This is a genomic window from Thiosocius teredinicola, from assembly GCF_002009425.1.
GTDB lineage: Bacteria > Pseudomonadota > Gammaproteobacteria > Chromatiales > Chromatiaceae > Thiosocius > Thiosocius teredinicola.
In genome coordinates this window covers 3,125,929-3,241,271 of sequence record NZ_CP019936.1, presented here as the reverse complement: position 1 = coordinate 3,241,271, position 115,343 = coordinate 3,125,929, and the positions used below count along the sequence as shown (strand labels likewise).

The 115,343-nt window shown below is 58.5% G+C and carries 105 protein-coding genes and 1 pseudogene (1 of these 106 running past the window's edge); 62 read left to right on the top strand and 44 right to left on the bottom strand.

Translation table 11 applies throughout. From position 1 onward, the window contains the following. The first annotated feature begins 226 nt into the window (after positions 1-226). Both B1781_RS15390 and B1781_RS15385 read left to right on the top strand, forming a co-directional pair. On the top strand, positions 227-1,186 hold the full coding sequence (locus B1781_RS15390; RefSeq protein ID WP_078120502.1) for a reverse transcriptase domain-containing protein: 960 nt from the start codon (positions 227-229) through the stop codon (positions 1,184-1,186). Continuing rightward, on the top strand, positions 1,173-2,522 hold the full coding sequence (locus B1781_RS15385) for an AAA family ATPase (protein ID WP_078120501.1): 1,350 nt from the start codon (positions 1,173-1,175) through the stop codon (positions 2,520-2,522). Before B1781_RS15390 ends, B1781_RS15385 begins: the two co-directional genes overlap by 14 nt. A 246-nt stretch (positions 2,523-2,768) precedes the next feature. Here the strand turns inward: B1781_RS15385 and B1781_RS15380 are convergent, their stop codons facing one another. After that, a complete protein-coding gene (locus B1781_RS15380) occupies positions 2,769-3,425 on the bottom strand; it encodes a CDGSH iron-sulfur domain-containing protein (RefSeq protein ID WP_078120500.1) in 657 nt (218 codons plus the stop codon). A 625-nt stretch (positions 3,426-4,050) separates the two neighbouring features. Between B1781_RS15380 and B1781_RS15375 the strand changes: the two genes are divergently transcribed. From B1781_RS15375 to B1781_RS15300, 15 genes are all read left to right on the top strand, one after another. After that, positions 4,051-4,365 carry a DUF1840 domain-containing protein gene (locus tag B1781_RS15375; protein ID WP_078120499.1) on the top strand — a complete coding sequence of 105 codons (315 nt, stop codon included), beginning with the start codon at positions 4,051-4,053 and terminating at the stop codon, positions 4,363-4,365. A gap of 208 nt (positions 4,366-4,573) precedes the next feature. Then, positions 4,574-5,344 (top strand): HAD family hydrolase, encoded by a 771-nt coding sequence (locus B1781_RS15370; protein WP_078120498.1) that lies wholly within the window; start codon positions 4,574-4,576, stop codon positions 5,342-5,344. A 56-nt stretch (positions 5,345-5,400) separates the two neighbouring features. Then, on the top strand, positions 5,401-5,850 hold the full coding sequence (locus tag B1781_RS15365) for a GNAT family N-acetyltransferase (RefSeq protein ID WP_078120497.1): 450 nt from the start codon (positions 5,401-5,403) through the stop codon (positions 5,848-5,850). Between the two features lie 405 nt (positions 5,851-6,255). Beyond that, complete coding sequence (locus B1781_RS15360; RefSeq protein WP_078120496.1) at positions 6,256-6,456, top strand: hypothetical protein; 201 nt, start codon at positions 6,256-6,258, stop codon at positions 6,454-6,456. 408 nt (positions 6,457-6,864) lie between these two features. Beyond that, positions 6,865-7,323: a DUF4112 domain-containing protein gene (locus tag B1781_RS15350; RefSeq protein WP_078120494.1), complete on the top strand. Its 459-nt coding sequence runs from the start codon at positions 6,865-6,867 to the stop codon at positions 7,321-7,323. 180 nt (positions 7,324-7,503) lie between these two features. Continuing rightward, the gene (locus B1781_RS15345) at positions 7,504-7,815 is read left to right on the top strand and encodes a DUF883 family protein (protein ID WP_078120493.1); all 312 of its coding nucleotides are present in this window, start codon (positions 7,504-7,506) and stop codon (positions 7,813-7,815) included. Positions 7,816-7,940: 125 nt separating this feature from the next. Beyond that, on the top strand, positions 7,941-8,321 hold the full coding sequence (locus B1781_RS15340; protein ID WP_078120492.1) for a hypothetical protein: 381 nt from the start codon (positions 7,941-7,943) through the stop codon (positions 8,319-8,321). Positions 8,322-8,818: 497 nt separating this feature from the next. After that, positions 8,819-10,177, top strand: a complete 1,359-nt coding sequence (locus B1781_RS15335) for a Na(+)-translocating NADH-quinone reductase subunit A (RefSeq protein WP_125932120.1) — start codon at positions 8,819-8,821, stop codon at positions 10,175-10,177. Next, positions 10,174-11,385, top strand: a complete 1,212-nt coding sequence (locus B1781_RS15330) for an NADH:ubiquinone reductase (Na(+)-transporting) subunit B (RefSeq protein ID WP_078120491.1) — start codon at positions 10,174-10,176, stop codon at positions 11,383-11,385. Before B1781_RS15335 ends, B1781_RS15330 begins: the two co-directional genes overlap by 4 nt. Continuing rightward, positions 11,378-12,205, top strand: a complete 828-nt coding sequence (locus tag B1781_RS15325) for a Na(+)-translocating NADH-quinone reductase subunit C (protein WP_078120490.1) — start codon at positions 11,378-11,380, stop codon at positions 12,203-12,205. The genes B1781_RS15330 and B1781_RS15325 overlap by 8 nt, the downstream gene beginning before the upstream one ends. A 3-nt stretch (positions 12,206-12,208) precedes the next feature. Then, positions 12,209-12,868 (top strand): NADH:ubiquinone reductase (Na(+)-transporting) subunit D, encoded by a 660-nt coding sequence (locus tag B1781_RS15320; protein WP_078120489.1) that lies wholly within the window; start codon positions 12,209-12,211, stop codon positions 12,866-12,868. Further along, a complete protein-coding gene (nqrE, locus tag B1781_RS15315) occupies positions 12,868-13,476 on the top strand; it encodes an NADH:ubiquinone reductase (Na(+)-transporting) subunit E (protein WP_078120488.1) in 609 nt (202 codons plus the stop codon). Before B1781_RS15320 ends, nqrE begins: the two co-directional genes overlap by 1 nt. A 9-nt stretch (positions 13,477-13,485) precedes the next feature. Next, entirely contained in the window at positions 13,486-14,706 is a 1,221-nt protein-coding gene (nqrF, locus tag B1781_RS15310; RefSeq protein WP_078120487.1) for an NADH:ubiquinone reductase (Na(+)-transporting) subunit F, read from the top strand. Between the two features lie 118 nt (positions 14,707-14,824). Then, positions 14,825-15,022: a (Na+)-NQR maturation NqrM gene (gene nqrM, locus B1781_RS15305; protein WP_125932119.1), complete on the top strand. Its 198-nt coding sequence runs from the start codon at positions 14,825-14,827 to the stop codon at positions 15,020-15,022. 47 nt (positions 15,023-15,069) lie between these two features. Further along, positions 15,070-15,486: a CBS domain-containing protein gene (locus B1781_RS15300; protein ID WP_078120486.1), complete on the top strand. Its 417-nt coding sequence runs from the start codon at positions 15,070-15,072 to the stop codon at positions 15,484-15,486. Positions 15,487-15,558: 72 nt separating this feature from the next. On the opposite strand, the gene B1781_RS15295 is transcribed toward B1781_RS15300, so the two are convergent. Then, positions 15,559-16,092 carry an aspartyl protease family protein gene (locus B1781_RS15295; protein WP_078120485.1) on the bottom strand — a complete coding sequence of 178 codons (534 nt, stop codon included), beginning with the start codon at positions 16,090-16,092 and terminating at the stop codon, positions 15,559-15,561. 248 nt (positions 16,093-16,340) lie between these two features. After that, entirely contained in the window at positions 16,341-17,141 is an 801-nt protein-coding gene (locus B1781_RS15290; protein ID WP_078120484.1) for a PRC-barrel domain-containing protein, read from the bottom strand. Between the two features lie 501 nt (positions 17,142-17,642). Here B1781_RS15290 and B1781_RS15285 point away from each other — a divergent pair. The 3 genes from B1781_RS15285 (at position 17,643) to B1781_RS15275 (ending at position 19,132) form a co-directional block, all read left to right on the top strand. Beyond that, entirely contained in the window at positions 17,643-18,044 is a 402-nt protein-coding gene (locus B1781_RS15285) for an AF1514 family protein (RefSeq protein ID WP_078120483.1), read from the top strand. Between the two features lie 249 nt (positions 18,045-18,293). Then, the gene (locus tag B1781_RS15280; RefSeq protein WP_078120482.1) at positions 18,294-18,548 is read left to right on the top strand and encodes a ChaB family protein; all 255 of its coding nucleotides are present in this window, start codon (positions 18,294-18,296) and stop codon (positions 18,546-18,548) included. Between the two features lie 53 nt (positions 18,549-18,601). Next, positions 18,602-19,132 (top strand): hypothetical protein, encoded by a 531-nt coding sequence (locus B1781_RS15275; protein ID WP_078120481.1) that lies wholly within the window; start codon positions 18,602-18,604, stop codon positions 19,130-19,132. A 103-nt stretch (positions 19,133-19,235) separates the two neighbouring features. On the opposite strand, the gene B1781_RS15270 is transcribed toward B1781_RS15275, so the two are convergent. Then, positions 19,236-20,192, bottom strand: coding sequence for a VTT domain-containing protein (locus B1781_RS15270; protein ID WP_078120480.1), 957 nt, complete (start codon positions 20,190-20,192; stop codon positions 19,236-19,238). A gap of 249 nt (positions 20,193-20,441) precedes the next feature. Here B1781_RS15270 and B1781_RS15265 point away from each other — a divergent pair, with 249 nt between their 5' ends. The 9 genes from B1781_RS15265 to B1781_RS15225 all read left to right on the top strand — a co-directional run bounded on the left by B1781_RS15265 (position 20,442) and on the right by B1781_RS15225 (position 33,009). After that, complete coding sequence (locus B1781_RS15265; RefSeq protein WP_078120479.1) at positions 20,442-21,392, top strand: cation diffusion facilitator family transporter; 951 nt, start codon at positions 20,442-20,444, stop codon at positions 21,390-21,392. A gap of 265 nt (positions 21,393-21,657) precedes the next feature. Then, the gene (locus tag B1781_RS15260) at positions 21,658-22,599 is read left to right on the top strand and encodes an NADH-quinone oxidoreductase subunit B family protein (protein ID WP_078120478.1); all 942 of its coding nucleotides are present in this window, start codon (positions 21,658-21,660) and stop codon (positions 22,597-22,599) included. 11 nt (positions 22,600-22,610) lie between these two features. Next, positions 22,611-24,146: a nickel-dependent hydrogenase large subunit gene (locus B1781_RS15255; RefSeq protein ID WP_078120477.1), complete on the top strand. Its 1,536-nt coding sequence runs from the start codon at positions 22,611-22,613 to the stop codon at positions 24,144-24,146. Further along, positions 24,136-24,594, top strand: coding sequence for a hydrogenase maturation protease (locus B1781_RS15250; RefSeq protein ID WP_078120476.1), 459 nt, complete (start codon positions 24,136-24,138; stop codon positions 24,592-24,594). Before B1781_RS15255 ends, B1781_RS15250 begins: the two co-directional genes overlap by 11 nt. Further along, positions 24,587-26,713, top strand: a complete 2,127-nt coding sequence (locus B1781_RS15245; RefSeq protein ID WP_078120475.1) for an ATP-binding protein — start codon at positions 24,587-24,589, stop codon at positions 26,711-26,713. Before B1781_RS15250 ends, B1781_RS15245 begins: the two co-directional genes overlap by 8 nt. A gap of 216 nt (positions 26,714-26,929) precedes the next feature. Further along, positions 26,930-28,408 carry a multiheme c-type cytochrome gene (locus B1781_RS15240; protein ID WP_078120474.1) on the top strand — a complete coding sequence of 493 codons (1,479 nt, stop codon included), beginning with the start codon at positions 26,930-26,932 and terminating at the stop codon, positions 28,406-28,408. Positions 28,409-28,546: 138 nt separating this feature from the next. After that, positions 28,547-30,079 (top strand): peroxidase family protein, encoded by a 1,533-nt coding sequence (locus B1781_RS15235; RefSeq protein ID WP_164513417.1) that lies wholly within the window; start codon positions 28,547-28,549, stop codon positions 30,077-30,079. Positions 30,080-31,021: 942 nt separating this feature from the next. After that, positions 31,022-32,257, top strand: a complete 1,236-nt coding sequence (locus tag B1781_RS15230; RefSeq protein WP_078120472.1) for a GNAT family N-acetyltransferase — start codon at positions 31,022-31,024, stop codon at positions 32,255-32,257. Between the two features lie 137 nt (positions 32,258-32,394). Then, positions 32,395-33,009 carry a TIGR02466 family protein gene (locus B1781_RS15225; RefSeq protein ID WP_078120471.1) on the top strand — a complete coding sequence of 205 codons (615 nt, stop codon included), beginning with the start codon at positions 32,395-32,397 and terminating at the stop codon, positions 33,007-33,009. 48 nt (positions 33,010-33,057) lie between these two features. Here B1781_RS15225 and B1781_RS15220 read toward each other — a convergent pair whose 3' ends face one another. Genes B1781_RS15220 through B1781_RS15195 form a run of 6 tightly spaced genes read right to left on the bottom strand, consistent with a single transcriptional unit; the run spans position 33,058 to position 39,495 of the window. Then, positions 33,058-33,723 (bottom strand): TIGR02466 family protein, encoded by a 666-nt coding sequence (locus B1781_RS15220; protein ID WP_078120470.1) that lies wholly within the window; start codon positions 33,721-33,723, stop codon positions 33,058-33,060. A 19-nt stretch (positions 33,724-33,742) separates the two neighbouring features. Next, positions 33,743-36,388 carry a fused MFS/spermidine synthase gene (locus B1781_RS15215; protein ID WP_078120469.1) on the bottom strand — a complete coding sequence of 882 codons (2,646 nt, stop codon included), beginning with the start codon at positions 36,386-36,388 and terminating at the stop codon, positions 33,743-33,745. 35 nt (positions 36,389-36,423) lie between these two features. Further along, positions 36,424-37,020 (bottom strand): HupE/UreJ family protein, encoded by a 597-nt coding sequence (locus B1781_RS15210; RefSeq protein ID WP_078120468.1) that lies wholly within the window; start codon positions 37,018-37,020, stop codon positions 36,424-36,426. Further along, positions 37,017-37,655: a HupE/UreJ family protein gene (locus B1781_RS15205; RefSeq protein WP_078120467.1), complete on the bottom strand. Its 639-nt coding sequence runs from the start codon at positions 37,653-37,655 to the stop codon at positions 37,017-37,019. Before B1781_RS15205 ends, B1781_RS15210 begins: the two co-directional genes overlap by 4 nt. After that, complete coding sequence (locus B1781_RS15200; RefSeq protein ID WP_334223749.1) at positions 37,655-38,635, bottom strand: HupE/UreJ family protein; 981 nt, start codon at positions 38,633-38,635, stop codon at positions 37,655-37,657. The genes B1781_RS15205 and B1781_RS15200 overlap by 1 nt, the downstream gene beginning before the upstream one ends. Continuing rightward, entirely contained in the window at positions 38,632-39,495 is an 864-nt protein-coding gene (locus tag B1781_RS15195; protein WP_078120466.1) for a peptidylprolyl isomerase, read from the bottom strand. The genes B1781_RS15200 and B1781_RS15195 overlap by 4 nt, the downstream gene beginning before the upstream one ends. A 329-nt stretch (positions 39,496-39,824) precedes the next feature. Between B1781_RS15195 and B1781_RS15190 the strand changes: the two genes are divergently transcribed. The 5 genes from B1781_RS15190 to B1781_RS15170 all read left to right on the top strand — a co-directional run bounded on the left by B1781_RS15190 (position 39,825) and on the right by B1781_RS15170 (position 44,697). Next, positions 39,825-41,942, top strand: coding sequence for a CehA/McbA family metallohydrolase domain-containing protein (locus tag B1781_RS15190; RefSeq protein ID WP_078120465.1), 2,118 nt, complete (start codon positions 39,825-39,827; stop codon positions 41,940-41,942). Between the two features lie 124 nt (positions 41,943-42,066). After that, complete coding sequence (locus tag B1781_RS15185) at positions 42,067-42,543, top strand: EF-hand domain-containing protein (RefSeq protein ID WP_078120464.1); 477 nt, start codon at positions 42,067-42,069, stop codon at positions 42,541-42,543. Continuing rightward, positions 42,540-43,181 carry a putative 2OG-Fe(II) oxygenase gene (locus tag B1781_RS15180; RefSeq protein ID WP_078120463.1) on the top strand — a complete coding sequence of 214 codons (642 nt, stop codon included), beginning with the start codon at positions 42,540-42,542 and terminating at the stop codon, positions 43,179-43,181. Before B1781_RS15185 ends, B1781_RS15180 begins: the two co-directional genes overlap by 4 nt. Before the next feature lie 21 nt (positions 43,182-43,202). Beyond that, positions 43,203-43,979 carry a 2OG-Fe(II) oxygenase gene (locus tag B1781_RS15175; RefSeq protein WP_078120462.1) on the top strand — a complete coding sequence of 259 codons (777 nt, stop codon included), beginning with the start codon at positions 43,203-43,205 and terminating at the stop codon, positions 43,977-43,979. Beyond that, on the top strand, positions 43,966-44,697 hold the full coding sequence (locus B1781_RS15170; protein WP_125932118.1) for a hypothetical protein: 732 nt from the start codon (positions 43,966-43,968) through the stop codon (positions 44,695-44,697). Before B1781_RS15175 ends, B1781_RS15170 begins: the two co-directional genes overlap by 14 nt. An 18-nt stretch (positions 44,698-44,715) precedes the next feature. Here the strand turns inward: B1781_RS15170 and B1781_RS15165 are convergent, their stop codons facing one another. From B1781_RS15165 to B1781_RS15130, 8 genes are all read right to left on the bottom strand, one after another. Next, positions 44,716-45,273, bottom strand: coding sequence for a DUF4124 domain-containing protein (locus tag B1781_RS15165; protein WP_078120460.1), 558 nt, complete (start codon positions 45,271-45,273; stop codon positions 44,716-44,718). Positions 45,274-45,428: 155 nt separating this feature from the next. Next, positions 45,429-46,517: a type VI secretion system protein TssA gene (tssA, locus tag B1781_RS15160; protein WP_078120459.1), complete on the bottom strand. Its 1,089-nt coding sequence runs from the start codon at positions 46,515-46,517 to the stop codon at positions 45,429-45,431. Between the two features lie 19 nt (positions 46,518-46,536). Beyond that, positions 46,537-47,328 (bottom strand): OmpA family protein, encoded by a 792-nt coding sequence (locus tag B1781_RS15155; protein ID WP_078120458.1) that lies wholly within the window; start codon positions 47,326-47,328, stop codon positions 46,537-46,539. Continuing rightward, positions 47,325-48,308: a type VI secretion system-associated protein TagF gene (tagF, locus tag B1781_RS15150; RefSeq protein WP_078122090.1), complete on the bottom strand. Its 984-nt coding sequence runs from the start codon at positions 48,306-48,308 to the stop codon at positions 47,325-47,327. Before tagF ends, B1781_RS15155 begins: the two co-directional genes overlap by 4 nt. Positions 48,309-48,316: 8 nt before the next feature. Further along, positions 48,317-51,967 carry a type VI secretion system membrane subunit TssM gene (gene tssM, locus B1781_RS15145; protein WP_334223748.1) on the bottom strand — a complete coding sequence of 1,217 codons (3,651 nt, stop codon included), beginning with the start codon at positions 51,965-51,967 and terminating at the stop codon, positions 48,317-48,319. A gap of 119 nt (positions 51,968-52,086) precedes the next feature. Next, complete coding sequence (locus tag B1781_RS15140) at positions 52,087-53,436, bottom strand: hypothetical protein (protein WP_164513416.1); 1,350 nt, start codon at positions 53,434-53,436, stop codon at positions 52,087-52,089. Between the two features lie 67 nt (positions 53,437-53,503). Continuing rightward, the gene (locus B1781_RS15135) at positions 53,504-53,770 is read right to left on the bottom strand and encodes a PAAR domain-containing protein (protein WP_078120455.1); all 267 of its coding nucleotides are present in this window, start codon (positions 53,768-53,770) and stop codon (positions 53,504-53,506) included. A gap of 64 nt (positions 53,771-53,834) precedes the next feature. Next, a complete protein-coding gene (locus B1781_RS15130) occupies positions 53,835-54,443 on the bottom strand; it encodes a M15 family metallopeptidase (RefSeq protein ID WP_334223747.1) in 609 nt (202 codons plus the stop codon). A gap of 187 nt (positions 54,444-54,630) precedes the next feature. Here B1781_RS15130 and B1781_RS15125 point away from each other — a divergent pair, with 187 nt between their 5' ends. The 6 genes from B1781_RS15125 (at position 54,631) to B1781_RS15100 (ending at position 65,835) form a co-directional block, all read left to right on the top strand. Continuing rightward, the gene (locus B1781_RS15125) at positions 54,631-55,563 is read left to right on the top strand and encodes a hypothetical protein (RefSeq protein ID WP_164513185.1); all 933 of its coding nucleotides are present in this window, start codon (positions 54,631-54,633) and stop codon (positions 55,561-55,563) included. 859 nt (positions 55,564-56,422) lie between these two features. Continuing rightward, positions 56,423-56,875 carry a YjfI family protein gene (locus B1781_RS15120; RefSeq protein WP_334223746.1) on the top strand — a complete coding sequence of 151 codons (453 nt, stop codon included), beginning with the start codon at positions 56,423-56,425 and terminating at the stop codon, positions 56,873-56,875. A 12-nt stretch (positions 56,876-56,887) separates the two neighbouring features. After that, positions 56,888-57,580, top strand: a complete 693-nt coding sequence (locus tag B1781_RS15115; protein WP_078120451.1) for a PspA/IM30 family protein — start codon at positions 56,888-56,890, stop codon at positions 57,578-57,580. Positions 57,581-57,672: 92 nt separating this feature from the next. Further along, on the top strand, positions 57,673-58,347 hold the full coding sequence (locus B1781_RS15110; RefSeq protein WP_078120450.1) for a DUF1449 domain-containing protein: 675 nt from the start codon (positions 57,673-57,675) through the stop codon (positions 58,345-58,347). 111 nt (positions 58,348-58,458) lie between these two features. Beyond that, a complete protein-coding gene (locus B1781_RS15105; RefSeq protein WP_078120449.1) occupies positions 58,459-60,390 on the top strand; it encodes a flotillin family protein in 1,932 nt (643 codons plus the stop codon). A 129-nt stretch (positions 60,391-60,519) separates the two neighbouring features. Continuing rightward, entirely contained in the window at positions 60,520-65,835 is a 5,316-nt protein-coding gene (locus B1781_RS15100; RefSeq protein ID WP_078120448.1) for a DNA repair ATPase, read from the top strand. Between the two features lie 165 nt (positions 65,836-66,000). Here B1781_RS15100 and B1781_RS15095 read toward each other — a convergent pair whose 3' ends face one another. From B1781_RS15095 to tssJ, 13 genes and pseudogenes are all read right to left on the bottom strand, one after another. After that, complete coding sequence (locus B1781_RS15095; RefSeq protein ID WP_125932116.1) at positions 66,001-66,999, bottom strand: PoNe immunity protein domain-containing protein; 999 nt, start codon at positions 66,997-66,999, stop codon at positions 66,001-66,003. Further along, positions 66,996-68,660 carry a hypothetical protein gene (locus B1781_RS23455; RefSeq protein ID WP_078120447.1) on the bottom strand — a complete coding sequence of 555 codons (1,665 nt, stop codon included), beginning with the start codon at positions 68,658-68,660 and terminating at the stop codon, positions 66,996-66,998. The genes B1781_RS15095 and B1781_RS23455 overlap by 4 nt, the downstream gene beginning before the upstream one ends. Positions 68,661-68,922: 262 nt before the next feature. Continuing rightward, a protein-coding gene (locus tag B1781_RS15085) for an IS3 family transposase (RefSeq protein ID WP_125931932.1) occupies positions 68,923-69,992 on the bottom strand; the annotation gives its coding sequence in 2 pieces (ribosomal slippage) (positions 68,923-69,737 and positions 69,737-69,992; 1,071 coding nt in all). Between the two features lie 316 nt (positions 69,993-70,308). Further along, positions 70,309-70,458, bottom strand: a pseudogene (locus tag B1781_RS23630) (DUF2345 domain-containing protein); the annotation flags it as partial. After that, complete coding sequence (locus tag B1781_RS23625) at positions 70,386-70,589, bottom strand: contractile injection system protein, VgrG/Pvc8 family (protein WP_408646252.1); 204 nt, start codon at positions 70,587-70,589, stop codon at positions 70,386-70,388. The gene B1781_RS23625 and the pseudogene B1781_RS23630, both read right to left, overlap by 73 nt. Positions 70,590-70,688: 99 nt before the next feature. Continuing rightward, on the bottom strand, positions 70,689-71,216 hold the full coding sequence (locus tag B1781_RS15070) for a hypothetical protein (RefSeq protein WP_125932115.1): 528 nt from the start codon (positions 71,214-71,216) through the stop codon (positions 70,689-70,691). Between the two features lie 70 nt (positions 71,217-71,286). Next, the gene (locus tag B1781_RS15065) at positions 71,287-71,742 is read right to left on the bottom strand and encodes a hypothetical protein (protein ID WP_078120443.1); all 456 of its coding nucleotides are present in this window, start codon (positions 71,740-71,742) and stop codon (positions 71,287-71,289) included. A gap of 18 nt (positions 71,743-71,760) precedes the next feature. After that, a complete protein-coding gene (locus B1781_RS15060; protein ID WP_078120442.1) occupies positions 71,761-72,765 on the bottom strand; it encodes a PoNe immunity protein domain-containing protein in 1,005 nt (334 codons plus the stop codon). Positions 72,766-72,783: 18 nt separating this feature from the next. Next, positions 72,784-74,343 (bottom strand): hypothetical protein, encoded by a 1,560-nt coding sequence (locus tag B1781_RS15055; RefSeq protein ID WP_078120441.1) that lies wholly within the window; start codon positions 74,341-74,343, stop codon positions 72,784-72,786. Then, positions 74,344-77,157, bottom strand: a complete 2,814-nt coding sequence (locus tag B1781_RS15050; protein ID WP_078120440.1) for a type VI secretion system Vgr family protein — start codon at positions 77,155-77,157, stop codon at positions 74,344-74,346. Positions 77,158-77,185: 28 nt separating this feature from the next. Continuing rightward, a complete protein-coding gene (locus B1781_RS15045; RefSeq protein ID WP_078120439.1) occupies positions 77,186-77,956 on the bottom strand; it encodes a DotU family type IV/VI secretion system protein in 771 nt (256 codons plus the stop codon). Next, complete coding sequence (gene tssK / locus B1781_RS15040; RefSeq protein WP_078120438.1) at positions 77,953-79,293, bottom strand: type VI secretion system baseplate subunit TssK; 1,341 nt, start codon at positions 79,291-79,293, stop codon at positions 77,953-77,955. Before tssK ends, B1781_RS15045 begins: the two co-directional genes overlap by 4 nt. A 14-nt stretch (positions 79,294-79,307) precedes the next feature. Continuing rightward, on the bottom strand, positions 79,308-79,928 hold the full coding sequence (gene tssJ / locus B1781_RS15035) for a type VI secretion system lipoprotein TssJ (RefSeq protein WP_078120437.1): 621 nt from the start codon (positions 79,926-79,928) through the stop codon (positions 79,308-79,310). Between the two features lie 387 nt (positions 79,929-80,315). Between tssJ and B1781_RS15030 the strand changes: the two genes are divergently transcribed. From B1781_RS15030 to tssH, 8 genes are all read left to right on the top strand, one after another. Beyond that, complete coding sequence (locus B1781_RS15030) at positions 80,316-80,915, top strand: tetratricopeptide repeat protein (RefSeq protein ID WP_078122088.1); 600 nt, start codon at positions 80,316-80,318, stop codon at positions 80,913-80,915. 118 nt (positions 80,916-81,033) lie between these two features. Continuing rightward, the gene (tssB, locus tag B1781_RS15025) at positions 81,034-81,558 is read left to right on the top strand and encodes a type VI secretion system contractile sheath small subunit (RefSeq protein ID WP_334223991.1); all 525 of its coding nucleotides are present in this window, start codon (positions 81,034-81,036) and stop codon (positions 81,556-81,558) included. Then, positions 81,558-83,039 (top strand): type VI secretion system contractile sheath large subunit, encoded by a 1,482-nt coding sequence (gene tssC / locus B1781_RS15020; protein ID WP_078120436.1) that lies wholly within the window; start codon positions 81,558-81,560, stop codon positions 83,037-83,039. The genes tssB and tssC overlap by 1 nt, the downstream gene beginning before the upstream one ends. Before the next feature lie 30 nt (positions 83,040-83,069). Then, a complete protein-coding gene (locus tag B1781_RS15015) occupies positions 83,070-83,606 on the top strand; it encodes an Hcp family type VI secretion system effector (protein ID WP_078120435.1) in 537 nt (178 codons plus the stop codon). 61 nt (positions 83,607-83,667) lie between these two features. Further along, positions 83,668-84,147, top strand: coding sequence for a type VI secretion system baseplate subunit TssE (tssE, locus tag B1781_RS15010; RefSeq protein ID WP_078120434.1), 480 nt, complete (start codon positions 83,668-83,670; stop codon positions 84,145-84,147). Between the two features lies 1 nt (position 84,148). Beyond that, entirely contained in the window at positions 84,149-85,987 is a 1,839-nt protein-coding gene (gene tssF / locus B1781_RS15005) for a type VI secretion system baseplate subunit TssF (protein ID WP_078120433.1), read from the top strand. Further along, positions 85,951-87,003, top strand: coding sequence for a type VI secretion system baseplate subunit TssG (gene tssG / locus B1781_RS15000; RefSeq protein ID WP_078120432.1), 1,053 nt, complete (start codon positions 85,951-85,953; stop codon positions 87,001-87,003). The genes tssF and tssG overlap by 37 nt, the downstream gene beginning before the upstream one ends. A gap of 16 nt (positions 87,004-87,019) precedes the next feature. Beyond that, a complete protein-coding gene (gene tssH, locus B1781_RS14995; protein WP_078120431.1) occupies positions 87,020-89,722 on the top strand; it encodes a type VI secretion system ATPase TssH in 2,703 nt (900 codons plus the stop codon). A 24-nt stretch (positions 89,723-89,746) separates the two neighbouring features. Here tssH and B1781_RS14990 read toward each other — a convergent pair whose 3' ends face one another. From B1781_RS14990 to B1781_RS14960, 7 genes are all read right to left on the bottom strand, one after another. Further along, on the bottom strand, positions 89,747-91,057 hold the full coding sequence (locus B1781_RS14990; protein ID WP_078120430.1) for a DUF58 domain-containing protein: 1,311 nt from the start codon (positions 91,055-91,057) through the stop codon (positions 89,747-89,749). Beyond that, positions 91,054-92,037: an AAA family ATPase gene (locus B1781_RS14985; RefSeq protein ID WP_078120429.1), complete on the bottom strand. Its 984-nt coding sequence runs from the start codon at positions 92,035-92,037 to the stop codon at positions 91,054-91,056. Before B1781_RS14985 ends, B1781_RS14990 begins: the two co-directional genes overlap by 4 nt. Before the next feature lie 106 nt (positions 92,038-92,143). Continuing rightward, on the bottom strand, positions 92,144-93,316 hold the full coding sequence (locus B1781_RS14980; protein WP_078120428.1) for a DUF4350 domain-containing protein: 1,173 nt from the start codon (positions 93,314-93,316) through the stop codon (positions 92,144-92,146). After that, a complete protein-coding gene (locus B1781_RS14975) occupies positions 93,309-94,793 on the bottom strand; it encodes a DUF4129 domain-containing protein (protein ID WP_078120427.1) in 1,485 nt (494 codons plus the stop codon). Before B1781_RS14975 ends, B1781_RS14980 begins: the two co-directional genes overlap by 8 nt. Continuing rightward, a complete protein-coding gene (locus B1781_RS14970; protein WP_078120426.1) occupies positions 94,783-95,766 on the bottom strand; it encodes a stage II sporulation protein M in 984 nt (327 codons plus the stop codon). The genes B1781_RS14975 and B1781_RS14970 overlap by 11 nt, the downstream gene beginning before the upstream one ends. Next, positions 95,763-96,437 (bottom strand): RDD family protein, encoded by a 675-nt coding sequence (locus B1781_RS14965; RefSeq protein ID WP_078120425.1) that lies wholly within the window; start codon positions 96,435-96,437, stop codon positions 95,763-95,765. Before B1781_RS14965 ends, B1781_RS14970 begins: the two co-directional genes overlap by 4 nt. Before the next feature lie 19 nt (positions 96,438-96,456). Next, positions 96,457-96,981: a DUF805 domain-containing protein gene (locus tag B1781_RS14960; protein ID WP_078120424.1), complete on the bottom strand. Its 525-nt coding sequence runs from the start codon at positions 96,979-96,981 to the stop codon at positions 96,457-96,459. A gap of 280 nt (positions 96,982-97,261) precedes the next feature. On the opposite strand from B1781_RS14960, the gene B1781_RS14955 reads away from it, so the two are divergent. Continuing rightward, positions 97,262-97,540 (top strand): hypothetical protein, encoded by a 279-nt coding sequence (locus tag B1781_RS14955; protein ID WP_125932114.1) that lies wholly within the window; start codon positions 97,262-97,264, stop codon positions 97,538-97,540. Between the two features lie 35 nt (positions 97,541-97,575). On the opposite strand, the gene B1781_RS14950 is transcribed toward B1781_RS14955, so the two are convergent. Beyond that, on the bottom strand, positions 97,576-98,181 hold the full coding sequence (locus tag B1781_RS14950; RefSeq protein WP_078120422.1) for a DUF502 domain-containing protein: 606 nt from the start codon (positions 98,179-98,181) through the stop codon (positions 97,576-97,578). Between the two features lie 200 nt (positions 98,182-98,381). On the opposite strand from B1781_RS14950, the gene B1781_RS14945 reads away from it, so the two are divergent. Then, entirely contained in the window at positions 98,382-99,152 is a 771-nt protein-coding gene (locus tag B1781_RS14945; protein WP_078120421.1) for a Crp/Fnr family transcriptional regulator, read from the top strand. A 36-nt stretch (positions 99,153-99,188) separates the two neighbouring features. On the opposite strand, the gene B1781_RS14940 is transcribed toward B1781_RS14945, so the two are convergent. Continuing rightward, positions 99,189-99,560 (bottom strand): TusE/DsrC/DsvC family sulfur relay protein, encoded by a 372-nt coding sequence (locus B1781_RS14940; RefSeq protein WP_125932113.1) that lies wholly within the window; start codon positions 99,558-99,560, stop codon positions 99,189-99,191. A 245-nt stretch (positions 99,561-99,805) separates the two neighbouring features. Between B1781_RS14940 and B1781_RS14935 the strand changes: the two genes are divergently transcribed. The 4 genes from B1781_RS14935 (at position 99,806) to B1781_RS23240 (ending at position 102,391) form a co-directional block, all read left to right on the top strand. Continuing rightward, the gene (locus tag B1781_RS14935) at positions 99,806-100,039 is read left to right on the top strand and encodes a hypothetical protein (RefSeq protein WP_078120419.1); all 234 of its coding nucleotides are present in this window, start codon (positions 99,806-99,808) and stop codon (positions 100,037-100,039) included. 370 nt (positions 100,040-100,409) lie between these two features. Further along, a complete protein-coding gene (locus B1781_RS14930; protein ID WP_078120418.1) occupies positions 100,410-100,574 on the top strand; it encodes a DUF1328 domain-containing protein in 165 nt (54 codons plus the stop codon). Between the two features lie 950 nt (positions 100,575-101,524). Beyond that, complete coding sequence (locus B1781_RS14920; protein ID WP_334223990.1) at positions 101,525-102,097, top strand: OmpA family protein; 573 nt, start codon at positions 101,525-101,527, stop codon at positions 102,095-102,097. Between the two features lie 117 nt (positions 102,098-102,214). After that, a complete protein-coding gene (locus tag B1781_RS23240) occupies positions 102,215-102,391 on the top strand; it encodes a hypothetical protein (protein ID WP_164513414.1) in 177 nt (58 codons plus the stop codon). Between the two features lie 66 nt (positions 102,392-102,457). Here B1781_RS23240 and B1781_RS23235 read toward each other — a convergent pair whose 3' ends face one another. Beyond that, a complete protein-coding gene (locus B1781_RS23235; RefSeq protein WP_334223744.1) occupies positions 102,458-103,774 on the bottom strand; it encodes a DUF2254 domain-containing protein in 1,317 nt (438 codons plus the stop codon). A gap of 270 nt (positions 103,775-104,044) precedes the next feature. Between B1781_RS23235 and B1781_RS23230 the strand changes: the two genes are divergently transcribed. The 4 genes from B1781_RS23230 to B1781_RS14900 all read left to right on the top strand — a co-directional run bounded on the left by B1781_RS23230 (position 104,045) and on the right by B1781_RS14900 (position 105,452). After that, positions 104,045-104,554, top strand: a complete 510-nt coding sequence (locus B1781_RS23230; protein WP_164513412.1) for a DUF1269 domain-containing protein — start codon at positions 104,045-104,047, stop codon at positions 104,552-104,554. A gap of 76 nt (positions 104,555-104,630) precedes the next feature. Further along, positions 104,631-104,822, top strand: coding sequence for a CsbD family protein (locus tag B1781_RS14910; RefSeq protein ID WP_078120414.1), 192 nt, complete (start codon positions 104,631-104,633; stop codon positions 104,820-104,822). Positions 104,823-104,884: 62 nt separating this feature from the next. Further along, on the top strand, positions 104,885-105,079 hold the full coding sequence (locus tag B1781_RS14905; protein WP_078120413.1) for a PLDc N-terminal domain-containing protein: 195 nt from the start codon (positions 104,885-104,887) through the stop codon (positions 105,077-105,079). 31 nt (positions 105,080-105,110) lie between these two features. Continuing rightward, a complete protein-coding gene (locus B1781_RS14900; RefSeq protein WP_078120412.1) occupies positions 105,111-105,452 on the top strand; it encodes a TusE/DsrC/DsvC family sulfur relay protein in 342 nt (113 codons plus the stop codon). Positions 105,453-105,469: 17 nt separating this feature from the next. Here B1781_RS14900 and B1781_RS14895 read toward each other — a convergent pair whose 3' ends face one another. The 3 genes from B1781_RS14895 to B1781_RS14885 form a co-directional block, all read right to left on the bottom strand. Next, entirely contained in the window at positions 105,470-107,842 is a 2,373-nt protein-coding gene (locus tag B1781_RS14895; RefSeq protein ID WP_078120411.1) for a response regulator, read from the bottom strand. Positions 107,843-107,904: 62 nt separating this feature from the next. Beyond that, positions 107,905-109,299 (bottom strand): sigma-54-dependent transcriptional regulator, encoded by a 1,395-nt coding sequence (locus tag B1781_RS14890; RefSeq protein ID WP_078120410.1) that lies wholly within the window; start codon positions 109,297-109,299, stop codon positions 107,905-107,907. After that, positions 109,292-110,059 carry a sensor histidine kinase gene (locus B1781_RS14885; protein WP_078120409.1) on the bottom strand — a complete coding sequence of 256 codons (768 nt, stop codon included), beginning with the start codon at positions 110,057-110,059 and terminating at the stop codon, positions 109,292-109,294. Before B1781_RS14885 ends, B1781_RS14890 begins: the two co-directional genes overlap by 8 nt. 219 nt (positions 110,060-110,278) lie before the next feature. Here B1781_RS14885 and nhaA point away from each other — a divergent pair, with 219 nt between their 5' ends. The 4 genes from nhaA to B1781_RS14865 all read left to right on the top strand — a co-directional run. Further along, the gene (gene nhaA, locus B1781_RS14880) at positions 110,279-111,694 is read left to right on the top strand and encodes a Na+/H+ antiporter NhaA (protein ID WP_125932112.1); all 1,416 of its coding nucleotides are present in this window, start codon (positions 110,279-110,281) and stop codon (positions 111,692-111,694) included. A 233-nt stretch (positions 111,695-111,927) separates the two neighbouring features. Then, on the top strand, positions 111,928-114,072 hold the full coding sequence (locus B1781_RS14875; protein ID WP_078120407.1) for a VTT domain-containing protein: 2,145 nt from the start codon (positions 111,928-111,930) through the stop codon (positions 114,070-114,072). A gap of 18 nt (positions 114,073-114,090) precedes the next feature. Further along, complete coding sequence (locus B1781_RS14870; RefSeq protein ID WP_078120406.1) at positions 114,091-114,774, top strand: endonuclease/exonuclease/phosphatase family protein; 684 nt, start codon at positions 114,091-114,093, stop codon at positions 114,772-114,774. A gap of 138 nt (positions 114,775-114,912) precedes the next feature. Further along, positions 114,913-115,343, top strand: the 5' end (the start) of a protein-coding gene (locus B1781_RS14865; protein ID WP_078120405.1) for an esterase/lipase family protein. The gene runs 601 nt beyond the window's last position; 431 of the gene's 1,032 nt are visible here — the first part of the coding sequence; it begins with the start codon at positions 114,913-114,915; its stop codon lies beyond the right edge, outside the window.

Sequence of the window (115,343 nt, the reverse complement as noted above, 5' to 3'; positions counted from 1 at the left end):
CATCTGGTCCCTAAGTGCCATTAAGGTAGTTTCTTCTGGCTGCCCCCTAGCGGGGCAGGTGGTTGAAAATTCGGCACTTCTTACTTCGCCCTCTCTCCCGCATTCACTTTTCCCCTGTAGATCGCTCAGTGTTTGCTCGTCGTTAGCTTCGCTGCGACAATCCTTATAGCTGGAGTAGTTGAGCTTTTTATAATGGCAGAGATAGACCCTCAAACTAGGATTAAACGTGGGCAATCGGACTCTAGAACAGGCCTTCAATGCGGTTTTCCATAAAAAGGATAGCTTTGAGGGTTTCCTCACGCTTGCTCGGGAAGACCATATAGAAGAGTTCCATTTTAAGGATCGAAAGATCTATAGAACATCTAAGAAGTACAAAAGCTACTTAAGGTTCTTAGATAAGGTAGTGTTGCGACACTTGGCAAAAAATAGCGAAGTCGTTCACTCATACATTAAACAGCGAAGCGTGTTAACCGCTGTCACCGCTCACGCTGGAAACAGCGCGTTCTTTTTGACTGATATAAAATCATTTTTCCCTAATGTGACGACAGCAGACGTAGAAAGAGTCCTTTCGAGGGGCAAAGAGTTGATTCCGATATCGGATTTTGATACCCACATTCCGTATTGTGCCCAACTCATGACTTGGAATGATTCAATTCCAGTGGGCTTCCCGACTTCCCCGCAGCTAAGCAATGCCTTTCTCTTTGAGTTCGATAATGCGTTGCTGAAATTTTGTGAATCAAGAGGCCTGACGTATACGCGTTATTCCGATGACATAGTTATTTCTAGTGATGACAAAGAGGCATTGTTGTCTCTTAGGGACTCGGTCCAAGAGCTTCTTCATACCCATGCATCCCCCAAGCTGCTCATTAACGCTGAAAAAACCCGAATAACCCACATTGGGAACAAAGTCAAAATACTTGGCCTGATTATCACTCCAGATGGTCATGTGACCATAGATTCAAAATACAAGAAGACGCTTGAGAGCATTTTACATTTCTACACGACTGATAGGAGTCGGTATGACGATCTATTGAGCAAGCGCTTCGATGGCAAGGAGCATTCCTTATTCGGGCTACTTCACTACGTTAAAGCTACTGATTCTGCATACCTTGAAAAGCTTCAGAAAAAGTACGGAGTCCTGGCTTTGAAAATGCTCATGGAGGAGAGGTGGAGTGACAAGGGATAAAGTCTCCTTACGCAGCGTAAACAATGTTAAAAGTCTAGATATCGAGTTCGAATACCCTGACTCAAGAATAATTGTCGTTACAGGTAGAAATGGGGTCGGAAAGACTACTGTCATCAAGTCTTTTGGGTTGCCATCAGAACCAAATATTTTCGCAAAGACCTCGGGTGAGGACGCGCTTAGTGGCGCAAGCCAGGCAGCGTTTGAACTTAGCGAGATGAAACCATTTTCCTTCAACTTCAACCCAAACCTTAGAGCATTCGACTCCAAGGATTCGATTCCTGATGCCAAAGAGGTTGTTGCTGAGTTACCAATACCTTATGGGTCCAGGTTTCAGCAGTTCGCGAAAGTTGCTAAATTTGACAATGACTTAAAGGTTAACATTGCATCGAGCGATTACGAACCTGCGACTGATTTGATTGGTTTCTTGTCAGAGGTGTATTCCTCAGGAAAGTTTGAAGATTTATTAGCAACTAAGATAGGAACTGATGAGTTTTACTTCATCTTAAAGGATGACGACTACTACATAAGGGAAGATCATTTTAGTTCAGGAGAGTTTTTTCTTATCCAGCTTTACAGGCTAATTAACTCTGGGGCGGATCTGATTCTTGTTGATGAGCTCGACGTGGCTCTAGATGCGGTCGCGCAAGTTAATCTTTATGCGGCAATCAAGCCAATTCTGCAAGCGAACAATTCCAGGTTGATTGTTGTCTCACACTCGTTGGCGTTTTTTTCTACGGTAGATGAGGGTGGCTTGTATTACCTGGAAAAAATAGGAGAGGAGGTCTCGCTTGAGGCGCGATCGTTCGGGTATGTGAAGTCGGATTTATTTGGGTTCCGTGGGTATGACCGATATATTCTAACGGAAGACGCGGTACTTGAGGGGTTCATTGAATTCCTAATAAGGCACTTTTCAATAGATTGTCACTACCGACATATCACTATTGGCGTGGGAGGGGTTCATCAGCTGAAAATGATCGTTGAAAAGAACGACGACCAACAGATCTTCGCGAATTCGGACAAGGCGCTATGCATCGTTGATGGTGATGTTTATCCAGACTTAGAAGCTGAATATAAAGGGCCCACAAAGGTGCTTTGTACGCATATAGATGATCTAGAGAAATATTTGTATCTGAATCGAGAGATGTTAATCGGCAATGATTTATTGCCGGACTATCCAGAGTCGAACAAGGAAAAAAAGGCCTCAAAAACGTATTGGAAATGGTTGACTCAAATAAAACACGTTAGTGTAGAACGCCTTTACCAGATCATTGTAGAATCAGACGGTGTCGATGTGGAGCCGTTAAAGAAGAATATTCAGAGATTTGTTGGGCAATAGAACCCCCAATAGATTAAATTCGCTTATCTTTTCATTTTTGTCCACTCGGTGAATGTCTGCTATTGGCCGAGAGCAGGCGTAGGTTTTGAATCCACCTGAAAGCGATTGTCAGATCAGACTCCGACTGTCGCAAGTCAGTTCTGACGACAGAATTTGCATCAATCTCTCGTGTTACTGCTGACTTGCCACTAGTCGCCGGCCGACCCGATGCTTGCGTAGCGTAGTTGGGTTGGTGAACATCGCTGTTTATTCTTCGCTTTTGAACCCTTCCTTGGCATGTGAACCATCGCAGAAGGGTTTGTTGCTCGAGTGTCCGCAGCGACACAATGCCACTTTCTCGCCGCGCCAGGCAGCGCGACCGCTACCTGCAAAGATCACGACACCGCCCTTGAGCATGAGTGGCCCGTCTTTGAGTGGTTCGATGTGCAGTTCACCGTTCGGCTCGTGTGTACCCGGGCCTTTTTCGCCGACCGCGGCGGTGTCTTCAAAGCCCGCCTTTTGGTGGCTGTTGTCGCAGAACGGTTTGTTGGTCGACTTTCCGCAACGGCATAGGGCGGCACGGTAGCGTATGCCGGGCATATCGTCGGGTGCACCGTCGATCGCCAGATCACCACTGACATACAGAGGGCCGTTGTAGACGACGAAAACACTATTCTCGGTCGGTAATTGTTCGACCAGACCGCCTGAGGCATCGTGTACGCTCAGGGCGCCGCTCGGACAGCGTGTGCAGATGTCGACGACCTCGTCGGGTTGCGATTTGTCGGGGATGCACCAAGGATCGCGGCCGCCGACAAACAGCTCGCCTTCCGATTTGCCGCATTCGGCAATACCGATGCACAGGCGTTCGTCCCATGACACGGTGACCTCTTTGCCTTCGTACTTGGTGATCTCGTCGCTGCTCATTGTGCTGGCCTCTTGGTTGCTTACCCGGGGTTTGTTGCGACGATGAACGCAGCATCTGTGCCACTGCAGGATTCGCTGCCGGGTCTTTTCGAAGGCCGCATCGCGCGTGAGATTCCGAGCGTGCGCCGACGTTTACGCGGTCGAATGGACCGTATCGGCACGAAACCTCGCAAAGGCCGTTGTCGTAAATCAGCCGGATGCGGTCGATATGAACAAAGCGTAGACGGCGGCCGGTCTGTCGCCAACGTTACTTTGGCTCTGCCGTGCGGCATTCCGGATTGCCAACAGGCTCGGCTTGCGAGGGCACGTGCCTTGCAACTTGACCGTCAACATCGACCGCAGGTGCGGTATTCAGTGTGCAAGAGCGGCGCGCGGCGCGTGTGTCTCAACGGTCTTCAGCAGTGGCCTTGCTCGCAACTCATCGTGCCGCACCTGCTGTTGCAGGCAGGCCAACGACTTGAGCTAGGATGACATCAGCTTGATGTTCACCGAACCACAACAGGTTCCCGCCGCTGGTTGCCAGCCTATAACAGGCGCCGGCGCTCGTGGCTGGGCTTGTATTTTTGGAGTAGCGTGAACGCGAGGCCGCTTTAAGCAGCTTCTCAACATTCGAGGTATTGAATCCATGTTGGTGACATTTTCGACCCCCGCTTATGCAGACATCACCATGTTCGGCGATGTCGCCGCGCATTTGCTGAAGCTGATGGGGCACAGCGGCACGATTCCAAGTGCGTTGCTCGCCGAAGACGTGCCGGCTGCGCTGCAGCGCCTGCAGGCGGCTGTCGACGCCAATCCCGATGAGCCGGCGCCATCCAAGCACGAAGACGACGAAGACGACGGTGAGGCCGCTGTCACGCTGCGCCACCGTGCCATGCCATTGATCGAGTTGTTGAAGTCGGCGGCGCGCGACGAGGTCAACGTGATGTGGGACAAGAACTGACGCGGGCTCGCCAACGACAGCGCCATAAAGGCGCGGGCTGGCCGTGGCCTCGCTTGCATCGTCGAAACGCGCACCCAACCGCACCAAAGCTGTGACGCAAGGTGAATTATCTATCGTGTCGACTGCCTACACTGTCATTGTCATCTCCGGCTTCGTTGTTCTCAGCAGTGGCGCGGGGGCGTGTTATCCGTAGTCTGATGAGGTAGTGATGTCTGGTGTAGCGTCGGTTGCGGTATCCGATCAGGGTGATACCGATGTGATCTCGGCTCGTGCCAACACGCGGGCGCTGATCGAAGAAAAGAAGGTATTGCTGCTCGATATGAACGGCACCTTTATGTTCGGTGAGGATCGCTTCGGTCCTGACGAAGACTATGCCGCGCATTATGCGGCGCTGGGTGGCGAACTCCCTGCGCGCCAGGTGAACGCCGCAATACGGGCGATCTATGCCTACCTGGACGTGCGGTATCCGGACGAGCAGTACCGCCACTGCTTTCCGTCGGTCGAGACCGCGATTCGCGATCTGTTCGGGCAGCAGCTCGTTGCCGACGAGGTGCACCGAATCGTCAACACATTTGCCTTTCACGAGCTGGGTTATATTCCGGCTGCCTATGCGCAGGCGCTGCACAGTCTGAATCGACGCTTCACATTGGCGGCCATCGTCGATATCTGGGCGCCCAAACCTCTGTGGCTGCGCGAGTTCGAGCGTGCCGGGGTCGTCGATCTGTTCGCGGCGTGTTCTTTCTCTTCGGATCACGGCGTGGTCAAACCTTCACCGCAGCCCTTTCTACACCTCTTGCGCGAACTCGGCACGCAGCCCGATCAGGCGTTGGTGGTCGGCGATTCGGCGCGTCGCGACCTGGGGGGCGCGAAGGCCGCGGGGATCGATTGCGTTCTCGTAGGCAGGGCAGAGCATGCTGATGCCGTGGCGAGCTTTGCCAACCTGCTGCAGTTGTGCGACTTTGTCGAGGCCCCGGCCTAGCAGACTGGTTCTGCAATCGCGGGCGACCTCGCACTCTATTCCCGGAGAGCCCCGCAATGAAAGTCAAACTGGCCCAAACCGAGCGGGACATCGACCGCATCAGCCCGGTGATGCGCGAACTACGCCCAGCCTATTCGCATGAAGACCTCGTGGCGCAGATCGAAAAGCAGCAGGCCTTCGGTTATCAGCTTGCTTTCGTCGAGCTGGGCGATGCCGTGATCTGCGTCGCGGGCTTTGTTATCGGCCACAAATTGGCATGGGGAAAGCATATCTATATCGACGATCTGGTGACTGCCGAGGCGCATCGCTCGAGCGGCGCCGGCGGTCTGCTGATCGATTGGTTCAAACGCTATGCGGCAGAGCAGGGGTGCGGGCAAATTCATCTAGATTCGGGCGTACAGCGATTCGGCGCGCATCGCTTTTACCTGCGCGAAGGGTTCGATATCAACAGCCACCATTTTGCGATCTCCGATCTCGACCAGGCCGGCGCGCGCCGGCGTAGCTGATCCTCTACCTCTCGGTCGCGAGTAGCGTCGCCCGGTCCTCTTGTCCTGATTATGTTGGCTGCAGACAAACAGTTGTGCGGCAATTGAGGGTCTATTTGCGCCTTGTTGGTTGATCTGCATAGGCGGTCCGTCTGCCCATCCTTCCGCCAATCGCCCTCACAGCGTGTGTTCTGCGTCGATGGCCCGGCTTTTCAGCTTTTAGGCACACCAATTGCTCTCTCCGTTGGTATTGGCCGCCAAATGGCGAGACCGGGTCGTGAGGGAGCTGCTTGATCCTGTATCGACTGCCGATCTTCCCAAGCGGTAAGCACACTGCAGCGCCGCCGGTTACACGAGTGACTGAAAGGGTGGGGCCGTCTGGCCGGTCCCTACCTAGAGAGCCCGTTGAGGTCTTGGAGAGAACGAATGAGCACAGCACCACATCTTGTTATCCCCCGTACCCAGGTCGAATTGCACGCCCCCTATCTGCTGCAAGTGGTCGAGCCGCATGCGGTGTCGACGGCCGCTGAATGTCACGAGTTGGCTGAGTGCCTGATCGAGGTCTATGGCGTCACAGCCGACGAGGCAGACGAGCTTGCCTCGGCTTACTTGGGTGACCCTGCATAACCGCGCGCTGAAGCTTCTGCTTTGCGCGGCATCGCCTGACCATTATTCGGCGTGAAGTTTGCGGACCATTCCCGCAGGGTATGTGCGGCAGACTGGGTGCGCGCGGCGCCGTGGATGTCGGCAGTCGAACGCTGCCGCGACAGGTGATTCTTTTCTTTGTGTCGAAATTGCCGCGGCAGTTCGTCGTCACGACGATCTTCCGCGTTCCGTTTCCGGCCATCACGATGGGTTGGCCAGCCTGCAGTCCGTTCTCCGAGCATTGCGCCCGCACGCGGCCGATGCGTTATCTACGAAGTCTCTTGTCATTGCAGTCGACCTTCATCGGCGTTGCCGACGACGTAGAGAGCGGCGATCGTGTTCAAGCGATCGGTTGCCAATAGTAAAGGCCCCCTCACATGCGGAGCTGATATGAGCGCCACAGAGATCAAGAAACTCGAACGTCTTGCATGGTTGCTCGACAGCTCGATTCGTGTGCCCGGTACGCGCTGGCGGATCGGCTTGGACGGCCTGGTCGGTCTGATACCGGGGGTGGGGGATCTGTTGGCTGGGGCCGCATCCAGTTACATCCTCCTGCAGGCGGTGCGTCTCGGCGTACCCTGGGCGGTCTCTTTGCGCATGGCACTCAACATTGTGCTGGAGAGCCTGGTCGGGGTGATACCGGTGTTCGGCGATCTGTTCGACTTCGCTTTCAAGGCCAACCAACGCAATGTGCAATTAATGCTCGATTACTTCGAGCAGCCGGTGCCGACCAATCGACGCAGTACGACGGTGCTGGTGATCACCGTGTTGGCAATCGTTGCCATGCTGGTGCTGATTGTATGGTTGTTGATTGCGTTGCTTGCTGCGTTGATCGCTGCGCTGAACTGAGAGAACGGTTGCGGATATGCGGCAAGGGCGGTGCAAATACACCGTTGCATTGCGATCTGGTTCCGTTCGATTGCCGAGAAAGCGCCTGTTGTACGTCTCGTTGTGCGTTGCTTGGCCTGGCATAGCGATTGCTCCTTCAGTGATGAGTATCAATGTCACACAGACGTATAGGAGTGGGCCATGAACGAGCCAAACGAAATCAACGACATCAACGATATGAAGAGCAAGCGCAATTATTCGGAGCGCGCGACATCGGCTGCGCACGACGCCGTCGACCGTGTCGGGGCGCAGGCCTCCAAAGCGGAGGAGCATTTGCGCGCCACAGCCGAAGACGTGCGCCGACGCTCGGGTGAAATGCGCGATCACGCTCGGTTCATGGGCGAGGACGCAAAAGTTGCCACGACGGACTACGTACGCGATCGCCCTCTGGCCTCGCTGGCCATGGCATTCGGTGCAGGCGTGCTGTTCTCTATCCTGACCCGTCGCCGCTGATAGCGAGCCGACAGGCCAGGCCAAACCCAGGTGCACATCGCACCCGAACCCTACAGGTTCGAAGTGCTCGGTCGGCATCGCTGCCGGCTGAGTGCCTGACGCATTACATCCAGGAGGAAACACCGATGCAAAGCCAAACGCTGGACGGCGAACGTCCACTTTTCAGCGCCGTCAATGAGTTGAGCTATGCCGATATCGCTTATCGCGTTCAGGAAAACGCCGGCGAACTCGGTCTTGCCGTGAACGATGAACATCTCGCGGTGATCAACACGCTGGTCGATCACTACCGCCAGGATTGTCAGCAGCAGGATTGTCGCGCCGCGTCTCCGCATATGCGTTACCTGATCGACGAATATAGCGATCGCGGCGGCAGCAAGTACCTCTACCAGTTGTTCGACCAGGCGGAGAGTGCCGATGAACTCGGCGTACTGACCTTGATCCACCAGCTGGCGGGACTGCCTTCGCTCACGCATAACGAAGACGAGGGTTTCGGTACCGTCATCTGACGGCATGCGTAACGGTCCAGCGAGCGCCGGCGCGCCTCCGTCTAATGAGGTCGCGCCGGCGTTTTTGTCGACGGCGCTCGTCTTGGGAATCTGCTGTCTTGCGCTTCAGACCGGCGTTCGCGTCGGTCGTCGTCGCGATCTAACACGCGCTCTGTACACGGAAATCATGCCGTTATGTCGTAATGACATTCGACGGACAATGGTTCTGTCGCAGCGGCGCCAGCGTAGGCGGCAGGCGAGGAGAGCTCCGCGGTAGAGCGATTGCCCATCCGGTATGTCACTGATTGCGCGACGCAATTGCCGACAACCTGCGAACTCCGGCCGCTGTTGCGCGTGCCTAAACCCCAAAAAACTTTCGCACTCAAGCGCGTCACACTCGAATTCCACCAATAGTCTAGCCTTAATCGAATTAGGAATAAGGCATGCCTATGACGCCTTTTAATTGGCTTGGGCATGACGATAGGATTGCATCTGTTTTTGCACTGCATCAATCCATCATGCTGATTACGCTGAAAAAAGGCCTGCAGATCCCTTTGTCCGGCGAACCTCGCCAGACAATTGAAGACGCGCCTGCGCCGAGCCGGGTGGCTTTGCTCGGCTACGACTATGTGGGCGTCAAGAAGCTGCCAAGCCTGGAAGTCGCCGTCGGCGACCGGGTTAAACGCGGCCAGGTGTTGTACCGCGGCAAGGCCTATCCGGAGGTCGTCGGTACCGCACCGGCAGCCGGTGTCGTCGAGGCTATCCACCGCGGTCACAAGCGCGTCATCGAGACGATAGTGATCAGGGTGGAGGGCGATGAAGAAGAAACCTTCGAGCAGTACGATGCGTCTGCCTTGGATGACCTGAGCATCGAACAGGTTCACGCCAACCTGCTGGCTTCGGGCCTGTGGCTAGGCCTGCGCACCCGACCGTTCACGATGGTCGCGCTGCCCGACCAGAAACCCGAGGCGCTGTTCGTTACGGCGATCGATACCAATCCGCTGGCCCCCGACCCTGCGGTCGTCATCGCAGCGGCCGGTGATGCCTTCGCCAACGGCCTGCGGGTGTTGCGCAAGCTGACCGAAGGCAAGACCTATGTATGCCGCGCCGCCGGTGCACAGATCGATGTGCCGACACTCGAACGCGTCGAGGTCGCGGAGTTTGCCGGCCCGCATCCGGCGGGCCTGGTCGGTACGCACATTCACTTTCTGCACCCGGTCAACATCAACCGGCTGGTGTGGCACATCGGCTACCAGGACGTGATTGCCGTCGGTCGCCTATTCACCACGGGCCGGTTGAATCCCGAGCGCGTCGTCGCGCTGGCCGGTACCGGCGTGCACGAGCCACGCCTGGTTCGCACCCTGATGGGCGTGAGCACCAATGACGTGGTGCTCGGCAACATCGATACCAAGCCCGAGCTGCGCGTGATCTCCGGTTCGATCCTCAACGGCAAGCATGCCGTGGGCAATACCGCGTTTCTCGGGCGATTCCACAACCAGATCACGGTCATCGAAGAGGGCAGGCAGCGCGAGTTTCTTGGCTGGGTGTCGCCCGGCAAGAACAAGTTCTCAGCGACCCGCGCCTTCCTGTCGAGCCTGGTCAAACGTGTCGGCTTTCCGCTGCATACCTCGCAGAACGGCAGCCCGCGCGCGATGGTGCCGTTGGGCCTTTACGAAAACGTGATGCCGCTCGACATCCTGCCGACCCAGCTGCTGCGCGCCCTGGTGGTCGACGATACCGAGACCGCCGAAGCGCTCGGTTGCCTCGAACTGGATGAAGAAGATCTGGCGCTGTGCAGTTTCGTCGATACCGGCAAACACGATTTCGGACCGATCCTGCAGCGCAATCTGCATGAGATCTGGAAGGAAAACCAATGAAAGGTCTACGCAAGTTTCTTGACCGCAACGAACGCCATTTTCTGCGTGGCGGCAAACTCGAAAAGTTTGGCGCGCTGTATGAAATGGTGGATACCTTCCTGTATTCGCCTTCGGCCGTTACCCGTACCGCACCGCATGTGCGCGACGCGATCGACCTGAAGCGCGTGATGATCGCGGTGTGGATCGCCGTGATGCCGTGCGCTTTCATCGGTATGTTCAACGTCGGTTTCCAGGCCAACTCGGCGATGGCGACGATGGGCATCGAGCAGATCGAGGGCTTCCGCGGCAGCCTGCTGGCGTTGTTCGGCGCCGGCAACAACCCGGATAGCTGGTGGGACAACCTGCTGCTCGGCGCGTCGTACTGGCTACCGATCTACTTGGTCACCTTTATCGTCGGCGGTATCTGGGAGGTGATCTTCGCCATCGTGCGCGGTCACGAGGTCAACGAAGGTTTCTTCGTGACCTCGATCCTGTTTTCGCTGACGTTGCCGCCGACCATCCCCTTGTGGCAGGTCGCACTCGGTATCTCGTTCGGCGTGGTGATCGGCAAAGAGGTATTCGGTGGCACCGGCAAGAACTTCCTCAACCCGGCACTGACCGGCCGCGCCTTTCTGTTCTTCGCCTATCCGGCCGAAATCTCCGGCAACGCGGTGTGGACGGCGGTCGACGGCTACACCGGTGCAACCCCGCTGACGCTGGCTGCCGAAGGCGGCATCGATGCGGTGCAGGCGGCCGGTTTTGAATGGAGTCAGGCATTCTTCGGCTTTATCCCCGGTTCGATCGGCGAGACCTCGGCGCTGGCCTGTCTGTTCGGTGCGGCGATGCTGTTGTACACCAAGATCGCCTCGTGGCGGATCATGGCCGGCGTGCTGGTCGGCATGGTCGGCATGACCTGGTTGTTCAACCTGATCGGCAGCGATACCAATCCGCTGTTCGCCATGCCCTGGTACTGGCACCTGGTGCTCGGCGGTTACATGTTCGCGCTGGTGTACATGGCGACCGACCCGGTGTCGGCAGCGATGACCAACACCGGAAAATGGATCTACGGTGCGTTGATCGGCCTGATGGTCGTGATGATCCGCGTGATCAATCCGGCGTTCCCGGAGGGCATGATGCTCGCGGTGCTGTTCGGCAACCTGTTCGCCCCGGTTATCGATTGGTTTGTCGTGCAATCGAACATTCGCAGGAGGGCGCAGCGCAATGTCTGATTCCGACACCAACAATGCGGCCGGCGGTCCGTTTGCCGTGTTTGCATTGCCCAATTCCGATCCACGCAAGGTGGTCGCCGTTGCGGTCGTGATGTGCCTGGTCTGCTCCTTGATCGTCAGCGCTGCAGCTGTCGGCCTGCGCCCGATGCAGGAGCGCAACGAATCGCTGGCGCTCAAGCGCGAGATCCTCAAGGTCGCCGGGCTGTTTCAGGCGGGTGACGACATCGAGGCCAAGTTTGCCAATCTCGATGCACGCCTGGTCGATCTCGAATCCGGCAACTATACGGACCAGATCGCGTTCGGTGACTTCGACATGCGCAAGGCAGCCAATGATCCGGAACTGGCGTTGAGCCTGACCGGCGAGCAGGACCTGGCGCGCATCCGTACGCGTTCGAAGATCATGCCGGTCTACCTGCTGCGCGACGGCGACAAGCTCGATGGCATGATCCTGCCGATCTATGGCTACGGTTTGTGGTCGACGATGTATGGCCTGCTCGCACTTGAGCCGGACGGTCGCACGGTGCGCGACGTGAGCTTCTACGACCAGCAGGAAACCGCCGGCCTGGGCGGCGAGGTGGCCAATCCCAAGTGGCAGGCGACCTGGACCGGCAAGCAGGTCGCCGACGAAAGCGGCAAACCGCGCTTCGAACTGGTCAAGGGTGGCGTCAACCCGAGTTCGGCAAACATCGAATACCAGGTCGACAGCCTGTCGGGTGCGACCCTGACCAGCAACGGTGTGACCAATCTCGTGCGTTTCTGGATGGGTGACATGGGCTACGGCCCCTACCTCGACCGGGTGCGCAAAGGCACGGAGGACTGATCGATGGCATCACAGTTCAAAAAGCTCGTTGTTACGCCGATCGTCGACAACAACCCGATCACGCTGCAGATTCTCGGCATCTGTTCGGCGCTGGCGGTCACCACGCAGCTGGCGCCGGCGATCATCATGTCGATCGGCCTGACGGTGGTGCTGATGGGATCGAACGTGATCATCAGCCTGATCCGCAACCACATGCCGAGCAGCATCCGCATCATCATCCAGATGACGATCATCGCCTCGCTGGTTATCGTGGTCGATCAGATACTCAAGGCCTATGCCTATGAGCTGAGCAAACAGCTGTCGGTATTCGTCGGCCTGATCATCACCAACTGTATCGTGCTCGGCCGCGCCGAGGCATTCGCCACGCAGAACCCGCCGTGGCCGAGCCTGCTCGACGCACTCGGTCATGGCGCCGGTTACAGCGCAATCCTGATCAGCGTTGCCGCCGTACGTGAGTTGTTCGGTGCCGGCACCCTGCTTGGCTACGAGATCCTGCCGCTGGTCAGCAACGGCGGCTGGTACAAGCCCAACGGTCTGATGCTGCTGGCGCCCGGCGCGTTCTTCATCATCGGCCTGATGATCTGGGGCATCCGTGTGTGGCGGCCGAAGCAGAAAGAGGCGCCGGACTTCCGCATCGCCGATGGACAGACGGAGCACAGCTGATGGAACACTATCTGAGTCTGTTCTTCCGTGCGGTGTTCGTCGAGAACCTCGCGTTGTCGTTCTTCCTCGGCATGTGCACCTTCCTGGCCGTATCGAAACAGGTCAAGACGGCGATCGGCCTGGGTATTGCGGTGATGCTGGTGCAGACCATCACGGTGCCGGCCAACAACGTCGTCAACACGTTGTTGCTCAAAGAGGGCGCCTTGGCGTGGCTCGGCCTCGAAGAGGTCGATCTGTCGTTCCTCGGCCTGATCGTCTACATCGGCATCATCGCGGCGATGGTGCAGATCCTCGAGATGGTGCTCGATCGCTATTTCCCGGCGCTGTATCACTCGCTCGGTATCTTCCTGCCGCTGATCACCGTGAACTGCGCCATCCTGGGTGGCTCATTGTTCATGGTCGAGCGCAGTTATGACTTCGGCGAGAGCGTGGTGTACGGCTTCGGCAGCGGGCTGGGCTGGGCGCTGGCGATCGTCGCGCTGGCCGGTATCCGCGAAAAGCTCAAGTACTCCGATGTGCCGGCCGGTCTGCAGGGCCTCGGTATCACCTTCATCTCGGCCGGCTTGATGGCGTTGGCCTTCATGTCGTTTTCCGGCGTACAGCTGTAAGGGGGCGCTATGTTTGAGATCAGTCTTGGCGTCGTCGCCTTCACGCTGGTTGTGTTGTCACTGGTTGCGTTGATCCTGTTCGCGCGCAGCAAGCTGGTGCCGAGCGGCAACGTTACGATCAACGTCAACGGCGAGCGCGACATTGCCTCTCCGGTCGGGCCGAAGCTGCTCGGCGCGCTGGCCACCGACCATCTGTACATCTCGTCGGCCTGCGGCGGTGGCGGTACCTGCGGCCAGTGCCGGGTGAAGGTACTCGAAGGCGGCGGCGAGCTGTTGCCGACCGAGGCCTCGCACATCAATCGGCGCGACGCCGAGGCCGGTTATCGCTTGGCCTGCCAGGTGGGCGTCAAGCAGCCGATGAAGGTCGAGGTGCCGCGCGAGGTGTTCGGCGTCAAGAAATGGCAATGCACCGTGCGTTCCAACGACAGTGTGTCGACCTTCATCAAGGAATTGGTGCTCGAGCTGCCCGAGGGCGAAGACGTGCAGTTCCGCGCCGGCGGCTTTATTCAGATCGAATGTCCGCCGCATCGCGTCAGCTACAAGGATTTCGATATCCCCGAGCGCTTCCGTGACGACTGGGATCGTTTCGACCTGTGGCGATTCGAATCGGTGTGCGAGGAAGAGACGCTGCGTGCCTACTCGATGGCGAACTACCCGGACGAGAAGGGTATCATCATGCTCAACGTGCGCATCGCCACGCCGCCACCCGACCAACCGGATGCGCCGCCGGGCATCATGTCGTCGTACATCTTCAACCTGAAGCCGGGCGACAAGGTGACCATCTCGGGGCCGTTCGGCGAGTTCTTCGCCAAGGACACGCAGGCGGAGATGGTGTTCGTCGGCGGTGGTGCCGGCATGGCGCCGATGCGCTCGCACATCTTCGACCAGCTCAAGCGCCTGGCCAGTCAGCGCAAGATCACCTATTGGTACGGTGCGCGCAGCAAGCGCGAGATCTTCTATCAGGAGGACTTCGACAAGCTGGCCGCCGAGTGCGATAACTTCGAATGGCATGTGGCCCTATCCGACCCGTTGCCCGACGACAACTGGGAAGGCTATACCGGCTTCATTCACAATGTACTGAAGGAAAACCATCTCAAGGAACATCCGGCACCGGAGGATTGCGAGTACTACATGTGTGGCCCGCCGGTGATGAGCTCGGCGGTGATCACGATGCTCGGCGACCTGGGCGTCGAAAAAGACAACATCCTGCTGGACGATTTCGGTGGTTAGCGCTAAAAGGGAAGATGCGACGGGGGTCGGTCGTGGGTTGGGCCATGGCAGACCGGGGATCGTCGGATGCGAGTCGCCGATGGGTTGTGCTGCCAGCGGTTATTGATCAGGTAGCGATATGATTGAATGGCTTCTCACGATGATCGTGTTCCTGCTCGTTGTGGCGGGGATGGCGATCGGTGTCATCAAGGGGCGCGCGGCTATCACCGGTAGCTGCGGCGGCCTGAACCAGATCCCGGGCGTGGAATCGGATTGTGGCGGCACCTGCCGCGCAAGCTGTGAACGCCGCCGAAAATCGGCACCGTCTGAACCATGAGTGGACAACAATCAGCCTTGAAAAAAGGCGCTCGCGGAGGGATAGGCATGCTGCCTACGATGACGGCACGCGATTGCATGTCGCGTAAAGTCAACTCGCTCAGACCCGACGATGATGTTCTGGCGGCGGTTCGGGTGTTGGTTGAAAACAGGATCTCCGGTGCGCCGGTGATCGACAATATCGGTAACCTGCTCGGCATACTCACGGAAAAGGACTGCATGGCGATCGCGCTCAGCGCCGGGTATCACGGCGAATCGGGCGGCAAGGTCCGAGACTATATGAGCACCGAGGTGATGACGGTCGATGCCGATACGCCGGTGATCGAGATTGCCGAACACTTCGCCACCAAGCATTTTCGGCGCCTGCCGGTGTTGGAAAGCGGCCGGGTGGTGGGTGTCGTCAGCCGGCGCGACGTGCTGTGGCTGCTCGAACAACGCTCCAAGCCCGATCCGGGACGCGCCTGATCACCTCTTGATCCAGCTTGCCCAGCCTGTCGCCGTCGATAGGCTGATATCCGCCGCTTGCTGAACGTGTCGCTATTCGCTGACGAACGCAGCCGCTTCGATCGGCGAGATATCGCTGGGCGGGGTGGTGACCTCGCCGCACTGGCTCAACATCAGTTTGGGCGGATCGACCGAAAAGACAAAGGGTGATGCCTTGCGCAGGGCGCTGAGCCCCAGAATCTGGCGGCCTGTGCCGGGGAACACGGCCGCTTCGACATTATCCAGCCAACAACTGTTGCCGATACTCATGCGCTCGATCAGGTAGACGGGGACCACCAAGGTACTGCCGTCGGCCAAAATCCCTTCGATGTTGCGGACGAATTGAACCCGGTTTTTGGCCTTGAGCGTCGCCAGCGTCTGCTCGTTGATGGTCATGAAACCCGAGCCGGTATCGACCATCAGGTCGACATCACCCAGGCCATCGATCTGGCTGCGCACGTAAAAGGTCGCGGCCGAGCGTTCCTGCATGGCGACATGAGTAGCGAAATCGTCGAGAGCGAGGGCAGGGAAGCTGGCTGCGATCGTGGTCAGCAGGCACAGCGACAGGGTCCGAAAAACGCGTTGCATAGTCTGATTCCAGCTGAGACGTCCGATTCAGTTGGGCCGTGGAACCGCTCCCGGATCCTGCATATGACCATGGTCATACGCCATAAAGCCTATCCTGGAGAGCGTCCGTTATGCAAACGGGTATCGGCGCTGCGGGCGCTATCTGAAGCGCCGGCAGCGTTGGGGGAGACGTATTGGTCCGGTCGGGCAGCGCGCGGCTGCCCGGCCGGGGCGCAGGCCTACAGCGACGTGGCCTGGCAGACGTGCCGTTATTTCATCATGCGGTCAGAAGTCGGCGCGGCGGGAGCAAGTCCCTCTCCGGTGCCTTCCATCATGCCGCCGGGCTCGGTCATCGGACGCATTGAATCGCTGGGCGACGACATGCCGGTCGGTTCAAAGGCGCTGAACTCCGATTGGTCGAGTCGGTTGTCGCCGTTGGTATCGACGCGCTCCCAGTTCTCGCTAATGCCTTGGTCGACGGTCGCTTCGTCTTTGCTGACGTAGCCGTCCTGGTTGGCGTCAAGCGAGCCGAAGCCCGATGTCTCTGCGGCCGTGCCTGGCGGGGGTGCCATCGGCTCGGCCGCCATCTCGCCACCCAGTGGTGCCGCAGTGCCGGTGGCAGGCATATCTCCCTGGATGCCCACTTGAACCAGCTCGGCATCGTCGACACCGGTGTAGCGCGCTTCGTCAAAGGCGGGGCGCGTCTTCAGCTCATCTTCGGTGGCTGCCAACGGCGCGCTCAGCGTGTCCTGCTGCATCTGCATTTCTTGCAGCGGGATGGTCACCTTTTTGTCGCCGAAGCCGAGAATACCGCCGACCGATACGACGGCGTAAGGATCATTGCTGGTGCTGTCGCGAACGATGGACGTCACTTCGCCAATCGCCTCGCCGTGCGTATTGGTGATGTTTTTACCCACCAGTTCACCGGCGTTGATCGATGTGCCGGTGGTGGCCGCCTGTTCGTTCATCGGTGGCGCGGGTGTCATCTCATCGGACGCAGCCATTGCCGGTGCAATGGCGGCAACACTCAACGCAACACTGACTGCGGTAGCTAACAAAGTACGCTTCATGGTTTATCTCCTCTGTCGGTTCTAACGATGCTGTCCAAGCCGTTTATGCCAATGGCAGTACGCTCGGCTTCGCACCAACTGTGCCACTTTGTTCGACAGCCCCAGTTGCGAAATGACTTGTGACGCAATAGGCAGAATGGTCCATATCGGCAGAAATTCGAATTGTTTCTCAGGCTATGTGATGTGGTTCTCGATTGAGCGATGGTGGATATCTTTCGCGCTGGCGCATAAGCGCAGCCAATCCGTGATCTATTTGTTAGCGGAACTCGTTTCTATCAGTACCTGTTATCAAAAACAGATAACAACCTTTCTTTACGTTTCGCCGCGGAACCCTGCGAGCACGGTGTGAATAGCGGGTTTCGGTCAGCGATCAGGCGGGTTTGAGCGACGCCTGCTTTACATCCTTTTTCTCCATCCACGTAGCAGCACACAGCTGGCATTTCGCTTGCACCACCATTGCCGATTGAATTTGCAATCGAGATACATGAAAGGGAGAAAACCATGGAATACATCAAAGCCGAAAACAGCAGTGCGACAACGGTGCAGGATGCCCGCGACGACGCCATCGGCTGCATTCCCGACAAGGTTGCGTCGCCCGTTGTGCTGAGCTGGTATGACGAAGAGCGGGGCGAGTTTGCACCCGATATCCCCGGCGGTGATCCCAAGACCCGTTGGCGCGACTACGGCGTAAGTCTGGGCGGTGAATATGAGGTTGAAGTGAACAACCGGTTTCACTTCATTGTAGGTTCGGCGGACAAGTTCACCGAGCCGAAAATCAAGTTCACGAACGTCACAGACAAAAGTGGCCGCAAATACCTTTGCATCGATGTTGGCGACAAAGACTTTGGTAAGCGTTCGCTTGACGAGGTATACGCAGCCGGCGGTGGCAAAGGTGGTGTCTGACAGCCGGTAGAGGCGCGGCATCGATCGGATGAAATCCATCACCCGCCCGGTGCATCTCAACCCAAGACGGCGTTCCCGGCGGCAAGGTACACACGTGGCATTGAGCTCTAGACCGGCGCTGAGCGGCCTTTTCTTCCGCATCGGCATAGTGATTGCAAAAAGCCTTTTGTAACAGCGAAACGGGCGGACGATTGATGAACGCCGATTCGCCGATGGTGATCAACGCAAGTGACTTGCAGGAGAACAGCGATGCCGTATCAGACGATTCAAGACTTACCGGAAGCTTTGCGAACACACTTGCCGGTTTCTGCGCAAGAGATCTTTCGTCGCGCCTACAACGGTGCCTGGGACAGCTATGTCGAGGGAGGCGGCTTACGCCCCGCGAATCGTTCACGACAGGATGTGGCGCACAAAGCGGCCTGGCTGGAAGTCCGCCGTAAGTTCCTGAGTAAGGATGGACACCTGGCGAGGCGTTCTTCCGGTCAGCAATCGGCGCCGATCTAACGGCTATGTCGGTGCGCGCCTGAGACGAAACAACAGAAGGTTAGGAGGACACTATGTCTAACGCAGCAATACTCGGAGAGCAGTACCCGGCCAAACTCGCGGCGTTTCTGAACACCCCGTATGAAGCCGACCATACCGTGCATAAACTTGTGACCCAGGCAGATATTCCGCGACGACAGATCGACGTCGTCCAGCCCATGGATTTTGCGCTCGGCAGAAAGTTGGAGCCGGAAACACTCGGCATTGTGGAAACGGCAATTCGAGCCCACGTGATTCTCGGTGGCGTTGGTCTGGTCGTCGGACTTCTTATCGCCGGAGCGTTGGTTCTCGGCGGCGTGGACCTCGCCGTCTCCAGCCCAGGGTATACCTTCTTTACTCTTGGCATTCTCGGAACGGTGCTCGGCCTATTGGCTGGCGGTCTGGTCACGGCTCGCCCCGATCATCAGAAGGTCGTCACTGATGTGCGCGACGCTTCCGAGCACGGAAAGTGGACTGTCGTTGTGCATGCCGCCAACGACAGTCAGCACAAACGCGCCAAAGAACTGCTCAATGATGAGGTGAGCAACGTCACTGAGACGTTGTAGACCGGCACAGTCTATCCGGCAGTCTGTTGCGATTGCCGGATAGCAGCATGACGGCGAACGCTTTGATGGTTCGATGCATGCGGCGGCGCACGCTCACTTCGATTCAACGTTCAACGGGTAGCCCTGCCTCACACCATGCGGTCATACCGTTCTCGACGACATGCACATCGTTGAACCCGTTCTTCAACAACAGCCGGCCGGCCTTGGCGGATCGACGATCGGTCTTACAGATTATGGCGATGGGGCGTTCCAAGTAGCCGTTGAGTTCATCCAGGTGGCTTTCAAGCTGGTCGATGGGGATGTTGCGTGACCCTGACACGTGGCCTTGCTCACCGCAGAACTCGTCGGCCGAGCGAACATCCAGCAAGAGCAATTCGTCGCCGTCCGCCAGCCGGTTGCTGAGCGTCTGCACGGTCATCATCGGTTTCCGGCGAAGGCGAATCACCAGGCGTGGCACGAACAGCAGCGCGCCCACCAACGCCAAGCCGAGCAGCAGCTTCTGCGCGATATTGGCGTCGCCACTTACCGCCGCGTTGCCGAGGTGGCCGAGATAGGTATAGGCAGCGGCACCAGGGACCATGCAGATCGCAGAGGTGAGCACATATTGACGGAGCGGGATCCGGGTGAGCCCCAGTAGGTAATTCAGCAGGTTGAACGGGATCAGAGGCACCAAACGGGTCAAGGCCACAAACCGCCAACCTTCGCTGGCCACGCCGTCGAGCAGGCGTCGTGATATGCCGCCGGTTCGTCGGGCAATCCAGTCGCCCGCGATGTAGCGCGAAACGACGAACGCCAAAGTTGCGCCCAGCGTGGCGCCGGCGAGATTGTAGAGCGTACCGAAAACGGGCCCGAACAGTGCGCCCCCAAGTAAGGTCAACACCGAACCGGGAATCATCAGCACGGTTGCGATGGTGTACAGGACGATAAATGCCGCGATTGCCGCAGCACCGCCGGCGTCTACCCAGGTGCGCAAACCATCGACATGCAAATGATCACGGTAGACATATGCAATCGCGATAGCGAATGTAAGCAGTGCGGCCAGAAGTAGACGCTTGTACATGGCGGAGACGGCGGACGGGTGAACCTCGTGCCACGTTGATTCGCGGCTCACACCATGGTGCCACAAAGGGCAGGGATGCAGTAACTACCTTCGTCGGCTGGCAATGGTCGCGCACGGTCTTCGTTCTGCGGGTAAGGATAAGGCTTGCAGTGGCCAACGCGGTTGGCGTTCAATGGAATGACGCGTTCTGAGTGTTGCGGCGGCCGGAGATATGCCGGCGGCCCGTTTATCCGCGGAGAAGATCGGCCGATGCACCAGCACACACACGGCTCACATGGTCACGAGCATCATCATGCTCACGGCTCGTCTCGGCGTCTGCTCTGGGCCTTGGGTTTGACCCTGAGTTTTGCGGTCGTCGAGGCCGTTGCCGGTTGGTGGTCGGGTTCGCTGGCCTTGCTCGGCGATGCAGGCCACATGCTTACCGATACCCTGGCGCTGGGACTGGCGGCGGGCGCTGCGATGCTGGCTAAACGCAAACCTTCGGTGCGCCATTCGTATGGGCTCGGCAGGGCAGAGATTCTCGCAGCGCTGATCAACGCCGTCGCCATGGTGGCGATCGTGGTGTTCATCGTTGCCGAAGCGGTGGAGCGGTTTCGACAACCGTCCGCGGTCAACGGCGTCATCGTGATGGGCGTGGCCTTCGTCGGACTATTGATCAACATCGGCGCCGCCTGGTTGTTGTCTGCGGGTCATCATGGGCACGATCTGAACGTGCGTGCCGCGCTGCTGCATGTGCTCGGTGATCTGTTGGGCTCCGTGGCCGCTTTGTTGTCCGGCGCTGTGATCATGCTCACCGGCTGGACGACGATCGACCCCCTGCTGTCGTTGTTGATCGTCGTACTTATCCTGGTCTCTGCCCTGCGCATTCTGCGTGAGGCCTTGCATGCCTTGATGGAAGGCGTTCCCTTGCATCTCAACCTGGAGCGCATCGGTTACGCCATGGCAGGTATTGACGGGGTGGTCTCGGTGCACGACCTGCACGTCTGGTCACTGTCGGCCAATCGAACGGCGCTTTCGGCACACCTGGTGATCCACGACATGGCCGATTGGCCCAATGTGCTCGACCAGATGCGTCGGATGCTGGCGGATACCTTCGATATCGATCACGTCACCCTGCAGCCGGAAATGGACGGTCAAGTCGTGACCTGGCATCCGGCGGACCGGCTGAACGTGAGTCGACAGGGCGGCGTCTCGGATTGAGCCGCCGGCGCGCTCGCTTCGCCGCGCATGCCCGGCAAGAAGCAACACATCGGCGACAGCCATTGAGACGTGCCGAGCCGTAGTCCTGGCCCATCATCAGCAGGTCGAGCAGCGCCTCCGCTGACCCGACAATCCGGCACATGCCGCTTGTTGCCGGCCGAACCTAATGCCTGCTTGAACCGTGTCTAAAGCCGGCCCCGTACGCTGCCGCTAACGTTCCAATGTGTGCGAAACCGGGTTATCCCGTGTCCCTACGGAGGCCGTGATGGCAACTATGTTGTGGCTGCAAACAGGTGCCTGTAGTGGGGACACCATGTCACTACTCAATGCGCACGGACCATCGCTGGAGTCGCTGGTCGCGAACGGCGATATCCAGGTGCTTTGGCACCCGTCGATCAGTACCGAACCGACCAGCCACCTGGCGAAGTTGATCGAGCAGATCGAAAAGGGCGAGCGCGAGCTCGACATCCTGTGTGTCGAAGGCAGCCTCATCACCGGCCCCTACGGCACCGGCATGTTCGACAGCTTTCGTGGCCGAGCCAAGATCGACATCGTGCGGGCTTTGGCCGGGCAGGCACAGGCCGTTCTCGCCGTCGGTTCTTGCGCGGCCTTCGGTGGGATCCCGGCGGCGCCGCCAAACCCGACGGACTGTACCGGCATGCAGTTCACCCGCGACACGGCCGGCGGCATGTTCGATACCGCGTGGCGATCCAAATCCGGGATGCCCGTCATCAACCTCGGTGGCTGCCCGACGCACCCGCTGACGATTACCCGCACCCTGGCGATGCTGGCGCAGGGGCTGCCGGTCGAACTCGACGCGCACAACCGGCCGACCGCCTTCTTCAACCAGATGGTGCACCAGGGTTGCACGCGCAACGAGTATCACGAGTACGACGTGGAAGACACCGAATTGGGTGGCCGCGCCTGCATGTTCTTCAACCTCGGTTGTCAGGGGCCGACGACGATGGCCAATTGCAACAGTGAGCTGTGGAACCAGCGCAGCAGCAAGACGCGGGCCGGTGTGCCATGCTTTGGATGCACCTCGCCGAATTTCCCGAAGAACGGTGACCTGTTCCGAACCGAGAAGATGGGCGAAGTGCCGGTCACGCTTCCACTGGGTGTTTCTCGGGGCCACTACATGGCCTACAAGAATCTCGCCCAGGCCGCTGCACCTATGCGGGTCCGCGACAAGAAAATGGACACCTGATCCGGGTGGGTATGGCCAGAAAGACCGTCAACATCGAACTCAATCGTGTCGAGGGTGACCTCGAGTTCCAGGTAGACCTCGAAGGCGACCGCGTGGCCGATGCACGCTGCATCGGTACGCTGTTTCGCGGCTTCGAGCAGTTGCTGATCGGTCGTGCACCGAAGGACGCCTTGGTGATCACGCCCAGGGTCTGCGGCATCTGCGGTACGGCCCACTTGTTCACTACGGCGCTCGCCTTGGAAAGAATGAACGATGTGCCGGTGCCGGCGCATGCAACCATTATTCGAAACCTCTGCCTGATGGCGGAGAACGTACAGAGCGACATCCGGCAGACGTTCTTGTTTTTCGCGCCGGACCTGCTCAATCCGCGGTATGCCGATCATGCGCTTGCCCCGGCCCTGGAAAAGGCCTTCAAGCCGTTGCAGGGCAGTGTGGTTCTGTCTGCACTGGACGTGTCGCGCACCCTGGTCGAGATCGTTGCCATCTTCGGCGGCCAGTGGCCACATTCGACCTACATGATTCCGGGTGGGGTGACGCGGCCGGCGACGGTCAGCGACATCATCGATTGCCGCGAGATCGTCGACAAAGCCGTCCGATGGTTCGAGAAAGAAGTGGTCGGCGACTCGCTGGACAACTGGCTGTCTCTCGACACGGCCGAGCGGTTTCTCGAGTGGGTCGACGAACCGGCACACCGCGATACGGCGCTCGGCCTGTTTACCCGGTTTGCACGCGATCAGGGGCTGCACACCTACGGCGCAGGCACCGATCAGTTTCTCAGTGCCGGCGCGCACTACGACCCTGTCGAATGGCAGGCGCCTTACGGCGAACAGCGCACCTTGCTAGCGGGCGGCGTCTACGACGGCGCCACACACAAGATTGAGGCATTCCGCCCGGAGCTCATCACCGAACATGTTCGTCATTCCTGGTATCGCCCGTATCCGGACGGGCGGCATCCGTTCGAAGGGGAGACGGTGCCGGACTATCAGCCGGAGTCGGATCGCTACAGCTGGGCCAAGGCGCCGCGCTATGACGACCGGGTGGTGGAAACCGGGCCTTTGGCTGAATTGCTGACCGGCGGTGATGCACTCATCGTCGATCTGCTGAAGAAAGAAGGTGCCAATACCTGGTTGCGCCAGTTCGCCCGTCTGCGCCGGGCGAGTGTGTTGCTCGACCTGATGCGCGCGCAATTGAAAGCCTTGAGCCAGGAACTGAACAATCCGCACTATCTCGCGCCCGCTGATGGGAGTCTGGACGACGGTGATGGGTTCGGCTTCGTACAGGCTGCAAGAGGTACCTTGGGGCACTGGGTGCAGGTGCGAAACGGTGAAATTACCCGCTATCAAATCGTGACGCCGACTGCGTGGAATGCCTCGCCGAAAGACAGCGCCGGTCGCCACGGACATTGGGAACAAAGCGTTATCGGGTTGCCGCTGACCGACATAGACAACCCCATCGAGATCAGTCACGTGGTGCGTTCACACGATCCCTGCCTGGTATGCACGGTGCACTTTGTCGGCGCCGGCAAGAAGGTGCGTTATGGCGTTTGAGCGCAGCCACGTGATCTGTTTCGGCAATGAACTTCATGGCGACGACGGATTCGGACCGGCGGTGTTCGCCGCGCTCGACGCCAGGCAGCTACCCGATTCGGTTCGGCTTTTCCGTGCTGATGTTTCGGGGCTGAGCGCGATCAACTGCTTCGCCAATTGCGAACGGGCGCTGGTCATAGACGCGCTGCAAGGCTACGGGCCGGCCGGCTCGGTGCACGCGCTCAACCGAGATGACGTGCTTGTCGAGCAAAGCCTGAGCGGTCACGGCGCGGGTGTCGGTGCGGTACTCGAGCTGTTGCCTTCGGCACTGCCGTCGTTGCCCGACGTCGACGTGATCGGTGCCGAAGTGGAACGCGTGGCCGCATTTGAACCAGGCCTGACGCCATGTGTGGCAGCGGCGGTGCCGCTTGTCGTAGAGCAGGTCGTGCGGTGGCTGAACAATGACTAATACGCCGGCGACCCGCCTCATACCGGTACAACAGGTGCGCGCCGTCGAAGGGCGGGACGATCGATGGTGCGGGCATGTCACGCTGCCGGGAGATTCAGCATCGCGCCACGTACTCATCGTGCACCACAAGGACGAACTGATTGCGGTACCCGCGAATTGTCCGCATGAGGGTGTGTCACTCGCGAACAGCGAAATGGATGAGACCGGCAAGTTGGTCTGCCCGGCGCATGGTCAATTGGTTCCGATGGACGAGAACAACGAGAACTACCGGGTAAACGAGATTGCCGGTGAGTTCTTCATTATTCCTCCGGGTAGCTTCGTGGAAGGACGGTCAGATGACGAGCTGGTACGTCTGCGCCAGGAAGTGATCTCACTACGCCAGGCCAATACCGCTCTGCAAAGCCAGGTGCTCAATGTTTCCGACCAGGTCGAGCACGTGCTCGACGAGTTGTCGCAGAAGTCGAATGCCTTGCAACGACAAAGCGATGAGCAGCGCCGCCTGTCGGCGTTCGTCAACCGCGTGGTCGATACCATGGATGGCTTGCTCGTTGTGCTGGATGCGCGCGGGATGGTGATGCAGGTCAATGCAGCCGGCTGCAAGGCGCTGGGTTATACGGCGCAGGATCTCGAAGGCCAGTCGGCCGACAGGCTCATCGAGCCACAGCAACTCGCCGAGCTTTCCGTTACCGGCAACGGTTCCTCTTACCCTGAAGGATTGGTGTTGTTTCGTCGGACGGTGGGCGAGGACAGCATGCAACTGGAGGTCAACCTCCAACCGAAAAAGCATCCCATGCCGCACCCCCGGTTCCTGTTGCGCGGCTCACCGATCTACGACAGGGCGGGCAAGCTCGAAGGCGCCGTGATTGTCGGTTCGGATGTGACTTCCTTGCGTCAGCGCGAGCAGGCGTTGATCGAAAGCGAAAAGCGCTTCCGCGACTACTCGCAGGTGTCATCCGATTTCTTCTGGCAGACAGACGAATCTCACATCTTGTTCGGCACCGCCGAAGGTACGTCGTTGACGAATTCGGCATCTTCACCTTTGTCCCCGGGTCACCATCCCAAAGAGTTCGCGCCGCCCGAAGATCTCGACTCCAAGGCGATACCGTGGCGTGAACACCTCGACGATATTGCGGCGCAACGTCCGTTCCGCGATTTCGAGTGCCGCTTTCATGCCGAGTCGGACCTGGTCTGGATGAGCGTAAGCGGCAAGCCGGTTTACGATCGTCAAGGCGTATTTCAAGGTTATCGCGGTACCGCGAAAGACATCACTGAGCGCCGCCAGATGGAAGACGAGTTACGGATGCACCGCGACCATTTGAGCGAGATGGTCGAAGAGCGCACCTTGGATCTGCTCAAGGCGAAGGAAGAGGCCGAGCGTGCCAACCGGATGAAGAGCGAGTTCATTGCGAACGTCTCGCACGAGTTTCGAACACCGCTGCACGCGATACTTTCGTTCGCGGGTTTCGGCAACAAGAGGCTCAACGAGGCTCCGTTGGAAAAGCTCGGCTCGTATTTCCAACGTATCGAGGAAAGTGGCAGTCGCTTGTCGCGCATGGTCAATGATCTGCTCGATCTGGCAAAGCTCGAAGCCGGTCACCAACCGCCGGATCCCAAGCCGACCGATATCGTGGAGCTGGAAGAAAGTCTGCGTCGCCAGTTGGACGGCCTGATTGCTTCCAAGTCGATACAGGTGGACGTGCAGACGGCGACCGACAACCGCATGGCGGAAGTCGACCCGGACCAGTTCTCGCAGGTGATACTCAACTTGCTGTCCAACGCGATCAAGTTCACGCCGCATGACAGTCGCATCTTGATCAGGTTCGACGATGCCGCCGATACGGCTGCGCTGCGGTTCAGTATCGCCGACCAGGGACCGGGCATACCCGAGGACGAACTCGAGAGCGTGTTCGACAAGTTCGAGCAGAGTTCCAAGACCAAAACCGGCGCCGGTGGCACCGGGTTGGGACTGGCCATCTGTCGGGAGATCGTTACCCGCCACAAGGGAACGATTCACGCGTCCAACAACGAGGAAGGTGGCGCCACGTTCATCGTAGAGGTGCCGCGAGCAACCTCGGGTGAAGGCAAGGTGGCGCCGAAGAAACACGCCTTTCTCTTTTGACGATGCTGACCCTCTGGTCTGCGAATTCCGATTCATCGCAGACCAGCTCGCGCCTTCGCTGAAGCCTGAATCACGTCAACAACGACTGTTGCCGATATAAGTGGCATTGGATAGCGGCAGACGTCGCCCAAAAAATTTCTATCTGCAGTCAGGTTGACGAAGCGACAGGCTGGGACTATTTTTCCCAAGACAGGTTTTCTTCAAGGATGAAGAACAATGAGCAAGGTAGCTTTGTGCCTCGCAGGGGCACTCGTTGTATTTCTGCAAGGTGTCGCATTCGCCGACGCTAATTCCAAATGGTTGGGTCCTGACAAACAGGCATTGCTGGATACGCCTGAGCGACTGCCATTCTTTCCGCACCGCGCCAACACCAGTGACAATGCCGTACTGAGCAGCGGCATGTTCGACGACGCCGAGGTCTGCGGCACCTGCCACCAGGAGATCTACGCCCAGTGGCGAACCTCGGCCATGGCCAGGTCCTGGGACGATCCGATCTACCGGGCGCTGCTGAAGAAAGCCAGCGAGGCAACCGATGGCGCGGTAGATAACTTCTGTACCGGTTGTCACACGCCGGTAGGGCTGACGACCGGCAAGATCACCTCGGCGGTCAATCGCGCGTCGGTTGAAGAAACCGCTGAGTCGCATCCCATGCCAGGTGTGGATTGCGAGGCCTGCCACAACATCAATGCGCGCACCGGCATCGACAACGGCGCCTACGTGCTGGCGCCGCGTTCGCGCGGCGGGCGGCCCACCAAGTACGGGCCGCGATCGGATGCCGAGTCGCCGTATCACGAAACCGTCTACTCCGAACTGCATACCCGCAGCGATTTCTGCGGCACCTGCCATAACGTGACACATCCCTTCAACGGGGTTGCCATCGAACGCACCTATGACGAGTGGCTGGAAAGCGAGTACGCCGTGAAGGGTATCGATTGCCAGTCGTGTCACATGGCTGGCTTCAAGGGCAAGGCAGCGATCATGGGTCCGGAACGCGACGACGTCGCATCGCATTGGTTTGCCGGCGCCAACGCGACGTTGCTATCGCATTTCGGTGACGACGAGGCAGCGCAGATGGGGAGCCGCATGCTGCAGAGCGCCGCGCAGATTGAGATTGTCGAGCAACCACAATCGTTGGCCCCGGGTGAACTCGCCAACTTCACTGTCGAGGTTCACAACACCGGCGCCGGTCACAAACTGCCGACCGGCTTTCCGGAAGGGCGCGAGGTATGGATCGACTTCGAAGTAAGCGATGCCACCGGCAAGTCGGTCTACCGTCTCGGACAGGTACGTAACGGCCGCACCGAGCCCGGCACGCGCAACTTCCGTGTCCATCTCGGCGACAAGGACGGCAACGAAGTCGAGTACGCGGTCTGGGATGTGACCCACATCATTTCCGACAACCGGATTCTGCCGAACGGTAAAGCGTCTGCGGTGTTCGCATTCATCGTGCCGGAAGGTGCCGTCGGGCCGCTGAAAGCGAAGGCCACGCTGCGCTACTGGCCTTTCCCGCAAGGCTTGGTTGACGAACTGGTCGGCGAAGGAAAGGTAGACGTGAAGATCACCGACATGACGCGTACTCAGGTCACGGTGCCGATGGCAGTCGAACGCACGGCGGATCGCGTCGATGCGTCGGGCACGCCGCAGGCCGCCAGCCACGTCGGAAAAGTGTGCAATGCCGAAGGGAGCTGCTCTTAGCGAGGTCTCGCGGCTTGGTGGCCTTGAGCGCTGATTGCACGAATTGGCTGTGATCGAGCAGCGGCGTCGCAAGGTTTTGAATGGAATCTTTAACCGCGTCGGCGAAGACCGATGCCCAACTGCCGGAAGAGGGAAATAATGAAAAACGCATGTATGCATGGTACGACCAAGGCGCGCGGCTGCGGTCACGCCGAACTCGGTAGGTTCGGTGTAATGTTCAAAAACTGTACGAGTTGGGGTGTCGACTACTCGGAAACGCCGGGGCAATCGATCTCGCCACATGATGCTGCCGACATCGCATCGCGGCTTGGCTCAGCAGGCGGCTTGATGGACGGTAAACTCGAAGGCAACGACTGCTTCTCAAACGTGCCGGCGGGCTATACCTTTTTCGCCCAGTTCGTCGATCACGACGTGACGCTCGATGTAACGACCTCTCTCAGCGACAGCGACAAGCGGGCCGGTGGCGGCGACCACGAGATCGAGAAACTTCCGAACCTGCGTTCGGCGTCGCTCGATCTCGACTGCGTTTACGGCCTCGGGCCGGAAGCATCGCCCTACCTGTATCGCGAAGACGGCACCGGCGTGATGTCTACCGGTAACCCTGCCAATCCGGACGACCTGTATCGCAATGCCGAGGGGCGCGCGCTGATCGGCGATCCACGCAACGATGAAAACATCTTTGTTTCGCAGATGCAGTTGTTGTTCATCCGTTTCCACAATCGTTTGATGGCCGGGCGCTCATTCGAAGCGGCGCAGCGCGAGGCGCGTTTCCATTATCAATACATCGTCTGGAACGATTTCCTCAAGCGTATCTGTGATCCGAAGGTCTACGATCACATGAATACCGCGTTGCTCGACGCGTCGAAAAAGAAATGCGAAGGGGATGCGAAGTACGACCCGAAGGGCTTGTTCAATCTCGTCGATCACTGCGACAGAATCCTGATGCCGGTCGAGTTCTCGGTGGCGGCGTACCGTTTCGGACATGTCACGGTGCGCTCCAACTACCCGGTCAATAAAGACACGCCGGTCGTCGAATTGTTCGATGAACGCTTCAGTACGTTGGGTTTCTCAGCGGTGCCGAGGGACTTGGTCGTTGATTGGCGCTACCTGCTGCCGGTGGAGGCCGACGTTGCGCCGGTTATGACCAAGGAGTTCAACCACTTGCTGATCGATGAACTGATCAGCATGCCGGATCCGATCGTCGGCAAACGCGCCTCGGCCAACGAGCGCTCACTGGCGTTCCGCAATTTGTTGCGCGGTTACGTGATGGGCCTGCCGAGCGGGCAATGTGCCGCCCAGAAACTTGCGGACCTCGGGATACCGGTCAACCCGGCCCAGAACCTCGGCTTTGATGGCATCGAGGGTTGGGAGCATCTACCCGACCCAATGAAGACCAAGTTGGCTGCGCATACACCGCTGTTCTTCTATCTGATGCGCGAGGCGCGCGTGGCCGGCCATGGAAAAAATCTCGGCCCGGTGGGTTCGGCGATCGTGCTGAGAACGTTCGGTTCGATGCTGTTGAACTGCAAGACCTACCTTACCGAGAAGTGTCACCTTACCGAGGACGAACTGAAAAAGTGCGCACACCACGAAACGTGGCGTCCATTGGCGGAGATTGCCGGTGACTGCCAGCTCGAGCTGGCCGATATCGTGCGGTACGTGAGCCGGTAACGGACGGCGTCCGTCGAAACTGAGTTCGGCACCTTGGCGGCGCGGTCAACCTTTGGCGCGCCGCTTTTTTTCCGATCTCCGGCGGACGATGCGCTGGTGATACACAGCGTGCCAAACGATACCGCCAACAGGGCCAGACCCTGCGGATGTCGGGTCGGAACTGACGCCTGCAGCGCGCAGGGTTTTTGGCGTTTTTCGAGCAGGCTAGCCCAGCGGAGCGGTTGTGCCTGCCTGCGCGGTAATTGCGCGCCGGAACGAAGACCAGGCCAGGAAGCCCTACACCCAAATACCCGTTGCCTGGCAAGCGCGTCGCCACAAATTTCGCAACTTGCCCGGAATATCGGAAGAAATCGGCAACTGGCTCAAATTTCGTCTATATCCAAGGGTATTCGGCGTAGTTTTGGCGACTTGGTTCAAGTATCAGCGGTAATTCGGCAACTAGCATTGATCACGCTGAATAGGGGACTCAGCGAAACTGTCGGTCGAATTTACGGTCAGTAACGCTGATTTTCCGAATGACCGGTCTGCTGTGGATAGCAACTCATGTGTTTCGGGGGGACGCCGATACACGGGCTGTCCGTAGTGGGCCATGCGGATGATTCTGTAACGCTCCGAGCCACTTATGCAAGTGCGAGTCAATGCGCGCTGCGCAGGCAACGGCAGGCCCTGGCTAAGGTTTGCAACACCGAGTCGTGCTCGCGCCGGAAGGGTCGGGGTGTATGCCCTGTGGGCTGTGCGTGGCCTCGGAAAGGGGTCGCCTTCGCGGCTTTGTGCGCCTTGCCCAAAGGGCTTGCGGCGCGGCTGCGCGTTACGGATTCATCTGCATGGCCCACTGGCCGCCGCATGCACCGGTCCCGACTGACGACAAATTTCAAGGATTCGACAAGGTCGTTCTCACGGAGACGCACGGCACCGCGCTGGTGCCTCAACTGCGAGTAGAGTATGGGTATACGACTTAAACAGGCGGAAACCGCTAAGGAACTCGACGACGTATTTTGGGTAAGGCGCCAGGTATTTACCTTCGAAGAGGGGAAATTCGGCGGACGGCGGAAAGACGATATCTACCTTTCCGATCGCTTTGACAGCCATCCAAATTGTGCGAATTTGATCGCCTACGAGTACGACGAGCCGATCGCGACCATCCGGGTCAACCTGGAGTCCGATGTCGGGCTGCCACCCGAGGCGCTGTTCGACTTTTCGGAGGAAAAGGCACGCATTCGCGAGCAATGGGCAACACGCAGCAAGACCGAGCCCAAGATCACCAGCGCCGGCATGTTGGCGGTGCGCAAGGATTGGCGGCGTCGGCGCGACGTGATTCGTGCCTTGCTCAAATTGGCCTCGACGGTGGGCAAGTCGATGGGCGGCACGCACGTGTTCGTGACGGCCAATCATGAGAATGTGACCATGTACAAGCGCGTGGGTTTCACGCCGGTCAACGACAAAGTCTGGGTCGAGGATATCGGCAACTACATCATCCCGATGGTCTCGACCCTGTCGCGTATCCATGCCCGAACCGTCGGCAATGCGCTCGAAAACATCGCACTACTCAAATGTTTTTCGAACCAGTTTCAGCGCATGGTGTTTCGCGCCGGCGAGAAGATATTCAGCGAGTTCGAGGACGCCTCCGAGTGCTACGTCGTCGATGTCGGTCGGGTGAAGATCACGACAACCAATGCCGTCGATGGTCGCGAGCTGGTGTTCGCCGTGCTCGGGCCCGGTGAGATATTCGGCGAGATGGCCCTGATCGATGCCAAAACCCGGTCGGCCGATGCCACCGCTGAAACGGATACCGAGGTCATCGTGCTGCGTCGCGAGGATTTCATGCAGGGTCTGGCGGAACACCCCGAACGGCTCGACATCGTGCTCAAGTTCATTTCGGACCGCCTGCGGCGCACCGACGAGTTCGCCAAGTTGCTGGCCTACGGATCACCGAAACAGCGTCTCGATTTTGCGCTAAAGGGTTTTCTCGAGTCGGCGAAGCTCACCCACAAGGCGGATGGCACCAGTATTCTGCGAGCCGGGCCGGGCGAGCTGGCTGCCGCGGCAGGCACCGACGAGCGCGACGTATTGGACTTTCTCGACGTGCTTCGATCGCAGGGTTATTGCGAATACACCAGCAAGCAGATCCACTTCCTGCTGCCGTACAGTGACAACGCCCATCGCGGCAACCATCACTGAGGCCGGATTGGCGGGCTGTGGGCCGCGTACGCGGGGCCGCCAAGTGGCCAGGGGAGGGCTGCGTCCGGTCAAGAAACGGTAAAGAAAGCGCGGCATGATGACGCGATGTTGTCACTGTTTCTTAGCCGCTGGTTCTCATGGGCAAAGTAATCGGCCTGTTCCCCACGCCGGTGATGAAGGTCGATGGACTGATCTCGACCGATCTGGTTCAGGCGTTTCTCGAGAAGGCCCTTGCACCCGACCGCCAGAGCAACTCGGCGACCGATCTGCTATCGCATACCCAGATGATCGACCCCGGCGAAAGCTGGGAATATGCGCGGCTCAGCGAAGCGGTGGCACCGCACCTGGTTGCATTCGGCGAGCTGTTGTTCGCAGAACGTCTGAACTGGGCAATCAAAGAGGCGTGGATGAACGTCCTCGAAACAGGTGGCAGCCAGTTCATGCATACGCATGCCAACAGCTTCGCATCGGGGATTCTCTACCTGACCACACCCGATCCGTCGGCGAACACGGTGTTTCGCAAGACCGGTGGCGGCGGCGAGTTTATCTTCAAAAACGACGTGCCGCTCGACCATTACAGCAGCGATACCTGGGTACTGACCGATGTGCAGGCCGGTGATTTGTTGCTCTACCCGAGCTACTTGATGCACGGGGTGCCACCCAACGAGGGAGAACGCCGCGTTACCCTGGCGTTTAACGCCATCCCACATCAGCTGGACAGCCTGGGTTACAAAATCCGTTTCGGGCTGTAGCGCTTCGGGTTTGCGCGTCGTTTGGCGACCTAGTGGATCTTGCGTCGTCTACTCAACAACCACATTGAACGCCACTGTGATGCGCTCGTCTGGTCCGAAAAACGGATGTACCTGGTGCTGCATCCAGCCTGGAAACACGACCATCTGTCCCGGTCTTGGGTTGACGAGGAAGCGTCCATAGAGTCGGGTTTGCTCGGCGTAGCTCAGTGCCGCTCCCGGACGTGGATCGAGCAACTCGAGCTTTCCACTGAACGGGTGATCGGCCTCTGCGACCGGGTTGCCAGACACATAGTAGACCCCGGACCAAAACGCATTCGGATGACTGTGGACACTGTGGTACTGGCCGTAGCGCAGCACGTTGGCCCACCCTTCGATAGCGAAACGGATGTTGTTGCTAGCTGACGAATCGATGGCGACCGCGTGCATCAGCTGCTTGATGTGCTGTGAGATGCGGTCGTGCAATAGGCTCACGCATTCGGCATCGGTGTTGAAAAAGTCCGTGCGCGAATGCCAGCCGCCGACATTGCTGCGCTGGATACCTGGGTCGTTCGACGCCATCTCGGTGATCGTGTGCCGGAGCTGGTCGTTGATCGCTTCGGATTCGGGCCAGATGTAGTTCGAAATAGGACTCGCGAACAAAGGAACGATGGTCTTGGCGATGTCCAGCGGTTGTGCAGCGTCCGCTGCGGTATGTGCGGTCTCGGCACGAGACATACGGGGCTCCTGTCGTTGTTCAGTTACGCCGTAGCGTCGCGAGCAGTCGGCGTGCCTCGGTGCGCGCAGGTGCGGCCCTGTCGAGTTCGATGAGAAGCTCACGGGCGGCGCCGGGGTCGACCTGATTGAGCGACTCGGCCATGGCCAGCAACGGTTCGTACGCTGATCGAAAGTCTTCGCTGATGCGTACCACGTCGAGCAGCGGTGCGCGCGTCTTGGCAAGCATCGTTGGCAGATCGTCTTCGGCACTCACACCAATGCCGGCACGCAGGTAGGCGTCGCGCGCACGCCAGTAAGCGATAAGGCGCTCGTTGAATCCGGTATCGCGCGATGGCCGGTCGTCGGCGGGCAGGGTGCGCAACGCAGCCAGTGCGTCGACCAGGCTCACCAGGCGTTCGCCATGAGATTGCTTTTGTCGATAGGCGAACTGCGGTGCGCGGTAGGTCACCGTGGTCTTATCATCGGTATTCAGTTGGGCTTGTTGCGCGAACTGTCGTAGTGCTTCGCGGTCCGCGACGAAGCCGCCATACAGGGCGAAGTCGGAATTGAGCCGCAGCTTGACCAGTTCGCGTTGCAACGTACGCGCGTGTACGCGGTTAAGCAGGTAATCGGGCTGCATGGTCAGCGGATGGTTGGTACCGATCAATCCGACGATCGGCTGGCTGATACTGTTATGCGGTAGATAGACCTGGACGTTCGGAAAGCTCTCGCTGAAGGTTTTCGCGATCACTTTGAACGTCTCGAGATCCATCTGAAACAGCGGCAGCCACTGGCAGAAAAGACCGTCGTCGTTCAGGCGTTGCCGCACAGCGTCAAAATGCTCGCGGGTATACAGTGCACCGGCACCGTCACGCGACGGGTGGAACAGGTCAGCGATGACGACGTCGAAGGTCTTGTCGGTAGATACCACGAAGCGTCGGGCATCTGAGGACAAGAGACGCGGCGACTGCGGCCAGTCATTTTGCGCCGTCGCAGTGCCGAAGTACTCGAGCGTCTGCAGGCTCTCCGGCACCAGTTCCACTGCGGTGACATCGAGGCCCGGATGGTACTGCGCTGCGTTCAGCGTCATGCCCGTGCCGACGCCGAGATAGAGTACGTCGCGCGGTTTCGGATGCAGCAGCAGCGGGATATGTGTCTGCCGGTGATCTGCATATCCCGACGAGGTGCTACCCATGGTGAAATGGTTGTTGATCTTCAGGTAGCGGACGTCTTGCGCATCGGACACAACGGCTACCGAGGCCATCACGCCATCCTGGTAATCGAGAATCCGCCCGCCCTCGGGTACCTCAACGAATCGCAGCGGTGGCAACAGTGCCAGTGCAATCACTAATACAGCCGCGGTCGCGGCGGGGAACGTCGGGCGGACTGGCTTCGCTGCCGGCCACGGCAGAAGCAACAGATAACCCAGCGAGATCACGATCAACATGCCTTGCGGGCCGAGTGCAGGAAGCAACACGACGCCGGCCACCAAGGGCGCAATCGCGGCCCCCAGGGTGTTGACGGCGAGCGCCCGGCCAAAACCGAAACGTGCGGTTGCAGACTGGGCGAGGTGGCTGAACAATCCGCCCATCGCGATCGTGGGCAGCAGGAAAACAGACGCTGCCACCAGCAACTCCGCGCCGATGGCGATCGACGAGGTTCGCGGCAACGCATAGGTAATCGCATCGTAGACGTTGTCCGACAGCCATAAGGCTGCACTGCCCAGCAGGCAGCCGATCGCCGTCAGGCCCAAAAGCTTTCGCAACCTGGATCCGTAGTCATCGTCGGTTGCATATCGTTGATAGAGCGACGCGCCGATGGCGGTACCCAGCAGATAGATGCTAAGCACTACGGCGAAGGTGTAAACAGTGTTCTCCAGCACCTGGCTGAGCACGCGGATCACGATGACTTCGAATGCCAGGCCGAGAAAGCCGGTGACAAACAGGCTGGCCAGCAGCCGCGATGACGACGGACCCGCAGCGTTGGTAATGCCGGTGGGACGCGCTGTAGCGTCAGCCGGCAGTGAGCGCCATGCGATGAAGGCCCATAGCCCACACAGGATATTGATCGCGGCGCTCGACCACAGGGTCGTCGTGAACCCCAGCAGCGGTGCCAGCACGAACGTTGTCGATATCGTACCGGCGACCGCGCCGAAGGTATTGCTGCCATACACGCCGCCGACATAGCGCCCCGGACCGAACAGGATCGCACTGGTCCGCTCAAGACTTGGCAAAGTGCCGCCCATGGCCGCGGTGGCGGGCAAAAGCAACACGAAGGTCGCGCCGAAGGCAATGCCCCAATGCCAGACGGGTTGTGGTGCTTCGCCGATCCACTGCGGAATGGTGGCGTTGAATATCGGAATCAGCCAGATCAGTGCGATGGCCCAGATGCCGATAGCGATCTCCAGCCAGCCGTACCATAGTGCCGGTCGTGTGGACCGGCGGATCAGTTCGCCGAATACGACCGCTCCCACAGACAGGCCGGCGAAGAACGCGGCGAGTACGGCGAGCACAGCAAGGATTTCGTGGCCGAGCGACAGGGCGAGCATCCGTGTCCACACCATCTCGTAGCCGAGCCCAGCGAAACCCGACAGGAAGACGACGGGGTAGATCCATCGCCGGGCATCCAGCACGCGATCGGTGCCGTGCGAGTGGCCAAGGGAAATGCGCTCAGGTGTGGTGCTCATAATAGTCGGCTGCGGCCCGGTTAGATGTACCCGGGTCAGGTGGTTGCCAGGAAACCCGCATAGATCAGACCGACTGCCGCTATCCAGCTACCGACGGCGCGAATGGCGATGCTTCCCCAAGCCGGCCCGCCCGCCAGCGAATGTGACGAGGCGGTGCCGAGGGTGATGATGAGATAGGCCGCCAGGGTTACGCCGCTGACGTACAACAAGGCGCCGAACCCCTGCACATCGGTCGCTGCATTGGCGTAGCCGTGGGTGATCCCGATGATGACCGCCAAAGCCATGAACTCGATCAGCGGTAGTCGTTTTTTGATCGCAACCAACAGCCCCAACACGACGAATGAGGCGGCATTGACGCTGGTCGCGTAGGCCACGCCGGGCGCTAGGTCAGCCGTAACCACGCCGCAGCCGACACTGATCGGAAAGGCGATCAGTGCCCAGCGAGCGGTACGGGTGTCCTGCAGTCCGCCAAGTAACGCGAGTGCAATCCAGGGTACGAGATGCTGCAGCGCCGTCAGGGGATGGAGCAGGCCGCTATACAGCTCGCCGAAGCGGGTCGACACCAAGTGCGCGTCGGCTGCGCCGGGTACGAGAATCAATGGCGTCAACCAGGCCCACGCTGTTGTCTTCATGCCAGAAGACCGAGATTGGCACCGAGGAAATACACGCCAAGGGCCGCGATGGCGGAGCCGGAGGCGCGCACCATGATCGCACCGGCCGGCCAACGTACCAGCAGGCCGATGATGATGCCGGCCAGATGAAGAAGACCGGTGGACACGACGAAACCGATCCCGTAAGCCAGCGGATTGGTCGCGTCCGGAATCTCGGTGCCGTGCGCATGCCCGTGCCATAGGGCGAATGCCGCGACCACAAGTCCGGCGATCCACAGCGCAGGCTTGGCCGCGAAGGTCACCATCAGGCCCAGTATCAGGGCAGATGCTGCAATACCGATCTCGACACCTGGCAGTGGAAGACCGGCGATACCGAACAGGGCACCCAATGCCATGACCGCCGGAAAGGTGATCGGCAATATCCAGATGGCGGGCTTGCCAAGCTGTGCGCCCCACAGGCCGACCGCGACCATGGCGATCAGGTGATCGACGCCGAACACCGGGTGGAGAAAGCCGGAGAGAAATCCGCTCGCCGCTCCGACATCAGTGTGGGCATGACTGGCTGTCACCGACGACAGCAGCAAGGCGAACAGCGCGAACCGGACGGGGACCGACGACGCGATGGGAGCACTAAACAGGCTTTGGCAAGACTTCATCAGATCGCTACCTTGGTTATAACCATGTTGAAGATTCGGCCGACGAACCAGAAGCTCGCAAGCGTGCCCATGGCGTAGATACCGACACTCTCCGACCAGGTCGGCAGCAAGGCTTTGAGTCTGCGATGCGACCACACCAGTGCCAGCACCAGCAGCACAAAGCCGATCTGACCGATTTCTACGCCGACGTTGAAGAACAGCAATGCGGCGGGCACGTTTTCTTGCGGTAGGCCGATGTCCGTCAGGGCGCTTGCAAAGCCGAAGCCATGCAGCAGGCCGAAACCGAATGCGACGGCCCACGGAAAACGCCCGGTCAGGCTGCGTTCGCCCTGTCGTTCGCGCAGGATCTCCACGGCAACGATGACGATGCTCAGTGCGATGGCCGCGTTCACTGATGCCTCCGGCACGCCGATCCAGCCGAAGGTGGCCGCGGCAAGCGTCAGGCTGTGTGCGATGGTGAAGGCGGTAATGGTTTCGATCAGTGAACGCACCCCCGTTACCAGTACCATCAGCCCCAGAACGAATAACAGGTGATCGATTCCCAGCAGGATGTGCTCGATGCCCAGCGGAACGTAACTGGCCATGACCTGCGACAGCGGCAGCTTGCCATCGGGCGTCAGGGCTACGCTGGGTTGGGCGCCGGTCAGGGTGAAGCTCTGTGCCGCCTGATCTATCCGCGAAATGCGTACGACCACGGCCGAATAGCTCTTGCCCAAGCGCTCGAAACTGAGTTGTCCGATCAGGCCGCGCTCACCACAATCCAATCGCGGTTCATCGAACGAGCAATGTGCCGGGAACACGGCAGTGGGCGGCTGCATGTTGGTCGACGATGAATAGGTCCAGTGGGCGAGGTAGCTACCGTTGGGCGTTTCGCGAACTTCCAACAGCGCGATCGGCGTTTCATGCGACCAGCACACATTCGGCAGTAACAAGGCGGCCAGCAATATGATCGCGATGTGCAAACGAGCGTCCGACATCATTGCGCAGAGCGCATCGCCAGGCGCTCTTCCTCGATACGCGCAGCATCCCAGTTTTCCGGCGGGGCGCTCAGCTCGATGCGTACATCGTAGCGTTGCGCGATATCGTGCAGCGCGACCGACAGTTCGGCCTGCATTGCCTGAGACTTCCAGTCTTCTCCAACGCGGCTGCGAACAACATCGAAATCGGCTTTTTTGCCGGCATGCCGGGCAGTCACGCGTGCCAGGTGCCAGCCGGCGGGCGAGCGCACGGCATGCCAGCGTCTATCGGCGGCATCGATCAGGCTTGCTGCGTCGCTGTCGCCGAACACCAGCGCGATGTTGCTCGCCGGGCGGCGCTGGTAGCGACGAATCTGATCCAGCCATTGCGCGCCAGGATCCTGCGTGTCGAGTTCATTGACCAGCGTGCGCGCGGTTTGTTCGGCAGACGCGTCGTCGCCGATCTTGAACTGCTCGAAATCGAAAGTATCCGGCCGGTCGTAGCGATCCCGGTGCTGTTCGAACCAGCCGCGCAACTGTTGTTCGCTGGGTGCGTCGGCGACCAGGCGATTGAACAGTACATTGCGCAGCTTGAGGATCAGGCGCTGGCGGATCATCTCGTCGCCCTTGTCCAGCCCCATCAGGCTGGCTTCGCGGTACAGCACCTCGTTCTGCGCCCAGGTCACCACCAGATCGGCCATTTCGTCTTCACTGGGATCACGCCCCTGGTTGTCGCGGTAGATACCGGCGATCTCGGCATAGCGTGCGTCGTCGATCAGTATTTTGCGCGGGTCGGACTCATCGGCCACCAATGCTTTCTCAAGCCCGAAGATCAGTGCTCCGAGCAACAAGAACTGGACCAGCGGCTGTTTCAAGAGATTCATGGCGTACGGCTTTTTTGTTAGAGATCGGACGGGCTCGGCCGCAGCAGTGAATCACCCCGGAATGACAGATTGATGACGGTCTTGCGTCTGTTCAACCACGGGGGCATTGCTTTTTGCTGCCTGTCTGTCGCTTTGGTCCGGTCTGCGACGTGTCACATACCTGCCGTAAAAGCTTCACCGCTTCTAACTGCAAATGTCACCAATTCACATTAGCGTGACCTTGCCTGAAGCACGCCGAGTGTGACAGGCGCTCTTGTGTTCGCTTCTATTGGGCGCCGTGTTGGCGTCCACCCAAATCGAATAATGCAGCCAGGTGGAGACTCCAAGACATGCAGATGCATAAGCGCAAGATACTTGCTACGGCGGTCGTTGCCGCATTGACGGCGACGACGGGCGCCGTCGCCGGTAACAAGGATGCACGCGAAAACCGTGCCTTCGACATCAACCGCGATGGCGAATACCGTGCCGGTGACTTTCATAACCATACGACCTGTTCCGACGGATCGACGTCGGTACGTACGCTGACCCGCGAGGCACTCGCGCGTCACGATTGGTTCATCCATGTCGGTCACTCGGGTCGCGGTCCGCGCGATTGCCGCGTATCCGACTTTCTCTATCATGCCCAAGGCGGTGGTTCGAGCGTCGGTCTGTGGACCAACACCCTCCAGCCGGAAGAGATCAAGGGTGACGAGCGCCTGCGCACCTTCACGATGAAGAGCTACGACGGTACCGAGTCGACGCAGACCGTGCAGGACATGTGGCGCTGGCAGTCGCTGCAGGAATTCAACCTGGGCGGCATCGTCGATGAGCGCAATTACCCCGGCAACGACAACAAGGTGGCGTTCCTGGGTTTGGAGTGGGTCGTACCCGGTCACGAGCATGCGTCAAACTCGATCATCACCGGCCAGTACGAAGACACGCCGCGTTCGGATGCACTCGCACAGTTCGAATACTGCTTTGCGCGTAACTCCGACGACACCAGTCAGGGCGGCGGTCAGGGCTGGACCTGCGAGATCTCGAACGAAAACAACGAGAAGCTGAAAGAGCTGTTCACTGGTCGTCCTGAAGAAGGCATCGCTGATTACAACTCGACCCTGGTCGACGGTATCAACATCTCGGACGACGGTGAGCACGTCAAGGCGGCTGCGGCCATCTTGTGGATGGAAGAGAAGTTTCCGGGTGAGGGCTTTTTTGCCCAGGCGCACGTCGAACGTCAGGGTGCCTATCTGCCGGACGAAAACCGCGGCTGGAACGTCGAGCACATGCGCGACATCAACACGCTGGTACCGCAGGCTTCGATCGGTTTCGAGTCACAGCCCGGTCACCAGGCGCAGTCGAACCGTGGCTCGTACTCGGCCAGCCGCCCGACCGCAGGTTTCTGGACCTACGGCGGTACCGGGGCCTATGCAGCTGCAGAGGTGTCCAAGCCCGGTCTCGACTTCGACGGCAATCCGATCGATCCGGCCACCACGCCGCAGTGCCAGCTCGAGGGCGTGAACTGCAGCAATGTGCCGCGTACTGTACTCAGTCGTCCGGGTGTCCACACCATGTGGGACGCCTTGCTGAGCGAAGGCCGCCGTTTCTGGTTCTTCGGTTCTTCCGACTGGCATAACCGTGGTTCGTTCGGTCCATTGGATTTCGAATCCGACAACGACTTCTGGCCGGGCGAGTACCAGGACAACTACACTCGTGTGGTCGACAGCAACCCGGAAAATCCGGCTCAGGATGTCGTCGACGCGCTGCGTTCGGGTAACACCTTCGTTGTTCAGGGTCAGCTGATCGACAAGATGAAGTTCGTTGCCTGTAGCGGCGGCAAGTGCGCCACGATGGGCGAGACGCTGAAGGTGCGCAAGGGTGCGGTCGTCAAGGTCTTCCTGAACGTGCGCGATCCGAAGGGTGAGAACAGCAGCCCCTATAAGTTCAACAACCCTGCATTGATGCAGATCGGTGTTGAGCAGCCGATGAACGAGCCGGAACTCGCACATGTCGAGTTGATCAAGGGTCGGGTAACCGGTCCGGTCGAGCCGACCGATGCCGAGTACTACAACCCGCAGGCACCGGCCACCACGCGCATCGCCCAGCATTGGAACAAGTACGATTGGGGTCGCGGTCCCGTCAAGAAGATGGTCTACAGCTTCCGTGCTTACGACGACAGTTACGTGCGCGCACGTGGTTCCAACCTGCCGCCAAACACGCCGAACGCACGTGATATGGATGGCAACCCACTCGCCGACTATCTGCGCGGCAACATCGCTTGCTCTGATCCGCTTTGCCCGCCGCACATCGACGGCAAGATGGACAAAGACGTCGAAGCCTGGGGTGATATCTGGTTCTACAGCAACCCGATCTTCGTCGAGGTCGAGGGGCGTAGAGGTCACCATGCCAAGAACGATAAACACCACGGCAAGCATCATGGAAAGCACGGCAAGACGCATGGTCGCGGCTGATACTGCCGGCGTGTAGTCCATCACATCGGACCGGGTGTGCAGGGACGCGCACCTCCGATGTCCTGATAAGCCTCCGGCCGACGCCGGAGGCTTCGTTCGTTTAGCTTATGTGTGGTTGATATTGATGAAACTGTCGTTTTTTACTTTGTTGCTGGGCTGCGCTTTGCTTGCGACGGCATCGGCGAGGGCCGAACAGCCGTTGCAGCGAGAGCACGCCAAGGCCGTCGTCAACCTTTTGTTCAATCGACTCGATTGCGACCTCGACGGGACCGTAGAACCATCCGAGGTTGACGACCATATCGCCCAGCTTTGGCACCCGATCGACAACGACCGGTCGCGCTCGCTCAGTCCGAAAGAGTACGCCATGAGCCACCGGGCTTTGGCTGCGGACGGGGGGCAGGCTTTGTTCGACAACGCGGATGCCAACCGCGATGGGCAGATCAGCGTGGATGAGTATCGTGCTCACGTGAAGCGGGCCATCGTGACCGTGGATACCGATGGTGATCACGAAGCGACGCGCCTGGATGCCGGGCTCAAGCCCTGGCCGAAACCGTTTGCCAAGCGCATCGTTTTGAACGCAGACGGAGATAAGAAGGAATGAGCGATTTTGACATCAAAGCGCTGTTTCCGACACCGTTCATGCGCGTGCCGGGGCTCCTGGATAAAGCGCTGGTCGACGCCTGTATCGACCACATACTGTCGCAAGACCAACAGCGCAATGCCAAGTCCGACCTGTTGCGGCATACCGATATAGTCAACCCAGACTCCTCCGGTCCTTATCAGCAAGTCAATGAACGCGCGCTGCCGTTCCTGTCGCAGTTCGGCGAGCTGTTGTTCGGCGAGGCATTGAAATGGTCGGTCAAAGAAATATGGACCAACGTGCTGGAGCCGGGCGGGCACCAGGCACTGCACACCCATGCCAACAGTTTCATCTCGGGCGTTGTGTACCTGACGAGCTGTCATCCATCCGCCAGAACGGTCTTCCACCGTGCGATAGGAGGCCAGCAGTTCATCTTCAGCAATGAGAACGCAAAGGCCGAGATGGGGCAGTTCAATGGCACAAAGTGGGTCTCGCCCGAACCGCAGCCCGGAGACCTGGTTCTGTTCCCGAGCTACATGCTGCACGAGGTACCCGTCAACCAGGGTGATCGCCGTATCACCATTGCGTTGAACGCCATACCGGATCGCCTCGATACCTGGGGTTACACGGTCGAGTTTTCCAGTCATCGCAGTGCGTGACATTTACTGCCGAAAGACAACATGAACATATTCTTCGAGAATGACCAATTCATGGTCGTAGACGACTTTCTGCCGAGTGAGCAGTTTGAACAGATGTGGCGCTGGTTCCACGTGGCGCCATTCTTTCCCAACGATATCCGCGGGCTATACGGCGCCTGGCGCCTGGACGATGGTCGCGTGATGCGTGGCCCGGACATCTACTATGGTTCGGTCGCGAAGCAGGTTGCCGATTCTGATCCTGGTGCCTTCGCCTTTCCAACAGGCACCGGGATCGACCTGCTGATCCAGCAGTTCAGCCGCAGCGGCGAGTTGTACGAGAAGCTGGTCGGCAAAGAAGGTAAGGATTGGCGCACCTTGGCTGCAGCGCCACGCCTGTACGAGCGGGGAAGCAGCCTTTACTGGCATCGCGATACCCCCGCGGTCGTCACGGGCAGTTGCACCTATTACTCACACAAGAGCTGGAATGTGCAGTGGGGCGGTGAGTTGTTTATCGCACATCCTTCGGCGCGCGAGATACCCGAGCGCAACGGACCGTCGATGATCTCGCCGAAAGAGGTCATGGGCAAAGGATTGGTGCAGCTCTCAGGGCACCTGGACAATGCAGAGGTCAACGAGGCATTGATGTCCGCCGGCATGGGTTTCTATGTGATGCCCAAACCCAACCGACTGGTCGTCATGAAGACCGGCAATCCACACATGATCTCGAAGATTCATCCCGCCGCCGGTGACCATGTGCGCGCGAGCGTCACGATGTTCCTGATTCGTCCCGGGCAGGAGCGTGCCGATGGCATGCGTTGATCGCCGTATTGCGCCCGCATGTTGTCGCGTCATCTGCAGGTTACTGGCAACCTCACTGCTGCTTGCAAACGCGTCAGCAGCTCAGGCGCAATGCGAACAAACTGGTGTGCGTCCATTGTGTGTCGAAATGCCAGCCTCGCTTGACCCGCAAGCCGGACGTTTGGTCACGCAGCTTGTTCGTGATCGGTCCTGTTCGACGGAGGTGGCGCCGGCGAAGGCAGGAGAAGCACATCTGTTGACCGCCCAGGTTTCTGAGCCGGAGCTTGCGTCCATCCTGGTTGAATTGAACCGGCGGCGAGTCAGCTATGCCTACGCGATTGTGCCGAATAAGCGCTGGCAGAATGCTTGTGCTTACAAACTCGTGCCCCTGCGCTCGGCGCTGATAGACGAGGCAACGATCTACACGTCGAAGAAGACTCAATCGGCGCCGGCGGCACAGCCGACAACGAACAAAACCCTGCCGGCGATGCGCTACGACTACCTCACGAAAGACGACGCAATGCCCGATTTTGAACGATTGAAGGATTCCTTTGCGTCATTAGGCGATGCCGAGAAGCGCGAGGCACTCGGTATCATGCGGGATCTCTACAACGAATGGGGATTGCGCGAGGCGCAGGCATTCATCGGTGAAGTCGCACACGGTAGTCTGCAGTACCGCGTCAATTCTTCGGTAAGAGCGCAAGCTTTGAAGCTGGCCTCGTCAATCGATAGCGACTGATCCGGCCGCGCGATGCAGTCATTTCTCGAGATCGATGACGATGCGACTGCCGGTAGTCGGCACGCTTCGATGGTGGTGCGGTCTGCCCGAATAGGGTTGATACACGGGCGCATCCGGCTTCCACAGGCTACGCGGCTGCTGATTCGGATTTGGCCAGCTCGACGCCGGGTGCTGAGGCCAACTCGGGCGATACCTCGGGTAGGCGTATACCGGGGTTGGAGAAGAGACGGGGGGAGGATTCTCCCGCGCTTCGAGCTCGCGTTGGCGAAGTTCGTACTCCCGGCGTTGCTGTTCGCGCTGCCAGCGTTCACGTGATTCCGCCAGCCTGGCCTCTTCCATGCGCCTGAGCTGATTATTGATCGAGTAATGGTTTTGCGCAGGCGGCACGTTGGGCGCCGCGAACTGGGGAGGAGGCAATTGTTGCACTTGCTCAGCGCCCGCCGGTGGCGGCTGATCACCAAAGTGCGGTTGGCCTTCGCTGTCGATCCAGCGATACAGGGCTTCGGCATTGACTGCGCCGAAGGGACTGCCAACCAGGATCAACAGTGCAAGGCATCTGCCACGGGTCGCCGTCATGTCAACACCCCAATCTGTCTGCGTTCATCAATCTCAAATGTAACGCGGGTGGCGCCTGTCAGCCACCCCGACTAGTGAGACAGTGGCGTTCGTTGTTGGTTCTACGGCTTGGGCGACCCATGCCTTCCCCCGGCCTGCCGAGCGAGGGACGGGTATCAGCCGTATTGGTCGTCGGAAGAGTAAGGTGCTGGAATGCCGAGCAATTCTTCGACGTGGGCAAGCGCGCCATCGTCCTTGACGACGGTCTTCAGCCACTCGTGCAAGCTCATTTCGCCCCATTGTGCCGCCTTGTCCGCGAGGTAGGCCACCGGGCTGTGGGGTTCGGTGCGGCGGAAGAAGTCGGCGACCTGCCGCAGCTGTTGCAGCGCCTGAGTACGATTTTGCAGCGGGCCTGACATGGGCGGGGCTCCGGTGGCGATGTTCGAGTGTTGTTCATCCGTCGGGGTGTCGGACAACGAGGATGTATCGGCATCCGCGGTATCGCCGACACCGGCGGCAACGGCGAATCGGCCGAGCGTGTGCTCCAAGGACTCGAGCGCGTTGCGCGCAGCGCCGAATCCCGGAGCATCGGTACCGAGCAAGTCGTCGACCAGTTGCTGCAGGCTCGACAGGGCCTGCAGGGCGTCGCGTGTCCGGTCGCGCCATTCGACGAACTGATTGCCCGGCGTATCCTCGCGCGCGGCATCGAAATCCCCCTGAGAGACGCGGGCGTTGGCTTGCAGGTTCTCGGCATCGCTGGGATTGCGTTCGATCGCTTTGGCGAGATTCATCGCGCTTTCCAAGTCGGCGGTCGAATAGGCGCCTTTGCTTGAAAGCGTCAGTGGCATCTCGCGCGCTAGGCTCTCGGCGCGTGCGATCAACCATTCCAGGTTGCCGACGCGTTGTTCCTGATCGCCGTCGTCGTCAGGTACCGGATGCAGATCTGTCCAGAACGTAGAGCACAGGTTCTTGATGAGTTCGAGACCGTGGGCAAGTCCCGCAATGCCGTTCGTCTTGGCCATTGCTTCGGTCAACCACACGGCCAGACGCAGGTCTTTCGTGCGGTGGGCAAGCAGCTCGGAGCACAGACGAATAACCTCGGCCCAGTCGGCCTGTTTGAGGTCGGTGACCCATTCGCCCTGATTGAGCGATGGGTCGTCGAAGCGCCGTGCTTCGGCGATGGCGTCGAACTCGACGGAGAAACTCATGTCTTCGCCGCTCGGTGAGTCGGCGTTGATCGGTTGGAGAAGTGTTTCTAGGTCCATAACTCTGATCCGCTGTTGATCACTTCACGATGCGGAACTCGATACGACGATTTTTTGCTCGCCCTTCCGCTGTATCGTTGCTGGTGATCGGATGGTCCGGGCCTGCGCCCAGCGCCGTCATCTGCGTTTCCGGAATTCCCTTGTTTGCCAGGTAGGCCTTGACGGTATCGGCGCGCGCGAGACTTAGCCCGATGTTGGCGAGACGGTTGCCGGTGCTGTCGGTATGGCCGATGACCTGGATCTGGGGGTTGCCCAACGTGTCCATCGCAGTGGCGATCTCGTCGAGGATCTGTTGACCTTCGTTGGTAAGCGTGGCTTTGCCGACGTTGAACTCGACCACGCGATCGGCGAGCGTATCGTCCAGCACCGTCTGCGAATTGCCGTTGACGGCCAATGCGTTCTCGACCGTATAGGTCTCGTTCAACGCCGCCGCGATATCGGTAGCGACTTTGCTTCGCAGTTCTTCGCTATCGACCGAACCCAGCAATTCGACGCGGGTTCCGTCAATGTTCAACTGACCTTCGTGTACCTGCGTGAGGTTGTCGGTCAGCGCCCCGGTTACATAGTTGGTCCAATTGGGTGGTGGTGTAACACCACCGACTTCGAGTTGATCGATGACGTTGGAGACGCCGTACAGCGAACGCAAACGTCCGACGATCGCTGCACGCGAAGCTTCGTCGGGGACGGCGCCGTTGACGATGACCTTGTCGGCGAGGGGATCGGCAGGCAGCTGCCGGTCTTCGGCGGCTGCGGCAGATAGCGTAATCAACGTCAGTGCCGCGCCGATCAGATGCTTGGATAGCGTGTTCATTCTCCGAAAAATACCTCTCTGAACGTGTTCACGGCTTCCTCGAGGGTGAGGCCTGGCTGCTGCAGATAGGTCGACAGCTTGGCGACGCCGTAGTCGTGACTCAGATCGTGATGTTCCTCGATCCACTCCGGGTCATCGAGGACCAGGTTGGCTTCGCCGGAAGCGGAAGGTGCGATCAGGCTTAGCAGTGTGCGCGGCGATGCACCATTGAACCCGATGACCATGCAGTGCCTGTTGTCGATCTGGCCAAGCAACAGCTGCAGCTCGGTTTGCGTGTTGCGCAGAAAGGCCGAGACCAGGTAAACCCACAATGCGGCCACCTGGTCGCGTTGACTGCTTTCTGCCGGCAACGGTAGCAGCAGGCCTTTTTCGATTCTCAGCGCCGCATTGTTTATCGTCGGCCGCAGCAACAGGCCGATAGCAAGAATGATGCGCCGAACATCGACCGGCCTGCCGTCACACGTCAGCTGTTCGGCGAGCCGTTGCAAGGTGGTGTTGCGCACGAAGGTGCCGAGAGGATCGCCTTGTAAGGCGTCCTTGACCTGGGCCGTACAGTCAAACTGAATCAGCTCGTGCAACGCCGTGGCCGGGTCATCCGAGCTGCACGCTATATCGGCTGCGGTGTGCAGCTTGTTCCAGATACCGCTGAATGAGATTGGACCACAACGAAACAGCAACGAGTCGCCGCGGCTGATCGATGCAGCTGCGAGGAACGGGAAGCGCCGCTGAGAGGCATCCATGCTCGATTTGAGATGGCCGACGATCGCCGTGCCGCTGTGTGCGCCGACGAAGGCGAAGTTGAGCTGCGGCATACTGTCGTAAACGATCTTCCAGCGCGGGTCGTCGGCGAGCATCGCCATGCTGCCGGATATCCATTCGTCGAGACGGCCAATGAGTTGTGTATGCCCATTACCCTTGATGAAATCACCCCGTGCCGGCACCTTGCCGAAGTAGGTGGCGCCGTTTTGTTGTGTCGCCATTGTCATTGTTATTGTCCGTAATTGCTCAGTGCGATCGGCGCAGAAGCTTTGATCGAATCGTTGCCGGTGATCAGCTCGGGCAGGGTTACGCCCCGCAGGCCGACCCGCGTCTGACCATTCGGATCAGACTCGGCCTGGACACTGCTGATCACACGCAGGTCGACGTTGATCTTCATTTCGTCTTTCTGCCAGGTAAGCTGGTACGAACCGTCGGGCTTGCGCAATCGTTCGGCGGAGTTGATCAGCTTCTCCAGGCCGAAGCGTCCTGTGTAGTTGATGATCTCGATGCTGCGCCCTTCGAAAGACGTTGCGATGATCTTGGCGCCCGGGCTGCCGCCTGGATTCGGCCACACGAAGTTCGCCCACTGGGCTGCACCGTTGCGATAGCGCAGCTGCTGGCCGTCGATCTCGATCGTGTATTCCGTCGTGCCCGGCGCAGGGTGTGGCATCAACATGAAGGCGGTCTGCGGTGAGGCCGCGTCGCCACCAGCTGCCGCGCCACCTTCCAGCGGCTGCACCCAGCGTGCAAACTCCGCCTGGAACTGGGGCTTGATGTGCAAGCCGAGATCTCCCCAGGTGCGCGCGGCGATCGTGTTGCCGCGTCGGACCACCAGCGGGCCCATGGACTTTTCCACGTACTTGGCAATCGCGCCATCCGGACCGAAAATCTGGGCGATCTCCGCCGGCGCTGCCTCGATGTCGGATTCGGGCGAGAACGGGTACTTGTTGGCAAGCTTGCGATTGAATGGGTCGAACACCTGGGCCCTCCAGGTCTTGTTCAGCTCCCGCTCGCTCGGCTCTATAACTGCTTCGTAGGTGTTCAGCAGCGGCGCGACGAGCAGGCTGCGCAGGTCAGCGCGCTGTTCTTTCGGGATGCCGGCCAGCATCTGTTCGTCGATGAAGTGCAGGGTTTCGGCGAGTTCCGAGTTGCCGCCTTCGACGGTCTCTCTCATCAGTTTGATGGCTCCAGGGCCTGGGTCACCCTGGTTGGTCAGCTCGTTCATGCGCGAACGGATCTTCGCCAGTTGCTTGAGGTAGAGACCGCCCATCGATTCATTGTTCTCGCGTACGGCCATGATGCGGTCGAGGCCGCTGAAACGTTGACCGACCGGACCTTTTTGCACCTTGAGCTTGTCGGCGGTGACATTGACATCGACCGCCACGCGTCCCGGCGACATGCGCAGCACGGAACGTTTGAACCACTCGACGAAGCCTTTCTGGGCACGCTCGGCACCGACGTTTGCCATCGCCGGGTTGTCCCACGAGGTTTCTTCAAACGCCGTCTGCAACAGCTTTGAGATGGGCGAGGTGGTTTTGTCACCGATGCGGTTCATCGCCTTGACCGCAGCGCCGAAGTCGTCGAAACCGGCGACGGAGATGTTCTTGAGGAACTGCGACCATTCTCCGGCGTACTCTTTCTTGTACATGGCAACCAGAGACTTCTGGATCTGCTCCGGGCTGCCTTCGAGCGAGAGATCGTCGCGCGTCGATGTCTTCAGTACCCAATCGGCACTGGCCAGTTCGTTGAGCGCGGCATCTTTGAGCGCGTCTTTGACGTATGCCTGCCAGGCTTGCTTGGTGAACGCGCCGGAGATCACGTGGCCGCCGGTGACCAGCCCGGCATTCTCGGGGCCGATTACGTTGTCGACGGTGATCGCCGGGAAACGCGTCGACGCACGTGCTCGGATAACTGCGTATACGCGCTCCGTAGCCGCCATGCCGCGAACCACTTTGCGCAGGTTGTCGCGCGAGTTGTCGACGATGGACAGGTTGTTTTGAATCAGCGGCCAGTGCTGGTCGTTGGCGTGTTCCAGGTGGAAAGACAACAGGCGTTCTGCACTGCGAACCAATTGGTCGCGCGACATGTCACCGCGATTGTCCTCCAGCCAGCCCCGCCAGAAGCGCGTCAGCTGATCGGATAGATGTCCAACCTCGATGTGCTCACGATTGGCGAGCATGATGTAGGTCTTGAGAGCGTTGTAGGCATCCTCGACATTGGTGGGATCCATGTCTTTGTAGGTGGATGACCGCACCTTGCTGACGGCAACCTTGTTGCCTTCCTGCGCCTGCAGTGCATCGGCGTTGTTGTTGACCTTGGTGAGGAAGGTTTCGATACGACCGGCGACGGGCTCGAGCATGATGTTGCTCATGCCGGCGTAGAACTCGCGTCGCAATTTGTCCGCCAGCTCTTCTCCCTGGAACAACCCCAGGGTGACACTCAGTGGCCGATCTTCGGACAACCGTTCGAGTTGATCGATGCGGTCCTGAAGGATCTGCAGGGCCTGCATCCGCGATTGGAGGTCGAAGGTGTCTTGCTGGATGCGCACTACCTGATCGAGGTCGGCCTGAACGTTTTCCACCAGCGTACGGTTATTGACATACGACCAGCTCCAGCCGCCCAGCGCAATGCCTAGAGCGGCAATCGCGGCAAAGAATCCGGCGTAACGCAGTCGTTGTTTGCTGCGGCTCGTGTATTGCTGCACGAGATCGCGGTCGGCAAAGATCACTTTCGAGAACAGGTCCTTCAAAAAGAACCCATGCTCGGAGGCAGGCCGCTCGGGCGGCAGGTGGTCGCCTTGCAACTCGAACCGGTCGGCGATCTGTCGGCTCGACGCGGTGTGCGGTTCGCCGGTCTGTACCGCCGACGTTATATAGAAGCCGCGGAACACCGGCTCGAACTGGTACGGATTGTCTTCAAAGAAGGTTGCGATGAAGCTCCGCAGCGCGGGCTTGATCGCGGCGAACTCGAGCGGGAAGCTCAACACGCCCGGCTGCACCTCACGGGTACGCGCAGCGGCGAGCTGCGCGATGCTCATCTCGCGCAGGCCCTGGTACAGCTCATCAAAATGTTTGTCGAACAGGGCGATGGCGTCGTTGCGCGTCTCACGCTGGTAGGGCAGGGTGGCGCCCCAAACGCGGTCTCGCTCGTTCCAATCGAGGTCGTTGAAGAACTCGCCGAATCCAGCAATCAGGTCGGCCTTGCTGAACATCACATAGACCGGCGCGAACACGGCAAGGCGTTCGGTGAGTTCCTGTACGCGTTGGCGAAGATTCTTTGCGAGTTTGATCGAGAATGCCGGCGGGTTGTCGATCAGTTCGGGAATGCTGACCGTCACGACGATGCCGTTGATCGGCGCCCGCGAACGGTGTTTCTTCAACTGGTCGAGGAAGCCCAGCCATTCGTCGCGATCTTCTTCGTGTACCGAATAGCGACCGGCGGTATCGAGAAGAATGCCTTCGGTGGTGAAGAACCAGTCGCAGTTCCGTGTGCCGCCGATACCCTTGATGACCTGTCCTGTATCGTCCTGAAACGGAAATGTCAGCCCGGAGTTCACCAGAGCAGTGCTCTTGCCCGCCGCCGGGTTACCGATTGTGATGTACCAGGGTAGTTCGTACAGCGCGGCGCGACCGGATGTCTGGCCGAGTTTCGACGTCTTGATCGTGCGCACTGCATCCTGCATGCGTGCGCGCAGGGCGGCGATTTCCTGGTTGGTTTTGCTGTTGTTTCCGCGTTTGCCGCTTTCTGCCTGTTGCTCGAGCATCGTGCCGAGATCTTCGCTGGCGGCGCGGGCCTTGCGGCGGCGTACAAACCAGACGACCAGCCAGATGAACAGCAATACGGCGCCTACAATGGCAATCCATTTGAGTGCTACCTGCAACGTGCTGGCGCCAAGGAATAGGAAAGCGATCAGCGCAATGAGGCCTATAGCAGACAGCGTGCGTGAGTCGGTTAAGAAAGAGCGTAGTCGATACATGATTCGGGCGTGGTCGTTATAGTTCAGGAGTCGCCTTGCGGCGATTGGTTGCTCCAATTGACGGGTTTCACCAACGTGACTGCCCGCGATGTGTGATGCTGGGTACTGATGCCCAGCACTGGTTGTTGAAGGTTTTCCGCGCTGTTGGCGGCGCACAGCAGCGCCAGCAGGCTGCCGAAAGGTTCCGTGGTGCCGCAAGCCGAGCCGATCGTCGCGCAGTCTTCGACGGGGTCGAGTTCTTCGAACGATTCGTTTGTAGCTGCAAGGAGTTCTTGCAACGGGTCGGCGCGATGGTCCGTGTCGGCGACGATTGCGGCAATGTCTGGCGTGTCGATCATCGCGGCCTGGGTCGCCTGCGTAATCAGGGCGTTCAGCGTCTGTTCTTTCTTCTTGTTCTGTGGGCTTTTGCTATCCGCCACGGTTTTGTAAACGGAGATCAATGAGTCGGTCGCGTTCGCCAACTCGGAGTCTTGCGTTGCCAGCAGCATTGCAACAGCGGTCTCTCCCGGTACTTGCCCAGACTGGCGGTTGGCTGTGAACAAACGTCCGCCTGCCTGCCATCGGCGAACGGTCGCCTCGCCAATGTGTGATATCCCGGCAACGACGATGGTGAGTTGATCCATCGCCGCTGCATTCATCGCTTTGTCGACGGCCGCAAGCGCATCGGTATCGGTCGCGACGCGTTGCCAGGCAAACGTGACATCGGATGCCTGCAGGTCTGCGGGTAGCAGTGTGAGAATCCAGTCCTTCCAGGCCGAGTCTTGAACGGCAGGCCAGTCTTCGGGCTGCAGCCACAGTAGCTGGAATTTGACGGCGCTATTCTCTTGGTTCATCAAAGAACTCAGCTGAGGCGCCAGTTCTTCCAGCGCGAGACTAATCAGTGAAAGCGCACGCCAGGTCTCTTCACTGAACCGCGAGTGTGCGAGAGGACCGACCGCATCTTCAGCCATCTCGCTCGCCAGGCTGTCTGCTTGCTCGCTTCGGCAACTGAATACGGGAAAGCCGTCATCGTCGATCAACGAACGATCGATAGACGCGCGTTGGCCTGCTTTTGCCGCAGCGAGCAGGCTGTCAGGCGTCTGTCCGTTATTACCTGCCACAGCGCCGGCGAGTAGGTGGAAGAATTCGTTCGGGACTGGGCCGGACTCCTCGGACGATGCAACATCGGTAGCACGTTGAGTGGCTGCGGCAGAGGTCGGCGACGTCGGCGTCCGCAGATAATCGAAGAAGCGGCTCAACAACCAATAGCCGCCAAACAGTGCGACGGGTATGCCGATCAGGTAGAACAGGGTCTCGCCGGTCGCGGGTTGGTGGTCGTTCGCGCGCCACCACCCGAGCACGAGCATCCAGACGATGCCCGTTATGAGCAGCACCAGAAGGATCTTGGGGAGGCGCATCAACATGGCGGTACGATAGGGTAGTCGGGGCGACGTCTGCTGATCAGTCGGTCGTCAGTGTCTGGCTGGCGATCAGGGTCGCCCCACACGACGTCTTGTCACCATGACGGGCAGCCGGTTGACCGTCGATGATGGCGGTTGGATCGCCTGTGGCGATCACGACCACGCGCCCGTGGCCTTTTTTCGGGCAGGTCACTTTGTCGCCGACCCGTGCGATGCCCCGACCGTTGCAGTCGCTCGATTCCGACGCAGTGATCACGGTACCTCCGTGGTCCGTTTTGTCTCCCAGTAGAATGAAAGGGCGCGTCATGTCGATTTCTCCTTAAACCGGCCCGCGGGTGTGCGGTGTTGACTGTTGATGCTGATGAATGGCTTCAGCGCGATGCGATGGTCGTCGGCTTGCCGAGTACACCGCTGCGACGCAGTTCCACGTGACCGAAGTCCTGCATACGCCACTCGCCGCCCCAGGTAAGGCCTGCCGCTTCTGCAAGCTCACCATAGAGCTGGTAGCCGCGCATCGCCCAGGGATCTTTTTCTGAGATCACAAGCTTGCCGTTACGCAGGAAGGCGCAATCGGCGGCCAAGCCGTACTGGTGGTAACTGCGATACGCTGCGGCCTGCGTCACATGCGAGCCGCGCGCGGCGAGCATGGTCTGACGTTCCGGGCTGCGATAACCTTCGAGCAATACAACTTCGTAGCCGTGCCGTTCGCGCATCAACTTGAACACGAGGAGGAGTCGCTGCCTGAATTCGGGATCCAGCAGTTCCCAGTTACGGCTAGCCCAGACTGTTTCCGGACGGATCAGGTGAACCTCGCGCGTGGTGAACACCTCGGGGGCAAGGCCGGGCGGCGGCACCAGTCGTTCGCCTCTCAGCAGCATCGCGATGCGCTCATCCGGCGCGTTGGTCAGTTCGCTGTATTCGAACATCGCACCTTTGTTCAGCGAAAGAGCAAGTAGCGGTGGCGCGATGAGCACGCTCACGGTCGCTGTCGCCAGCAATCGGTTGTGTTGAATGAATCGAAAGATCCCAATCGCGGACCTTGAGATCGATCTGCCGATAGTTGAAACGAACGTGCTGCTCGATTGGCCCAGCTGGCCGACTCGCTGCGTGATCGCAGCAAGGCCGGCGATCAAAGCCGAAACCACCGATATTCGAAACTGAGGGAATATGACCAGTGCCAGCGCGATCGCAACCAGCACGAAATATCCAACGACCACCAAATACATCTCGCCTTTCCTTTTGCTCGGGTGGGGTAGGCAGCGCCTGATCAGTCGCTTGATTCGAGGAGATCAACTGCCATCTACTACCGTGCGGTATTTTATGACAGACTACCGGCCATTGGCATATGTTTTTGCGCAAGGGATTATGAAAAACAGTGCGGCATTTCCCGCCAGGGACCTTCCAAGTTTGTTCTCAGAAGCAAACATCGCGTCGAAAGAGCACGGATTCAGTATTCTCGACGATCTCAATGATACCGCGCCTAAAAAGGCGGTAAACAAGCCCATCGGTGCCCCCGGGCAGCGTGCGATTCTTGTTGGTATCGCCGTGATATTGCTGATCTTTTTTGTTGCCTACAGTTTTGGGAACTGGTGGATGAGCGGTGACGGTCGCTCCGACACGTCATTTACGCCAACTGCAGCAGAACTTACATCGGTTAACACGGGTGTTGACGCGATGGACACGCCGTCGAACAGCGTGGAAATTCGCGAATCGGATTCATCTCCGGCACCGGTGTTCGCCACCATTCTCGAGCGTCGACCGGAAACGGCTTCGTCAAACAGTGCTGAAGCAGGTGGGGTCGATCAGAGTAAGCGCTACGAAAGCGAGATCTCGCTCGCAGAATCGCAACCCCGGCTTCGCCCCCAGGTCCAGCCTGTTGTCGTGCCGCCGGCTGAACCATTCCGTGTTTCATCTGGTTCAGTTGCGGGTGATAGCGCGTCGGTCGACGCAATTGCCGCGGCGTTGAACTCCGAGTTGCCGTTAGTCGTGCCGGCCAAGAAAGCAGTGGCACCACCTGCAAAGAAAAAGCGAAGCCCTGCGAAGAGTGATTCCGATGTGGATATCATCGCAGCCATAATTGAAGGGCGAGTGCTGAAATAGTCAGAGACTGCGCGCCCGAGATCGCTCGTGCATCGCCGAAGCCAAGATCGCGTGGCACTGCCCTTTGATTGATGCTCGCGTGGGCTCCATGCCGGACGGCTGGTGTGATTTGAGAGCAGCAGTATTCCGCGCTTCAACCAGCTTCAACGTGGCGCTTCCCACTAGTCATTCATTAGTCGCCGACAATTAGGCATAAGCCCGTGGCGCAGCGTTGCGTGCGAGGGGTCTGAGTTCTTCCATTCGTTCAGCGATTCTGCTTGTGACCGAGACTGCGAGATACCCGCTTACGGCCGCGGTCGCTTCGGTCCAATACGAAATCGTCGTTGTTGATTGCCGTAATGCCGGATTGTGGGTAGCGGGTTGTGTGCTTAGGTATCGGTCGTTTCTACCGCGCGCGCCGGCGACCCAGCGGACAACGATGCTGACGCTACGCGAAACTGCAAAAGCAGTGACTCCCAAGGGCTGCGGCAATCGACCGTTGATGCCGGCGGCAGTGCATGCATGCCACCCCGGGTTTTGCCAAGCCGCTCTCGTGAACCATGCTTTTTTCTCTCATGCATCTGTTTCGTCCGTCGATACCCGAAAAGCCGCCTGCCGTTATTGATGCGCCACCAGGGGCATGGGAATAAAAAGTATTACATGTAATATGCACATTGACGGTATTACATGTAATTACTATAGTGGCTGCGTGAACAGAAAAACCTCAGCCCACTACCAGCGCGAATTCCGTCGTCGTATGCGCGATAAGGGATTGGTCAAGAAAGAGGTGTGGATCTACCCGAGTAACGCTAAGTTATTGGGAATCCTAGAGAAAAAGTTGCGTTCGGCGGACGCGAACAATGATATGGGAGAGCTCGCTATGAAAGGTCACACGCCAGGTTGGAAGATTGACGTGTTGCACGAGGCCCTGTCGAAAGAGTCTCTTGTGAAGGAAGGCCGCGCATCAGCGGAACTGATTGACGGCGTGGGGCCTTCGATCTACCTGGAAATGCGTGAATTCGGTGATCTGCCGTTGTTTCTTACGGTGTCCGGTGACCAGATCATCGTGGAATCGGTGCTGTGGGACAAAGATGACGTCGTAGATTTCGACGCTTTCAACGACGCAGTTCTACGCACGCACAAGTACTTTCCGTTGTCGACGATCAGTCTCGACCGTCTGGAAGACGGCAAAGACTACTACCAGATGTTCGGTGCCTTGAGCGCCGAATCGGGATTGTCAGAAATCGTTTTGGAAATCGAGACGCTCGCCAGCAATGTCATTCAGGCCACGGAGGCCTACGGCGAGTTTCTCAAATATCCGATGGCTGGGTAAGGAGTGGAGCAAATGAACGTTTGGGCCAAAATGCTGACCGCTTTGCGCGGTGGCGTTAATGAAGCAGGTGAGGCGATCGTGGATAGCCAGGCGCTGCGTATCCTCGACCAAGAGGTGCGTGATGCGGCCGAAGAGATCCGTCAATCGAAAGACAGTCTCGCTTCCATCCTTGCCCGCAAGAAGGTCAGCGAGGAAAAGTGCAGCGCGTTGCGAACGCAGATCGACGAGTATGAGGGCTATGCGGTAAAGGCTCTCGACAAAGGCGACGAGGCGCTTGCCCTAGAGGTTGCTGCAAAGATTGCAGATCTCGAAAATCAGCTGCGTTTGGAGAAAGAAGCGGGCGACGGGTATGCCGCGAGTGCTGAAAAACTGCAAGCTGCGTTAAAACAGGCAGAGCAGAACATCAAGCGCCTGAAACAGCAGGTTGATACCGTCAAAGCCACGGAAAATGTTCAGCGGGCTCAAAAGGCGGTTGCTGAGCGCCACAGTGGCTCGAACTCGAAGCTGCGCACGGCGATGGAGTCGCTTGAACGCATCAAGGAAAAACAGGCGTTGACCGGTGCGCAGATCAGCGCCGCCGCCGAAATGGCGGAGTCGAGCGCAGATGGCAGCTTGCAGGCAAAGCTTGAAGAAGCCGGCATTTCACCGCGTGGCCATAGCGCGGAAGATGTACTGGCTCGACTGAAGAAATCGAAGTCGGCGTAGATCCGAACATCGAACACGCGAGTGTACGGCGCGTCGGGAACATCGGGATAAAGGAATATGAAAGCTAACTCGTTGAGCGAAGGTAAGGGACGATGTTCGCAATCTTGTTAAGCGAGGGCATGGATCCGTTCTATCAGAACATTGCCTCGTTTCCGACCGCCGTCTTTACGTTCATGCTGCTGTTGTGCGTATTGTTCTGGCTCGCGGCGGTGTTGGGCGTAATCGATATCGATTTTCTTGACGTCGATCTTCCTGAGTTCGGCGCTGAGGCGGGCGACTTTGCCAATCCGAATGCCTTGGCCGGCGTGTTGTTGCGTTTCGGCCTACAGGGCGTGCCGGTTACGATCATTCTTTCACTGGTTTCGCTGTTCGGCTGGTTGATCAGTTACTACGCCGTGCACTTTCTGTCACCGCTTGTCCCCGACGGTATTCTCAGCTTTCTTGTCGGCGTGGCGATCCTCATCGGCGCGTTGTACGTCGCTACGTTGATCACCGGTGTCATGATCCGGCCGCTGCGACCGTTGTTCAAAAAGGCCCAGCAGGGTGTTCCCAAGCAACTATTGGGTCAGAAGGCCGTAGTTCGTACGTCGGTGGTCCGCAACGACTTCGGCGAAGCCGTTCTCGAAGATGGCGGTGCCGGTTTGATCTTGAAAGTACGTAGCACCGGCGGTGAGCAGTTTCAGCGTGGCGACGTCGTCGTGCTGCTCGAATACCTGGAAACTGAAAACGCCTACCGGGTGATCTCCGAGAACGAATTTATGAGTTGATGATGTCGCGGACTTGCGTGCCGCAATCGCATTGTCAGATGCTCCAAGTGACGGCCCGGCAATGGTCGACACGATGTTTGGATCTAACAATTGAAATGGGAGTCTATTGCCATGGCTGATTTGTCCGTACTGATGCCTATCCTGACCGGGGTTGGTATTTTCTTCGTGGTGTTGCTGGGTATCGCAGCGCTGTTCAAGGCGTTCTATATCAAGGTGGAGCAGGGCACTGCCCTCATCGTCAACGATATGACGTCCAAGCCCAAGGTGCATTTCACCGGTGCCTTGGTCTATCCGATCATCTACAAGAAGGAATTGATGCGGATATCGCTGATCACCCTCGAGGTCGATCGGCGCGGCAAAGATGGCCTGATCTGTCGTGACAACATGCGTGCGGATATCACCGTCGCATTCTATCTGCGAGTCAACGAAACCGCGGAAGACGTATTGAAGGTCGCCAAGTCGATCGGCGCAGGGCGTGCATCCGACAAAGACGCCGTCTACGAGTTGTTCGCCGCCAAGTTCTCTGAGGCCCTTAAAACGGTTGGCAAGCAGATCGAGTTCGTGCAGCTTTTCGAGAATCGTCAGGACTTCCGCGACAAGATCATTGAGGTTATCGGCAACGATCTGAATGGCTACGTGCTTGAAGACGTCGCGATCGACTACCTGGAACAGACACCGAAGAACTCGCTGGATCCGGCAAACATTCTCGATGCCGAAGGTATCAAGAAGATCACTGAGCTGACAGCTACGCAGAACGTTCGTACCAACGAACTGGAGCGAGACGAAGAACTGGCGATCAAGAAAAAGAACGTTGAGACCGTTGAAGCGATGCTCTCGCTCGAGCGCCAACAGGCAGATGCCGAGGCGAAACAGCAGCGTGAGATTGCCTCGATCCAGGCGCGCGAAGAGGCCGAAACCGTCAAGGTGCAGGAAGAAGAACGGCGCAAGGCCGAAGCGACGAAGATCCAGGTCGAGCAGGACCTGGCGGTTCAGACCGAAAACCAACAGCGCGAGATCGAAGTTGCTGAGCAGAACCGTCAGCGCGCGGTCGTCATCGAGCAGGAGCGCGTTACGCGTGCACGCGATCTCGAGATCGTTGCGCGTAACCGTGAAGTCGAACTCCAGACGATTGAGGCCGAGAAGGCGATCGAAGTCGAGAAGAAAGAGATCGCCAATGTCATTCGCGAACGAGTCATGGTCGACAAAACCGTTGCGGTCGAAGAAGAGCGCATCAAAGAGGTTCGCGAGGTTTCCGAAGCGGATCGCCAGAAACAGGTTCAGGTGCTGGCGGCCGAAGCAGCGGCCAACGAGGAGAAGGTCAAGCAGGTGACTGCGGCTGCCGCCGAGCAGGAGTCGGCGCGCTTCCACGCCGAAGAGATCACGGTGATGGCGCAGGCCGAACTCGAAGCTGCGGCCAAAAAGGCAGACGGTCAGAAGAAACTGGCCGAAGGTCTGCAGGCCGAACGCGCTGCGCCGGGACTTGCTGACGTTCGTGTGCAAGAGGCACGTGCCGATGCGATCGAGAAAGAGGGCTTGGCTGAGTCGCGTGTCATCAGTGCCAAAGGTGATGCCGAAGCCCAGGTTATCAATTCGAAGGGTGACGCGGAAGCCAAGGTCATTCTCGCCAAGGGGACTGCTGAAGCACAGACCCAGAAAGAGATCGGTATGGCTGCCGCCGACGTTACACGCGAGCAGTTCAAGGCCGAGGCAGACGGCTTGGTCGAGAAGTTCGAGGCCATGGGCACGATGAGCGACCAGGCTCGCGAGCACGAAGAGTTCCGTATGAGCCTGGAGACCGCCTTTAAGGAGGCCATCGCGTCGATCGAAGCCGGCAAGGACGTTGCCCGCGAGAATGCGGACGTGCTTGCCAAGGCGCTGGAGAAATCCAACATCGACATCGTGGGCGGCGAGGGTCACTTCTTCGATACATTCGCGAAGTCGTTGTCGCTGGGCAAGGCGGTGGATGGCTTCGCCTCAAAGAGCGGCTTGGTCGAGGCGCTCGTCGAGCGGTTCCTCAACGACAAGGATAAGACCACCCACTAAGCAGGGGTGCGTTGTCACCGGCGATGACCGGCTGAGATTACTTGGTCGGTTATCGCGAGCAAACAGAGAGCCTCGGGCCACCCGTGCGCCCGAATATCTCTCAAGACCGAACAGAGCAGGAACTCGCACATGTCGCAGGAAACGTTGGCTGCAGACGTCGTCGATCAGGCTGTCGCAGAAGGTGGCGCCTATGAAGTCATTCGCAAGCGTTTGCAGGAGCAGAGGAAGCAACTCGCAGAGAAAGCCAAGGCACTCAATGAGGCGCGCTTGGCTGAGTTCGGTGACGCTGATATGCGCCTTGCCGGCAGGTTCAATGTTCGCACCGAGAACAACTGCGTATCGCGCGACATCGTCCAGGTCGGTGGCCTGCTGCTTTTCGGCTACAACGTCTTCATCGGCCTGAAGCAGGAGACCAAGGTTGACGATGTTTTCGCCTTGTTCAGTCTGCAGGAATCGGGCGATAGTTACGAGATGACCCCGGTTAAAACCGAGGGCACGTTCCTTTCCGACCCTGGTTTCACCAAGGATTTCGCCGAGCTCTATAAATACTACAAACACACCCACCTGGTTCAGTTGACGGTTAGGGACGGCAAGCTGCTGGCCGGTTTTCAGGTTGGCGAGCGTGTCGAAGACATTCGCGTGTTCCGCTGGTCGCTATCGCCGGATGGAGCCGCCGTTACCTACATCGACAACCGCGGCGAACGCGATATTCAATTGCCGCCCGCTTACGATTTCGAATGGCAGATGGCAACGCGCGACAACATCATTCAAGGGCGCCACTCGCATATCAATATTCTCGACAAGGTGTTTGTCGACACGTTGGGTGGCGACCTGACGATCAAGGTTGAAGACAACACCGAGGACGGGCTGGGTATCTATCGTGAGCCGGTAGAAGATCAGACTCAGGCGCTGGGCGATGCGGAGGTGTATTACGCATCCGTCAATGGCCTGATCCTGCTGAAGATACTGCCTTACAAAGAAACGGTCTGGCGTTACCTGGTGTTCAATACACTCACGCAGCAGGTTCTGCGTATCGACGCGATCGGAGAATCCTGCGTCCAACTGCCGGAAGACCACGGTATCGTCTTCCCCGGCGGATACTATCTACAGACCGGCACCTACAAGACCTTCGATGAAGAAACACAGGGCCTGAAATTCAAACGCATAAGACGCTCACCGAATGGCGAGGATGTCTTGTATGTGTTCTATCGGCCGGACGACGGCGTTGTTGCGCTGTTGGCTTATAACCTCATCGAAAAAGAGCTCAAAAATCCGATGTACGGTCACGGCTACGCGTTGTCGGAAGACGGGCGACTAGTGATCTTTACGTCAGAGGGGCAGCCTACGCGGGTGCACCCCATGCAGATATGGGAAACGCCCTACGTATCTGACGAATACGCCAGCAAAGCACCCATCAGTGACTCGTTCTACGGCCGCATCGGCAACAACGATCTTGTGCGCGGTATCTCTGATCTCTACGCCATTCAGCGGATCATCGACAGCCAGACGGCTTCGGTGAAACTGTATGAATCGCTCAGCAGGTCTGCGCGCAAGCTGTTTGATGCCTATTACTGGATAGAATCCGAAGAGGCAGGCGGGGTCGGTGAGCTCGTCAAGGCGATTGCGGAAACATCAGACCTGGTCATCGATGAATTCGTCAAGGTTGAGGCGATCCGCAGAGAGTCGTCCAAGAAGATGACCGAGGCTGAGGAGGCCCAAGAAGAGATATTGCGTGAGCTGCGTGCGGAGAATTGGCAGGTGGCCGAGGACTATGTCGAAGCGCTCAAACGGGTGCAGCGCCAACGCGGCCATCTGGCGACGATCAAAGATTACCGTTACATCGATCGGGAGCGCATAGCCGCACTCGACGAAGAGCTTATCGAGGCGCGAGAGGCGCTGGGCGCGAAAACCATCGCTTTCTTATCCACGGATCAGGCACTCGATCCTTATAACGACAAGCTCGACGGCCTCGAGCACGAGATCGAGAAAGCGACCAAGGTTGCGGATCTTGATCCGCTGGTCGATGAGCTTGAGTCTACGGGTGTGGGCCTTGACTTGTTGTCGGAGTTGCTGACGACACTGGACGTTGCGGATGCGACCGTTCGAACGCAAATCGTCGATTCGATTTCACAACTCTACTCACGCTTGAATCAAACCAAGGCCTCAGCCAAACACAAGCGCAAGAGCATGGGTTCGGCGGAGGCCAAGGCGCAATTTGCAGCGCAGTTTAAACTGTTCTCGCAAAGCATCGCCAATGCCTTGGGACTGTCGACGACACCGGAGCGCAGCGATGAGCAGATGTCGCGGCTGCTGGTTCAACTCGAAGAAATGGAGAGCCAGTTCAGCGAGCACGAGGAATTCCTGTCCGATATCCTCGGCAAGCGCGAGGAGATCTACGAGAGCTTCGAAGCGCACAAGCAGCAACTGCTCGACGATCGTCAGCGCCGCGCCCAAGCGATCGGCGACGCCGCCGATCGCGTGCTCAAGAGCATCGAGCGGCGTTCCCTAAAGTTCACCGAAGCAGAAGACCTTAACACCTACTTCGCATCCGATGCCTTGGTGCTGAAGGCGCAGGAACTGGAAGCACAACTGCGAGAGTTGGGTAGCGCGGTGAAAGCGGACGATGTAGCCGCTCGTTTCAAAGGTGTCAAAGATCAGGCGCAGCGGGCTTTACGCGACAAAACCGAGATATTTGAAGACGGCGGAAATGTCATCAAGCTTGGTCCGCGGCATAGGTTCAGCGTCAATACACAAGAACTGGATCTAACGATCATTCCACGCGGTGATGCGCTGTTTCTGCACCTTACGGGCACCGACTACTACGACGAGCTGACACATCCCGATCTCTTGGCGCTGCGCGACTATTGGAATCTATCACTCGAATCAGAGAGTCCAGACGTGTATCGAAGCGAGTTCCTCGCCGCGCAGATTCTCTCGGCGGCTGAGGAACAGCGGGAGCAGCTGAGTATGGAGAGTCTCCGTGCTGCTGCGCTTGATGATGGAGCGATCAACACCCTCGTCAGCAAGTTCGCTCAGCCGCGTTACAAGGAAGGGTACGAAAAAGGCGTGCATGACCGTGACGCCGCGTTGATCCTTCAGCAATTGCTACCGGCACTCGAGAGTGCGGACCTGCTTCGCTACGATCCGATGAGCCGTGCTCTGGCTCATTTGTTTTGGGCGACGTTGTCAGATGATGAAAACAAGGAGCAGGTGCAGCACCTTACGTGGCAGAAACGCGCGCAGTCGGCCCAGCAGATGCGCTCAGCATTGGCCAGCGAGGCAGCGATTCGTCTGCTGAGCGACGAAATTGAAGCGGGTATCCAGGCATTTCTTAACGAGCAACCGCTTGAATTTGATGCAATGGTGGTGAACGCCGCTGCGCGTTATCTGGTTGTTGAGTTGAGTCGGGAGCGTCCCGAATTCATTGTCAGCAAGTATGGCCGCGAGCTTGTCGACGAGCTGAAGCGCTCGTTGGACGATGATACGTGGCGTCACTACAAAGACGTGATGTTGGCCTTGGACGGCCGCATCGCCGAGCGTTGGAATCTGAGTGTGGCTTGGTTGAGCGCCCTGGTCGACCGCAAGAATCTGAAAGGTCTAGAACGATACGTGCCAGAAGCGGCTGCGTTGTTGAACATCGATGGGCAGTTGACTCATCGTTCATCGGAAGTCGATCTAGAATTCACGGTTAACGGTCTGTTTGGCGAGCACCCACGGATCGCAGACCAGACGCTGCAAATGGCCTGCGATACGTTCTTGCAGCGGTTGGAAGCCCATAAGGCCGTTACTGTCCCGAGCTTTCATCGATACCAGCAAACGAGACAGGCGATACTTGATGAAGAGCGCCGTCTGCTCAGGCCGCAGGAGTTCAAACCTCGCCCGCTGAGTTCATTCGTGCGCAACCGTTTGATCAATGACGCCTACCTGCCGATCATCGGTGACAACTTGGCGAAACAGATGGGAACGCTGGGTGATAACAAGCGTACCGACCTGATGGGCCTCCTGATGATGATCTCGCCACCGGGTTACGGTAAGACCACGTTGATGGAATATGTGGCGAACCGACTTGGCCTGATCTTCATGAAGATCAACTGCCCGTCGCTCGGTGCAGAGGTTGTATCACTCGATCCACAGCAAGCCCCCGATGTAACTGCAGCGCGCGAACTGGAGAAACTGAATCTCGGACTGGAAATGGGCAACAACGTAATGTTGTACCTCGACGATATCCAGCACACGAATCCTGAGTTCCTGCAGAAATTCATCTCTCTGACCGACGCAACGCGGCGCATCGAAGGCGTTTGGAAGGGTCAGACCAAGACCTACGACATGCGCGGACGCAAATTCTGCGTTGTTATGGCGGGCAACCCGTATACCGAATCGGGTGAGGCCTTCAAGGTCCCGGACATGCTCGCAAACCGCGCCGACGTCTACAACCTCGGCGACATCTTGGGTGGCATGGAAGATCAGTTCGCGTTGAGCTATATCGAGAATTCGCTTACATCGAACCCGGTGCTTGCCCCACTGGCAACACGTGAAATGAGCGATGTCTACAAGCTGGTCGACATGGCCAAAGGAAAGCAGGTGGCGACCACGGACTTGTCGCACGAGTACAGCAGTGCCGAGGTCAATGAGATGACGGGCGTTCTGAAAAAGCTGTTCGTAGTTCAATCGATCGTGCTGAAGATCAACCAGCAGTACATAGCGTCGGCGGCGCAATCTGACAATAATCGGACTGAGCCGCCTTTCAAACTACAAGGCAGCTATCGAAACATGAACAAAATGGCGGAGAAGATCTCTGCCGTGATGAACGAAGACGAGATGATGCAGATGATTGCCGACCACTATGTTGGCGAAGCACAGATGCTCACCTCCGGTGCGGAAGAGAATCTGCTGAAGCTGGCAGAATTACGCGGCAATATGTCGCCTGAGCAGAGTAAGCGTTGGCTAGAAATCCTCGAGAGCTTCCGCCGCAACAGTGCCGCAGGAGGGGACGATCCCGGAACCCGGATCGCGGGTCAGTTATACGATTTGAACCATCAAATGCAATCGGCGATTGGACTGTTCGAAGAGCGCAATCGCGCTGAAGTCGAGGCGCGCAACGCACCGAACTTCAGCGACAAGGTGCTGGAGCAGGTGCAAGAGCTGGTTAAGTCGCTCAGCAACGTTCAATACTACGTCGAGGTGGTGAATGAACCAGTGCCGGGTATCGATGTGCTGCTCAAGAAGATGGTCGATACGTTGGAAACCAGTATCTACCCGCTTGTGCACGTAATGGAAGGGAAACTGGATATCGACCTCCGTACGCAAGAGAACACGGCCAAGATTTTTTCAGAGCTCAAGAATCTTCGTGCGTTGACGACGCAGAAGACCACCTCATCTGGCCGGTTGAAACGCAAGCCAGCCATTTCTCGCTCAGGCGAAGAAAATGACGCAGAATCCAATTAGGAACTTCTCGCTAGCACAGATGTCTACGAGTTTTCTGATCGAGTTCTTCCAAAGTAAGAGCACTTTCAGCTCTCAATAATGCCCCCAGAATCCGACTTCCATGGGAGCTCACTGCGAAATCTTCCCACATTCGATTGAGCCTAGAAGCAGGGGGCAGCTTTGAAACTAAAGCATCGGTGGAGATTGATCTTGCGCCCATTGCCAAAGTGTCTCACCGTAGTCGCTACTTATCGCAGGCATCACATCCCCGGCTTTGAAGTAACGGCGAGAATCGGCTTTCGCTGGCGTGAACCACCAGCCGGTTTCGGGGCAGGGTTGGCCAGCGGGGACGGATTGATGGGGTTGTGCGTGAACTACTGGGGCGCTCTGCGGGTATTCGGTAGCGTACTCGCGAGCCCAGGCCACTAGATCTTTTGGGTAGACCATGTGGGTGATCTGGCTGTCGTCGATGTTGCACAGATAGGCGACGGCCCCGGCTTCGAAAGCCCAATAGCCAAAATAGTCACCGTCGGTACCCTCGGTGCGCAAGTGGCCATCATGCCAGGGTGCGTACTTGAAGGCCGGATACCAGTTGTTGACGTAGTCGTTCAGCAATCTTGCGGCTATTTGATCGTCTTCCTCATACATCGCTCGAATCAGTGGGGTATAAGGGGCTTCGTGATACCACTCGTCCAATTCGATTCGGTCAGTCAAGTAGAATGCGAGAATGTCTTCGTAGAGTGTGTCTTCTCCTTTATAGCCCGGATCGATCAACGCGGCGATGCGTTTGAGGAGATCAGGACGATGCATGAGGACGCATAGCCCGATGATTTGCATTGCGCGCTCATAGTCGTCCAATTGGTCGAGTCCGAGCGGAGACATGTCGGGTGCTTCTTCGTACTCTGCAAGCGCCTTTTGGTATCGTTCATAGGCTTCGATCACGTTGGTGATCTGAGGACGGAGCTGTCCAATAGGTTGGCCGGCAGTGTAGCGGAGAGACAGTGCTTCATAGTGATCGCCCGACAATGCCTGATGTAGTAACGAGGCACCTTCTTTATCCGTATCCGGCAGTGCTAATTCTTTTGCAAAAGCTATGAGAAGTTTTTCTCTTCTATCGATTTGATGCTGTACAAAATCCTCAGTAAGAAATTGCTGCCTGCGCATACTGTAGGAATCTCCGGTCATTTCTCATCCTTAAGGCTCGGCAGTTTGCCATGTTTTTTCCGTAGCGAAGCTTTCCGTCGATTAACCGCTTTGCGTACCTCATTTTCGGCGTAATGAAAAGCTTTATGGTCTTCATGATCTGCTGGCGGAAGATTCTCCAATCGTGCTTTCATGTGCGCGGCTGGACTTCCACTCGGATGATAAGCGGGGCTGAAGAAGAGGTGGCGAGCGTAAGCTTTCTGTCTTTTTAGCCTAATCTCATCAGCTATGGCGCCAGTGACCGCCTTTTTAATATTGTTGATGATCCATTCATGGCTCATTTGCACAAGTACGGACTTTGTACCAGTAGGTGATTTGGCATCGCTATCTGTTTTGTCTCGTTTGGAGGTTTGGTTGTTTGTGCGCACTTGGGCTTTTCCGGCCTGACCTGACTTGCCCGTTTTCCCGCCGGGTTTTCCGGGCTTAGCTTTGCTGGGTGCTTCATCTATGGGCTCCAGCAGCTCACTGGCGTTTTTAACCGGAGCCACATTGGCGCCCAACTGGCTGGTAACGCTTGGCTGGCGCGTGTTGTTGCGTTTGCGCAGAAATTTCGGTGCATCCTCGTTCCTACTGGCTTTGGCCTCTACGATGGCGTAATTCTTGCCTTCATTGTGGCCGTCGGCGCGCCAAACGGCATCGAGCCCCGTGCCGTTTGTCGGATCATCCAGCTTATACAATACGTGCGGCGCTTTTGGGCTACCTCCCTTGCTGAGCTTCCCTGGTTTCGTCTTGCTCGGTGTACCCTCGGACCATTGGCCTTCGCTGCCGTCATCGTGGTTTTGCCAGTCTTTGCCCCAGCCAAACTGATAAGCGCAGATGTAGTCGGCGATATGCTCGCCGCCGATTCCGATCAGCTCGTTGGTCAGTTGCTGTAGGGCTTGGGTGCCGAGCGTGCTGTTGTCTATCGTATTGGCATGGCCGTCGGCGTGACCGGAAGTGCCTTGCTTGGCGACATCCCCAGATTTAGCGTTTGGATAGTTTTCATCGGCTTTACCACGAGATGGTGACTTCGCACTGCTGTTTCGCTGCATCTTTTTCCATTTCTGGATGCATTTCTCAACGATACCGACCAGCATGGGCATGTTGGTCGCCGCCATATCCAATGAGCTGATCACCATGTCTTGAATTGACTCGGGTAACGCTTCAAAGGTGTCGGAGTCGGTAACGCCTTGCTTGATTTTTTCGATCTGTGCTTTGAGCATTGCGGCGTTGAATATTTGATCGAGTAGTTCCTCGGGGCTGGTCTCGACGCCGGTTTGTTCCAGTACCTCCCTCAGTAAGTCGAACAAAACCGGCGCGAAGCGTTCAGGGTCACGGTTGACGATGCGCAAGCTTTTCTTAACGCCGTCCCCAGGGCCTGGAATCCAGCCAATGAGTGCCAACAGAAAGTCGAACTGAGCATCCTCTTTCTCCAGACCTTCTTCGGCGGTGTAGAGTGCAATCGCCGACTCGATCGTGTCGTACGCATCAATGGCCTGCCCGAGTATCGGCACCAAACCTATTCCAATGCCGATTCCAAGTTCGACTACGGCATCGTCGTATGCTTCCTCGAGTTCGGCCTCTCGTTGCGCTTCGCAACCCGGTGTGTCAGGTGTTTCTTCGCAAGTCTGTTGATTATCGGTGTTGGTGGAATCGTCGGTCATTTAGAGCGTCCTGTCTCGCTTCTTATCAACGCCTCAAGGTCGGTAGACTCGGGATTCAAGCCGAGCTTGCGGAGGTCGGCGGACACGCCTTGTTCGGTTACTTGCAATACAGATACCGGGTCAGGAGTGAACGGATTCGGGCTGTCGCTGTAGAATATTTTTGTGGCACAGTTGGGTACGCTTTCGATCCGAGCGTGGCCGTTACTGTCGATGACCGTACCCCTTGGAAGTGAGCCACGTTTGATGTGGGAGTCTGAGCATATCAGGCCACTTCCTGAGCGAACACGGCGGGTGGTTTCTTGCCCAGTGATCGGTGTGGCCCGATATCGTTGTAGTGGTCTCGCCAGGCATCGATCGTTTCGCGCGCGTCCTCCAAGCTAGCGAACCAATTCAGATCGAGACAGTAGTCTCGGAACTTGCCGTTGAAGCTCTCGACGAACGCGTTCTGGGTGGGCCTGCCGGGTTGAATGAAATGCGGCGTCACCTTGGCACGCTTCGCCCAAAAGAACATTGCCTTTGACGTGAACTCTGGGCCATTGTCGACAACGATGGTTTTCGGTAACGGCCTGCTCAGCTGATCAAGAGCACGAGCAACCCGGTGTCCGGAGATCGATGTGTCGACGATCTGCAGTACGCACTCTCGGGAGTAATCGTCGACGACGTTGAGGACGCGGAAGCGCCGCCCATTGGCTAGCTGATCCGAGACGAAATCCATCGACCAGCGCTGATTAACCTTGTCTGGTACCAGCATCGGCACACGCGGCCTCGTCAGCTTCTTACGGCGCTTGGTGCGCACCTGCAGCCCTTCTTCGCGGTAGATCCGGTAGGTCCGTTTGTGATTCATCACGTGACCGGCGGCCCTCAGCATGTCATGCAGCGTCGGGTAACCATAGCGAGGGTATTGCTCGGCCAACATCTTGAGCCTCTCGCGCAGGCCCGTATCATCGCAACCTTTCAGCGGCGACCAGATGGCAGAACGGCTAAAACCGACGACACGGCAAGCACGACGTTCACTGAAACGGCGATCCTTGAGGTGTTCTACGGCCCGTCGCCGTTGCGCAGCCGTCACCACTTTCCCTCCACCAACTCCTTGAGCGCGGCTTTGTCGAGCTCAGCCTCAGCCAGCAGGCGCTTGAGCTTGGCATTCTCCTGCTCAAGGTCCCGCAGCCGCTTGGCTTCCGAGACCTCCATGCCGCCGTACTTCGATTTCCAGCGGTAGATCGTGTTCTCCACGATCCCGTGGCGACGGGCCAGGTCTGGCACTGAGGCTCCGGCCTGGTGCTCCTTGAGGATCGAGATAATCTGTTCTTCTGTGTAGCGCTTGCGCTTCATCTTGGGACCTCCTTGGGGTCAAAATACAAGGAAATCCCACATCACGCATGGCTCGGATTACGGGGGTACGGTCATCGAGATGGCCCGTGTAGCGTGTACCGTCATTGAAGGTGATAACGTACGGATGGCCTGCCTTCGGGCGTAGCGCGCTGTCGTGCAAATTCAGCTCGATGAACTTGGGTGGGCGATCTGCGAGTCCTTGTGGAAGTCCTTGAAGCGCCGCCGGCCTGCTCCCCCGCCTAATAAACGCATTGCAATTGCCTTTAACCGAAAACTGCCCAGGGCAGGCAAAGGTCACGTCTCCGCCTTTGATCGTGATCGAGCTCTGTCCAGCCTTGAGCACAATGCTGTCTTTGGCGAGGATGTGGATCTCGTCGCTGGAGCTGGTCACCGTTACGGGCTTGTCGGCGAGCACTTCCAGTTCATTGGTGTGCGCCTGCAGGCTGACCTCGCCGGCGGCGGCGATGGTCTTGATGCCACCGGAGTGACTGAACCAGCTCGCGCCTTTTCAAAATGAAACGACATGCCTTCTTCGGCCAACAGGCGGCGGACGAAGTCGAAATCCGTTTCGAGGTATTGGACACACAGGCTGTGCATGCGAAGTTGTTGGCTGACGTCCCATTGCCAGTCGGCCTGGGGGTAGTCGGCGAAGACCTCAAGGATGCTCGAGGTGATGCCCAGCGAAGTGTGTATGGTTCACCTATCGGCCAACACCAGGTCGATGAAGTCGCCGTTGCTGAATGCAACCTTGAAACTGTTTGCCGCCACCTCGAGCAGATTGAACCCTTCGGCTTTGCTGCTGATATTGTCGAACTTCATCGTGATTCTAACCGGAACATCCGCTGGCAGCTCTTCCCGAAACCAAGGGCCTTTATTCGAGCTGCTGCCAAATGTAACTTCGGAAGGTTCGTAAACATTACCTTCACTATCGATGAGGCGCGAGTCCTGTGTGAGGTTCAGTACCTGATTGCGTTCTTCGCTCGTCACCAGCAGTTCGATGACGGCTTTGCGATCCGCAAAATGAAAACGATCGAGGCGAAACTCAAACCCTTGCTCAATCTTCGGATTCTGCCCTGGTGTTCTTAAGCTTTCGACGATCGCATGGAGTTCGTTGATCTTCTGATAGTCGAAGGCTTTTACCAATCCACCACCAAACAGCAGGCCAATCACCGCAGTGATAGCCGATATCCAGCTGGGGAGCAGTCCCTTGTTCTCTCTACTCATATTCCTGTCTCAGACGTGGTGGTTTTTCTGATTCGCTGTCGCACTTGCACTTTACCGCTGAATCGCCTGATTACGCCGCATGACCACTGTCTGACGATCTGTCATCGACCGCCTTGAACTGCACGCCGAAGATGGTTTGAAAGAGGTGTTGTTTGATCTTCGCAAAGAAACCCTCCGTCGCGGTCAGACCAATGCCTCGTGGTTTGTCTCCTTCTTCACGCCGGTGCCAAAGGTGGACGTAGTTCAGGCGGCTTTGGATTGCGTCGAACTGATCGGGGATGAGCAGGGCGCTCAACGTGAGGACGCGGCGGCAGTGGCGTTGCCGTTCTTCGTGTTCACCGCGATAGGCGATGTGCATAAACGAATCGATCGCTTCGAGTAGTTCGCGGGCGGTTTCCTGTTTGCGGCCATCCTGCTCAGCTTTGAGCGTGGCCCGTGTCTGATAGGTTGCGACGCGTGCGGCGATAATGCCGCCGATAGCAGCGGCAATGAGCGTTGATCCGGCATTCAACCAATCGATGTTCATTCCCTTGAGCCTCTTACGCTAGAGTTTCGGCGGAGATTGATCCGGCGACCACTGCCAGAAGGTTTCACCATAATCACTGTCAATCGAAGGCATCACCTCGCCGGCTTTGAAGTAGCGGCGGGAATCGGCTTTGGCGGGTGTAAACCACCAACCCGTTTCCGGGCAGGCTTGGCCGGCGGGAATACTTGGGCGTTGGGGCGTGCCGGACTGGCCGGTATCGGGCTCTGGCTCAGGCACTGCGTCATGTGTTCGGGCGTAGTCGACGAGGTCTTTCGGATAGAAGGGCAGATCGCGATAGCTGCTGTCATCGATGTCCCACAGGTAGGTGACGAGGCCGGATTCGAAGGCCCAGTAGCCGGAAAAGTGCTGTGGAACCCGCTTGTGACGGTTATGCCAGTAGCATCCACGCATCGAGCCGTACCACTTTTTGAGGAACTGGGCCATCAGCTTGGGTTGTTTATCGGGCGGCGCCTGAGTGAGTTCCAGTAGGATCGGGTGAGCCTTGAGCATGCTCATAACCTTGGGTGCCGGCTCACTGGGTAGACCGAGCTTATCGATCAGGGTTTCGTAGAGGGCGTCGGTGCCACGATTGTCATCGTGGGCAACGTTGGTTAGCTCCACTATACGTGGGACGAGATAGTCGTAGCGCAGCAGCTTCGCGAGACTGAGCAGCGCTAAAATACGGTAGTAGGCATCGATTTCGTCTAGATAAAAGGGTTCGGTTTTATATACAGGGTGAGGCAGAGAATCTGCCTCAGAAACTTCGACAACCTTTGTAAACTTTGCACCTAATTCCTCTATAGGTACTCCTGCGGAGTACTGCCCAACAAATTGTTCGAAATACTCGTTGGAAATAGTTGCACTCCACTGACTATACATCCGAAACGCATCAGATCGTTTCGGGAGTTCGTTATAGAAGAGCTGTTCTACGCGGTTGAGCCTGCTCGCAATGCCCTTCATAAGTGCGTTGTAAGAATTCTCATTCAAAAACCGTTCACGTTTGTTTTTCTCGAATCTGCTCATAAACGTTATCCGATTGGCTTAGACTTTCCAGGTCGGCATGCCGTCGATGTCGAAGCCGCGTAGTGCATAGGGAGGAAAGTAGGCCGCTCCTTTCATTCTTCGTTTTCCAGCCCTGGGGCGCGCATACTTGCCGTTCTTCGATTTGTGAGGCTGGCAGCCGTAAAGCCAGCGGGCGTAGCCTTCGATATCAATCTCAATATGTTTCGGGTTATCCGTGCCATCCTCTTGGTTGGGGAATGCGTCTACGAGTCGTTGCTCTATCCACTTCTTACTCATCTGCCTACCGGACTGGGTCTTTTTCAGCTTTTTCTTGAACTGATAATCAGTGAGCGGTTTGTCTTTATTCGTCTGGTAACCGAATTTCGCCTCCATGACCACAAATCGCGGGTAAGTGGGCGGCCGGTGGCTGGTGGGGGAAAACTCCGCGGGTATGTCGCCGAAGGGTTCCACTGCGCGGGTGATCATCTTCGGGACCACTTCCCCTTCTATTTCGATGCCGAGCTCATCAAACACCATCCCTGCCGATAGTGGCAGACCGCTGTACGTTTTCGGATAGACAACGGGCACGGACAGGCGGGATGCGGGTTTCTCATACACACCATCGATGCCTTGGTCGGGACTGAAGAAGGAACTGTTGTCGCGCTTGTCCTGACCAGGTTTTGGGTAGATACGATCGTAGTCCGCGTAGTTGACCAGAAAATTGTCGACACAGCTTTCGCACAGGTTGCCATTGATCTGATTGGCCACCCAGTCGAGCAGGAAGTCGGGCAGTTTGTCTACGATCTTCGAATTGTTGATATTGGTCGCGGCCTGGTAAACCTTGTCCTGCACAGCAGCGACGGCCTTGACGAGGAAATCCTGAACCCGTTTCAGCGCGCGGGTGATCCAGTTTGCCAGTTTCTGGCCCCATTCTGTCAGGGTGCGTTTGATGCTGGAGAACCAGTCGCCTAGATACTCACCCATTTTGTTGAGGACCTTGCGGATCATCTCAGAGATCTTACCGGCATACTGAGGCAAGTTGAGGTTGCTTAGATAGTCTAGCGAATTGCCGGGAGAGACATGGCGCAGCATTGCCAGGCCATCGACCATATCGTCGGTGCGAGCATAGACGCGATAGATGATCTTTCCTGCCCGCCCAATGTAAGGGATTACCATGGCGGCGACGGCCAGTGCGAGTTCGGCGACGGCCTGCTGCGTTTCCTCGTTCGTGTCGTCTTCCGTATCGACCAACGTGGCGAGAGCGGCAAACAAGTCGCGAAAATCCTCCAGATACCAAACGGCGATCTGTTTACCCATGGTCAACGGGTTAATTGACGAGATCAGGCGCAGGATGTCGGCGAACAGGTTGGCTAGCCAACTGTCTTGTTTTTCGAGGTAATCGGCCAATCCCCCGTTGACGGGATCAAGCTCGAGTGCAGCAAAACCTTTCGCGAATTCGTCCAGTGTCTCGGCACCCTCACGCGCTCCCTTGGCGGCTAAGTCGCGTATCCAATCGAACGAGTCTTCTAGGAAATACATTGCGTTGTCGTCTTCCAGGCTGACGAGGGTGCCGCGATCCGATATGGTCAATGTACTCACTTAAGATATCTCCGATGCAGTTCCCGATGCCGCCGCTTTTAGGGCGGTTATCCAATCATTCTTGTTTGCGCTTGCTTGTGCGCCAGAGGCTGAGCTGGGATCGTATTTTCGTGCATCGACGAGTTCCACTTTGCCGACGCCGGCTGGCACATCATCGAGATGGACCATGCCTTGGTCATTCAAGATGCCGCGCCGTACTGAACCATCTTTGAAGGTCAGGATGTACTTCGCGCCGGCAATTGGTTTCAAGTCTGCTTCGTGGTAACTGACTTCGATCCAGTTCTGGAGGTCTTCAAGGCCGGACGGGAGTGGAGGGCGCACGGCCGGCCGACTCCCCGGCCCAATAAACGCATTCCAATTACCCTTGACCGAAAACTGCCCAGGGCAGGCAAAGGTCACATCCCCGCCTTTGATCGTGATCGAGCTATGTCCGGCCTTCAGTACGATGCTGTCTTTGGCGAGAATGTGGATCTCGTCGCTAGAACTGGTCACGGTCACGGACTTGTCGGCGAGCACTTCCAGTTCATCCGTGTGCGCTTGCAGGCTGACCTCGCCGGCGGCGGCGATGGTCTTGATGCCACCGGTGTGACTGAACCAACTTGCCCCTTGGCCAACTGCGCTGCTGAAGGTATGTGCCGCGGCGGTGTGCAGATCCTGCTGCACGGTGGCGTGGATGTGCTGACCGGCAAACAACACGGTGCTTGCCGGTGAGCTCAGTCCGATGTCACCGGGGGCCTCGCTGACGATAAAAGGCGCCTCGAACCGTTCTGTTGGGTCGCCCAGGTCACGACTGCCCGGTTTGGCCTTCTTGGCGGCTTGGCCGCCAATACCTCCTTCGTATTTGCCTCCCTTGGAGGGATCGAGGCTGTCGATGAAGGTGGTTTGGTCGGGATTGCTGGCCAGCGGTTTGGCGCCTTGCGCAACCGCTGCGTCGGAGAGGGCTTCGGCGGTCTTCTCTGCTGCACGTAGCTGGCCGACGGTTTCAGCGACATCCATCTGCGTTGAAACACTCTGGGGTCGAGCGGTGGCCGAGATCAGCAGGCCTTCACCGGCACGTACTGCCACCCAGGCATCCGAGCGCAGTTCGAAGCCCGCGCCCCGCCATGCGCCGCGTTGTGCTGAGCGTGGATCCTGGTGGATCAGGTGACCGAGACCAAGCTGGCTATCCGCATAGCTACTGGCGAAGCGCGTGCGCAGCTGATCGGGGGCATCGTCGGCCACCCATTGGTTGAAGCCATCGTTATGATTGTGGCTCATCCAGCCGGAGAGTACGCCGGGATGGTTGGCGCTGGCATCGACCCCGGCCGAGAAGGGTGGCATGTCGGCCCCGTTATAGAGCTGCCGGCTGACCAGTGGTCGGTCGATGTCGCCTTCAACAAAGTCGACCAGCACCTCGGTTCCGAGGCGTGGCAGGTTATGGCTGCCCCAATTCGGGCCAGCCAGCCATTCGGCGACACGCACCCAGGTACCTGCCTGGTCGTTGCCGGGCGCATTGCCTTGAGTTTCGGCCGGTATGCCTTCGGTCAGCCCGCCAGCATTGGGCCGCTCGCCGCGCTGCCAGGCGAACTGCACCTTGATGCGGTGGTCGCGCTCGGTCGTCAGCGGCGCATCGGGCAGGCCGACAACCAGGGCTGTCTGTGGTCGAATCGACGGCTTGGACCGCGGTAGCGGCACAATCGGCACACCAGTGGGCTGGACATGAAAGCGGTTGCGATAGGTGCCCGCCTCGATACTCGCGGCCTCGATCAGTTTGGCCGCTTGCGTGCCGAGATTGTTGGCACCTTCGTGTTCAACCGCCAAGACAACAAACTGAGCATCGTCGCCCACATAGTCTTCGTGCTGGCTCAGGGCGAAGACGGTACCCTCGTTGAGCTGGCGCACGCTGCCGCCGCCTTCGAAGCGTCGGTAGCCCGCTTCGTGCGCGGCCAACAACAGGTCGGTGCGTAGTTGGGCGGCATCAGTGGACTCGAATTGGTAAGCGCCCGAGCCGTCGTAGACTTCGAGCACCGGCAAATCGCCGTTCTCGAGCGCGCTGCCGGCTTCAGCATCGGTTGCGACCAGTTCTTTGTAGTTCCAGCTGCTTTGAATTGCGACATTGGGCAGCACCCTGCGGGTTTCGCTAAACAGCTGGATACTGTCGCTGACCTCCGGGGCATCGGCGCGGTGGAAGCGGATATCCGGTTGGGCGTTGTCCGGCAGCTCGGCCTCGCGATCGAAAACGATCAGCTTGTGGCGCGCATGCGTGATCTCGTCGCCGGCCTGCGCCTGCTGGTCGTGTTCAAAACGAAACGACAGGCCTTCTTCGGCCAACAGGCGGCGGACGAAGTCGAGGTCCGTTTCGCGGTATTGGACACACAGGCTGCGCATGCGAAGTTGTTGGCTGACGTCCCACTGCCAGTCGGCTTGGGGGTAGTCGGCGAAGATCCGCTCGCAGATGCCGCGGATGTCGACATCCTGAAAGACCAGGCTGTTGTGCCGGTACGAGAGGAATCGCAACCAGGGTTCTATACGCAGTCGGTAACGTGCGAGACCGCCGTCGGCGCCGAGCTGCATGGCTTCGGTGACATAGCCGTGCCATGCACGTTTGCTGTCGTCTGCTTGCAGTAGATAAAGCGTGACTTCTTCGCCGATCAGGGTCTTGAGTTCGAGGTTGGCCGAGGTCGACACACAGTCGATCTCGAAAACGAAGTTCTCGAACACGGCTTCCCGCCCATGGAAGCGCTCGACCAGAAGTGCAGCCTCCGGCAGCGCGGTAGCGATCTCAATCAGGCGATTCTGCTGGCTTAGCAGGTCAGGGAAGAATGAGCGATCCATGCATCGTATTCCGTAGCTACTGGCGCCGTCAGGGCAGAGTGATCTGCAGGTACGGTGCGCGCGGTGGCAGTGAAACCAGGTTTTGATACGGGCTCAGCGCCGCGGCAGTCTGGTCGGCCGAATAGTCGCGCAGACCGATGTATGCCAACAGTCCGGACAGTGCCAGCACTGAGGCCAATGCCCATGCGGGGAAGTTGCGTCGCAGGCGATGGGCGATTCGGTCAGGTGCCTGCCAATGCGGTGCGAATGGTGCTCGCTGCCCCTTGAGATGGGCTATCTGCTCGCCTAACTGGCGCGTGAAATAGCTCAGCTTTTCCGGTCCTTCGAGCAGATACTTGCCTTTAAAGCCGAGCAACAGGCAAAGGTGAAACACTTCGAGTGCCGGCAAGCGATTGTGACCATCCCGGCGGGCTTCTTCGAGCTTGTCGTAAAAATGCTCGCCGGCGAGCTGATCGCCGAACAAGGTGAGTTGCAGCGGCTGGCGTTCCCATTCATCCCGGATATGTCCGGGTGTCGAAAGTACGGCCTCATCGATGGTGGCGCAGAAAGCATACTTGGCATCGTAGATATCGGCGGCCGCGAAATCGTGTCGTGTTGCGCGACGTTCGAAATCATCCAGAAAGCGGCTCACGCGATCGACGAAGCTCGCTGCGCTCGTGGGTTCCCAGCCGTTGCGCAGCAGGTAGCTCAGATAGAACCCCTCGTAGAGTAGATCGGCAAGCGTTTCGACTTCATGGCGATCAGCGGGTGCTGTGGTTTCGACTGGTGGGTCGGCGTACAGGGTGGCGACAGAGCTCATGCGTTCACCGCGATCAGTTCAAGTGAAAGGTCATCGAAGCCTTCTGGGGCATAGATGGTGACAGACTGGGCTTGCAGCATCCGTTCATAGAGCGGACTGCGCGGATCCAGCGAAAAATAGCAAGCCCCCGGGCGTACTGGTATGGCCGGCGGAACCTGGGCCGCATGCACCAGCTTCACGCCATGCATTGCCGAAAGGACGAGTTTCTCGACGTCATCGGGCGCACCGATCTTCATACGCACCGGCACCGATTCGATAAGCTTCGGCAAAGGTTGAGCGGCCGACACGCCAAGATAGAAAGCAGTCTTGTCGTTGATCTTTTCCGAATCGAGGCGCCCGGCATGAAAAGCAGGTTTGGTTTCGGTCAACGCAATTCTGAAGTATCGCGTCGAGATGACCGTATCGAGCAGGTCACGCAGTATCTGGTCGAGTTTGAGAAAACCGGAGCCGGGATGGGCGTGATCGTACGTCGGAAGGTCGGCCAACGAATAGGTTTTCGAGAATGTCAGCAGGCCGCCCGCGAGGCGCAACTGTTCCTGAAACAGCCGTTCAGGATGAAGCACCGGGTTCTGATGCAGGTGCGCGAGCGATGCAACGGCACTGCTGATCGTGTGCAACAACCAGAACGATGCGATATCGCCAGAACGAAACTCGATGATGTTTTTTGATGGCTCTCGGTGGAAGCCGTACAGGGCGTTGACCTTGGCTTGCAAGGCATCGAGCAATCGCCTCAGCTGCAACATGATCATCGGTGCGGCACCGATAGACAGGGTAGGGGGCATGTAAGCCGTATCCAGTTCGAATCCGCTGGCCGGCGTCTTGCGCACGCGCAACAGTGCCATAGAAACATATTGGTCGAGCGGGTCGTCGGCGGGTTTCAAGCGTGCTGCTTTCTTGAGTACGGGAATCTCGGCTTCTGCCGCGTCGGTGAAGAGGTCGGCGCTGTTCTGATGTGAGACGACGTAGCGACGTTGCTCCTGCTCGTTGTCTTCGGGTACTGAGTTTCCGCCGTGCTGCCGCATCTGATGTAGGGCCAGGCGGAACTCGGTGGACTCGTCGCCGACAATTTCGTCAAGCGCCACCGGCGGTGGTAAGAGGTCTCTATCGGGGGCTATATAGCTTTCGCCGTCGGGCAAGACGGCATCGATGTGATCGATACGCAGTATGCCGCCCCTGAGGGCGTCATTGTCGACAACCAGATGACGCACACCCCATCCGAAGGGTTGGGCCGTCAGCAACGCATCACTCACCAGTGATTCGTGGTAGGCGTCCTGTTGTTGAAAGTGCTGAGGTCTGAGGAAGAGTCCTTCGCCCCAAAGAATCTTTGCCTGTTTCACGTGTCATTACTCTTCTAAAAGCAGCGAATGCCGCTAAGGGAGCGGGTGGCATCCGTGGCGCCCGCATCAGTCAGTTCACCTTCGGCGACGGTCATGGCACAGCTATGGAAACCGACGGCGATGCCGGTTTCTTCAGATGTCTCGCGGTTGAACGCCAGCTTCCAACGGTTCGGTGCCGGATCTCTAAACAGGGCGACAACGCCGATGACCTTGACGCCGGGTTCCACCTGCTCTTCGAGCTGATAGGTCTTGCCCGGGATAAGCGTCAGTTCGCGCACGTTTACCAGATCTTCGGAAATAACGGCTTTCTCTGAATCCTCGTTACCGACCTTCGCATAGGGCAGTGTCGAAAATCCTGCCTCGTTTCGCAGTTGATACAAGCGAACGACGAGAGAGAGTGACTCGCCCGATTCAGTCGCGTTCAACAGCTCGCCGGCCGAAAGCGTGACCAGCATCGGACGCGGTGCGTTCGGGTCCGGCGGCGTAAGGCCGACAGACTTCATTGCCGCACCCAAAGCAGCCCCGGCAACCTCAGTGGCAACTGTGGTTACGCAGCCGTATAGAAGCGGTAAGAAGCAGACTAGTGTTAACCAACGCCGTATCGAATTGGCGCTTTGTCGTGGCTGTCCTTGCACGTTATTCGCTCAGCTGTACATCTATCCTTAAGGAGCTTGCATTCCCATCGTTCCATATCAATGGTGGAAGGCGCCACAATGTTACATCATCGGTGCGCTCGACGCTTGTGCATATCGATCGCTTTGCTTTGCTTGCATTAAATTTACTGCAATTTACATGCTACAAATTCGTTACCTGACGCGAAGCCTATTGCGAGCGGTCGGCAATTAATGTACGTTACCGGCCGTACGGTAGCGACGTGTTAAACGCTTCCGTGCACAAGGACGATTCAATCACCAGACACACCCGGATTAGGGACGATTAGGGTTCAAGTGCGCTTCTCTATCTTGATTTTCGTTGTCGCTTTGCAAGCGACGCTCGTGGGTTGTTCCGGCATGCCGTCGCGCATGTCCGACGAAGAACGTACACGACATCTCACCGAGGCCGAGCTAAAAGCCAACGAACTGGTTTCTGCCGGCAAATACGAACAGGCAATCGGCATATTGACCAAAGCCGCGAGCATGCATCCCGGGCGGAAAGAACCGTGGGTGAACATGGCAAAGCTGTATTTTGGCAATGCGCAATATGGCGAAGCTATCGTGGCTTCCGAGGAAGTGCTGCAGCGCGACCCGGCCGACAGCACTGCGAAAAGTGTACGCGCCGTTAGCGGGTTGCGCGTAGCCACAGAGTCTCTGTGGGACCTTCGCGAAGACACCGAAACCACCGGTTCCGCACGCGACGATGCGAAGAACCTTGCCAAGGTTCTGCGTGAAATACTGGGTGAGGAAGTGCTCGTTCCGCCGATCGATCAGGAGCGGCTCAAGAAGCAACGCATGGCTGAAGAAGCCGCGGTCCGCCGTGCCGAAAGACGTGCGCGGGCTGCTCGCCGGGCCGCCAGGGAGGCGGCCAAAGCCAAGGCGCAAGCGGAGGCAGGCAAGGCGCTGGAAGATGCGATCAGCGATAAAGCACCGGCACTCGACGGTGATCCCTTTAACGTGTTGCGCTAGTCGATGAAAGATTATTCGCGTGTCGTGGTTCTCGATACGGACTTGAGGTGCCGTCGGTCCAAGTGACTCAGACAGCGTTTATTTTGCAAATTAAGGATTTCAATTCGCCGGGTTGTCGGTGATCGGAAATCGGGAGATTGAGATGGCAAAAAAAGAAAGCGTTCAGAAGCGGTTGCAGAAGGTGCGTCCGCCGCGTGTCCAGCTTACCTACGATGTCGAGATCGGCGATGCAATCGAACAGAAAGAGATTCCGTTCGTTGTTGGTGTGCTTGGTGATTTCTCCGGTCAGAGCGAGAAAGATCAAGGCAAACTTCGCGATCGTAAATTTGTAAACGTGGACATGGACAATCTGGATGATGTGATTGGCAGCATTGCTCCGCGCGCCGCTTATCGCGTCAAGAACAAGTTGACTGACGAAGGTGGTGAGATCGGGATCGATCTTACCTTCGACAAGTTCGAAGATTTTCGTCCGGAAGCGGTTGTGCAGAACGTTGAGCCCCTACGCAAGCTCATGGAGGCGAGATCCAAACTCGCCGATCTGCGCAACAAAATGGCGGGCAATGAAAAGCTTGAGGATCTACTGAGTGACGTGCTGCAAAGTACCGAACAGCTGCAGAAACTCGGCAAGAAGGAGGAAGACTGATGAGCGCAGCGCAGGGTGAACAGCCGGCAGCCCCGGCTGCGGAAGGTGGACTTCTCGACAACATCATTGCCGAGAGTCGGGTTGCCAAATCTGACGCGGAGCGCGCGCGTGCGCGCGATATCATCAGCGAGCTGGCCAGTCAGGTGCTTGAAGGCGAAGTTGTCGTATCGGAAAACCTTTCGGCTTCGTTGGATGCACGTGTCGCAGAGCTCGACAAACTGATCTCTGAACAGCTTAGTGAGGTCATGCACGCGCCTGAGTTTCAGAAACTCGAGAGCGCATGGACCGGCCTGCATTATCTTGCGAAGCAGACGTCTACGGGCTCGATGATGAAGATCAAGCTCATGAACGCGACGCAGAAGGAACTCGTCAAAGACTTCAAGACGGCGATCGATTTCGATCAGAGTGCGCTGTTCAAGAAAGTGTATGAAGAAGAGTTCGGAACCTTCGGCGGGGCGCCGTTCGGCACGCTGATCGGTCAGTTCGAACTGACGCGACAGCCTGAAGACATGTATTTCGTCGAGCAGATGTCGCATGTCGCGGCTGCTGCACACGCACCGTTCATCGCCGCTGCCTCACCGGAACTGTTCGGGCTGGATTCGTACACCGAACTTGGCAAGCCGCGCGATATGTCGAAGGTCTTCGACACAGTTGAGTACGCGAAGTGGAAATCGTTCCGCGAATCGGAAGATTCACGCTATGTCGGCCTGACGATGCCGCGTTTTCTAGGTCGCTTGCCGTATAACCCGGTTGATGGTGTTACCACCGAAGGGTTCAACTACGTCGAGGATGTCGACGGCACGGATCACTCGAAGTATCTCTGGTGCAACGCGGCATTCGCCATGGGGTCGCGCCTTACCAACGCATTCGAGAACTACGGCTGGTGCGCAGCCATTCGCGGCGTTGAGGGTGGCGGTCTGGTTGAAGACCTGCCTACGCATACTTTCCGTACCGACGATGGTGAAGTGGCGCTGAAGTGTCCTACCGAGATTTCCATTACTGACCGACGTGAAAAAGAGCTCAGTGATCTCGGTTTCATTCCGTTGGTTCACTGTAAGAACACCGATTACGCAGCGTTCTTCGGTGCTCAATCGGCACAAAAACCCAAGAAATACGACACCGATGCAGCGAATGCCAATGCATCTTTGTCTGCCCAGTTGCAGTACATATTTGCCGTCAGTCGAATTGCGCATTACATGAAGGCCATGATGCGCGACAAAATCGGCAGCTTTGCCGCGCCGTCCAACGTAGAGACCTATCTGCAGCGTTGGATTGACCAATATGTCACTGCGGACGATTCCGCTTCTCAGGAAACCAAGGCACAGTTTCCGCTGCGCGAAGCGTCTGTCGAAGTCAGCGAGGTCCCCGGAAGGCCTGGCGTCTACCGTGCGGTCTCGTTCATTCGACCGCACTTCCAGCTCGATGAGCTTTCTGTGTCGTTACGCCTGGTGGCCGAGTTGCCGCAGGCAAGCAATGGATAATTAACCAACACTGTAAGGAGTTGTTCCGTAATGAAGGACATTTACGTAGAGTTCAAAGGAAGCGACATCAAGGGAGATGCGCGCGACCAGAAGCACAAGGACCAGGTCGAGGTTTACACCTGGAGCCACGCTATGCGTCAGCCGAAGTCGGCGACGGCTTCTGGTTCGGGCGGTCATACTGCTGAGCGTTGTGAGCACGATGAAATGGTTTTCACCAAAGACATCGATGGCTCCAGCCCCAAGCTGTACCAAGCGTGTTCGTCAGGTCTGATCATCAACGACGTTGTGATCACCTTCTACCGTGCATTTGGCGGTAAGAACACCACCGGCAATCCCAGCACCACGCAGAACCGTCATCAGTACATGCGTATTGAGCTGAAAGACGTTCTCGTTTCGTCGGTTTCACCTTCCGTTTCAAGCGAGGGTATTCCGACCGAAACGTTTGCGCTCAAGTACTCGGCGGTCAAGTGGACCTATGATGAACTGAACATCAATGGTGACAAGTCCGGCAAGGTCAACATCCAGGGCGCCTGGAACCTCGCCAAGAACACGCCCAATCTGACCTGAGCGTAGCTTCTGATATGAACATGGCGGTGCCTTGCCGCCATGTTCTTGTGCTGCATTCCTTATGCGAGGATTTGAACCGACACTGTTCGACAAGCTCTGTGACGACTCGCCAGTGGGTCCGGTGCATCGTCGACTGTCGGTTGATGAATTAAAAGACTCTGTCGCACGTGATCTCGAAGCGCTGTTGAATGCACGCACGGTGTTCGATGATTCGGTGATGGAAGGTTATCCCGAAGCCGCGCGCTCCATTGCGTCTTTCGGGCTCGTCGATTTTGCCGGCCTTTCGTTGGCCAGCGTGCATGACCGCGTGACAATATGTCGGTCTCTCGAAAGCGCAATCTCCAAGCACGAACCGCGATTGAAGAACGTACAGGTGTCGCTCGACCTGGACCGTCGGTCGGTCAACTCCCTGGCGTTTTCCATCAAAGCAATGTTGGTGGTTAAACCGGCTCGCGAGCCGGTGAACTTCGATGCGATGTTGCAGCCGACGACACTGCAATATTCGGTAAACCGACAGAAGGCGTCGGGTGTGACAGGCTGACATGGAAGATTTGCTGCCTTATTACGAACGCGAACTGGCTTTCTTGCGTCGTCATTCGCGCGAGTTTGCAGAACGCTACCCGAAGATTGCCGGACAGCTTTTGTTGCACGGTGATGGGTGTGATGATCCCCATATCGAGAGAATGATTGAGTCGTTCGCGCTGCTTAGCGCACGGGTCAACAAGAAACTTGAGGATTCATACCCGCAGTTCACCGAGGCGTTGCTGAACGTACTCTATCCGCATTACCTGCGCCCCTTTCCATCGTGTTCCATTGCCTGGTTCGACACGGCCGGCGATGAAGCGAGCCTTTCCAAACCTGTGGTCATGAAACGGGGATTGGAGCTTCAATCCCGGCCAGTCAAGGGCGTTCCCTGTCGTTTCAAGACAGCTTGGGACGTGTCGTTGCTCCCCGTGCAGGTTCGCCAGGTCAGATTCGATCCTATCGCCGAAGCGCGAGGCGGGATTCGTTTGCCGGTCGACTGTACAGCGTCACTCACGCTTGAGCTGCGCAAGACGTCCAAGCAAGGTCGCTGGGGAGAGGGAGAGTTCGGCGCGCTACGGTTCTTTGTCGATGCCGAGCCATCGATCGCAGCAGCGCTGCGTGATGCCTTGTTTTTGCGCGTGGTGAAGAGTTACGCATCGACTGCGGAGGAACGGTGGCAGTCATTGAGCGACGATATCATCGGTGAGGTGGGGTTTGCCGACGAAGAATCTCTGATCCGGTTTCCGGACAATGCGCACAACGCCTATCGACACCTTACAGAGTATTTCGCGTTCCCTGAAAAATACAATTTCTTCGATCTGCGCCTGGATAGTCTGCCTGTCTCCCTGCGGTCCAAAGAAACGATCGAGATCCATCTGGCGTTCGCCGATCTGCGGGCCGACAGTGATGCGTCGCGGCTCTTGCAGACCATCGCCGCTGAGCACCTGCGGCTGGGCTGCGTGCCGATCGTCAACCTCTTTGCGCAAAAGGGTGACCCCATACGCCTGACCGAGCGCAGCAGCGCTTACCCGGTCGTTGCCGATTCGCGTAAGGCGTTCGCTTACGAGGTTTATTCGATCGACTCGGTGCGTCGCGTGCGTCAAACGCCGCAGGGCGAATCGATAACCGAATTTCGCCCTTTTTTCTCGCTCTACCACGGCGAGACACCAGAGAAAGATGGCCAGTATTGGCATGCGCAGCGCAACCATCTCGTGGCGGAACACAGTCCCGGGTACGAGACCGAGATATCGGTCGTCGATGCCGATTTCGAACCGCTACATGCCAAATCCGATGTATTGAGTGTCGCTTTGACATGCACCAACCGCGATCTGCCTCATCACCTTGCCACGGGTTTACCCGGCGGTGATCTGACGATGGAGGGCGGATCGGTCGCTAAGGCGATCAGCATGTTGCGTAAACCGACCAAACCCTATCGCTTCGACTATCGCGGAGCCGGGCAATGGCGCCTGATATCGCATCTGGCGCTGAATCACCTGTCGATCAGTGGTAGTGGGCTGAACGCGTTTCGCGAGATGTTGAGCTTGTACGACCTGCCGCGGACGGCGGTATCGCGTCGGCAGATTGTCGGGATTGCCGAGATCTCACAGCGTGACAAGACGGTCTGGTTACCCGGCAATCCGTTTGCGAGTTTTGTCCGCGGCCTGGAAATCACCTTGACAGTCGACGAGGAGAGTTTCGTCGGAACCGGTCTGGATATCTTCGCACGCGTAATCGATCGCTTTCTCGGCTTGTACGTCCACCTGAACAGCTTTATTGAACTGGTGCTTGTCTCCAGCCGAACCGGTGAGGAATTGGTCAGATGTGCTCCGCGCGCCGGCGAATCGATCCTGCTCTGATCGAGCAGCTGACCAGTGAGCCACAGCGGTTTGATTTCTTTCAGGCCGTGCGTGTGCTCGACCGCCACTTGCGCAAACAGGGCGCCAAAGAGCCGGTCGCCGATCGACTGAGATTCCGCAATTCTCTTGCTCTCGCATTCGCGCCCAGCCAAATAGAGACGCTCGATGTCGAGTATGCGAGCGACGATGAAGGTAATGAAACCGACCAGCTGCGAAGGGTTTCATTGACGCCGGCATTCATGGGGTTGTTGGGACTGCACGGTACACTGCCGGCACACTATACGGAGCAGATCGCCGATCGCGAGCGCTACCATCGAGACCGTGGGGCGCGGCATTTCCTTGATCTGTTTTCGAACCGGTCGGTAGGGCAGTTCTACAACGCATGGAAGAAGTATCGCTTACCGCTTCTCTACGAAACTGAGCGCCATGACCAGTTTCTTCCGCTGGTACTAGCGCTCGGCGGACTTGGATTCGATTCACTTCGTGACCGGCTGCGTGACAGTCCTGGCAGTATCGATGATGAATCGATGGCGTACTTTGCGGGCATGCTGCGGCAACGCCCTGTATCTGCAACGACGTTGCAGACAATCCTGTCCCAGTATTTTCGTACCAGCGTCAAGGTCGAGCAGTTTGTCGGCAAATGGTACACGCTACCGGAGTCGCAGCATTCTAAGCTCGGCGGTGCCAATGCCGCTCTGGGAAAGACCATGATGGTCGGCGAGCGCGTCTGGCAACGCAACCTGCGTGTTCGTATTCGCATCGGGCCATTGTCTCGCGATCGCTATCTGGCATTTCTGCCGGGAAGCGAACTGTCGGCAGCGCTACATAAGATTCTGACGTTGGCGACTTCATATCAATTCGAATACGAGATTCGTCCAGTACTTAGGGCCGCAGATGTTCTTCCCAGCCAGCTCGGAGCTGAGCAGCAGCCCCGCCTCGGATTCGACACTTTTCTTTGTACTCGCGCAGTGACGGAAGACCGTGATGACACGGTGTTTGAACTGCATGCCGCCTGAATAGGGATATCGTCTTATGAGCACTTCACTCAAAACACTGATCAGCAAGCTGAATGGACTCAGTCGCACGGCGACCGAACGGGCTGCCGTCATTTGCATGAATCGCGGCCACTACGAGGTGGACCTGGAACACCTGTTCCTGGCGCTGTGCGAGCAGCCGGGTAGCGATGTCGTGAAGGTCGCGAGTCGCAGCGATATCAGCGTCACCGGTCTCGAGCGTGAACTTGACAACGCGCTCGGTCTGCTCAAGACGGGCAACACCCGCACGCCGGTGTTCTCGCCCCATTTGCAGAAGCTGTTCGAGCAGGCGTGGCTGGTCGCCTCGCTGGATTCGCGCCTGCAGCGCATTCGCTCCGGACACCTGTTGCTTGCGCTATTGACCGAGCCTGACCTCGTTCAGCTGGCCTCGCGTGGTTCGCGGGCCTTCGAGAAGATCAATCTTGGCGAGCTGAAGCACAACTTCGATGAGTTGACCCAGGGTTCGCTCGAAGCCGCAGAAGTAGCGGGAGAGGGTGGCGAGCAAGATTTGAGTGACGGTGATGCCGACGCCGCCGCGTCCGCGATGCCGGGTGTCAGCAAGACCCCGGCCTTGGACCAGTTCACGACGAATCTCACCCAGCGCGCCCGCGACGGCAAGGTCGATCCCGTGATCGGCCGGGACAGCGAGATACGACAACTGGTCGACATCCTGCTGCGTCGACGCCAGAACAACCCAATACTCACGGGTGAGGCCGGCGTCGGCAAGACGGCAGTCGTTGAAGGGCTTGCCCTGCGTATAGCCGATGGAGACGTGCCGCCGCCACTTCAGGGGGTTGAATTGCACGTGCTTGACATGGGGCTGCTTCAAGCGGGCGCGAGCGTCAAAGGTGAGTTCGAGAATCGCCTCAAGAATGTCATTGATGAAGTCAAAAAGAGCCCCAGGCCGATTATCCTGTTTATCGACGAGGCCCACACAATGATCGGGGCCGGTGGCCAGTCGGGTCAGAATGATGCGGCCAACCTGCTGAAACCGGCACTGGCACGTGGTGAGCTGCGTACGGTCGCCGCTACGACCTGGGCCGAATACAAGAAATACTTCGAGAAAGACGCGGCGCTTGCGCGTCGGTTCCAGGTCGTCAAGGTCGAAGAACCTACCGAGCCACTGGCCGCAGCGATGCTGCGAGGCATGGTTCCCTTGATGGAAGAACACTTCAACATACGCGTGATGGACGAGGCTGTGACTGAAGCAGTGCGCTTGTCTCATCGTTACATCAGCGGCCGGCAGTTGCCCGACAAAGCAGTCAGTGTGCTCGACACGGCGTGTGCCAAGGTTGCCTTGGGGCAGAGCGCCACACCCGCTCTGATCGATGAAACCGACAAGCGCTTGGTGCGTGAACGCGCGGAGTTGGCCGCATTGGAAAAGGAAGCGGCCAGCGGCATGTGGCATGACGCGCGCCTGAAAGAGCTCAAGGCGCAAATCAAAGCGCTGGAAAAAGATCTTGATGACTACAAGGCCCGGCATGAGGCTGAGTCGGCTCTGGTCAAGCAGATCATCGAAATGCGTGCCGGTCTCGAAAATGGCGAGACAGTCGCCGAACCGGCCGTTGCCGCAGTCGGTGGCGGTGGCCGCAGGCGAAAAGCAGCATCGGCGCGCACTACCGGCCTTGATGAACTGATCGCCAAGCTGCATGCCCTGCAGGGTGAAGAGCCGATGGTGCCTTTGCAGGTTGATGGACACGTCGTTGCCGAGGTTATCTCCTCGTGGACCGGTATCCCGCTGGGGAAGATGGTCAAGGACGAGATCAAGACGGTGTTGCAGCTCAAGCCATTGCTGCAGGCGCGTGTCATCGGTCAGGATCATGCCCTGGAAGCGGTCGCCCAGCGTGTTCGCACGGCCCGCGCGAACCTTGAAGACCCGAACAAGCCGAAAGGCGTGTTTCTCTTCGTTGGACCCTCTGGTGTCGGCAAGACCGAGACGGCGCTGGCACTTGCCGACATCCTGTACGGTGGTGAGCGCAAGCTGGTCACGATCAATATGAGCGAGTACCAGGAGGCGCATACGGTCTCCGGTCTCAAAGGCTCGCCACCGGGCTATGTGGGTTACGGTGAAGGCGGGGTGCTTACCGAGGCGGTCCGTCGCAATCCGTACAGTGTCGTCCTGCTCGACGAGGTCGAGAAGGCACATCCGGATGTCATGGAATTGTTCTTCCAGGTGTTCGATAAGGGGGTGTTGGATGACGCCGAAGGTCGCGAGATCGATTTCCGCAACACGCTGATCATTTTGACCAGCAATGTCGGTTCGAGCCAGATCATGCAGAGTTGTCTGAACAAGGCCGCGGAAGAACTGCCCGATCCGGATGACCTGGCCGAGGCGCTTCGCCCGGTATTGTTCAAACATTTCAAACCGGCCTTTCTGGGGCGGCTGAAGGTGGTTCCGTACTACCCGATCTCCGACGACGTGTTGGTGCAGATCATCGAACTCAAGCTTGGTCGGATTCGCGACCGCGTGGCGGCAAACCACAAGGCAGATTTCGTATGGGACGACAAGCTGGTCGAGGCAGTGTTGGCACGTTGCACCGAGGTCGACTCGGGCGCGCGCAATGTCGATCACATTCTCAGTGGCACGCTGCTGCCTGAGATGGCCGAAACGGTCCTCGGCCGCATGGCGGAAGAGGGCGAGATTTCGCGGATCAAGGTGTCGGCGGGCAAGAATGGTGAGTTCAAGTACACCATGAAGTAAGGTAAGGCGATCGCTGAAGGTTGCCTACAAGGCACCTTCGCGCTTTATCGCGAAGTATTGGTTGACCAGCGCGATGGGTAGTTGGTCGGGGCGGATGTCCAGAATTCTCGCACCATGATGCATTAACCGCTCGTGGTTATCTCTTCGACGCCCCAGGTAGTCTTCGGTGGCCTGGAACTGGAGTGCCTCTTTCAGCGACGTGACCTCTCGCGATTCGATCTCGTCGAGCAACGATTCACGCATGTCCGCGACCAACACCAGGTGGCTGCGACGTAGCAGCTTGACGGCGGCCTCCAGGTCCGATTGGTCTTCATCATGGGTATTGGTGATGACCACCACCAGTGCGCGACGACGCTGGCGGGCGAGGAGTTCACTGGCAGCAGCCCGGTAATCGGTGGTTTCGAGTGTCGATTGCAGGTCGTACGTGGCATTCAGCAGGCTGCTCACCAGGTGTTGGCCTTTGCGTGGTGCGTACCAGCGGCGCACGCCGCCCATCGTCATGAAACCCACGGCATCGCCTTGGCGCAGCGAGACGTAAGAGACGAGCAGTACGGCATTCAGCGCCTCGTCGAGATGCACCCGTCCAACCTCGGCATGGCGCATGCGACGACCGCAGTCGATAAGGAACATAATCTGCTGGTCGCGCTCGTCCTGAAATTCTCGCGAGATCAGTTTGCGCAGGCGCGACGTGGCTTTCCAGTCGATCTGGCGTAACGTGTCGCCGACCCGGTATTCACGCAGTTGGTGAAAATCGCTGCCTTCGCCGCGTCGCTGACGGCGTTTGACGCCCATCTGGCTCTGCCGGTTATCGGTGGTCAGCAGGGTGTAGTGCGCAATCCGCGAAAAGTTGGGGTACACACGCAGCTCCTGTGGCGTACCGACGGTTCGGCGTTCGCGCCACAGGTGCCACGGCGAGGTCATCATTAATTCGGTGCCCGGCACTTGGTAAGTGCCACGCGTCGGCGGTTGCAGGCGGTAACGCACGTGCGCCCATTGATTGGGTTGCAGATCCACCGTTGCCGGCTGTCCCTCAACTTCGAAGCTGCCGGGATGAAGGTCATGCACTTCGCAGCGTAACGGCAAGCTGCTCGTATTACGCATCTCGATGACGGCTTTCGACCAGGTCCCGACCGGCAGGTTACGGCTCAGTTTGCGCTCGATGCTTGGCGACGCGCGGCGGCGTTGGCGCAGCCGGTCGGCGATGGCGACACCGGCGATTGCCGCTCCCGAGGCCTGCCACACCACAACCAGGCCGGGCGCCATGGCGGCGATAACGCCGAGCCCCAACCAAATTCCGGCGCACGCCAGCAATGTTGGCGTCGGGTAGAACCTCATTGACGGGGCGCGGCGACGTTGGCCAGCATCTCGGAAAGCACGTCATCGGGCTGGTAGCCCTCGATTTCGAGGTCTGCCGTCAGCTTCACACGGTGACGCAGCACGGCCGGCGCAATCGATTTGACGTCGTCCGGTGTCACGAAATCGTTGCTGTTGAACAGGGCCTGGGCGCGAGCGCAACGCAATAAGGCGATGCCTGCGCGGGGGCCGGCGCCGGTCTCGATACCCTGCCAGTCGCGGGTGGTACGCACGATTCGCACGATGTAGTCGAGGATCGCCTTGTCGACTTCGATCTGCACGGCGGCACGTTGCAATCCAAGGACATCTCCCGGGGTGAGAATCGGTTCGATCGATGAAATGTCCAACTGGTTGCCCACTGAGGTGGCCGTGACCTGACGGATCATCTCGCTTTCTTCTTCCTCGCTTGGATAGCTGATCTGCACGTTGATCAGAAAGCGGTCGAGCTGCGCCTGCGGCAGTGGATAGGTACCTTCCTGCTCGATGGGGTTCTGCGTCGCCATCACCAGAAAGGGTTGCTCCAGCTCATAGGTCTTGCCTTCGATCGTTACCTGCTCTTCCTGCATGGCCTCGAGCAGTGCCGATTGGGTCTTGGCCGGCGCGCGGTTGATCTCGTCACCGAGCAGGAAGTTGCAGAAGATCGGTCCGCGGCGGATGCGGAAGGTCTCTTCCTTCATGTCGAACACCGCGTGCCCGGTGACGTCGCTCGGCATCAGGTCGGGGGTGAGCTGTATGCGTGAGAACTTGCCGCCGACAGCCTTGCTCAGGCTGCGAACCAGCAGGGTCTTACCCAGGCCGGGTAGGCCTTCGACGAGGACATGTCCACCCGCGATCAGGGCGACGATTGTTTCGCGAATAACATCGCGCTGACCAATGATGGCCCGACTGACCATGGCCTCGAGCTCGCGCACTCGCGCAGCGGCTTGATCGATCGACGGTGTGGGTGCGTTGGCTTCGTTCATTGACGAAAGCTCCTCCATGGCAAATGCGCAGGTACTTCGGTCGAAGGGCCTGCGCCATTCAATGCAAGATGATTCGGTTCGAGATCGTTGAAATATCGATGGGTATTCATAGCGCTGATCTTAGTGACTGCAACAGGTTGCTTAGCTCGATGAACTCGCGCTCATTCTTGATCTCGTCGCGCAAAGCCCTGGTGACGTCTGACGGCGTGAGATCGGTTCGCGCTGCGATCCATTCGTCGCGCTCTGCGTCGTTCATGCTGCGCAACAGGTAGTGTTTGCTCAGCCAGGCCTGTTCGAGTTGTTGCTGGTTGTTTGCCAGCAGTTTGCGGGCGTGATCGAGTCGCCACAGAAAATTTGCACTGGCCGACAGGTGTTCGCCGATGTCGCGTCTCTCAGCCTCAATCGGCGGCAGGGGCGGGCCGAGCCGCCTGTTCATCGACCACAGCAGCAAACCGAGCAGCACGATAAGCGACACCAGCGCTTGTGGTGCATATTTCCACGCCAGATCCCACAGCGAAGGCATATCGATATCGTGGACCAGCCAGACACCGACATCGCCGGGTGCGCCGACCAGCAAAGCGAGGGTATAGGCATGGTCCTGTTCGCCGATGCGCTTTGAATTCAGAAAGCCGATGTCGGACAACACGGTGATCAGGCCGTCACCGACTTTGTACTGAAGCAAGGCGAACCCTTGGTCGAGTGAAACCGAAGAAGTTGCATTGCCGAATTCATCTTGCAGATAGCGCCGATTCGATAACGTGATCCGGACGGGTTCTGCAACGTCGGTAAAGTCGATATCGACGTTCGTCTCGGCGGCGTTCTCCAGGCCGACGTCGAAGATGAAGGGTCGTTCGCGCACTCGCACGCCCAGGTCTGCGAGCAGGCTCGAGGTACCGCTGTACATGTCATCGTCATCGACCACCAGCGAGCTATCGGCTTCGACGATCAGTGTACCGCCGGATTCGACCCATTCACGCAGTTGGCGCCGGCGCTGTTCACCCGCCGGGGGAGAGAAGCGGTAGATGACGATCGCGTGATCGCGTGGCGGCAGACTTCGCCAGAGGTCGACGTTGGCGACGCTCTTGACGTCGTAGCCCAGTTTGTCCAGAAACCTTTCGGCCGCAAGCAAGGGGTTGCGAATCGCTTTCTCCGAAAAGCCGCCCAGGATTTCGCGTTCGTCCTGCTCGAAATTGTTGAAGAACCAAGCGGTGACGGCGACGGTTGCCAACACTGCCAGGATGCCGACCGCGATCCCGATGAGCAGGCGCTTATTACGCATCGCTCGGTGCTCCGAAAAGCTGATGCCACGATTGAGTGAGCTGGGTGACCTGCGATGCCGGTGGCTCGATGTGGCCGTACGCGCAGCGTACCCAGGTGCGCGTCAGTTCGAGAAAATAGCTGCTCTCGTTTTCTGGTCGTTCGTCGGCAACGATGCGCTGGCATTCGTATTCGGTCGCACTGTCGGGTATGTCGATGTGCCGTTCGTGGATGAAGCGCGCGAGCGTTGCGCGGTACAGCAGGCTCATGGCCTCGCGCATTTTGTGCTCAGTCAGCAACTCGTTGACGGCCCTGACGAGATCGGCGGGTAGCGAATCCGGTCGCACATCCATACCGAATAACACCTCCGGGGCCGATCGCTTGGTTACCGTTCTACCGCGCGGCAGGTGATTGACCAAGCGCGCGATGTACGGCACCAACAACGCGATAAGCACCGCCAGACCGAGCCACATCAGGTACTTCAGCAGGGTGGCAAGGCCCGACAGCCAGCCGGGTGTGCCGTCCCGCTCGAGGCTATCGAACCAGTCGAAGTCGGGATCGTCTTTCTCGCCGGTGTATCGCCAGTACTTCTCGGTGCGTTTTTCGCCGAAATCCTTGCTCTTCAACACGTCGGTGATCGTGGTCTCCGCCCGATCGTGGCTAATGGGAAAGTCGGCCAGCGCCGCCTGGTCGGGGAACAGGCAGAGTGCCGCCGACAAAGCACCGGCGAGGACCATGGCGGCTGCGGTGGTCGAGCGAGCCTGGGTGAATCGCGGTGCGATACGCCGAAACGCCAACTCGATATCCCACGCCTCGAGCGTCGAGCGGCGTGACAGGTACAGGCCAAATCCACCGGCCACGTAGAACGGCGCCATAACCGAGATGGCGATCAGCCAGACGAGGTTGTTGAGCCACACAGAGGCATCTGAGCCGTCGATCAGAAATTCCCAGGTATCGGTGGTACGCAGCGATTCGGGGATAAAGAAGATGACCATCAGCACGGCGGAAAGCTGCAGCGCGCCTTCCATATGGACACCGGCAATCGTCAGCCAGGTGCCCGCCGAATGATTGCGCGTCAATACCTTCTGGCGCTGAGTTCGTTCGGTGCCACGCAGCCCTTCAAGGTGGGTAACCGGCATGTATAGCGAACGGTTCGGTGTCAGTCGACGGAACGTCAGGTTGGCCAGTAGAAACGGCAGTATCGCCTGGCGCCAATGCGACAGTGTCTGCCGCAGGGTCAGTTCTTCGCCGAACAGGCGTCGGCTGAGCCAAAACAGCAGTAGCGGCTCGTACAGCGGTTTGAACCACCAGACGACGATACCTGCCACCCAGGGCACGCTATGCAGCGCAACACCAGCGACCAACGCCAAGGGTAACGCGGTGATCCACCACAGCTTCCATAATGGCAGGAACCATTGGCGTGCCATGGCAAAGCCCAGATCGACACCTTCCCAGGGTGTGCGATTGCGAACATTGGCGGTGATCTGGTCAATCTGCACGGATGTTTCTGCCGGCGAACGCGAGATAAAGAATCAGCAAAAGCCACAACGTGGCCGAAACCAGGTATTTGACCCCGTGACTCACTGCCTGATTGGGCGACCAGAATGCCTCGACGAATGCCGCGGCAAGCAACATGAACGCTGCACCGACCACGAGGTTCACTGCCTCGAGCCCGGCGACCTTCAATGCCTCGCTACGTTTGCGTCGGCCCGGCGCAATCACCGCCTTGCCCAGCAGCAGCCCGGCCGCGCCGCTGATGCAGATCGCCGTCAGCTCGAAAGCACTATGCCCGGCGACGAAGGGCCAGAACGTTTCGGTGAAGCCCAGTTGCGTCAGGTGGCCGGCAACACCGCCGATGACGACGCCGTTGAACAGCAGAACGAGTACCGTGCCGATCCCCGCCACGATGCCACCGGCGAACGTGCGAAACCCGATACCGATATTGTTCTGGATGTAGAACCCGAACATCATGAAGTTGCTGTCATCGGAGCGTTCTTCGGTGCGCCCGAGTTTCGGATTGGACGGATCGTACATATGTTCCATGCCGGCCACCGAATCGGCATCCATGACCGAATAGATGAAATCGGCATTGAAGTAGCAAGCGATGCCGACGACAAAAGCCGGCACGTAGAACAATGCGGAGGCCAACGCGAATGCACGCCAATGCCTGCGCACCGCGTTGGGAAAACCGGCCCACAGAAACATGATCAAACGCCACAGCCAGATACTCTTGCGCTGATAGAGCACGCGGTGACCGCGTTGCACCAGATCGTGGAGTTCTTCGACCAGACCGGTGCTGTAGCGTCGGTGGCGGGCCAACGCATAGTCGGCACACACGCGTCGATACAGTGCGGGCAGTTCGGCAAGGGCATCGTTGTCGCGACGCCGAGCCGGCTCTCCGGCCTGCTCGATCAGTGTCGCCAATGAATCCCATGTCGGGCGTTGGTGATCGGTGAACTGCTGCTGCTTCATGAGCCGCTCACCAACCAACGCGCATGCCCAAGCACCTGTTTGACGGCCGCTTCACCCTGCGTATCACTCAGAATCTCTGCGAGCTCCTGCACGCGAGCAGGTGACAACGCCGCGCTGCGTTCGGCGAAATCGAGGATTGCGCGTTGATCTTCCACCGGCAGCAAAACCGGTAGGGAACGGGCGGACGTGTCGCCATTGTTGATCACCGGCTTGGAACTCTCCGTGTAGACGACCAACGTACCGGCGGCCAGGTCTCCCAATCGCTGGAAGCGCTTGTTGACGACCATCGTGACCAGACCCACGGTGTACAGCAAAGGTAGAAAATCGACGACACGCAACAGGTTGCGGATCATCGATGCCGGCCAACCGATAGGGGTCCCGTTGTCGTGCACGACGAGCAGGCCGAACGCTTTCTTGCCGGGTGTTGCACCGCGCATGACTTCGAAGAAGACCGGGTACAGCCACTCCATAAAGAACATTGCGATCAGCAGTGCGCCGACGCCCAGGTCGGCAAACGGCATGACCGCCAGCGAGATGCCGAACAGCACCGAGTAGCGAATGATTGCATCGAGCGTGACAGCCAGGGCGCGCGGAACGGGGCCGGCCACGCGGAGGCTGAGATCCACACCTTCGGGTGTTTCGAAGGTGTGGACCGTATCCAATAACTGCATTGGAGCGGGTGGAGGCGCTTTAGGCGAAGGCGCCCATCAGCCCGCCGAAGATCACCAGGACAATACCCAGTACGGCGAAGCCAATCGCGATGTAACCCAGAACTTTCTCCCAACCGCGCGTGACGCGCGCCGGACCGAAGCGGTTTGTGCCTTCGTCGCCGCCTTTGAACAACAGAAACAGTGCGAGGATCAAGTTGGCGAACGGTATAACCATCGCGATCGCCCACCAACCCGAGGCGTTGAAATCATGCAGACGACGTATGGCAAAGATAATTGCCGGAATGATCGATATCACCTGGATCAGGATCACTACCGGTCCACCGGCCGCTGCCATCGTCGTTGGATCGGTGAATACCGCGGCGCCACCGGCGACGATGAACACGAGAAAACCGAACACCAGACTGGTCAACAAACCCCAGGCCAAGTAGCTGAGGCGCCCGAAACGGCCTTTCGGCGAAAAGGGGCCCGTTTGGTCTTCACCGCCGCTAAGCGGGACTGATACATCGGCGCTTGGCGCCTGATAGGGGTTGGCTTGATCCGTCATTGTTTGGTTCCTTCACAAAGTGTTTTTGTTAGACGTTGCCTGGTTGCGGTCCACGCGGCTCCTGCTTGTTGGCGACGTATTGAGGCGATGCTTTAGCACTGCCCGGGTTGCGATTCTATCAAAACCTGTCGATTGCGAGGCAACTCCGGCTGTCCCTGGTGGGCTGTAGGAATTGCCTGATGGCCTCCCGGCCGGGCCTGCTCTGATCCACGGTTTGTTCGGCTGCGTTGCCACGCGACGATCAGGCGTGCCGTCGGATGCGATATCGCGGCAGGCCGATATGACAATCGAAGAAGCAATCTGGGAAGAGTTATTCGGTTTGCTGGTTCTGCGAGGTGTACCGGGGCTGGCGGGAACACCGTTCGTGCTCGGATTGCTGGGTAGCAGCGGGTTGCCGTTGGATCAGGCCGGACTGCGCTCGGTTGTCGTTCTTGCGTTGCGCGCCTTGCCGCTCATGCCCGTGGTTGGCGCGCTGCATGCCGACCGCTTGGCGAGACCGTGCCCGATGTGTTCCGACACATCACCTGTGTTCCCGCTGCACGGATGGCTAGTCGTGTAGCGGTGCTCGAGACATCGTCACTGAAGTTGCGAGATTCACGCAGCCGGCGATTTCGAACTGCCGCCTGATAGCGACCCTCCGGTCAGAACCGCGCGCATCGCTTGATCGACCGGGATGTCCAGCGGTGTTATCTGATCGCGCTCGAGGTAGAGCGTGTAACCGCCGAGCTGGTAGCTCATGGGCAGGTAGACCGCGACGCGCGGTGTGCCGTCGGGTTCGGCTTGTGGCAGGTGGACGTCGTGCTGCGTAATGAAACCGACCAGGCGTGTGCCTGCAATATCCACAGCGACCACCTGGCCGAGCTGGTCGTCGACGCCTTGACTGAACAGACGCGCCACATCTTTGAACGCCTGTACCAGGAGCTTGATCAGCGGAATGCGGTCGAGGATCTGCTCCACGGTGCCGACGACCCAACGGATCAAGAAGATGTTGCCGGCCAGACCGACGGCCAGCACGGCCAAGAAACCGACCACGAGGCCCATGCCGCGAAAGTACCAACCATGCGGCAGAATCGCGGCAATCATCGATCCGACGGTGCGCTCGGCCCAGCTGCCCAGCCAGTACAACAGCGCGATCGTCAACGCGGCCGGCGCAACGAGCACGATACCTTGCAGAAACCATTTCCAGATTGTTTTGAACATGTCGAACCTTCCAACGAGTGACGGAGTCGGTGCGCGATGCTGCGCACGGTGGCGGCGTAGGCGATTGCGGCGATTGATTGGTGCCGCCGGTGATCGGTGTTGCGCCGGCCACGCCGGCAGCTTGCATCGCTTGGTGCGAGTCGCCAACCTGTGCTAAATAGCATTTTCCCTTGTCCGGTCTGTAGCGGCAATCAAAGATAATGGCGACGAAAGAACACAACTGCCTGGTTGAGAAGTTCCGCACCTATACAGAGCTGGACGAAGCGGAAGAAACGTTACTCAATGGCCTGCAGGTTGACGAGCGGCCAATCGAGGCCGGTAATTTCGTGCATACCGATGGCGCTCGGTCTGAGCATCTCTACGTGGTCAAGTCCGGCTGGTTCGCGAGTGTCAAAGAGCTGGTCGATGGTACGCGTGCGATCACCGAAGTGGCATTGCCGGGTGACGTCATCGGGCTACGCGATGTCACGTTTCGCCAGCACCTGTCGTCCCTTCAGTGCTTGAGTTCACACGCCGTCATCTGCCCGTTCACCAAGCGGCAGCTGCATGGATTGTTCAACCGCTCGGTGAAGTTGACCGAAGCCTTCTTCGCCATCATGTCGCGTGAACACGCTCAGCTCGTTCAACGCCTGGTAACCGTGGCCAGGCGCGACGGCGTGCGCCGGTTGGCACATTTCATCCTCGAAACGGCGATTCGCCTCGAAGGTGTGCGCATCGACGTGAGAAAGGATTTTAACTTTCCGATCGATCAGCAGGACCTGGCGGACCTGACCGGCCTGAGTGCTGTGCACGTCAGTCGCTGCATGAGCGAGTTGAAGAGTCGCAGCTTGATATCCTATAGCCGTCACCGTATGCATATCCTCGACAGAGACGCGTTGGCGGAGCTGGCCGAGTTCGACGACGCATTCCTCCATCCGGATATCGACTGGCTACGGGCAATCGACGCGCCCGAAGGCGATCGCTCGAACTGACCACGAACGGGCGTCCGCTTGCTTTTACCGGCGGTGTCAGCCGGATTTGACTTGCTGGTCGAGCGTTTGATTGTCGAGATAGACACGCGCCTCTTCGCCCGGGTTGGGCAATCCGGCGATCTTCCAGGCATGTAGCGGGCCATCGAACAGGTCATCGAGACATGCTTCGTTCAGTTCGAGCTCTTCGCACAACAGGTTAGGTGGCAGAATGGTCCTGTGAGCGAAGTAGTGTGCCCGCAACTTCCGCGCAACCGCCAGGTGCTGATCCGTCAGATCCGTTAAACCAAGCAGGCTGGCAATTGCCTGTGCCTTGTCCGGGTTCCACGCAACGCCGGGTTTCAAGAAACCGTAGCCATCGAAATCTTCGTTGTGTCTTTCCATCTCTCTATCGCCTCGTTCAGTGCTCATAGGGTCGAAGTGTTCTTCGCCGTTCACGGTTGCCGTGCTGCAAGGCTCGTGCCCGCATGAATTACGCTGCGGGGGATATCAACCGACGCGTTGGAAATGAACCCCAATCAGCCAGCGGTGAAACGCTGAAATGGCCTTTCGGCCGTGTTTGCGCTGGTGGCATGTCTTGTGCACTTTCCGAAACAACGTCGCTCACCGCGGTGTGCGGCGAAACGTCAATAGCATGAATCGTGGAGGAAGCTCAGATGGGATACGCCAAACAGAATGATATGCAGGGTGAAGGTGATCGCGAGTCGGCCAAGCGTTACAACGAGTCGACCAAGGAGTTCGTTGAATCGGGCAAAGTGAAAGACGCAGCCGAACGGGCCGGCGAGCAATCCAGCGACGAGGCGACGACTGCCGAGCGCAAAGGTAAGGCGCGCGCCAAAGAATTCGACCCGCAGGTCAAACGCGACTTCTCCGAAGGCGAAGATTCTTAAAGTCTTGTACCGAGAGAGCATCGACAATGCGCAGTTTCAGGCATCACGAAAGATGCTCGGCAAGCAGATATAACTAGGGAGTGATCCCGCCACCCAGCGCCCGTACAGGGCGCTTTTTTTTGCCCGACGAATTTTCCATCAAGGTTACCGACGGCGTTCTTACCGGCAGTGGCTGGCGAAGGCGGGCGGTGTTGAAAATAGCAAATTTGGCGGATATAAGCCGCCGCGACACGGGCGGAAACACCCATTGACGAACCCTGGTTGAGCTCAACGTCTGAAGCACAGGCCTTATCCCGCTTGATGCAAATCTGGCACGGCGCTTGCGATGTCTGACTTGCCGGCGATGTGACCGGCTCAGAGGAGATAAAACATGATTGGTTGGGCTTTAACTTTCTTGGTGGTGGCGTTGATTGCGGCCGTATTGGGTTTCAGTGGTATTGCCGGTATGGCTGGCAACATCGCCTGGATTCTGTTCGTGGTCGGTTTGGTACTGGCAGTGGTCTTTGCAATCGCTGGCCGCCGTCCTACGGTCTGATGCGTGACGAATGCGCCGGCAGCATTTGCTGACCGGCGCAACCAGCGGCCACGTCGCTCCGACAACCTGGGGTCGCTATGTGTCGTAGAGACCGGATCAAACCTAAAACGCATGAAAAATGCGATGCACCGAACAAAATGCAGAGTGATCGAACAGCGCTCGGTGCAATTTGTGATCGCCACCAAATCGGTCGCAGTGATAGAGCAACAGAATGACAAATCATGATTTACGCGTAGCAGCGTTTGCTGGGTTGGCACTGCTCGCTGTCGCGGCGTTGGCGCGAGGTAGTGACCGTAACAACGGCACGGCGCTCGTTTCGAGCGATGGCGTCGCATTGCTCGCAGAATCGGCAGTCGCGGGCCACAGCTTCCGTGCAATCGATGCATGCTGCGATGCAGGGGAACCGGGTCGCGCAAACGTTCTGGCTGCAAGCACTGAAAGGGTCGCGCCAAGCATTCAGCCGATGGAGGTGGCGCCTGGCGAGCGTATTCGCACCGACCGAATGCTGAGTCGGAGCGTAGGAGAGCAAGTGGTGCCGATTCGCTTACTCGAAGGAGTCTGGTATCACAGCCCGGAGTCGCAGCCCGGCTTCGTTCGCAACCGACGCCTTACTTTCTTTTAGGTCTTGAAGATCACCCTGTTTGCCGTCCTCAGTGGGCGGCTTTTTTTTGCGCGGCACACGGCATCGTTCGCAGAGGCTCCTTCATTAAGCATGCAGTCAACCACCACGGCCGGATGGTGAAACGGCGTAAATGCGCAAACCAGGCCGGCCGATTCAGACCAATCGGTGGGCGCTGGGGGCGGTCGGAAGACCTGCATCCTTTCTATATCGCGGTGGCTCACGCTGCGACGTAGTTGGCATTCAACTTGCGATAAGGACAACGTAAGTTGAATAACCGGAGTTGGACATGAATAAAAACAAAGTCTTGGCCGCCATGACATTGGCCTTGGTGTCGACTGGCGCGCACGCAGATTACCTGCGCGATTCATCAGGCAGCATCGCACAAAACAGCTATGGCGAGTGTTGGCACTCGCGCTACCAGAAAGAGGCCAATGGCGTCGTGCCCTGTGAACCGGAGAAGGTCGGCATGGTGGTCGCCCTGGCACATGTGCCGCCAGCTGAGCCGGTCAGTGCTTCAGAAACTGTGTCCGCGGTCTCTTTGGATGCCGATACCTATTTTGAGTTCGACAAGGCGACCTTGAAACCAGGCGCGGCGGACAAGCTTGACACGCTCATCAGCGAGATCAAACAAGCCGAAGAAATCGGTCAGGTCACGGTAACCGGCCATACCGATCGGATCGGCAACGATGCGTACAACCAGAACCTTTCGGAGGCGCGGGCTGCAACCGTGCGCGATTATCTCGCAGGCCAGTTGGAGCTCTCCGAACGCATCGTTGCGGTCGGCAAGGGCGAATCGATGGCGACAACCCAATGTGACGGCGAAAGTGGAAATCGGTTGATCGCCTGTTTGGCGCCCGACCGTCGCGTTGAGGTGGATGTGGATGTCCGCACCGTGAACTGAATCACCTGCGTGTTGCTGAAGGCGTGAGTTGCATAACGTCCGTGTAACACCGAATCCGTAAAACTTGATCGCGAAAATTAACTGAAGAGGCCGTAGTCGCGGCCAGAGGAGAGAAAGATGAAAGCTATGGGAATGCGTATTGCAGTGGTGACCTTTGCGGCGATGCTGCTGTGGGCCTGTGACCAGGATGGGCCTGCTGAACAGGCGGGCGAGAAAATCGATAATGCTGTCGAAAACGCAGGCGAAGCCATTGAGAATGCCGGCGACAAGATCGAGAGCAGCACCAACAACTGATCGTTCGCCGGTCAGCGGCTCTGCTAGCGGAGCCGCTGACGATTGATTCCCGTTCGATATGCGCGATCAACTACGCCGAAGTCGCGTGGTGATCGACATCAATCGGCGATAGCGCTGTCGAATATCGCGCTCGTCGTAGTCCGCAAAGTCCTGCGCCTTGACTGCCCGCCAAATCGTTTCACCGTGCTCCGCGAGCACATGCAAGCGTCGTTCACGGGTGGTCAAATCCGCGACCCGACAGAGTGACTCCATCAGGCTGATATTGACGGCGACATCCTTGGTGGCGAATTGGCGCAATGGTGCATAGATTGCCTTGATCAGCCCGGGGAAGGTGGTCTGCCTGATCAGGACGCGCGCCACGTTGTTTTCATCGACGAACGCGCTGCCGGGCAGGTCACGATCCACGATGTCTGCCACAGCGGCGCTAAAACCGTCGATGCAGGTGACTGCCGTACCTGGGTCGTTGATTCCCGGCGAGAGGGCGCGTGCCGCCAATTGGTTAAGTTGAGTGATCGGGTATTCCGGGTCTTGAACCGGTGTTCGGATCGGCCCGACCAGGATGGTTTCCCTCAGCATCTGCAGCGATGTCTCAACCGTCGTCGCATCGCCTGCATAGACCTTCAAAAGACAACTGCCGGCGACGATGAAATCGCCGGCCCGCACCCGGACCTGCATCGCGCAGTCATTCTCGGTGCACCAACGGCACAGCGCGCCATAGTCGATCGTCTGTATATAACCGCGCTGCTTCGCCGCGACGAACACGGGGCGATGGCCGCGGGCCTGGCGTCGCCACGCCAACGTGCCGTGCCGGCGCCCGTTTTCCCCGCTGGCTTCACCTACCAGCTGCTCGAGAGAAGTTTGCAGTTGTCGACCGATGCGATGGACGATCTCGTCGGCCTGCAGATCGGTAGCTGTGCGATGCGTGAAGCGGACAAAACTGATCAGCGCGGATACCGCCAGGGTCAGCGCCATGATCGTGGTCCAGCGCGGTTCGTCGCCGGGCAGAAACCCGGTCAACACGATCAGGCAATAGACATAGGTGCCGAGGAAAAGGCCGAGACTGGTCTTGCTCGCCTCATCTTCGAGAAAGTGACGTAGGATCTTGGGCCCGTATTGGCCGGATGTCAGCGTCAGCGCGACCATCGTGACGGAGAATGCCACGCCGCCGACACCGATGGTCGAACCGGCTATCAAGGAGAGCAGCTGGCGTGCCGGTTCCATCTCCATCGCAAACCATTCCGGGCCGAGGTCTTCGAACCATGCCAGGCGATCGACCCACAACATGAGCGCACCGAGCAGCCCACTCAACAGTGTCATCAAAAGGGGTATCGGCCAGATGCTGGTCTGAAGTCGTTCTCGCAAATAGGCGTATCTACCAATCATCTGCTGCTTTCGTGAAACCTCATCGATCGCTACCCCAAGGGGCCGACTGTTGCCAAGGGACACTCTAACTTGATCGGCCGATTCGCGCGCGCTGACGTGTGTGGATTGCGCTGGATTTAGGCCGTGACGGCGGATTTGCGCCATCCGTTTTCCGCACGACGCGGTGTACAGCGCCGTTGACCCGAGTGTTGCGGCGCGATGTCTAAGGCAATCGCTCGTGGCACAGCCTTTGCTCCGTATCCAGTGAACACGAAGTCCGAAGGTAGACAGATGAGCAAGTTGTACTTTTTGGTCCCGAACGCCGACCTGGCAGCCCGCATCGTAGCCGAGCTCAAGTTGAATGGCGTGTACGAAGAAGACATCGGCCTCGTCGCCAATGATCAGGTGGCGTTGGACGATCTGCCTGAACCCGATCTTATCGACCGGTCCGACATCAAGCCGGCGCTCAAACAGGGTGCCGCCGTCGGTGGTGCGACCGGGTTGGCCGCCGGCGTTCTCGCGGCGGTGGTTCCCGGCGGATTCGTTGTCGGCGGTGCGGCGCTGGCCGGCATGGTATTGGCCGGAGGCGCGTTCGGTGCCTGGGCATCCAGCCTGATCGGTGTCTCGGTGCCCAACCGCGAGATCAAGGAGTTTGAACGCTCTATTGACCAGGGTGGCGTGCTGCTGATTCTCAACACCACCGAGATCGGTAGAGATGAAGCAAAGCGTTTGGTGATCCACCACCACCCCGAGGTCGAGTTCGGAGGAGAAGAAGGTGCAGTGATCTCGGCAGCTTCTTGAACCAGGCGTAAAGGTCGACTTGCCGCGGCAGGGGACCGTGTAAATCAACCACTGTAAACAGAGTTTGGAGGCAAACATGAACTGGGAACAAATCAAAGGCAACTGGAATCAAGCCAAGGGTCACCTGAAGGTCCGCTGGGGCGAACTGACCGACGATGACCTGGATGTGATCGAAGGCGAACGTGACAAGCTCGTCGGTAAGATTCAGGAACGCTACGGCATCGCCAAGGAAGAGGCGGAGCGCCAAGTCAAAGAGTTCGACGCATAAACACAAAGGTATCGTCGGCGGATCCTCGCAAAGGATCCGCGACGATCTGAAGGAGAGCAGTGATGGGTATCGAAGTTGGTGGTTTGTTTGGATTGATCATCTTGGCGTTCGACATATGGGCGATCGTCAAGACGGTGGAAAGTGGTGCATCGACCGGCAGTAAGGTTGCCTGGATTCTGGCAATCATCATTCTGCCGATCCTCGGCCTGATTTTGTGGCTGCTGTTCGGTCCACGCAACAAGCACCGTTTGGCCTGACGGTCACACGCATGGCATTGAGGACGATGGTATGAGCAACGATATCGTTGACGATGTTCGCACGGACGCGGACGGGTTTTTATTGGACAGCAGCGAATGGTCGATGGACGTGGCATTCGAGCTCGCAGCGTCAGCCGGTATCGACGAGCTAACGCCGCGACATGCCGCGGTGATCGAAGAACTGCGCAGGCGCTACAAGTCAGGCACTGCCGGGCTGTTACCGCAGATTCGCACGATCTGTGCGTCGCTGGATCAGGAAGAAGACTGCGTGTCGCAACTGTTTGGCGACCCAGCCGTGGCCTGGCGCATAGCCGGCTTGCCCAAGTCGGCCATCGATATGTCGGCCTACATGCCGAGCAGTGAGACTGTCTGATTTTTACTGTTTGACGGCTACGCGGCGTTCGGGTTGGCACCCAGCAACGCCGCAAAGTCGCTGATTTCTGCCGGTTTGATCAGCACGCCTGCGAAACCCGCGGCCTGGGCGCGGGCGTGATGGTCTGGTTCCTCCAGCCCCGTGTAGGCAATCATTCGGCAATTCGAGAGGGTTTCGTCTTCGAGAAGAATGCGGCAAACGTCCGTACCTTCCATGTCGGGCAGGGTCAGGTCGACCACCATGGCCGCGGGCTTGAGCGCCTTGGCGCGGTCAATTGCTGCGGTTCCGGTGTGGGCAATCTCGACGGTGTACCCGAGTGAGGCCAGTTGCTTGGCGGTGATATCGGCGAGCGATTCGTGGTCTTCAACGAGCAAAAGCGTTTGCGGTAGCGCAGCGCCATCGCTGGGCGCCGTCAGCGGGACACCTTCGGTGACTACCCTGGCGACCACTTCGATGAGGTCTTCGGCCTCGAACGGTTTGGAGATGAACTCGCTGAACCCCCAAGACATGCAACGTTCGCGTTCACCCTTCATGGCGCTGGCCGTGAGCGCGATCACAGGCGTTTGTAATCCGGCCTCTCTGAGACGTTGCAAGGTCTCGCGGCCATCAAGATGGGGCATCTGCAGATCCATGAGTATTACGTCGAGCTCTTCGCCTCGTCGTGACAGGTCTTCGACTCGTTCGAGTGCCTCGATACCATTGGATGCGGTGACGACGTCGGCGCCGGCATCGCTCAGGTATTGCTCGATCAACGCAAGAATCGGCTGAACATCGTCGACCACCAGCACTTTGCCGCGGATATCGGTACGCCGGCGTGGACGTTCGCCACGCGCAGGGTCGCGCTCGTTGCCCTGATTCTTGATGTGCTCAATGTGGTCTTCGACGTTCTCGACCGGCAGCAGAAAAGTGAAGGTGCTCCCTGCATTGACTTCACTCTCGACCTTGATCGTGCCGCCGAGCACCTCGGCGATGCGTTGGCTGATCGCCAGTCCAAGCCCCACACCGCCGTGGCGCCCCGATGCGGACGTCGCGGCCTGTGCAAAAGGCTGAAACAGCTCATCGATCTGTTCGTTGTCGATGCCCGGGCCGGTATCGATGACTTCGAAGGCGATGAAGGGCTGTCGGCCGATCTCGCGGGCCTTGATGGTCACCGATACCTCACCCTCATCGGTGAACTTCACCGCGTTGCCGACAAGATTCATCAGGATCTGGCGAACGCGGACGGGGTCGGACAGTGTGCGCGTCGGCACTTTCGGGCCGACATTCAGCGAAAAGCCGAGGCCTTTTTCTGCTGCCCGCATGTTCATCGTCGATAGCAGATCGTGGCCGAGGTGCCGGATATCGATCGGCTCGGGTTCGATGGTGACCTTGCCCGCAATGACGCGCGATAGGTCGAGCAGGTCGTCGACCAGGCTCTGTAAATAGCGTGCGCTGTCGATAATCTCGTCGAGGTCTTTGCGATCCTGCGATTTGACGGCGCGCCGCGCCATCAGCTCTGCATAGCCTAGAATCGCCGTCAGCGGCGTGCGGATCTCGTGGCTGACCTTGGCCAGGAAGCTGTCTTTGGCGCGGTTGGCCTGTTCCAGCGCCTCTTTGGCCTGCACGATCGATTGCTCGGCCCGCTTGGCGTCGGTGACATCGAAGTGCACCCCGGACAGAAGGAGCGGTTTGCCGGCCGCGTCGCGCACGACACCGCCGCGCATGGCCAGCCAGATCTGTTCACCGTCATCGGTCAGAAAGCGAAACATCACATCGATGTCGGCATCGTCGTCATCGTCGTCTGTGCTGAGGATGGCGCGTTCGATGACCGCTTCGACCTTGGGAAGATCGTCGGGATGAATGTGCGACAGCATGTCGGTCGCGGGCATCGTGTCGTCGACGGTTTCATCCGTCAGCTCGGCGAGAATCGAGTCTGAGGTCAGCTTGTTGGTCTCGAGATCCCAGGTCCACGAGCCGATGCCGGCAAGCGCCGTTGCCAGGTAGCGCCGCGTGTGCTCGTTCTCCAGGCGTTCGCGGTATGTGGTGCCGCCAGGTTCGCGAACGAAACTGACCAGGTAGCCATTGTCCACCGGACGAACCCGGACCGTGTAGGGTACGCGGTTGACGCTCCACATGAATTCGTTGATGCGTCCCGCCGCTGCGGCTTCGTCGGGCGTGCCATGCGGCATAGCTTGCTCGATGGCACGGGCGAAACTGACATCGCTCAACGCCTGGGAATAGGGTACCGGCAGGTCGCGCACATCGACCTTCAGCAGATTGCGCGCTGCCTGATTGACGTAATAGAGCCGACCCTGTTCGTCGAGTGCGATGACAGGGTCGTGCAATCCGTCTACGGCTTCGAGCACGCGGGCAGCGGCTGTTGCTGTGGGAGAGAGGTGCTCGTCGTACATTTATGGGGAACCCGCTACACCATCATCGAACAGGAGGACATCTCCCCTTGCGGGGAGGGTTTTCAGTGCAGTTCGCTAACATCGATGTGGTGCTTCTCGATGCGATAGCGCATCGTCTGTCTGCTGATCCCCAGGAGTCCAGCGGCTTTCGTCACGTTGCCGCGCTTCCGTTTCAACGCTTCCTCGATCATCCTGCGCTCCATTTCATCGAGGCTGATGCTGCCGTCAATCGGGAACACGATCTGGTTGCCGTTCTCGGGCATCGACGGTGGCGGCGCGGATGATCCAAGCTGCAGCCAGCGTGGGTCGAGTGAGTTACCTTCGGAAAGCAACACGCATCGCTCGATCACGTTTCGCAGTTCACGCACGTTGCCGGGCCAGTGGTAAGCCTTCAGCTTTTCCCAAACCTCGTGCGGCACCGTTTCGATCTTGCGGTTGGTGCGCTCGTTGAACTCGGCAACAAAGGCGGTAACGAGGTCTTCGATATCTTCCAGTCGCTGCGAGAGACTCGGCAGCACGATCTGAAACACGCTCAAACGGTGATAGAGATCGCTACGGAAGCGGTTGGCGGCGACCTCGGTCTCGAGGTCGCGGTTGGTTGCCGCGATGATGCGCACATCGATCGTTATCTCGCGATTGCCGCCCACCCGTCGGATACGTCGATCTTCGACGGCCTTCAACAGCTTGGCCTGCAGGCCAAGTTCCATTTCGCCGATCTCGTCGAGAAACAGTGTTCCGCCGTGCGCTTGCTCGAACAGGCCTTCGCGACGGCCCTTGGCGCCGGTGAATGCGCCGGCCTCGTGACCGAACAGCTCGGATTCGAGCAGTTCATCGGGCAGGGCGGCGCAGTTGACTTCGACCATCGGTCCTTCCGCGCGCGGGCCGCCATAGTGGAGGATGCGCGCGGCCAGCCCCTTGCCGGTACCTGTATCGCCACGCAATACCAACGCGCTGAAATCGGCTTGGCCGATCTGGCGTAGCAGGTGGCGTGTCTCCTTGGCGCGTTCACTACGCCCGATAAAGCGTTCTGCGCCATTCTTCGCCGCCTGATTCGCCGACTCGTTCAGCAGGCGACGGTGAGCCCGCGCACTGCGTGCGGCGCGCTGAATCGCGAGGTCGAGTCGCGCATCGTCGACCGGCTTTTCGAGAAAGTCGTGCGCGCCCAGGTGCAATGCGCGCACCGAATCGGGAATCGTGCCGTACGCGGTCAGCAGAATCCATTCGCCTTTGACGGTCGTCGTTTCGCGCAACTCGTCGAGCAGGTCGAGGCTGGTGCCATCCGGCAGGTTCATGTCGGCGAGCACCACCAGCGGTTGCAGGCCATCGTCGATGAAGTAGCGGCGAGCGGAGGCAATGTCGTCGGCGAGCATGACATCCCAGCCCTGTTTCACAAAGCGGCGTTGCATTTCTTTGCCGAGCAGGAGCTCGTCTTCAATGATCAATAAGGAATCAGACATCGGTGCAGGGTAGATCCAGAGTTAGGGCTTGAGAGTCATTGGCGTTGACAAAGTGGGCCAACCTTCCACCGTTGTCTCTCGCAAAACGTTCGGCGACGACCAAGCCGATTGAGCGACCGTCTCCTGAACGCACCAGGGTGGTCTGGTGAAAGCCATCGGGCGCACCCGCGGCATATTCGTCCGCCACCTTGAAATCGATCTGTGCCCGTCCATTGCTGCGCCGAAGTTCTACGCGCAGTGGATCGGGATGGTAGGTATCGACGACGTGGTCGAGCAGGCTGAACAACGAAGCCCGGAACGTGTTGCGCGGCAAAGAGCACTCAATGCCGGTGTCGCCGGAGACGTCGACTGTCCCGAGTTGCGGAATACTGTCGCGTGCAATGGCGACCACATCGTGCACTTCATCGGCCAGGTCCAGGCGGCGCGGTTGCTCCGGCTTCGCGCTGACGGACTTGACGGTACCGGTGACCAGCGTCAGCAGTCGATCGACTTCGTGTAGCGTCATATCGAGCCGCTGCTGATGTTCTTCGTTCGACAGATCTTCGCGCAGACTCGAACATGCGGCGCGGATGGCGGCAAGCGGGTTACGCATCTGGTGGGCCAGTTGTCCGGCAAGTGCGCGTAGCGCAACGCCACGTTCCGTGCGCGTCAATTCGGTAGCTGCCGCCAGGCGTGCATCCTCCGCGTCGCTCATCGGATCGTTGGCACGTGCTTGAGCGTCGCGATCAACATCACTTTTCACCTTCAGTTGTTGAAACATCGTCGTGTCGCAAGTTACGGGTTGGTCGAAGATGGGTCTCCATCGCCTCCCGGTCTCGTCGGAGCAAGCTCCATACCAGACGAAAAAACCTCGACGAAACAACGCGGCACAACCGGGGCCGAGCGGGATATCGGCTTATTTGCACCTAAAAAATGGCTTATTTCAACCGTTTTGTGTTTTCCGACCAGTTTCCCGGCCCCGTGTTTGGCCGAGCCCATCGTGGCATCGACCTTGCAATTCACGGTGAACAATGAGCGCTGGCAGTCGCTGCGCTCGACATTCCCACCAACGGCAGTGAATGCAGCGATGACAGGGCTCGAAAGGCGTGCGGAGAAACTGTGGAACCCGTTCCGGGCTTTCATCGGCGCGCAGGCCACCGCCAGCGCGCTCCTGCTGCTCGCGCTGCTTGCGGCTTTGTTCATGGCCAACTCGCCGCTGGCTGAAACACTCGAACACCTCAGCCACTTCGAACTCGGGTTCGTCGTCGGCGGGAACACGGTAACCTGGTCGTTGCTGCACCTGGTCAATGACGGCTTGATTTCGCTGTTCTTCTTTCTCATCGGCCTGGAGGTCAAACGCGAGTTGCTGGCGGGCGAGTTGAAAGACACCGACCGCGTCAAGCTGTTGGCCGGAGCGGCGCTGGGCGGGATGGCGGTGCCGGCGATTCTCTATGCGACGGTCAATGCGAGCATGGGGGGCGGCGTGCCTCACGGCTGGGGCATTCCGATGGCCACCGATACAGCGATCGCGATCGGTGTGCTGGCCGCGCTCGGTTCGCGGGTGCCCAAGAGCGTTATCGCCTTTCTGGTGGGTGTAGCGATACTCGACGATATCGGCGCCATCCTGGTGATCGCGCTGGTCTACACCGAAACGCTGCACATCACGCCGTTGTTGGTCGCAGCAAGCTTGCTGCTTGCGCTGATCCTGCTGAACGCACTTGGGGTTCGTCATCCCTTCGGTTACACCGTGCTGGGCGTGTTGATCTGGGCCGCGATCGTACAGTCGGGCGTACATGCCAGCATTGCCGGCGTCGTGGTTGCCGCGGCTGTTCCCGCGCGGCCGCAGGTCAAGGCAGCGACGCTCAAACGCCGGGTGCGCGATCTGGTGGGCCGGGTATCGACGAGGGCCAGCGCGCACGATGTGCTGGCCGAAGCCGAAACGCATGAACGAATCGTCGAAGTCGAGCGTGTCGCCCAGGCAGCGACCACACCGCTGCGCCGCTGGGAGAATGGATTGGAGCTGCCGGTGGCGTTGATCGTCCTGCCACTGTTTGCCTTCCTCAACGCCGGTATCGTGATCGACCGTGCGGCCTTCGATGAACTGGCGTCCAATCCCGTGTCGCTGGGAATTCTTGCCGGTCTGATTTTGGGTAAGCCGATTGGTATCGTCGGCGGTGTGTGGTTAAGCGAGTCTCTGCGCTGGGCCAAGCGACCCGATGATATGAACAACCGTCGCTTGATCGGTATCGGCCTGTTGTCGGGCGTGGGGTTCACGATGTCTACCTTCATTGCTCACTTGGCACTGGGCCAGGGTGGCGATGGCCTGGCGGTCGCCAAACTGGCCATCGTGACGGCCTCTCTGGTCGCTGCTGTCGCGGGTTACCTGGCGCTACGCATGGCCGCCGACCCTCGCTGATTCGTCGACTTTTCAAATTCACCCGCGCGATCTCACCGGCACGGTCTGGCGGCCAAGGGCAACTGGCGCATATCCGCCGGCATTGGCCGATTCGCATGCTTGGGACGCCGGGGCTGTAAACGGTACGGCCCGTTTTTCAAGGGTTTAGGTCTTTCTGGGCGTTGGCCTCTCGATTGCTTCGCTATCAGCGATGCCCGGACCAGGTCGGGTCAGGAACCGAGAGGGATGATGAGATGAATCAGGTAGCACGTGCGGATGAAGCCACGACGGCGCATTCGCCCATTCTCGAACCGGGGCGCAACTGCTGGCTTGTCGAGGAGGCCTCGCGCGTCGGCGTCGTGATCGACGCGGCAGATTATTTTGCGGCCTTCGCCGAAGCCTGCTTGAAGGCCAAGCGGCAGATAGTGATTCTCGGTTGGGATTTCGACCGGCACGAGCGCTTGCACCGTGATGACGAGCCACGTGACTACCCGGATGAACTCGGCGCCTTTCTGGTTCACTTGGTCAAGCAGCGTCCCGAGCTGAACGTGTACCTGCTGTCGTGGGATTTCAACATGATCTACGCGGCGGAACGCGAGTTGCTGCCGGCTCTGCGTCTGCGTGCCCAGGCGCCGCCGCGTTTCCATTTCCGTCTCGATGGGCGTCATCCCAAAGGTGCGTCGCACCACCAGAAGATTGTTGTTGTCGACAACCAACTCGCCTTCGTCGGCGGCATAGACTTGAGCCGATGGCGCTGGGACACGCACGAACATGCACCGGACGATCCGCGCCGGGTCGATCCGAACGGCAAACCTTATCCACCGTTTCACGACATGATGTTTGTTATCGAGGGTAAGGCGGCGGCGCGGCTCGGCGAACTGGCGCGTGAACGCTGGCATCGGGTCAATCGCCGTCGTATCAAGGATGTGCCGTCCGGCCTAGAAAGCCCGTGGCCGGACTGCGTCCAGCCGGTATTGCACGATGCCGAAACCGCTATCGCGCGCACTTTTCCCGCGTACAACGGCAACGACGCGGTTGATGAGGTCAAGCGATTGCATCTCGATATGATCGCTGCAGCCGAGCGCTTCATCTACATCGAGAACCAATACTTCACCGCACGTTGTCTTGCTGATGCGATTCGCAATCGCCTGAGAGAGAAGAACGGCCCCGAGGTCGTTCTGGTGCTGCCGGAGCATACCGGCGGCTGGCTTGAACAGGTGACCATGGATGTACTGCGCGCCAGGGTTGTCGCCCGGATGCAGCAGGCCGATGAGCACGGGCGGCTGCATGTCCTTTATCCACACCGCGAGGGTTTGGGCGACACGTGCATCAGCGTGCATGCAAAGTTGATGATCATCGATGATCGCGCCTTGCGCCTGGGATCAGCCAACGCCAGTAGCCGTTCGATGGGTCTCGATACCGAATGCGATGTCGCGATCGAATCGCACGACAGCGGAGACGACGTCGGCCTGTTCATCACCGACTTCCGGCGCCGCCTGATGGCCGAGCACCTTGGCCAATCCGTTGAGCGGGTGGAGCAGGCCGAGTCGAAACACACAACGTTGATCGATGTAATCGAAGAACTGGGCAGCGATGAGCGCGGCCTCAAACCGCTGGATTGCAGCGTGTCTGAATCGCTCGACGAAGCCGTGCCCGATTCGGGCCTGATTGACCCTACGGAGCCGTTCAGCGGTGATTACTTTATGCAGCAATACGTACCCAAGGAACGACGCAAGACGGGCCGCAAACGGTTGTTTATCTTCGTCGGCGTGATTGTCGCGTTGCTGGCACTGGCGGCAGCGTGGCGTTGGACGCCATTGCAGGAGTGGGCGACACCCGAACGCATGTCGCAGTTGTTGTCGGCGGTACCGTCGGAAGAGGGGCGCGCAGCTGTGGCCATCGGTGGCTTTGCGCTGGCCAGCCTGGCGATGATCCCGTTGATGTTGTTGGCCGTCGTCGCCGGCATCATGTTCGAAGGGTGGAAGGCGTTCCTGTTTATTCTGGCGGCCGCATTGCTCTCGTCGGCAACCGGTTTTCTCGCCGGCCGGTTCATCAGTGGCGATACCTTGCGCAGATTGGGTGGCACGCGCTGGGAACGCGTCAGCCGTCGTCTCGCCAAGCGCGGCATCGTCGCCGTGGCCGTGTTGCGCTTGGTGCCGATCGCGCCGTTCGCGGTGTTCAACCTGGTGGCCGGCGGCTCGCATGTGACACTGCGTCAGTTCATGTTGGGCAGTCTGCTTGGTCTCGCGCCGGGCCTGGGGGCGATCACGTTGTTCTCAGACAGCCTTTGGCAGACCGTGCAGAACCCGTCGGCGAGCAACATCGCTATCGTCGCGGCGGTCGGTGTGCTGCTGTTGGGGTTCACCTGGTTTGCCCGGCGTTGGCTGAGAACCGCTTAAGCACAGTGATGCTTCGTCATGCGCGTGGCTACGTACAATGTGCACGATTGTGTCGGTCGTGACGGGCGCTTCGATCCGCTGCGAATCACAACGGTGATCAACGAACTCGATGCCGACGTGATCGCCCTGCAAGAGGTGACACTCGATCACGGAGGCGACCTGCTGCGGCAGTTCGAGGCGGCAACCGGCATGGTCGCCGTCGATGGCACCTTGTTCGCGCGCGGCGTCGGTCACTACGGCAATCTCTTGCTCACCCGACATCGGGTGGTCGGTAACCGGTCACACGACATCGCATTCGGCAGCCGTGAACCGCGTGGCGTGGTCGACGCGGTACTGCATGACGGCAGTGACCATTACCGGGTGCTGGCTACCCATCTCGGCTTGTCGCTGGGCGAGCGGCGCGATCAGTTGGCACGCCTGGCCGCGCTGGTGAACCGCAACGGCGCGCCAACCATATTGCTTGGCGACTTCAACGTCTGGTGGTCACGCCGGCCGCTGGCGCTGCTCGCGAGGCGTGGTTTCGAACATTGCGCCGTGCGCAGTTTCCCGAACTGGCGGTGGCCGCTGGCCGCGTTGGACCGTATCTTCGTCAGCCCGCCGTTGAAGCAGCGCCATTGCCGCAGGCACACCAGTCGGTTGGCAAGGATCGCCTCGGATCACTACCCGGTGGTCACCGAGGTCACCCGTCAGAAAATCGAATAGTTCCTGAATTTGCCGGCCGGAGTTCGCCTGCGCCGTCGGCCGAACGAAAACTGATATGCTCCAGTTGCCCGGCCAAGGTGCGGCTGCGCCGCCAAGCGGCAAGGCCCCGGTCGGATGTCGAGGCTGACGGAGTAGCAAGTGACGAGCAACGATACCAACAAGAAAAAACGGATGACACGCATCGGACGCGGCATCCTCATTGTGTTTACCGCGCTGATGGCATGGCAGGTCGCCCGTTTGGAGTTTCTCCAGGAAGAACGTGCATTGCGCAGCGAACTTCGGCAATCGATCGAGACGACCTTTCCGACATTGGCCGAGGCGGCGCGCGAGCGCTACCGCTTGATCAGGTTGACCGAAGCACAACCGGGCAGGGATGAGGTCGTGCTTGTGCACGGGGTCGATGACCCGGGCAAGGTGTGGATGAATCTGGCCCCGGCATTGAGTGCACAGGGGTTCGGCGTCAGTGTCATGAACTATCCGAATGACCAGCCGATCCATGATTCGGCACAGTTATTTGCCGACGCGTTGCAAGCCGAGCCGATGCGCGATGTGCGATCGATCTCGATCGT

Coding starts and splice junctions, on each gene's coding strand:
- B1781_RS15380 (WP_078120500.1), bottom strand. CDS start 3,425: ATGAGCAGCGACGAGATCACCAAGTACGAAGGCAAAGAGGTCACCGTG.
- B1781_RS15375 (WP_078120499.1), top strand. CDS start 4,051: ATGTTGGTGACATTTTCGACCCCCGCTTATGCAGACATCACCATGTTC.
- B1781_RS15370 (WP_078120498.1), top strand. CDS start 4,574: ATGTCTGGTGTAGCGTCGGTTGCGGTATCCGATCAGGGTGATACCGAT.
- B1781_RS15365 (WP_078120497.1), top strand. CDS start 5,401: ATGAAAGTCAAACTGGCCCAAACCGAGCGGGACATCGACCGCATCAGC.
- B1781_RS15360 (WP_078120496.1), top strand. CDS start 6,256: ATGAGCACAGCACCACATCTTGTTATCCCCCGTACCCAGGTCGAATTG.
- B1781_RS15350 (WP_078120494.1), top strand. CDS start 6,865: ATGAGCGCCACAGAGATCAAGAAACTCGAACGTCTTGCATGGTTGCTC.
- B1781_RS15345 (WP_078120493.1), top strand. CDS start 7,504: ATGAACGAGCCAAACGAAATCAACGACATCAACGATATGAAGAGCAAG.
- B1781_RS15340 (WP_078120492.1), top strand. CDS start 7,941: ATGCAAAGCCAAACGCTGGACGGCGAACGTCCACTTTTCAGCGCCGTC.
- B1781_RS15335 (WP_125932120.1), top strand. CDS start 8,819: ATGCTGATTACGCTGAAAAAAGGCCTGCAGATCCCTTTGTCCGGCGAA.
- B1781_RS15330 (WP_078120491.1), top strand. CDS start 10,174: ATGAAAGGTCTACGCAAGTTTCTTGACCGCAACGAACGCCATTTTCTG.
- B1781_RS15325 (WP_078120490.1), top strand. CDS start 11,378: ATGTCTGATTCCGACACCAACAATGCGGCCGGCGGTCCGTTTGCCGTG.
- B1781_RS15320 (WP_078120489.1), top strand. CDS start 12,209: ATGGCATCACAGTTCAAAAAGCTCGTTGTTACGCCGATCGTCGACAAC.
- nqrE (WP_078120488.1), top strand. CDS start 12,868: ATGGAACACTATCTGAGTCTGTTCTTCCGTGCGGTGTTCGTCGAGAAC.
- nqrF (WP_078120487.1), top strand. CDS start 13,486: ATGTTTGAGATCAGTCTTGGCGTCGTCGCCTTCACGCTGGTTGTGTTG.
- nqrM (WP_125932119.1), top strand. CDS start 14,825: ATGATTGAATGGCTTCTCACGATGATCGTGTTCCTGCTCGTTGTGGCG.
- B1781_RS15300 (WP_078120486.1), top strand. CDS start 15,070: ATGCTGCCTACGATGACGGCACGCGATTGCATGTCGCGTAAAGTCAAC.
- B1781_RS15295 (WP_078120485.1), bottom strand. CDS start 16,092: ATGCAACGCGTTTTTCGGACCCTGTCGCTGTGCCTGCTGACCACGATC.
- B1781_RS15290 (WP_078120484.1), bottom strand. CDS start 17,141: ATGAAGCGTACTTTGTTAGCTACCGCAGTCAGTGTTGCGTTGAGTGTT.
- B1781_RS15285 (WP_078120483.1), top strand. CDS start 17,643: ATGGAATACATCAAAGCCGAAAACAGCAGTGCGACAACGGTGCAGGAT.
- B1781_RS15280 (WP_078120482.1), top strand. CDS start 18,294: ATGCCGTATCAGACGATTCAAGACTTACCGGAAGCTTTGCGAACACAC.
- B1781_RS15275 (WP_078120481.1), top strand. CDS start 18,602: ATGTCTAACGCAGCAATACTCGGAGAGCAGTACCCGGCCAAACTCGCG.
- B1781_RS15270 (WP_078120480.1), bottom strand. CDS start 20,192: ATGTACAAGCGTCTACTTCTGGCCGCACTGCTTACATTCGCTATCGCG.
- B1781_RS15265 (WP_078120479.1), top strand. CDS start 20,442: ATGCACCAGCACACACACGGCTCACATGGTCACGAGCATCATCATGCT.
- B1781_RS15260 (WP_078120478.1), top strand. CDS start 21,658: ATGGCAACTATGTTGTGGCTGCAAACAGGTGCCTGTAGTGGGGACACC.
- B1781_RS15255 (WP_078120477.1), top strand. CDS start 22,611: ATGGCCAGAAAGACCGTCAACATCGAACTCAATCGTGTCGAGGGTGAC.
- B1781_RS15250 (WP_078120476.1), top strand. CDS start 24,136: ATGGCGTTTGAGCGCAGCCACGTGATCTGTTTCGGCAATGAACTTCAT.
- B1781_RS15245 (WP_078120475.1), top strand. CDS start 24,587: ATGACTAATACGCCGGCGACCCGCCTCATACCGGTACAACAGGTGCGC.
- B1781_RS15240 (WP_078120474.1), top strand. CDS start 26,930: ATGAGCAAGGTAGCTTTGTGCCTCGCAGGGGCACTCGTTGTATTTCTG.
- B1781_RS15235 (WP_164513417.1), top strand. CDS start 28,547: ATGAAAAACGCATGTATGCATGGTACGACCAAGGCGCGCGGCTGCGGT.
- B1781_RS15230 (WP_078120472.1), top strand. CDS start 31,022: ATGGGTATACGACTTAAACAGGCGGAAACCGCTAAGGAACTCGACGAC.
- B1781_RS15225 (WP_078120471.1), top strand. CDS start 32,395: ATGGGCAAAGTAATCGGCCTGTTCCCCACGCCGGTGATGAAGGTCGAT.
- B1781_RS15220 (WP_078120470.1), bottom strand. CDS start 33,723: ATGTCTCGTGCCGAGACCGCACATACCGCAGCGGACGCTGCACAACCG.
- B1781_RS15215 (WP_078120469.1), bottom strand. CDS start 36,388: ATGAGCACCACACCTGAGCGCATTTCCCTTGGCCACTCGCACGGCACC.
- B1781_RS15210 (WP_078120468.1), bottom strand. CDS start 37,020: ATGAAGACAACAGCGTGGGCCTGGTTGACGCCATTGATTCTCGTACCC.
- B1781_RS15205 (WP_078120467.1), bottom strand. CDS start 37,655: ATGAAGTCTTGCCAAAGCCTGTTTAGTGCTCCCATCGCGTCGTCGGTC.
- B1781_RS15200 (WP_334223749.1), bottom strand. CDS start 38,635: ATGATGTCGGACGCTCGTTTGCACATCGCGATCATATTGCTGGCCGCC.
- B1781_RS15195 (WP_078120466.1), bottom strand. CDS start 39,495: ATGAATCTCTTGAAACAGCCGCTGGTCCAGTTCTTGTTGCTCGGAGCA.
- B1781_RS15190 (WP_078120465.1), top strand. CDS start 39,825: ATGCAGATGCATAAGCGCAAGATACTTGCTACGGCGGTCGTTGCCGCA.
- B1781_RS15185 (WP_078120464.1), top strand. CDS start 42,067: ATGAAACTGTCGTTTTTTACTTTGTTGCTGGGCTGCGCTTTGCTTGCG.
- B1781_RS15180 (WP_078120463.1), top strand. CDS start 42,540: ATGAGCGATTTTGACATCAAAGCGCTGTTTCCGACACCGTTCATGCGC.
- B1781_RS15175 (WP_078120462.1), top strand. CDS start 43,203: ATGAACATATTCTTCGAGAATGACCAATTCATGGTCGTAGACGACTTT.
- B1781_RS15170 (WP_125932118.1), top strand. CDS start 43,966: ATGGCATGCGTTGATCGCCGTATTGCGCCCGCATGTTGTCGCGTCATC.
- B1781_RS15165 (WP_078120460.1), bottom strand. CDS start 45,273: ATGACGGCGACCCGTGGCAGATGCCTTGCACTGTTGATCCTGGTTGGC.
- tssA (WP_078120459.1), bottom strand. CDS start 46,517: ATGGACCTAGAAACACTTCTCCAACCGATCAACGCCGACTCACCGAGC.
- B1781_RS15155 (WP_078120458.1), bottom strand. CDS start 47,328: ATGAACACGCTATCCAAGCATCTGATCGGCGCGGCACTGACGTTGATT.
- tagF (WP_078122090.1), bottom strand. CDS start 48,308: ATGGCGACACAACAAAACGGCGCCACCTACTTCGGCAAGGTGCCGGCA.
- B1781_RS15135 (WP_078120455.1), bottom strand. CDS start 53,770: ATGACGCGCCCTTTCATTCTACTGGGAGACAAAACGGACCACGGAGGT.
- B1781_RS15125 (WP_164513185.1), top strand. CDS start 54,631: ATGACCAGTGCCAGCGCGATCGCAACCAGCACGAAATATCCAACGACC.
- B1781_RS15120 (WP_334223746.1), top strand. CDS start 56,423: ATGAAAGGTCACACGCCAGGTTGGAAGATTGACGTGTTGCACGAGGCC.
- B1781_RS15115 (WP_078120451.1), top strand. CDS start 56,888: ATGAACGTTTGGGCCAAAATGCTGACCGCTTTGCGCGGTGGCGTTAAT.
- B1781_RS15110 (WP_078120450.1), top strand. CDS start 57,673: ATGTTCGCAATCTTGTTAAGCGAGGGCATGGATCCGTTCTATCAGAAC.
- B1781_RS15105 (WP_078120449.1), top strand. CDS start 58,459: ATGGCTGATTTGTCCGTACTGATGCCTATCCTGACCGGGGTTGGTATT.
- B1781_RS15100 (WP_078120448.1), top strand. CDS start 60,520: ATGTCGCAGGAAACGTTGGCTGCAGACGTCGTCGATCAGGCTGTCGCA.
- B1781_RS15095 (WP_125932116.1), bottom strand. CDS start 66,999: ATGACCGGAGATTCCTACAGTATGCGCAGGCAGCAATTTCTTACTGAG.
- B1781_RS23455 (WP_078120447.1), bottom strand. CDS start 68,660: ATGACCGACGATTCCACCAACACCGATAATCAACAGACTTGCGAAGAA.
- B1781_RS23625 (WP_408646252.1), bottom strand. CDS start 70,589: ATGCACAGCCTGTGTGTCCAATACCTCGAAACGGATTTCGACTTCGTC.
- B1781_RS15070 (WP_125932115.1), bottom strand. CDS start 71,216: ATGAGTAGAGAGAACAAGGGACTGCTCCCCAGCTGGATATCGGCTATC.
- B1781_RS15065 (WP_078120443.1), bottom strand. CDS start 71,742: ATGAACATCGATTGGTTGAATGCCGGATCAACGCTCATTGCCGCTGCT.
- B1781_RS15060 (WP_078120442.1), bottom strand. CDS start 72,765: ATGAGCAGATTCGAGAAAAACAAACGTGAACGGTTTTTGAATGAGAAT.
- B1781_RS15050 (WP_078120440.1), bottom strand. CDS start 77,157: ATGGATCGCTCATTCTTCCCTGACCTGCTAAGCCAGCAGAATCGCCTG.
- B1781_RS15045 (WP_078120439.1), bottom strand. CDS start 77,956: ATGAGCTCTGTCGCCACCCTGTACGCCGACCCACCAGTCGAAACCACA.
- B1781_RS15030 (WP_078122088.1), top strand. CDS start 80,316: ATGTCCGACGAAGAACGTACACGACATCTCACCGAGGCCGAGCTAAAA.
- tssC (WP_078120436.1), top strand. CDS start 81,558: ATGAGCGCAGCGCAGGGTGAACAGCCGGCAGCCCCGGCTGCGGAAGGT.
- B1781_RS15015 (WP_078120435.1), top strand. CDS start 83,070: ATGAAGGACATTTACGTAGAGTTCAAAGGAAGCGACATCAAGGGAGAT.
- tssE (WP_078120434.1), top strand. CDS start 83,668: ATGCGAGGATTTGAACCGACACTGTTCGACAAGCTCTGTGACGACTCG.
- tssF (WP_078120433.1), top strand. CDS start 84,149: ATGGAAGATTTGCTGCCTTATTACGAACGCGAACTGGCTTTCTTGCGT.
- tssG (WP_078120432.1), top strand. CDS start 85,951: ATGTGCTCCGCGCGCCGGCGAATCGATCCTGCTCTGATCGAGCAGCTG.
- tssH (WP_078120431.1), top strand. CDS start 87,020: ATGAGCACTTCACTCAAAACACTGATCAGCAAGCTGAATGGACTCAGT.
- B1781_RS14990 (WP_078120430.1), bottom strand. CDS start 91,057: ATGAGGTTCTACCCGACGCCAACATTGCTGGCGTGCGCCGGAATTTGG.
- B1781_RS14985 (WP_078120429.1), bottom strand. CDS start 92,037: ATGAACGAAGCCAACGCACCCACACCGTCGATCGATCAAGCCGCTGCG.
- B1781_RS14980 (WP_078120428.1), bottom strand. CDS start 93,316: ATGCGTAATAAGCGCCTGCTCATCGGGATCGCGGTCGGCATCCTGGCA.
- B1781_RS14970 (WP_078120426.1), bottom strand. CDS start 95,766: ATGAAGCAGCAGCAGTTCACCGATCACCAACGCCCGACATGGGATTCA.
- B1781_RS14965 (WP_078120425.1), bottom strand. CDS start 96,437: ATGCAGTTATTGGATACGGTCCACACCTTCGAAACACCCGAAGGTGTG.
- B1781_RS14960 (WP_078120424.1), bottom strand. CDS start 96,981: ATGACGGATCAAGCCAACCCCTATCAGGCGCCAAGCGCCGATGTATCA.
- B1781_RS14955 (WP_125932114.1), top strand. CDS start 97,262: ATGACAATCGAAGAAGCAATCTGGGAAGAGTTATTCGGTTTGCTGGTT.
- B1781_RS14950 (WP_078120422.1), bottom strand. CDS start 98,181: ATGTTCAAAACAATCTGGAAATGGTTTCTGCAAGGTATCGTGCTCGTT.
- B1781_RS14945 (WP_078120421.1), top strand. CDS start 98,382: ATGGCGACGAAAGAACACAACTGCCTGGTTGAGAAGTTCCGCACCTAT.
- B1781_RS14940 (WP_125932113.1), bottom strand. CDS start 99,560: ATGAGCACTGAACGAGGCGATAGAGAGATGGAAAGACACAACGAAGAT.
- B1781_RS14935 (WP_078120419.1), top strand. CDS start 99,806: ATGGGATACGCCAAACAGAATGATATGCAGGGTGAAGGTGATCGCGAG.
- B1781_RS14930 (WP_078120418.1), top strand. CDS start 100,410: ATGATTGGTTGGGCTTTAACTTTCTTGGTGGTGGCGTTGATTGCGGCC.
- B1781_RS23240 (WP_164513414.1), top strand. CDS start 102,215: ATGAAAGCTATGGGAATGCGTATTGCAGTGGTGACCTTTGCGGCGATG.
- B1781_RS23235 (WP_334223744.1), bottom strand. CDS start 103,774: ATGATTGGTAGATACGCCTATTTGCGAGAACGACTTCAGACCAGCATC.
- B1781_RS23230 (WP_164513412.1), top strand. CDS start 104,045: ATGAGCAAGTTGTACTTTTTGGTCCCGAACGCCGACCTGGCAGCCCGC.
- B1781_RS14910 (WP_078120414.1), top strand. CDS start 104,631: ATGAACTGGGAACAAATCAAAGGCAACTGGAATCAAGCCAAGGGTCAC.
- B1781_RS14905 (WP_078120413.1), top strand. CDS start 104,885: ATGGGTATCGAAGTTGGTGGTTTGTTTGGATTGATCATCTTGGCGTTC.
- B1781_RS14900 (WP_078120412.1), top strand. CDS start 105,111: ATGAGCAACGATATCGTTGACGATGTTCGCACGGACGCGGACGGGTTT.
- B1781_RS14895 (WP_078120411.1), bottom strand. CDS start 107,842: ATGTACGACGAGCACCTCTCTCCCACAGCAACAGCCGCTGCCCGCGTG.
- B1781_RS14890 (WP_078120410.1), bottom strand. CDS start 109,299: ATGTCTGATTCCTTATTGATCATTGAAGACGAGCTCCTGCTCGGCAAA.
- B1781_RS14885 (WP_078120409.1), bottom strand. CDS start 110,059: ATGTTTCAACAACTGAAGGTGAAAAGTGATGTTGATCGCGACGCTCAA.
- B1781_RS14875 (WP_078120407.1), top strand. CDS start 111,928: ATGAATCAGGTAGCACGTGCGGATGAAGCCACGACGGCGCATTCGCCC.
- B1781_RS14870 (WP_078120406.1), top strand. CDS start 114,091: ATGCGCGTGGCTACGTACAATGTGCACGATTGTGTCGGTCGTGACGGG.